This window comes from Micrococcus antarcticus (assembly GCF_044872765.1).
In the GTDB taxonomy this organism is placed as follows: domain Bacteria; phylum Actinomycetota; class Actinomycetes; order Actinomycetales; family Micrococcaceae; genus Micrococcus.
The window spans coordinates 2,038,874-2,152,904 of the sequence record NZ_CP085253.1; the positions used below are offsets into that span (position 1 = coordinate 2,038,874).

Sequence of the window (114,031 nt, forward strand, 5' to 3'; positions counted from 1 at the left end):
GCTCGCGGCGCACCGCGAAGCCGGACCCGGCGAGCGCCTCCTCGTCCAGGGCGACGAGGAACGCGTCCGGCCGGTCCGCGTAGAACGCCGCCGCCACCGCGGCTGCCTGTCGGGCGTCCTCGGAGGCGTGCAGGAAGCCGACCTCGAAGAAGGTGGCGCCCCGTGTGGACGCCGTGTAGCGGCCCGTGCGGCGGGCCCCGGCCCAGTCCTCGGGCAGGGTGATGTGCAGGATCATGGCGTCACCGTATCGGCCCGACCGTTCCTGCCCCCGCTGACCTGGAATGTTCCGTCCCGGCGGGGCGTTGGGCCCCGGAGACGACATGCCGCCGACCCGCGACGGCTGCGTCCCCAGAGAGGTCGGATCCCCATGAAGATCGACGTGTGGTCGGATGTCATCTGCCCGTTCTGCTACATCGGCAAGCGCCGCCTCGAGCTCGCCCTCGAGGAGACCGGCGTGGACGCCGAGATCGTGTGGCACAGCTTCGAGCTCAACCCGCAGGCGCCGGCGTCGTACGGCATGACGCTGCCCGAGGTCATGAGCACGGCCTACGGCGCGAGCACGCCCCAGGCGCTCGCGGTCCTCTCCCACGAGGAGGAGCAGGCCCGGAGCGTGGGCCTGGACTTCCAGTGGCGCACCGCGAAGCCGGGGAACACGTTCACCGCCCACCGCGTGCTGCAGCTCGCCGCGTCCCGCGGGCTCGGCGCCGAGGCGGAGGAGCGCCTCTTCCGCGGCTACTTCTCCGAGGGGGAGGAGATCGGCTCGGCCGACGTCGTCCGCAGGCTCGCCCTGGACGTCGGCCTCGAGGCGGCCGAGGTGGACGAGGTCCTCGCGGGCGACCGCTATGCGCGCGAGGTGCGCGCGGACGAGCAGCGTGCCGCGGACCTCGGGGTGCGCGGCGTCCCGTTCTTCGTGGTGAACGACTCCGCCACGGTCTCCGGGGCCCAGAGCGTGGAGCACTTCGCGGCAGTCCTGCGCGACGAGGCCGCCCGGGTCCAGTCCCCGCCGTCCGACGGCGGCGCCGTCTGCCACGACGGGGTGTGCGAGTTCCCCTCGGCCTGAGGAGGCGCCGCCACCGCGGGTCCGCGGCCCCTCGGCCTCGGGGCCGGCCGGCGGGCGTGAGGGGGAATCGAGGCGCCCCCCCGGGCCTCCGACGCGCCCTCAGAACGAGCTGAAGAACCCCGCCGCCACACTCATCACGAGGCCGATGATGCACAGCCACGTCACGATCAGCACGATCGGGCGCGGGCGGCGGGGCGCGTCGTCGTCGTCGAAGCGCACGCCGCGCAGTTCCGGGGGCAGCTCACTCATGCCGCTCATCCTCCCAGGCCACGGCGCGTCTGCGGCACCCCGATGCCTGCTGACGCCTCCAGGCCTCCCGACCCACCGTGCCCCTCCAGCGCCTCCATCGCCTCCAGCAGCCGCCTCCGCAGCGCCTGGCCCCGCTCCGCGAACCCGCGCTGCGCCCGCGCGTACTCGGCCCGGCCCTCGGGCGTCTCGATCCGCACGGGCGGGTAGTCTCCGCCGGCCAGGTCGGTCACGCCGGTGAGGTCGTACGGCGAGGCCCGCATGTCCAGGGCCCGGATGTCCCACGCGAGGTCGAAGCAGTCCGCCACGATCTCCGAGCTCACCCACGGCACGAGCTTGTACGCCCACTTGTAGAGGTCCATGCCCGCGTGCAGGCATCCCGGCTGCTCCATGTCCCGCATGCCCTCCCGCGTGGGGAGCGCACCGTCGTCGCCCTCGTTGAGCCCTCGCGCCTCGGGCGCGAAGAAGCGGAAGGCGTCGAAGTGCGTGCACCGGATCCTCTGGGACTCGACCACCGCGTCCGTCCCCGCCGCGCCCAGGCGCAGAGGCAGCTGGGAGTGGCGCACGCCGTTCACGTCCGCGCGGTACGCCATGGCCCACTCGTGCAGTCCGAAGCACCCCAGCCGGGGCGCTCGAGCGGAGGTCCGGGCGAGAAGGTCGCGCGTGAAGGCGACGCCGGTCGCCCGGTCGCGCGCGAAGGCCGTCTCGTCCACGGTCCAGCCCGCGGCCGGCGACGGCGGCCCGCCCGGCGCGAGCGCCTCTCCCGCGCGCACGCGGCGCACGTGCTTCCACGTCCCTCGGGCCGGGGCGCCGGACTCCTCGGCCTCAGCGGCGGCGTTCGACCCGGCGTCGTCGTCGGCGAGGAGCATGCCCGCCCCGGGATGCCAGCGCGCCAGCGCCGCGGGGGAGTGGGCGTAGTAGCCGAACAGGAAGTCCTGCACGGGATGCTTCTCGCCGCGCATGTGCAGCGCCACCAGCGGCGCGGTCCGCGCGGAGATCCGCTCCCGGTGCGCGCGGGCGCGCGCCCGCCACTCCTCGGCGGGGAGCACGACGACGGCGGGGCGCGCGTCCCCGGACGGCGCGGCGACAGGAGTGGGCGGGTCGGTCTGGATCTGGAGCATGGCGCATCCATTCTCCCGCGCCGCGCCTCCCTCCCGGTCCCGACGACGTCCACGCGGCCGCCGGCCGGACCGTGCCCCGCGCCCGGCGGGCCCTCTGTGTCGCTCCTGGGGGGGGAGCTGACGATCGTCTGGCCAAACCGGACGCTGTGAGCTACATTGCATCCATCCGACTGTGGTGCGAGTCACACAGGCCCTCCGGCCTCGACTGCCCCCGCTCCCACCGCCTCAGCGACGAAGCGGCACCCGGACCTGTCCTTGATGAGAAAGGCGGAGGCCATGCCCCGTTCCCACACCCCTGCCCGGCGTCGTCTCGCCGCCGCCGTCCTCGGCGCCAGCCTGCTCGGCGCTCCCGCGCTCGCCGCTCCGGCCTCGGCTGTCCAGCCGCCTTCCGGCGCCGCCGCCTCCAGCCCCCAGGGCAAGCTCAGCGTGGACCAGCAGTTCGAGGACGGCCGCTACTTCGTGATCCTCGCGGACCAGCCCTCGGTGACCGCCGAGGAGGCCGGAGCCCCGGCCCCGGGCGCCGCGCCCAAGGAGAAGTTCGATCCGTCGCACCCCCGCGTGAAGAACTACGAGGCCAAGCTCAAGCGCCAGCAGGAGAAGGTCGCGAAGGCCCACGGCGTCGCGCCGGCCATGACCTTCCAGCGCGCCGTGAACGCGTTCGTCGCCGAGCTCACCGCGGAGGAGGCGCTCCAGCTGAGCAAGGACCGCAGCGTCCTCGCTGTGACTCCGGACGAGCAGGTCGCCCCCGACTACACCTCCACCGAGTTCCTCGGCCTTCCCGGCAGCAAAGGCACCTGGAAGACCACGTACGGCTCCGAGAAGAACGCCGGCAAGGGCGTCGTGGTCGGCGTCATCGACTCCGGCATCCACCCGGACAACCCGTTCATCGACGGCGAGCCGGTCGGCCCGCTAAAGGGCAAGCCGAAGGTGGGCGAGCCGTACCGCACCGCGGACGGCCAGATCGCCATGCTCAAGGCGGACGGCACCACCGCCGTCGCCGAGTGCGAGACCGGCCCCGACTTCCCGGCCTCCTCGTGCGACAGCAAGCTGCTGGGCGCCTACGCCTTCTCCGAGGACTTCGAGCGCTTCGTCCCGATCGACGAGCGCGACCCCAACGAGCGCATCTCCCCTCTCGGTGTCGCCTCCCACGGCACCCACGTGGCCACCACGATCCTGGGCAACACCGGCGTGGCGCAGGACATCAACGGCGACTCGTTCGGCGAGGGCGCCGGCGTGGCCCCCGCCGCGAAGCTGATCTCCTACAAGATCTGCTGGGAGGACACCGATCCGGACACCGGCGGCTGCTACACCTCCGCCTCCGTGGCCGCCGTCGAGCAGGCCATCGAGAACAACGTGGACGTGCTCAACTACTCGATCTCCGGCAACAACACCTCCGTCGTGGACCCGGTGGCCATGGCCTTCCGCTCCGCCGCCGAGGCCGGCATCTTCGTCTCCGCCTCCGGCGGCAACTCCGGCCCCACCGCCAACACCGTGAACCACTCCTCCCCGTGGGTCACCACCGTGGCCGCGGAGACCTTCTCCAACGAGCTCACCGGCACCGTGGAGTTCTCGGACGGCACCAAGGTCCGCGGCGCCTCCTCGTCCCGCACCGGCGTCGGCCCGGCGGAGGTCGTGCACGCGTCCCAGGTGGCCGCCGCCGGCGCCACCGCCGACCAGGCCCGCCTGTGCCTGCCCGGCTCCCTGGACCCGGCCAAGACCGCCGGCAAGATCGTGCTCTGCGAGCGCGGCCAGAACGCCCGCGTCGAGAAGTCCCAGGTGGTCGCCGAGGCCGGCGGCGTCGGCATGATCCTCGTGAACGTCACACCCAGCTCCCTGGACGCGGACATCCACTCGGTCCCCACCGTGCACACGAACGACGCCTCGATCATCGAGAAGGTCAAGGCCGGCGGCCTCACCGCCACGCTCGTGCCGCAGGACACCACGGGCCTGCCCGAGGACCCGCTGCCCCAGATCGCCGGATTCTCCTCGCGCGGCCCGTCCAACGCCGTGAACCAGGAGTTCCTCAAGCCCGACGTCGCCGCCCCCGGCGTGAACGTGATCGCCGGCGTCTCCCCCCTGGACCCGTCCTACGAGGGCAACGAGTTCGGGCTCATGTCCGGCACGTCCATGGCGGCCCCGAACCTCGCCGGCATGGCGTCCCTGCTGATCGGCAAGCACCCGGAGTGGTCGCCCATGGCGGTCAAGTCGGCGCTCATGACCACCGCCGGCGACGTGTTCACCGCGGACGGCTCCGTCAACGAGGACAACTTCGCCACCGGTGCCGGCTCCGCGGACCCGAAGGCCGCCGACCGCCCGGGTCTGGTCTACGAGTCCGACGCCACCCAGTGGGACGCCCTGATCATGGGTGACATCGCCGGGCGCGAGGTCAACATCCCCTCCGTGGCCATCCCCGATGTGGTGGGCTCCACCTCCGTGACGCGCACCGTGACCGCCCTCGAGAACGGCCGCTGGCAGTTCTCCGGCTCGGTGCCCGGCTTCGAGGTGACCGCCTCGCCGTCGTACCTGGACCTCAAGAAGGGCCAGTCCGCCGAGGTCACCCTGACCTTCACCCGCACGGACGCCCCGACGAACGAGTGGACCCACGGCTCCTTCACCTGGAGCACCGCCAAGGGCAAGGCCGTCCCGGAGGTCACCTCCCCCGTGACCCTCAAGGCCCTGGCGGCCACCGCGACGTCGTCGGTCACCGGCTCCGGCGCCTCCGGCTCCGCCACGGTGGAGATCAACCCCGGCATGACCGGTGAGCTGACCCCGCAGATCCTGGGCCTCGGCAAGGTGGACGCCACCCCCGTGACCAAGACCCCGGGCGAGTCCATCTCCGTCAACGAGAACACCTCCACCGCGGTGAAGACCGTGACCGTGGGCGAGGGTGCCAAGTCCTTCGTGGCCAGCATCAACGCCGGCGCCTCGGACGCCGACTGGGATCTCGCCGTGGTCACCCCCGAGGGCAAGGTCGTGCAGATGGCGACCGAGTCGGCGAGCGAGACCATCACCTTCGACAACCCGGTGGCCGGTGAGTACCTCGTGATCGCCAACCTCTACGCCACCGCCGACGGCGGCGCGGACGACGCGTCCCTGGACACGCTCGAGCTGCGCGAGGACGCGGGCAACCTCACCGTGACCCCGAACCCCGTGCCCGTCACCAACGGTGAGCTCACCGAGGCTGAGCTGTCCTGGTCCGGCCTCACCGACGGCACGTGGCGCGGACAGGTCATCTGGGCCGACGGCGCTGCGACCGACGTGACCGTCACGGTCCCGTGACCGGAGCCTGACCCCCATCGTCCTCGTTGACGAGACGGGCGCTCACGACGCCGCCCCCGCACCTTCTCCATGACGGTGTGGGGGCGGCGGCGTCCATGTGCGCGAGGGAGGGCGACGGCGGCGCGTGCGCCGCTCAGTCCTCCTGGTCCAGGCGCGGGGAGAGCAACGCTGCGAAGCCGGGCCATCCGGCGTCGGGCTCGAGCAGGGCGCCCGGGCCCCCGGGGCCGGCGTCCGGGCTCAGCGCCCGGTGCCCCCGTAGACGGTGGCCTGCTCGTCGGCGTCCAGGTCGAACGCGGTGTGGATGGCGCGCACGGCGTCGTCGAGCTTGTCCTCCGCGGTGACCACGGAGATGCGGATCTCCGAGGTGGAGATCATGTCCACGTTCACGCCGGCGTCCGAGAGGGCCTTGAAGAAGGTGGCCGAGACGCCCGGGTTGGAGCGCATGCCCGCGCCCACGAGAGAGAGCTTGCCGATCTCCTTGTCCGACTCGATGTCCTCGAAGCCGATGCGCTCCTGCGCTGCGCGCAGGGCGGCCAGGGCGTCCTTGCCCTCCACGATCGGGAGGGTGAAGGAGATGTCCGTGCGGCCGGAGCCCGCGCGCGAGACGTTCTGCACGATCATGTCGATGTTCACGTTGGACTCGGCGATCACGCGGAAGATCTCGGCGGCCTTGCCCGGGACGTCCGGGACGCCGACGATCGTGACCTTGCCCTCGGAGCGGTCGTGCGCCACGCCGGCGACGATGGGCTGTTCCATGGGAGCGCCTTCCTGCAGGGTGATGGTGTCGTTCGGGTCGGGCATGATCCACGTGCCCTCGTGGTCGGAGAAGGAGGAGCGCACGTGGATCGGCACGCCGAAGCGGCGCGCGTACTCGACGGAGCGCAGGTGGAGCACCTTGGCGCCGGAGGCGGCCAGCTCGAGGGTCTCCTCGGAGGAGAGCTCGCCGATCTTGCGGGCGGTGGGCACGACGCGCGGGTCGGCCGAGTACACGCCGTCCACGTCCGTGTAGATCTCGCACACGTCCGCCTTGAGCGCCGCGGCGAGGGCGACGGCGGTGGTGTCCGAGCCGCCGCGGCCCATCGTGGTGATGTCCTGGGACTCGGGGCTCATGCCCTGGAAGCCGGCCACGATGGCGACGGCGCCGTCGTCGAGAGCGCCCTGCACGCGGTGCGGGCTGACCTTCACGATCCGGGCGCGGCCGTACGACGTGTCCGTCATCATGCCGGCCTGCGATCCCGTGAAGGAGCGGGCCTGCACGCCCTCGGCGTGGATGGCCATGGCCAGCAGGGACATGGAGATGCGCTCGCCCGCGGAGAGGAGGATGTCCATCTCGCGGGCGGGGGCGGCGTCGGTGAGCTCGGCGGCGAGGTCGAGCAGCTCGTCCGTCGTGTCGCCCATGGCCGAGACGACCACGCACACACGGTGGCCCGCGGCGACGGTGGCGGTGACGCGGCGGGCGACGCGTTGGATGCCGGCGGCGTCGGCCACCGAGGAGCCGCCGAACTTCTGCACGATCAGGCTCATGGAGCTCCCTTCGGGCGGGGTCGAGACGAGGTGTCCCCACGGACCGCTCCAGTGTAGGGGCGCACCGCCTCCGGTCCCGCAGTGTGATCCGGGACGTCCGCATCGTGAGCTGCCGGGGCTGCGGGGACCGTGGGGTCGGCCCGGGCCACCCGGAACCGCCCGGAACCGCCCGGAACCGCCCGTGAGGATGACCCCGCGCCGCGCGGGATCATCCTCTGGGCGGACGACGTCGTCGCCCCGCCCCGGTCAGCATGGAGGCATGACCCTCTCCTCGGTGCTCGACGTCTCCCCACCTCCGCCCGCCGCGGGCAGCGGGATCGTGGCCCACGGCCTGGCCCGCTCCTTCGGTCCCGTCCACGCCGTGCGGGACGTCTCCCTCACCGCGCCCGCCGGGACCGTGACCGCCCTCGTGGGGCCCAACGGCTCCGGCAAGACCACGCTCATGCTCCTGCTCGCCACGCTCCTGCGTCCCGACGCCGGCTCCGTCGCCGTGGCCGGCGTGGACGCGACGGCCGACCCGCAGGAGGCCCGCCGGCATCTGGGCTGGATGCCGGACACCCTCGGCGTGTGGGAGTCGCTGACCTGCCACGACATCCTCACGAGCCTGGGACGGCTCTACGGGATGGGCCGCGTCGCCGCCGCCGCAAGGGCGGACGAGCAGCTGGAGTGGGTGGAGCTCACCGAGTTCGCCCGCCGCCCCGCGCGCGTCCTCTCCCGCGGCCAGCAGCAGCGCCTCTCCCTGGCCCGCGCCACCGTGCACCGCCCCGCCGTGCTCCTGCTGGACGAGCCGGCCAACGGGCTCGATCCCACCTCCCGCATCCGCCTGCGGGACGACCTGCGCGCCATGGCCGCCGCGGGGACCGCCGTGCTCGTGTCCTCCCACGTGCTCGCCGAGCTCGAGGAGATGTCCGACCGCGCGGTGTTCGTGCGCGAGGGCGCCACCGTCTCCACGCAGGACTTCGCCGCGGCCGGCGCGCAGACCCGTCCCTACCGGATCGCAGGGCCGGACCCCGCGCGTCGGGACGAGCTGGTCCACGCCCTGGCCGCGCACGGTCTGCTCCCCGGCGCCGATGCCGGGAACCGCCGGGACGGCGTCGTGGTGCAGGTGCGCGGCGAGCAGGCCGCCGCCGAGCTGCTCGCGGACCTCGTGCGCGACGGCGTGCCCGTGAGCCACTTCGCTCCGGAGGGCTCCCGCCTGGAGAACGCCTACCTGGACCTCGACCTGGACCACCGCCGTCACACCGAAGGAGAACGCCCGTGAGCCACGTCCTCGCCCCCTCGAGCGCGACGCCGGGCGCGCCGACTCCCGGCATCGTCCCCCCGCGCCTGGGCGCGGGGGCGGCGGTGCGCACCGTCGTCGGGATGGAGCTGCGCCAGCGGCTGCGCTCCCGCGGCTGGTTCGCGCTGCTCGGCGTGTTCTTCCTCGTGGTCGGCGCCGTGACGCTCGGCGCTCTCGGCCTGCACGCCTCCACCCTCGGCGAGATGCAGGGGGTGTCCGACGCTCAGCGTGAGACCTCCCTGCGCATGGCAGGCCAGTGGCTGTTCGACGGCGTCCTGATGTTCGTCCTGACCCTCTCGCTGCTGGTGTCCCCGGCGCTCGCGGCCAACGCGATCTCCGGCGACCGGGCGGGCGGGACGCTGGCCATCACGCAGGTGACCCTGCTGAAGACGTGGCACCTCATGGCGGGCAAGTGGCTCGCGGCATGGGTGGCCTCGGCGGCCTTCCTCGTGGCGGCCCTGCCGTGGCTCGTGGTGGCCGCGCTGGTGGGACGGGTCTCTCCGCTGTTCGTCCTCGTGGGCCTCGCGATGATCCTGGTGGAGTTCGCCGTGATCACGGGGATCGGCGTGGCGGTCTCGGCCATCACGGGGCGCACCCTGTTCGCCGTCGTCGTCACCTATCTGCTCGTGGCGCTGCTGACGCTGGGCACCCTGATCGGCTTCCTGCTCTCCCTCTCCGTCATCAACATCACCGTGCAGGCCAGCCAGCCCCGGTACGGCTACGAGACGGCCACGATGGACGAGGCCACCACGCCGGAGGAGATGGACGCGCAGGCGGCCGAGGACCCGGCAGCGTGGGACCTCGTCGCCGACCAGTGCGGGGGCCCTGTGACGGACCAGGTGGTCCCGGACCCGCGTCGGACGGGGTGGATGCTCGCGCCGAACCCGTTCGTGGTGCTCGCGGACGCCACGCCGTGGTCGCCGGTGCCCCAGTCGGAGCCGTACATGGGCCAGATCGGCGCGCTGAACCTCATCTCGGGCGGGGTGCGGTGGACCCAGAGGGACCCTCTGCAGTCCGTGGAGTGCCTCAACGGGGAGCTGCGCGGGATCGACCAGGCGGGTGAGCCGAACCGCGAGGGCACATGGCCCGTGTGGCCGCTCGGCCTCGCCATGCAGGGTGCGCTCACGGCGGGCCTGCTGTGGTGGGGACACCGCCGCCTCGACACGCCGGCCGGGAAGCTGGCCGCGGGCACGCGCGTGGCCTGAGCGGTCCCCCGGAGGCTCCCTCCCCCGCGGGCGGCCACGGCGGCACCGACCTCCGGTGCCGCCGTCGCCGTGGGTGCCCGGTCAGCCGCTGATGAGGCGGCGGCCCTCGAAGGCGCGGCCGAGGGTGACCTCGTCCGCGTACTCGAGGTCGCCGCCCACGGGAAGGCCGGAGGCCAGGCGGGTGACGCGGATGCCGGTGGCGCCGAGCAGACGCCCGAGGTAGGTGGCCGTGGCCTCCCCCTCGAGGTTGGGATCCGTGGCGAGGATGACCTCCTGCACGGTCTCGTCCTGCAGGCGGGTGAGCAGCTCGCGCACGTGCAGCTGCTCCGGACCGATGCCCGCGATCGGATTGATGGAGCCACCGAGCACGTGGTACTTGCCCTGGAACGCGCGGGTGCGCTCCATGGCCATCACGTCCTGGGACTCCTCCACCACGCAGATCTGGGCGGCGTCCCGGCGAGCGTCGCGGCACAGCGCGCACACGTCCTGCTCGGAGACGTTGAAGCACACCGAGCAGAGCCGCACCTTGTCCTTGACGGTGCGGATCGCGTCCGCGAGGCGCGTCATGTCCTGCGCGTCCGCCTCCAAGATGTGGAACGCGATCCGCTGGGCGGACTTCGGCCCGATGCCCGGCAGCCGCCCGAGCTCGTCGATCAGGTCCTGAACCGCTCCCTCGTACACGTCGTCCCTTCGTCTTGCGTGGGCCCGGCCGGCTCCGTCCGGTCCGTCCGCGCGGGGTCACCGCGCTGACGCGAGTCTGCCACGACCACCGGACATGACAAGGGCGCGGGTCGGCCGTGTGGGTCAGCGCACGGGCTCGTGCGGCCGCTCCTCGAGGAGCCGGCCGCCGAGCACGCGTTCGACGACGGCCCGGCCCACGAGCCCGGAGTCCTCCAGCGCCACATCGTCGTCGCTGGCCACCTCGTCCGTCCACGCGACGGCGGGGGAGGACGCGGTGGCCGGCGCGGCGGGCCGAGCCGGCGCGCGGCCCTGTGCGGCCTCGCGGGCCGCCCGGATCGCGGCGGCACGCGGGTCCATCGCGGGAGGTGCGGGAGGCTCCCCACCGGCGGCGGCACGGCCGTCTCCCGTTGGGCGGGCGCCCAGGGCGGTGGGGCTCGGCCGACCCGACGGCGGAGCGGTGCTCCCCGACGGCCCGGAGGAGGCGGAGGGGCCGTTCGAGGAGGGCCCGACCGTCCCGTCTCCGCCGGCGTCGCGGGCGTTGACGGGCGGCTCCAGGGGCCCGCCCGCCTCGAGACGCTCCATGAGGCGCGGGAACATGCTGGCGGGATGCCCCGAACCGCGCGGCGCGGTCCCCGCGGCGGGGGCTCCACCCCCGTCGTGCGCGGGCACGCCGGGGGCCGGCGTCCCGTCCGAGGAGGGCTCGCCGGTGGCGTCGGGGTGGGCGTCGCTCGAGACCGCGGCCGTCGAAGCGGCCGGGTGGGGGTCCTCTCGTTCCGAGGCGGCGGGGTCATCGCCCTGGCCCGGGGGGACGCCGTCGCCGCCGGCCCGTCCCGTGCGCGTCTGGTCCGAGGCGGCCGGCGGTGCCGTGTGCTCCGCCCCGCGTGCGTCGGAGGCGCCGCCGCGGGAGCCGCCGTCGAAGCCGGCGGGCCGCGTGGTGCCGAAGCGGGCCTCGAACTCGGCACGCAGCTCCGCCTCGGGCCGGGCGAACACAGGAATGGTGGGGGCGGGCTCGCGGACGAGGGGTCCGGGATCGTAGGCACGCTCCGCCGCGTCAGGGGTCACGTCCTGGAGCCGCTGCGCGGCGTCCGCGGTCGGGGCGGGCCCGGCGGGGGCCCAGGGCTCGGCCCCGGGCGAGGCCGCCTCGTCCGGCCGGGGGGCCGGGGCGGGCTGGTCGGCCTGCGGCGGCGTGCCCCAGTCCGACGGGCTGGGCACCGGCCCGTCCCACCCGGGCGTGCCGCTCGAGGCGTTCTCCTGCGGTCCGCCGTCCTCCTGGGCACCCTGCGGCGGCACCCATCCCTCGGGACCGGGGGAGTCCTCCATGTCCGAGTCCGGGTCGAACTCGGGGAGGGTGTCCCACGGGTCCTCCTCGCTCGGCGGGGCGTCCTCCCACGCGGGGGGCGCCTCGCCGGCATGGCCCCAGCTGTCCGCGGTCGGAGCCGAGGGAGCGGGGGAAGCAGACGCGGGCGCGGACGGAGGAGCGGGCGCGGCCGCAGGTGGCGCGGACGCGGCGGACGTGGGGCGCCCTGGCTCGGGAGAGGTCCGTGTGTCGGCGGGCGCGGGCCATGCGGTCGCTGGCTGGGCCGGACGGTGCGAAGCGCGCTCCTGCCCACCCGAGGCGGCGCCGGCCGGGGTCTCCGTGGCTGTCTGGCTCTGCGTGGCGCGCAGCGAATCGTTCCGGGGCTGACCGCCCGACGGGGCCGGAGGGCGCGGGAGGCCGCGGGTGTCCGATGCGTCCGGCGGGGGCTGCTGCTGGGGGTGCGGCGACCCCGATGCGGGCCGGCCGGAGGCCTGGCGGGCGTCGGCGGGCGCGCGGTGCTCGGGGCGGGGAGCATCCCCGCCGAGGATGAGGTCGAGCTCCGGGCGGATGCCGAGCACACGGTGGACGGCCTCGGCCAGCACCCGGTCACCGCCGCGGCCCAGCAGCGACTGCCGCGGGCCGTCCTGCTGGAATCCGATCGTGAGCAGTGAGCCGTCGTATCCGGTGACCGACGCGTTGTCCTTCACCAGCATCCACACCAGCCGCGAGGAGTCCTCGAGGGCGGCCAGGATGTCCGGCCAGGCGCGGCGCAACATCTCCACGGGGTTCGCGGAGGAGGGGCCCGTGCCGGAGGTGCTCGGGGCCGCGGCCCGGCCCTCGGCCTCGCCGGAGCGCTGGGACGACGGGGGCGCGGAGGCCGGCTCCGCGCCGGTGTTCTCCGGGACCGGCTTCTCCGGGCCCTTGCCCTCCGCGTCCGCCCTGCCGGCGGCCTCGTCCGGCGTGGGGGATCCGCCCTGCTGCGGCGGGGACCACTGCTCGGGGGCGCTCGGCGGCGTCGGCGCGGTCGGCGCTGCGGGGGCGGCCGACGACGGCGGGGTCTCGGGCGCGGCGGGCGCCTGCGTGGGGACGGCCGGGCGCTGCTCCTGGCGGGCCGGCGCGTCCTGCTGCCGGGCGCTGGGGGTGGTCTCCTCGGCCTCGGGTCGGCGCATGGCTGCGCGGGCCAGGGCGGCACCGGAGAGGCCGGCCGCCTCCCCGACGGCCCCCGTGTGCGGGGTGCCCTCGGCGGTCTCGGCGGCCTCGGCGGCCTGGGCCGGTGCAGAGGCCGCGGGCGAGCCCCCGTACTCGAGCCGCCGCTCGAGCGCCTCGAGGCGGGCGGAGAGGCCGCGGTGCGTGTCGTCCGTGGCGGGCAGCACGAGGCGCGCCATCAGCAGCTCGAGGTGCAGGCGGGGGCTCGTGGCGCCCACCATGTCCGTCAGCGCGAGGTTGGTGACGTCCGCCAGCCGGGAGAGCTCCGCACGGGAGAGCTGGGCGGCCTGCGCGGACAGGCGCCGCACCTGGTCCTCCGGCATGCCGTGCAGGATGGCACCGGCCTCCTCCGGCAGCGCGCGCGCGATCACGAGGTCGCGGAACCGGTCCAGCAGGTCCTCCACGAATCGGCGTGGGTCCTGGCCGGACTGCACCACGCGGTCCACCACGCGGAACACGGTGGGGGTGTCGTCCGCGGCCACGGCGTCGATCACGTCGTCCAGCAGGGCCTCCGGCGTGAAGCCGAGCAGGCTCACCGCGAGGTCGTAGGACACCGCGCCCTGCTCGGCGCCGGCGATGAGCTGGTCCAGCACGGAGAGGGTGTCGCGCACCGAGCCCGTGCCGGCCCGCACCACGAGGGGAAGGACGCCGGGCTCCACGCGCACCTGCTCCTCGGCGCACAGCTGCTCGAGGTACGCGATGAGCGGCTCCGGGGGCACGAGGCGGAACGGGTAGTGGTGGGTGCGGGAGCGGATGGTCCCGATGACCTTCTCCGGCTCCGTGGTGGCGAAGATGAACTTGAGGTGCTCCGGCGGCTCCTCCACGATCTTCAGCAGCGCGTTGAAGCCTGCCGCGGTGACCATGTGGGCCTCGTCGATGATCAGGATCTTGTACCGGTCCCGCACCGGGGCGAAGGTGGCCCGCTCCCGCAGGCCGCGGGCGTCCTCCACGCCGCCGTGGGAGGCGGCGTCGATCTCCATGACGTCCAGAGAGCCGGGCCCGCCCGTGGCCAGGTCGCGGCACGAGTCGCACTCGCCGCACGGCGTGGGCGTGGGGCCCTTCACGCAGTTCAGGCAGCGCGCGAGGATGCGGGCGGAGGTGGTCTTGCCGCAGCCGCGCGGGCCTGAGAAGAGGTAGGCGTGGCTCACCCGGTCCTTGGACAGCGCGGTGCGCAGCGGGACCGTGACGTGATCCTGCCCGATGACCTCCTCGAACCGGTCCGGGCGATAGCGTCGATACAGGGCGGTGCTCACCTGGCTCACCCTAGCGGCTCACCCGGACGCCGTACGGCCCGCCGGCCGCCGTCGTCGGCCCCTGCCGCCCGCTGCGACGCCTGTGCAGGAGCGGCGGGAATGGCGTGCGTCCGCGCGGGCGTTGAGGCCGTCATGACCCGGATCGACCACGCCTCCGTCCTGCCCGCCCTCTTCGAGGACCGCCACACCACGAACCACTTCACGGACCAGCCCGTGGACACCGCCCTCGTCCGCGAGGCCTACGAGCACGTGCGCTGGGCGCCGACCGCCATGAACAGCCAGCCGCTGCGCCTGACCGTGGTCGAGTCGCGCGAGTCCCGCGAGCGGCTGGCCCCGCACATGGCCGGGTTCAACGCGGACAAGACCCTCGCGGCGCCGCTCACCCTGATCGCCGCCTACGACCCGCGCTGGCACGAGCACATGCCCCACCTCGCCCCCTTCCGCGAGGGCTTCCGGGAGCAGTGGGAGAACAAAGCCGAGCTGCGCGACGGCATGGGCCGCACCAACGCGCTCCTCCAGATCGGCTACCTCACCGTGGCCCTGCGCGCCCTCGGCCTCGAGGTGGGCCCCATGGCCGGCTTCAGCACCGACGGCGTCGACGCCGCTTTCCATGCCGAGAGCGGCTGGCGCTCGCTCGTGGTGATCAACGTGGGCCACGCGGCCTCCGACCACGAGAAGGCCGTCAGCCCGCGCCAGGGCCGCCTCGAGTTCGACCAGGCCGCGCAGGTCCTCTGAGCCGCGGTCGCGGTCGGCGCCTCGGGTGCCCGCCGCCGCCAGCCGGGTCAGACCACGAAGCCCGCCGGGTCGAACACCCACGGCTCGCGTGGCAGCCCCCGCGGGTCGAACGCCGCCACCGCGCCCTCGAGGGGGCCGGCCGGCAGGCCGAGCGACTCCAGGAGGCGGTCCCGGACGCGCTCCGGCGTCCAGCGGGGGTCCTGCGCCGCGAGGTCGGCGAGGGTGACGGCGCCGTCCCGCTTGGCCAGTCGCCTCCCCCCAGCGTTGAGCACGAGGGGAACGTGCAGGTACTCGGTGGGCGGCGCCGTCTCGCCGCGCGCCGCGCTGAGCAGCTCAGCCAGCCAGCGCTGGCGTGGCGTGGAGTCGAGCAGGTCGTCGCCGCGCACCACCTGGTCCACGCCCTGGGCCAGGTCGTCGACGACGACGGACAGGTTGTACGCGTAGGCACCGTCGTTGCGGCGCAGGACGAGGTCGTCCACGAGGCCCGTGACCTCGCCGTGGAGGACGTCGCGGGCGTGGGCCCGCGGCACGGTGCCCGCCGGCAGGCCGGCCGCCCGTGCCGCGTCGATCCGCAGCGCCGCCGGCCGCGTCCGACGACGCTCGGCCCGCTCGTCCTCCGTCAGGCCGCGGCACGTGCCCGGGTAGAAGCCCGGAGGCCGCCGTGCGGCGCCCGAGGCGAGGGAGGCGTCGGGTGCCGCGCCGCCGTCGTCGTCCCTGGGCTCTGCGGTGGGGTGCGGTGCGGACGTGGCCTCCGCGATGTCCTTGCGGGAGCAGAAGCACTCGTACACCACGTCCGCGCCGTGGGCGGCGCGCAAGGCGGCGACGGACGCGTCGTAGCGGGGAGTGCGCTCGGACTGGCGCACGGGCGGGGCGTCCCACGTGATCCCGACGGCGGCGAGGTCGGCGAGCTGTTCGGCCTCGGCCCCGGAGCGGACGCGGTCCAGGTCCTCGACGCGCAGCAGGAAGGGCCGGCCCGACGCGCGGGCCGCCAGCCACGAGACCAGTGCGGTGCGCAGGTTGCCCAGGTGCAGGGTCCCCGTGGGCGAGGGTGCATAGCGGCCAGCGGACATGGGACCTCCTGACGACGTGAAAGACCCCTCACGCACCTGCCAGAGCCCACCTACCCTTGCTACCTTCCGGTCCTGGGGGAGTTCAGCGAGATGACACCACGTGAGGGGCCGTCCACGAGTCTACCAGCGCTCGGACGCAGGGCCAGTCGGGCGGGCGATTGGCGTCCCGGCGCGCCACCTGGTTATGATGGAGCCTGCCCTTGTGCGGTCTTCCGCATCGGGGCAGCCAAGGAGGATTCGCCTAGCGGCCTATGGCGCACGCCTGGAACGCGTGTTGGGTTAACGCCCTCGGGGGTTCAAATCCCCCATCCTCCGCGGGTAAGCCCCGTCACCCCCGTGGTGACGGGGCTTTTCGCATGACTGGAGGATCTGGGCGACCCGTCCGGAGGATCTGGACGAGCGCGGGTGTGGGTGCGGCGGCGGGCGCACGGGCTCAGGGAGTCACGCGTCGACCAATGATGAGACGGGCATCACAGAGTGGCGTACTGTTCCCCTCAGCAGATTCCCTTCCTGCCGCGGGGCGCCTTCCCTGATCCCGCTCCGTCTCGGTGCTCGCACCCCGACTTCGGAGACTCACCATGACCTTCGCCGAATTCATCGATGAGGCCAACGGCTACATCTGGTCGTTGCCCCTGATCGGTCTCTGCCTCCTCGCAGGCGTCTACTTCTCTCTCCGCACGGCCTTCCTCCAGGTCCGGGGCATCCCCGACATGCTCGCCCAGCTCAAGAACGGCGAGAAGTCCGCGGACGGCACCTCGTCCTTCCAGTCCCTCATGATGTCCCTCGCCGGCCGTGTCGGCATGGGCAACATCGGCGGCGTGGCCACGGCCATCGCCTTCGGCGGTCCGGGCGCTGTCTTCTGGATGTGGATGGTCGCCTTCCTGGGCGCCGCCACCTCCTTCATCGAGTGCACGCTCGGCCAGATCTACAAGGAGAAGGACAAGGACACCGGCGAGTACCGCGGCGGTCCGGCGTACTACTTCGACAAGGCCTACAAGCACACGGCGTTCGGCCCGGTCCTGAAGGTCTACGCCGTGATCTTCGCGATCGTGACGGTCTTCGCCACCAGCTTCTTCCTCCCGGGCGTGCAGGCCAACGGCATGGCGTCGTCCATCAACGAGGCCTGGGGTGCGCCCGCGTGGGCCGTGGCCATCGGCATCGTCATCATCCTCGCGTTCATCGTGGTGGGCGGCGTGAAGCGCATCGCGACGTTCGCCGTGTACGTCGTCCCGGTGATGGCGGTCCTGTACATCATCCTGGCGCTGATCGTCTTCTTCCTGAACTTCTCTCAGATCCCCGCCGTGTTCGGAGCGATCTTCTCCAGCGCCTTCGGCACGCACGCGATCTTCGGCTCCATCCTCGGCCTCGCCGTGCAGTGGGGCGTCAAGCGCGGCGTCTACTCGAACGAGGCCGGTCAGGGCACCGGCCCCCACGCGGCCGCCGCTGCGGAGGTCTCCCACCCGGCCAAGCAGGGCTATGCGCAGGCCTTCGCCGTCTACATCGACACCCTGTTCGTCTGCACGGCCACGGCGTTCATCATCCTGTCCACCGGCATGTACCGCGTGTACCAGGGCGAGGCCGTGACCACCCCGGTCCTCTTCGAGGGGAACCTCCCCGCCGACTCCAAGGTGGGCCCCGCCTTCGTGCAGAACGGCTTCGACACCGTCTTCACCGGCTTCGGCCCCTCCTTCGTGGCGGTGGCCCTCGCGTTCTTCGCGTTCACCACGATCGTGGCGTACTACTACATGGCGGAGGTCAACGTCGCGTACCTGTTCCGCGGCGCCAAGAACTCGACCGTCCGCCGCGTGGTCATCCGCCTGCTGCAGGGCCTGATCCTCGTGTCCGTGGCCTACGGCGCCGTCACCACCACCGGTGCGGCCTGGGGCCTCGGCGACATCGGCGTGGGTTCCATGGCGTGGATGAACATCATCGGCATCCTGTTCCTGCAGGGCCCCGCCCTGAAGGCCCTCAAGGACTACCACGCCCAGAAGAAGCAGGGCCTGGACCCGCAGTTCGACCCGCGCCCGCTCGGCATCCGCAACGCCGACTTCTGGGAGCTGCGCTCGGACGGGCTCGTCCGCGAGGGCATGACCGGCGAGGAGCTCGAGCGCCACGCGGCCGGCACCCCGGGTGCCACGTCCGTGCGCGACGGCGGCGTGGACGAGGCCGGCTCGCACCGCGCCTGACGCGTCGTCCGCCGACACGACGGGCGCCGGCCCGGTCGGCAGAAAGGGGCAGGATCTGCGTCCTCGACGCAGATCCTGTCCCTTTTCGCAGGTCCGACCGGAGGGACGGTCCGACCGGGGGGGCGGGCTGTCCGGCTCCGGTGATGACGGGCCGCCGCCGTCGGCCGCCAGGGTCCGCTCAGAACAGCTGGCGGATGTTCGCCTTGGCGAGGTCGATGAGCTCGGTGCCCTTGCCGTCCAGCACGGTGCGGATCGCGTAGAGGGCGAAGCCCTTGGCCTGCTCGGCCTCCACGCTCGGCGGGATCGTCAGCTCCTGGCGCTCGGTCGTGACGTCGAGGATCGCGGGGCCCTCGTGGGCCAGGAAGGCGTCCACGGCGTCCGGCAGCTCCTTCGACGTCTCCGCGTGGAAGCCGCGCAGGCCCACCGCCTCGCCCACCACGGAGAAGTCCGGGCTCTTCAGGTCCGTGGCGAACGTGACGAAGCCCGCCGCCTTCATCTCGAGCTCCACGAAGTTCAGCGAGGAGTTGTTGAACACCACCACCTTGACGGGCAGGCCGTTCTGCACGAGGGTGTGCAGCTCGCCGAGCATCATGGAGAGGCCGCCGTCGCCGGCGAGCGCGATCACCTGCCGCCCGGGGTACGCGGCCTGTGCGCCGATCGACTGCATGATGGCGTTGGCCATGGAGCCGTGGTTCATGGACCCGATGAGCCGGCGGCGCCCGTTCATGGTGAGGTAGCGCGCTGCCCAGATCACGGGCGAGCCCACGTCCGGGATGAAGATGGCGTCGTCGGCGGCGCGCTCGTCGATCAGGCGGGCCAGGTACTGCGGATGGATCGTGGAGCGGGACGGCGTGGCCAGCTCGTCCAGGTCCTTCCGCGTCGTGCGGTACTCCTTCAGGATCTCCTCGAGGAACGCCGACGACGCGTTGCCGCGCAGCCGCAGCAGCAGGGCCTCCGCGGTCTCCTTCACCCCGCCCACGAGGGGCACGTCCACCGCGATGCGCCGGCCGATCTGCTCGCCCCGGATGTCCACCTGGATGACCGTCGCGTCCTCGGGGTAGAACTGGCGGTAGGGGAGCGAGGAGCCGAGGATGAGCAGCGTCTCCGCTCCCTTGAGCGCCTTGTAGCCGGAGGAGAAGCCGAGCAGCCCGGTGAGGCCGACGTCGTACGGGTTGTCGTACTCCAGGTGCTCCTTGCCGCGCATCGCGTGGACGATGGGCGCCTGGAGCCGCTCGGCGAGGGCCACCACCTCGCGGTGGGCGCCCGCCGCGCCGGCGCCGGCGAGGATCGTGATCCGCTGGGCGGCGTTGAGCGCCTGGGCCGCCTCCGCGAGCAGCGTGTCCGCGGGGACCACGGTGGAGGGCGTGTGCCGGACGGCCTCGGCGGGGGCGTCGAGCTCCGTCAGCGCCACGTCGCCGGAGATCACCAGCACGGCCACACCGCGCTGCTCGACGGCGGCGCGCATCGCCGTGCGCAGCAGGCGGGGCATCTGGTCCGCGGAGGAGACGTGCTCCACGTACACGGAGCACTCGCGGAAGAGCTCCTGCGGGTGGGTCTCCTGGAAGTAGCCGGAGCCGATCTCCTCGGAGGGGATGTGCGCGGCGATCGCCAGGACGGGCGTGCGGGTGCGCTGCGCGTCGAACAGGCCGTTGACGAGGTGCAGGTTGCCCGGGCCGCACGAGCCGGCGCACACCGCGAGCTCGCCGGTCAGCTGGGACTCGGCCGAGGCCGCGAACGCCGCCGACTCCTCGTGCCGGACCGGCACCCACTCCACGCCCCCGTGGTCGCGCAGCGCGTCCGTGAGGCCGTTGAGGGAGTCTCCGGAGACGCCGTACATCCGGCGGACCCCGGATGCGTGGAGGCTCTCGACGATGTTGCGGGCGACGGTGGCCATGGTGCGCACCTCTCTGGGTCGGGGGAGGCGCCCCGCTCGGGAGGGGAGGCGCCGCTTCCCGGTCCACGCTAGGACGGAGCCGTGCGGAAGGACAGGGCCCGGGGTCCACTCGGGCCATGTCCTCCTGCTCACACCTCCGCTCCCGCGGGGTGGCTCAGCGGTTCAGCAGCCCCGGGTGGAACCGCTCGGTCACCCGCGGATGGGCGCGCGCGAAGCCCTTGAGCATGTTGGAGCCGAAGGAGGCGAGCATCGGGTTGGTCGGGTCGTCGGAGACCCCGCGGGCGTCCGCGGCCAGCTCGGCCGGGAGCTCCACCTTCTCGATCACCGCGTCCAGGCGGGGGGAGTAGAAGAACGGCACGGAGTAGCGGTCCACGCCCGGCGGCGGGGACTGCACGCGGTGGATCGTGGCCATGAGGTAGCCGTCCGTGGCCACCTCGAGCATCTCGCCGAGGTTCACCACGAGCGCGCCCGGGATCGGCTCCACCGGCAGCCACGCGTCCTGGCCGTAGGGGCGCACCTCGAGGCCGCCGACCTCGTCCTGCAGCAGGAGGGTGATGAACCCGTAGTCGGCGTGCAGCCCCACCCCCTGGGTCCCGGCCTCGGCCACGCCGCCGACGTAGTGCGCCAGCTTGGCCATCCACGCGCGGTCGCCGTCGAACGCCGCGGAGAAGTGGTCCTCGTCCAGGCCTATGGCGACGCAGAGCGCCTTGAGGAGGTCCTCGCCCACGCGGTCCATCAGCGCCGTCCACGCCATGGCGGTGCGCTCGAGCTCGGGCATGCCGGCGGGCCACTGGTTGCGGCCCTGCAGGTGCCAGAACTCCTCCCCCTCACCGATCCGCTCGGCCGGGACCGGCTCGCGGTCCGCGGAGAAGTCCAGCTGCTCGCGGGAGTCGGGGCGGCCCTGCGTCCGCTCGGCGGCGATCGCCGAGTAGCCCCGGTAGTGCGGGGACTCCTGGTTGTGCTGCGCCAGCTTCTCCGCCTCGGGGCGGGCGAAGAACTCGGCGGTCACGCGGAACAGCGCGTCCACCTGGCCGGGCTCCGCGCCGTAGCCCACGATCTGGAAGAAGCCCACGTTGTGCGCCGCGAAGCGCAGGCGCTCCAGGAACGCGGGGTCGAGGGAGCCGTCGGCCCGACGCATGGTCGACAGGTCGAGGACGGGAACCTCGAGCGGGGCGGTGCCCCGCGCATCGGCGGGGGAGGGGGTGTCGGTTGCGTGCGCGGTCATGGGCCCAGTGCACTCTCGACGCCGGCCGGCCGCCACTTCCGGTGTCGCCGTGTTGACGCCGGTGACGCCCCGTGACGCGGACCCGCTCAGCCGAGGAGGTCCCGCTCCGCCCACCGCAGGAGGGACTCGCCGGCGCGCTCGTGCACGTCCTCCGCCTGGCCGACGCCGCGCTCCGCGAGGTCGGCGGCGGTGAGGACGCCGTACGCCTTCTCCGGGATCCCGTCCTCCGGGCGGACGTCCATGTGCTCCACGCGCGCGCCCATGGCGTGCAGGGCGTCCGCCATGGCGTAGTCGGAGCGGGAGTCGCCCGCGGTGATCCAGCGCTCGGGGACGGCGACGCCGTCGTCGGCCATCAAGCCCAGGCACCGCTCGACGCCGAGGTCCTTGCCGGAGGAGGCGTGCTCCACGTCGATCGAGATGATGGTGGGGTCCACCTCGAACTCCTCGGCGAGGCCCCGCCTCTCCAGCAGGTCCTCGATCCCCGCGACGACCTCGTCGCGCACCCGGGTGAACTCGGCGTCGTCCGCGCCCACCTCCTCCTCGAGGGAGACCATGACCAGCTTCGTCCGGTCGGCGAACATGACGTCCTCGTCCCGCTCCTCGTTCACGGCCCACATCGCCTCGCGCAGCTCGGGGTCGATCGCCATGTCCGGATCGGTGCGGACCCAGTTCGGGACGGGGGCGTCGACGCTCACCTCGGGCAGCTCGCCCTCGGGGACGGCGGAGAAGGGGAACCACACGGCGCCCTTCTCGCAGACGGCGTAGAACGGCGCGTCGTCGGGAAGCCCCGCCGCCCGCAGCGGGGCGATCACGCTGTGCAGGAGGAAGTCGGCGGAGCGGCCCGTGTTGAAGCCGATCGGCACGCGCCGCTGGGCGAGCCGTGCGAGGGTGGTGATGATCCCCTCCGGCACGGTGCGGGTCTCGGTGGAGGCCAGGGGACCGTCCACGTCCAGCAGGAGTCCGAGGGGGGAGGGGGCGCTCATGCCCCCAGCCTAGGCGGGGCGCGGGGGTGGGAGGCCAGACGGCGTGGGAGAGGCACCTGACGGAGGCCGCTCCGGGTTGGCTACGCTGACCACGAACGGCATCCGCATGCGCGGGCGCCATCCGACCCCGACCTGGGAGAGACCATGAGCACCGCCGCCCCCGGCCAGCCCCCCGCCCCGCACTCCGCCCACGCGGCCACCGCCCGCGCCGACCGGAGCGTCGACCTGGGCCGGACCTCCCGCGGCCGTCAGGCGGTCATGCTGCTGGTCGTCCTCGCCTCCCTCGTGGCCGCCTTCCTCGGCTCCGGGGCGTTCCTCCGCGACGCGACCGGCGGCTGGTTCACCGACGACGGCTCCTGGCTCTCCCCGTCCCGCCCCGCCCTATGGCTGTGGGCCCTGGTGGGACTGGGGCTGCTCGCCTCTGCGCTGTGGCAGTTCCTGCCCGCCGCGCAGACCGTGCGCCACGACCGCCTGCGCCCGTGGATCATGGCGAGCGCCGTGCTCGGCGCCGCGTGGATCTGGACGATCCACGCCGCCTGGCTCCTGGTGAGCGTCGTCGTCGCGCTGCTCCTCGTGGCCGTGCTGTTCCGGATCCTCACGCTCCTGGAGTCGGGCCACCCCCGCACCGTGGCCGAGCGCGTCCTCGTGGACGGGGTGCAGGGGCTGCACCTCGGCTGGGCCACGTTCCTCCTCGTCGCGAGCCTCGCGGCGTGGCTCACCTCCGCCGGCTGGGCCGCGGGGCTCATGCCCACCACGTGGGCGCAGACCCTGATCGTGGTCGCCGCGATCGTGGGCCTCTTCACCGCCGTGTACGACGGCGGTCGGCTGACCCCGGCGCTCGCCCTCGCCTGGGGGCTCCTCTGGGTGGGCGTGGGCCGCTCGGACGGCGCCGGCCTGTTCTCCGGCGCGGTGGCGTTGACGGCGTGGGGCGCGGCCGTGATCGTCCTGCTCGGGTGGGTCGCCTCCCTCCTGCTGTCCCACGTGTCCGCGACGGGTGAGGCGCGCGACCTCGTCCTCGACGCCATCGACGGCGGCGACGACCCGATCGATGGCCGCCGCTGACTCTGGACCCGACCGGAGACGGCAGGGGCGTGCCACACGAGAATCCGGTGCAATGACCGTGGGAGGATGACTCCGACGGAGGGCCCCGCCGCATGGCGGGGCCCTCGCCCGTCCCCACCACCGTCAGGAGCCCCCGTGACCCCTCTCCGTCCTCTGCGCACCGGACTCGCCGCCGCGTCCGCAGCCCTCGCCCTCGTCGGCTGCACCGCCTCCGATCCGTCGCCCGCGAGCGGTCCGCCGTCCGCCGCGGGCACCAGCGGCGCCGCCGTCCATCCCGCGGCGGAGGTGTCGCCCTCCACCGCGCCCTCCGATGCCGTGGAGGGCGACGCGGCGGTGGTCGTCCGGGTGGTCGACGGCGACACCGTCGACGTGCGCAAGGACGGCGAGGCCGCCGTCACCCGGGTCCGCCTCCTGAACATCGACACCCCCGAGACGAAGCACCCGAGCAAGGCGGTGCAGTGCAGGGGCCCGGAGGCCGCCGCGCTCCTCGAGTCCCTCCTGGAGGAGGGGGACCACGTCACCCTCCAGTACGACGAGGAGCGCTACGACAGGTTCCACCGCACGCTGGCCGGCGTGTTCGAGGGCGCCACGCTCGTGAACGCGGAGATCGCGCGAGCCGGCCTGGGCGTGCCCGTGGTGTTCGAGCCGAACCGTCGCTTCTACGACGAGGTGCTCGCCGCCTGGAACGAGGCGGAGGAGGACGGCGCCGGGCTGAACCAGCCGGGCCTGGACTGCTCCCTGCCGGTCATGGCCGAGCAGGCACCGGCGGGAGCGGAGCCCGCGGAGGGCGTGCTCGAGGAGCTCGCACTGGCGTACGCGGGCGCCGCGTCCGGTGAGCAGGCCTGGATGAGCGCCCTCTACCCGGACGTGCTCTCCCGTGTGAAGCACCTCGTCTCCACCGGCACGTCGAGCGCTGGGGAGGGCGCCGGCGGGGACGAGGCGCCGACGGCGAGCGCGGCTCCGGAGCAGCGGGCCGAGGGTCAGCGTGCCGCGGAGGGCCGTGCCGCCGAGCAGCGGGCGGAGGAGGAGCGGGCAGCCGAGCAGCGGTCGGCACAGGAGCGCGAGGCCGAGCAGCGGGAGGCTGCCCGGAAGCGCGAGGCGGCCGCAGCGTCGGTCCGGGCTGCTGAGGCCGAGGCCGAGGAGAGGGCCGCTGCCGCGCGTCGCGCCGCAGAGGAGAAGGCGGCCGAGACCGCGCCCCGGAACGTCGCGGGCACGTCCGGCGGATCCGGCTCGGGGTCCTTGTCCTCCGGCCGGCCCTCCGGCGGGACGTCCAGCAAGGCGCCGAACCGCTGCTACGCCCCGGGCGGCGAGACCTTCGTCTACTGCGACGAGGAGGGGTCCTCGGGTTCAGGCGGTTCAGGCGGTTCAGGCGGCTCGGGGTCGGGGTCGGGGTCGTCGGGCTCCGCAGCGGGCGCCGGCGGTCCGGTGGCCGGCAGCGGCGGCGTCTGCCCGGACGGCTACCCGGTCAAGGTGAGCAGCTCGGGCAAGTACCACGTGCCCGGCGGAGAGCACTACGACCAGACGAGCGCGAAGAACTGCTACGCGTCGACCTCGGCCGCAGCGGCGGCCGGCTTCATCGCCTCCCAGCGCTGAGGCCGTGAGCCTCCTCGCAGAGGAGGCCCCCCGGCCTCGGCCGCGAGGAGACGAACGGGCGCCCACCTCGATGAGGTGGGCGCCCGTTCGTCGTGCCGGGGACGTGAGGCTCAGGACGTGGCGTGGCGGGGGCCGGAGCCGCCGTCAGAGGTGTCCGGGGCGTCCTCGTGGGCGGCCCGCAGCTCGTAGCCCTTCTCCTCCAGCTCCTCCTGCTTCTCCACCTTCTTCACCAGGGCGTCGGTGTCCTTGGGGGGCAGGCGCACGGCCTTCTCGGCGGGCATGCCGGCGGTCAGCTGCTTGGCGCGCTCCACCTCGGTGTCGATCTCCGCGCCGAGCAGCAGCACGATGTTGAAGATCCACAGCGCGAAGAGCAGGGCCATGATGCCGCCGATCGCGCCGTAGGCGCTGTAGCCGGCGAACTGCGTGAGGTACACAGACAGCGCGACGGCGGCGAGGGCCAGGCCGACGAGCGCGAAGACGTTGCCCGGGCCGAACATGTGGAAGCTCGGCTTCTTCACGTTCGGGGTGGTGTAGTACAGGGTCGCGATGAGCAGGAGCAGCAGCACGATGACCACGGGCCACTTCACCCAGGCCCAGATCGGCAGGAAGGTGTCGAGCAGGAAGTCCACCACGCCGCCCAGGCCGAGCGGCTGGGCGATCGGGGCGAGGAAGCCCTCGACGAGCGACTTGTTGAGGGCCAGGGAGATCAGCACGAGCACGATGCCCACGATCAGGATGAGCGTGGTGAGGAGGTTGGTGAGGGTCAACTTGACGAAGCCGCGCCCCTCCTCGTAGTTGTAGACCTGGTTCATGCTGCGGTTGAACGCCTTCACGTACGCGGAGGCGGACCACAGGGCGGTCAGGATGCCGATCACCAGGGCGATGATGCCGCCGGTCGCCTGGTTGCTCATGGTGGTGATCATGTCCGTCACCATGGGCTCGTACTCGACGGGCACCGCGCCGGCGATCTGGTTGATCAGGTCGTCCACGGACTGGCGGTTGTTGGAGAGGACGAGGCTGAGGATGGAGAAGATCGCGAGCAGGGACGGGGCCAGCGAGAGCACCATGAAGTAGGTGAGCTTCGCGGCGAGGTCTGTGCCGCCGTCGTTGCCGAACTCCTTGAGGGCACGGGTGAGGGCGTACTTCCAGCCCTTGCCGTCCAGCTTGACGTCCTTCAGGCGCTCCGTGCGCTCCTCCGGGTCGATCCTCGCGCCCTCGAGGGTCGCGTCGACGGGGTGAATGGCCACGGTGGGTCCTTCCGCATGACAGGTCAGGGGTCGCGCCCACAGTAGCCGACCCGGGCCGTCAGAGCCCGGGCCGGGGACCCGTCAGCACTCGGGGACGTTGACGGCGAGCCCGCCGCGCGAGGTCTCCTTGTACTTGGACTTCATGTCCGCACCGGTGTCACGCATCGTCTTGATCGCCTGGTCCAGGCTCACGCGGTGCGTGCCGTCGCCGAGGAGGGCGAGGCGGGCGGCGTTGATGGCCTTCACGGACGCGATGGCGTTGCGCTCGATGCAGGGCACCTGGACGAGGCCGCCCACGGGGTCGCAGGTCAGGCCGAGGTTGTGCTCGATGCCGATCTCCGCCGCGTTCTCCACCTGCTCGGGGGTGCCGCCGAGCACCGCGCACAGCGCGCCGGCCGCCATGGAGCAGGCCGAGCCGACCTCGCCCTGACAGCCGACCTCGGCGCCGGAGATGGACGCGTTGCGCTTGTACAGGATGCCGATGGCCGCGGCGGTGAGGAGGAAGTCCACCACCTTGTCCTCGCGCTCGGCGTCCGTGGCGTCCTCCGGCATCTCGAACCGCTTGAAGTAGTGCATCACCGCGGGGATGATGCCGGCGGCGCCGTTGGTGGGGGCCGTGACGATGCGTCCGCCGGAGGCGTTCTCCTCGTTCACCGCCAGGGCGAAGAGGTTCACCCACTCCATGGCCCACATCGGGTCCTTCTCCCCGGTCTGGGCCTCGAGGTGCGCGCGCAGGGCGGGGGCGCGACGGCGGACCTTCAGCCCGCCGGGCAGGATCGGCTCGGTGCGGGTGGTGCCGTTCTCGACGCACTCCTCCATGACGGCCCAGATGGCCAGGAGCTTGCCGCGCAGCTCCCCGAGGTCGTGCTTGACCGCCTCGTTGGCCAGCATCAGCTCGGCGATCGAGATGCCGTTGGCGCGGCAGTGGGCCACCAGCTCGGCGCCCGAGGAGAACGGGTAGGGCTCAGCGCCCTCGGTGGCCTCGTCCTTGCGGTTCACGTCCCGGGCCTCGTCCAGCTCGGCCTCGAGCTCGTCCGAGGTGACCACGAATCCGCCGCCCACGGAGTAGTAGTCGCGCGTGTGCAGCTCCTCGCCGGCCTCGTCGAAGGCGGTCAGGCGCATGCCGTTGGGGTGGCCGGGCAGGTTCTGCCGCATGTGCAGGACCATGTCCTTCCTGCGGTCGAAGTGGATCTCCCGGCGGCCGTCGAGCGGCATGCGGCTGCTGTCCACGATGTCCTTGACGAGCCCCACGCAGGCGTCGGGGTCGATGGTCTCCGGGTCCTGGCCCGCGAGGCCCAGGAGGACGGCGGTGTCGGAGCCGTGGCCGATGCCCGTGGCGGCGAGGGAGCCGTACAGCTCCGCCTTCACGCGGTGGGTGGAGTCGAGCACGTCGTTCTGCTGCAGGCTGGAGGTGAAGCGGCGCGCGGCGCGCATGGGACCCACGGTGTGGGACGACGACGGGCCGATGCCGATCGAGAACAGGTCGAGGACGCTCAGCGACATGCCGGGGACTCCTTGGTTGCCGGGACGGGGCCCGGGATGTGGGGCGCTCCGCGGGAGGCGTCCGGCGCGTCGGTCCGGGCTCACCGGACGACGGGCGCCGTGGTCGACCCTCCCGTGCTGTCCAGCGTAGGGGCAGACCGGGCCTCAGAGCACGTTGTCGGGGCTCTCCTCCACGGTGGCGGCGGCCCGGAAGGCGGCCAGGTCGCGCAGGTAGTCGGCGGCGCCCGTGAAGTCGGGGCGGGGGGCGTTCGCCCTCAGCATGACGGCCCGCAGCGGCTCGAGGCTCCGGCTCAGGGGCACCACGTCCTCGCACCCCTCGGCGTCGGCGAGGGCGCGCAGCTGCCACCACGTCGGGGCCATGAGGTTCACCGCTCCCGCCCGGAAGCGCTCGAGCAGCGCCGCGGGGGTGGCCCAGCCGTGATGGGCGGCCTCGGTCGAGACCCGCTCGGGGGACTGGCCCGCGGGCAGGCGGACCACGAAGAAGAAGGTGTCGTAGCGCCGCGCGCCGCCGGGCGGCGTGATCCAGCGCGACCACGGGACGAGCGCCCCGACGTCGGGGGCGAGGCCCTCGTGCGCCAGGAACGCGCCGAAGTCCACCTCGTGGCGCTCCACCTGCGCGCGCAGCTCAGCAGGGAGCGCGGCCACGCGCTGCGCGTCCACCGGGACGCCGGTGGCCGCGTCCCGGGCCAGGAGCACGCCCACCTCCTCGAAGGTCTCCCGCACGACGGCGGCCAGCAGGCGCCCGGCGGCGCGCTCCGGGGCGAGGTCCCCGAGGGTGCTCCGCGCGCCCTCCGGCTCCCCGGGCAGGCCGAGCCTGTCCGCCCACCCCGCGAGGTCGACCCCGTCCCACAGGGCGGGCGGCAGCTCGTCGGCCGGGTCCACCCGTCCGCCGGGGAAGGCCGTGGCGTGCGCGCTGAAGGCCATGGTGGCGGCGCGCTGGAGGGCGAACACCTCGAGGCCGCCCTCCTCGCCCGGGCGCACCAGGAGGAGGGAGGACGCCGGGCGGGCGGGCGCATCGAGGGGCGGAGTGCCCTCGTGGGGGGCGCGGGGCGGGTGGGAGGCTGTCACCACCGTCACACTAGTCAACCGGGGTTGTGTAGCGTGAGCCCTGCATGCCGTGCGCGCCACGAGCAGGGCCTCATCCCGCTCGGCGCCGCGCGGCCCCGAGCGGAGATTCGAGGAGGATTCACCCGTGAAGATCGTGGTGCTGGTCAAGCAGGTGCCGGACACGTGGCAGGAGCGTGAGCTGAGCCTGGAGACCGGTTGGGTGGTGCGCGACGGCGCGGCCGAGCCCGTGCCGGACGAGATCAGCGAGCGCGTCATGGAGGTCGCCCTGGGCTGGCGGGACGCCGGAGCTGACGTCGAGATCGTGGCCTTGACGGTGGGCCCCGAGGACTCCTCGAAGACGCTGCGCAAGATGCTGGCCATGGGGGCGGACTCCGCCGTGCAGATCACCGACGACGCCCTCGTCGGCTCGGACGCCGTGGAGACGGCCCGCGTGATCGCCGCGGCCGTCGAGAAGGAAGGCGCCGACCTCGTGCTCGCCGGCACCTTGTCCACGGACGGCGGCACCGGCGTGGTGCCGGCCATGGTCGCCGAGCTCCTGGACCGGCCCTACCTGCCGCATGCTGAGGCCCCCGAGTTGGTCGACGGCGAGCTGACCGGCACCGTGGCGACCTCAGACGCGGACGTGCGCGCCGCCGTCGCCCTGCCCGCCGTGGCGAGCCTGACGGAGAAGACCGCGGAGCCGCGGTTCCCGAACTTCAAGAACATCATGGCGGCCAAGAAGAAGCCGCTCACCGTGCTGTCCCTGGCCGACCTCGGCATCGCCGCGGGCCCGGCCCAGGCCGCCTACCGCTCCGTGATGGTCTCGGCGGACACGCGCCCCGAGCGTGCCGCGGGCGAGAAGATCACCGACGACGGCACCGCCGCCGAGCGGCTGGTGGAGTTCCTCGCGGGTCGGGGGCTCGTGTGAGCGCGAACGTGGAGGAGACCGAGATGACGACGCAGACCGATGCCGCGAACAGCGGTCAGACCGTGCTGGTGCACGCCGAGATCGGCGCGGACGGCGCGCTCCGCCCGGTCGTGGCCGAGCTGCTCGGCGCCGCCGCCACCGTGGGCGTGCCCGAGGCCGTCCTCGTGACCGGCGCGGAGGGCAGGGACGCCGCCGTCGCCCGTCTGGGGGAGTACGGCGCCACGCGCGTCCACGTCCTTGTGGCCGACGACGCCGCCACCACCCTGGGTGACGCGGCCGTGCAGGCCCTGACGGCCGTGACCGCCCGCACCGCTCCCGTGGCCGTGCTGCTCTCCGGCAGCCCGGAGTCCCGCGCGGTGGCCGGCCGTCTGTCCGTTCGGGCCCGCGGCCCCGTGTGCGCGGACGCCGTGGGGCTGCGCTGGGCCGACGACGAGGTCATCGCCCGCCACTCCGTGTTCGGCGGCGACTACCTCAGCGAGTCCACCGGCGAGGGCGGCCCCCGGATCATCACCATGCGCCCCGGCGCAGTCGCGGACCGGGCCCCGGCCGTCGAGGCGCCCGAGGTCGTGGAGCTGGCCGCCGCCGAGCTGGGCCCGGTGACCGCCGGCGCCCGGGTGCTCGAGGTGAGCGCCCGGACGCAGAACTCCGCCCGCCCGCCCCTGCGCGGTGCGAAGACCGTCGTTGCCGGCGGCCGCGGTGTGGGATCCGAGGAGGGCTTCGCGATCGTCGAGCAGCTCGCCGACGAGCTCGGCGCCGCCGTGGGCGCCTCGCGCGCCGCCGTGGACTCCGGCTACACCGCGGCCGACCGCCAGGTGGGTCAGACCGGCGTGATCGTGTCCCCGAACCTGTACATCGCCCTGGGCATCTCCGGAGCCATCCAGCACCTGGCCGGCATGAAGACCGCCAAGACCATCGTGGCGATCGACAAGAACGAGGACGCCGAGATCTTCGAGCACGCCGACTTCGGTGTGGTCGGGGACATCTTCCAGGTGGTCCCGCAGGTCATCGAGCAGCTGCGCACCCGCCGCGGCTGAACCGGTGCGGGCGCGGTCCGCCTCGGACCGCGCCCCTCGGACGAGGAGAAGCATGCCCAAGCAGCGAATGGCCGGATACGTCCCCCTGAAGGGCGCCCCGGCCGAGACCGAGCCCGCCCCCGCCCTGGCGCAGGACACCACGACGGCGGCCCCGGCCCCGGTGGTGGCGCCCGCCGCACCGGTGGCGCCGACCGCACCGGTGGCCGCGGCCGCCGCCCCGGTGGCGCCGACCGCGCCGACGTCGGGCCTCACGCCCCTGTCCGCGCGACGCCGCATGGCCGGGTACGTCCCGTTCGCCCGCGAGGCCGAGTGGCTCGGCGGCGCCCCCGCCCCGGCCGCGGGATCGATCCCGGCCGCCGCCCCGGCGCGGTCCGTCGCGCCCGAGCCGATCGCCGCCTCGGCGTCCCCGACGCGGGCCCCCGCACCCGCGGAGACCGAGCCCGTCGTGCCGGACGTGGCGGCCGTCGTCGCCTCCGCGACCGGTGCGCCGGCCGCGGCCGGGGTGGGCGCTCCCGTGGAGTCCGACCTCGTGCCGCTCGCGAAGCGGCGACGCATGGCCGGGTACGTGCCGTTCGCCCGGGAGGGGGAGTGGTTCACCGAGCTCGCCGCCGTGGGCGGCCCCACCGCGCCGGAGATGGTGGCGCAGGAGGTCGTCGCCGAGCCGGCCGATGCGGAACCGGCCGTCGCCGCCCCCGTGGCCGCGGCGCCGGCTGCGGAGCCGGCTCCCACCGCGCCGGACACCCGTTCGGCCCCGCCGGCCTCCACCGCGCAGCCGCCCCGGGCCGCCCCCGGGGCCGCCACCGGCACGCCCGCTCGGGCCGCGGAGACGGACGCCGCCGAATCCGCCGCCCCGTCCCGCCTGCGCAAGGCGCTGCCGGCGGTGGCCGGCGTCGTGGTGCTGGCGCTGCTCGCGGTGCTGGCCGGACGCTGGCTGCGGAGCCTCGACCCGGTGGCGGACTTCATCGCGACCTACGACGGGCACCCGGTCCTGCCCGAGGGCACCCCCGAGGGGATGCCCTGGTGGATGGGCTGGCAGCACTTCCTGAACATGTTCCTGATGGTGCTGATCATCCGGACGGGCCTGCAGATCCGTCACGAGACGCGGCCGCCGGCCAACTTCACTCCGACGAAGGACGGCCTGTTCTCCGCGCGGGGCAACACCCCGAAGAAGTTCTCGCTCACCATCTGGACGCACCAGGCCCTCGACGCGCTGTGGCTGCTCAACGGCGTGATCTTCGTGGTGCTGCTGATCGTCACCGGCCACTGGGCGCGGATCGTGCCCACGGACCCGCACGTGTTCCAGCACGCCCTGTCCGCCGGCATCCAGTACCTGTCCCTGGACTGGCCCACGGAGAACGGCTGGGTGCATTACAACGCGCTGCAGATGCTCTCCTACGCGCTGGTGGTGTTCGTGGCCGCCCCGCTCGCCGCCCTCACGGGCTGGCGCATGTCCTCGTGGTTCCCCACGGAGGCCAAGGGACTGAACAAGGCGTTCCCCATGGAGGTGGCCCGCAAGGTGCACTTCCCGGTGATGGTCTTCTTCGTGGCGTTCATCGTGGTGCACGTGTTCCTCGTGGCCTTCACGGGCCTGCTGACGAACTTGAACCACATGTACACCTCGCGGGGCGGTGCCACCGACGCGTGGGGCCTCGTGGTGTTCCTCGTGAGCGTGGCGGTCACCGCCGCCGCGTGGTTCTTCCTGAAGCCCGCCTTCACGGCCCCCGTGGCCTCCCGGTTCGGCACCGTGGGCCGCTGAGTCGTCGTGTGGTCCACCAGATGGTCGTGGCTAAGAAAATAGTTGCACGTCCGACTTTTGCCCCTTAGTGTGATCTGGAACACAGCGACGTCGCCCGTCGCGGTGCCCCCGCACCCTAGGAGCGTCCCCATGGCCGAGTCTCTCGCCCCGCCCGCGGCCCCCGTCGCCGAAGCCCCCGTCACCCCCGTCCAGCGCCGCCGAGCGTTCGTCGGCGCCATCGCCGGCCACCTCATCGAGTGGTACGACTACGGCGTCTACGGCTTCCTCGCCGTCTACGTGGCCGCCAACTTCTTCAAGAGTGAGGACCCGACGGTCGGCATCCTGGCCGCCTTCGCCGTCTTCGCGCTCAGCTTCTTCGTCCGTCCGCTCGGCGGCCTGTTCTTCGGGCCCCTCGCGGACCGGATCGGCCGCCGCAAGACCCTCATGCTCGTGCTCGGGCTGATGTGCAGCGCCACGGCCGTGATCGGCATGCTGCCCACCTACGCGACCATCGGCGTCGCGGCCCCGGCCCTGCTCGTGCTCATGCGCCTGGTCCAGGGCTTCTCCGCCGGCGGCGAGGTGTCCACCATCTCGGCGTTCGTGGCCGAGTACGCCGTCAAGGGCCGGCGCGGCTTCGCGACGTCCTTCCTCATGGTCACCGCCGCCGTGGGCCTGCTGCTGGGCGGCGTCGTCGCCAACGGCCTGGGCGCGATCATCGGCACCGAGGCCATGGCCGCGTGGGGCTGGCGCCTGCCGTTCCTGCTGGCCGGCGTGCTGGGCGCGGTGGCGGTGTTCATCCGCATGAAGCTCGAGGACAGCCCTGAGTTCCAGCGCCTGCACACCGAGGGCCGCACCTCGAAGGCCCCGCTGCGCGAGACCCTGCGTCACCAGCGGCAGCTCTTCCTCATGGGCGCGGTCATCACACTGCTGGGTTCCACGTTCTACCTCGTGCTGACCTACCTGACCACCTACATGAAGACCATCCTGGAGGTCGAGCCGGGCGCCATCTTCTGGCTGGTCCTGCTGACTGGCGTCACCGCCGCGGCGTTCATGCCGGTCGGCGGCGCGATCTCGGACCGCATGGGCGACCGCCGCCCCATGCTCGCGATCGGCGCCCTGCTGGTCTCCGGCGCCGTGGCCTGGTTCTTCCTCACCGCGCCCGGCACAGAGGGCTCCCTGCCCCTCGTCCCCTCGCTGCTGGCCCTCGGCGTCACCACCGGCCTGTACTGCGGCATCCCGTACGCCACCATGACCGAGCTCATGCCGGCCCACGTCCGCTCCACCGGCGTCGCCCTGGGATACAACGTGCCGGTGGCCCTCTTCGGCGGCTCGGCCCCGTTCATCGCCACCTGGCTGATCAAGCAGACCGGCGACGTCGCCTCCCCGATGTACTTCTTCCTCGCCACCGCCGCCGTGTCCCTGCTCGGCGTGGCGATGCTGCGCCCGGCCGACCTGCTCGGCCACGAGGACGTGCCGGTGACCGGCTCGCTGGACGCGGTGGGCGCCCCCGTGCGCCCGGTACTTTCGAACGTGACTTCGGGGGAATGAGCGCTTTCGAACGTGAGATAGGCCCTATCTCACGTTCGAAAGCGCTCGGGCGTGCGGGGCGTCAGCCCCGGGCCGCGCGGAAGGTGACCTGCACCTGGACCATCGGCTTGTCGGCCACGGGGCCGCCGTCGGCGCCGACCGGCACGAGGTCCACGTCCACGAGGCGCAACGACCGGCCGGCGTGCCGCACCCGCGTGAGGGCGATCATCTCGCCATGGCCCGGGCGCACGAACACCACGCGCACGGCCTGGACGTCATAGCGCTCGCGGTCCGGCATGGCCGCCTGCGCGGCGGTGACCGCCCGCAGGGTCAGGGCACCGCCGTGCACCGCACCGGAGGGGTTGGCCAGCTCGGGCTTGGGGGCGAAGCGGGCGCCCGGGGTCGCCGCGGCGGCGACGGCGGGGCGCACGTCCCGCTCGGCCGGAGCCAACGACGCCGGGCGGGCGGCCAGCAGAGCCGGCATGGGCACGCGGGTCTCGGCTCCGCGGGGCAGTCGTCCGGCAGCAACGAACTCGGCCATCCGCTCCGGCGCCCCGGTGGGCACCGCCTGGAACCATCCGGTCGCCTCGACCACGCGGCGTCCGTCGGCGTCCTCGAGCCAGGCCCGGGCCACGCCACCCCCCGCATCCCAGCTCAGCGGGCGGGTCCAGCACTCCAGCAGCGGGCCGTCGTCGTCCCCGGCGGCGACGGCCGCGGCGTCGAAGGCGGGCAGCGGGCCGAGCACGTTGACCTGCAGCTCGGTGGTGACCACGGCCTCGATGTCCCGCGCCGCGTGGTGCACGGCCACCGCGGTGGCGTTGTCCATGATCACGGTGGCCGCCGCGCCAGTGGGCCGCCCGTCCAGGTCGAGGCACCAGGGTCCGACCTCGAACGCTGCCGGGTTGAGGGCGCCGTCCCGCGCGCTCATCAGGGCATGACGACGGATGCCGAACAGCTGCTCCGTGCGTCCGGAGGCGTGGGAGCGGGGGCCGGTGGGCGAGTCCGCGGTGGGGCTGGTGGTGGTCTGCACGGGCAGAACGCTAGCCCACGGCCCGGCGGTGACACGGCAGATCATTGGATGTCCTATTATCGTGGTGACGACAGTCACACCATGACCCGGACACCGTGCGCCTGTGCGCCATGGCCAAGCTCGTGGCCACCGAGTCCGGCTACGAGGCCGCCGACACCGCCCTGCAGCTGCACGGCGGCTACGGCTACCTGCACGAGTACGGCGTGGAGAAGCTCGTCCGGGACCTGCGCGTGCACCGGATCCTCGAGGGCTCGAACGAGATCATGCGCATGATCGTGGGCCGCGGCCTGATCGGCTGAGACCGGGGGCCCGCCCGGTCGCCCCCCACAGCACGGCGCCCCGCGGTCACCACACGTGACCACGGGGCGCCGTCCGTCGGGGCGGGCTCAGCCGAGCTGCAGCGGGTCCACCCCGGACACGGGCTCGAAGTGCCTGGCCACGTCCTCGGCCGAGACGTCCTCGAGCCGGGCCGGACTCCACGTCGGTTCCTTGTCCTTGTCCACGAGCAGCGCGCGGATGCCCTCGGCCATGTCCGGCTCGCGCATCAGGTGGGTGCCGATCGTGAACTCCTGGCGCAGCGCGTCGGCCACGGTCAGGTCCGCCCCGCGCGCGGCCAACCGGCGCTGGGCCTCATGGGCCACGGCGACGGCGGTCGGCGACTTGGTGCGGATGGCCTCGGCGGCCTTCCCCGCGGCCTCGGCGTGCTCCCCGCCCGCGGCGGCGCGCTCGTCCAGGGTGGCGAGGACCTCGGCGGCCGTCTCCCGGCCGTAGGCGTCCTCGATCCACTCGCGGCCGGCCACGAGGGCGGAGGCGGGCCGCTCGCCCTCGGCCACGGCGAAGCGAGCGAGCACCTCATCGGCGGCGGCGAAGGCGGCCTCATCGCGCGTGCCCGCGCCCTCGGCCGGGGCGAGGGCACCGAGTGCCCCGGCGAGCGCCTGCTCGAGCTCGTCCAGCCGGGCGGACTCCACGAAGACGTCCGCCAGGCCCAGGGCCACCGCGTCGGACCCGGAGGCGTGCGCCGAGGTCGCGGCCAGGTGCCGGCCGGCCTGGAAGGGGGAGCGGGCCAGGTGGAACGAGCCGCCGACGTCGGGGGTGAACCCGATCGCCGTCTCGGGCATGCCGGCGCGGGTGCGCTCGGTGGCCACGCGGTGGGAGCCGTGCACGGACACGCCCATGCCGCCGCCCAGGACGATGCCGTCCATGAAGGCCACGTACGGCTTGGGGTAGGTGGCGATGCGCTCGTTCATCGCGTACTCGTCGCGGAAGAACTGCTCGGCCTCCGCGAACCGCCCGGCCAGGAGGGAGGCGCGCAGGGAGACGACGTCGCCGCCGGCGCACAGCCCCTTCTCGCCGGCACCGCGGATCAGCACGCCGCGCACGGCGGGGTCCGCGGCCCAGTCGGTCAGGGCTGCGTCGATCGTCTGGACCATGTCCTGCGTCAGCGCGTTCAGGGCGCGCGGACGGTTCAGCGTGATGCGGCCGAGGCCGTCGCGGACCTCGAGGAGCACATCGCCCGCCGCGCCCTCCCGTGCGGCCGCGGGGGCCGTCGTCGCGGTGGTCTGCGCGTCGCTCATCGGTGCTGCCACCCCGCCTCGCGCTTGGACACGAACGCGTCCATGCCCTCCTTCTGGTCCGCCGTGGCGAACGCGGCGTGGAACACGCGGCGCTCGAAGGCGATGCCCTGGGCAAGGGTGGTCTCGAACGCGGCGTTGACGGCCTCCTTGGCCATCCAGGAGGCCGACTTGGACTTGGACGCGATGGTCGCGGCCACCTCCAGCGCCTCCTCGAGGGCCTTCTCGTCGGCCACCACGCGGGAGACCAGGCCGATGCGCTCGGCCTCCTCCGCCCCGACCATGCGGCCGGTGAGGATCATGTCCATCGCCTTGGCCTTCCCGACGGCGCGGGTCAGGCGCTGCGAGCCGCCCATGCCGGGGATGACGCCGAGATTGATCTCCGGCTGGCCGAGCTTCGCGCCCTCGCCGGCGATCAGCACGTCCGCCATCATCGCGAGCTCGCAGCCGCCGCCGAGCGCGTAGCCGGTCACGCACGCCACGATGGGGGTGCGGGCACGGGTGAGCCCGTCCCAGCCGGCGAACCAGTCGGCCGCGTACATCTCCGAGAAGTCCTTGGTGGCCATCTCCTTGATGTCCGCACCGGCGGCGAACGCCTTGGGGGAGCCGGAGAGCAGGATCGCCCCGATCTCCGGGTCGGTGTCCAGCTCCTGCACCGCCGCGACGACGGCACGCATCGTCGCCTCGTTCAGCGCGTTCAGGGCCTTCGGCCGGTTCAGGCGGATGTGGCCGACCCGGCCCTGCCGCTCGACGATGATCGGCGACGCGGCGCCGTCGGGGGTGGTCTGCTCGCTCATGCCTCGCTCCTGTCCGTGTGTGATGCTCGGATGTCCTCGATGATGCCGGAGAAGTCGCGCTCGGCTCCATCCCCGGCCGCGTACTCGGCGTACTTGGCCTGCGCGAGGCGGCCCATGTCCGCCGCCACGCCCTGCTGGTCCAGGGCCTGCAGGGCGAGGCCGAGGTCCTTGGACATGAGGGCGCCGGCGAAGCCCGGCCGGTAGTCGCGGTTCGCGGGGGAGCCCGGCACCGGGCCGGGCACGGGGCAGTTGGTGGTGAGCGCCCAGCACTGCCCGGAGGCCTGGCTCATCACGTCGTAGAGGGCCTGGTGGTCCAGGCCGAGGCGCTCGCCGAGCACGAAGGCCTCGGCCACGGCGATCTGCGTGACGCCCAGGACCATGTTGTTGCAGATCTTCGCCGCCTGGCCCAGCCCGGACCCGCCGCAGTGCACGATCCGCCCGCCCATCACCTCGAGCAGCGGCAGCACCTCGGCGTGCACGTCGTCGTCGGCGCCGACCATGAACGCGAGCGTCCCGGCCTCGGCGCCCACCTGGCCGCCCGAGACGGGCGCGTCGGCGGCCCGCATGCCCGCGGCCACGGCCGCCTCGGCGGCCTCGCGGGCCTCCGCCACGTCGATCGTGGAGCAGTCCAGGAACACGGTGCCCGGGCGGGCGGCGCCGAGCAGCCCCGGCGCGTCGCCCCGGCCCCGGTACACGTCCAGGACGAGGCGCCCGTGGGGCAGCATGGTGAGCACGACGTCGGCCTCGGCGGCCGCCGCGGCGGTGTCCGAGACGGTCTCGACGCCGGCCGCGCCGGCCTTCTCGAGCGCTGCGGGGACGAGGTCGAAGCCGAGCACGCGGTGGCCCGCGGCGGCGAGGTTGGCGGCCATGGGGCCGCCCATGTGGCCGAGGCCGAGGAACAGGACGGTGGTCATGGGGATCCTCCGGGTCGGGGTGGGTGCGTGAGGGGCGGGTCAGGACCCGGCGGGCATCACGAAGCTGGCGCCCTCGCGGTTGCCCGAGGGCCAGCGCGTGGTGATCGTCTTGGTCTTGGTGTAGAACTTCAGCCCGTCCGTACCGTGCTGGTTGAGGTCGCCGAAGCCGGACGCCTTCCAGCCGCCGAACGTGTAGTACGCGACCGGCACGGGGATCGGCACGTTCACGCCGACCATGCCGACCTCCACGCGGGTGGTGAAGTCGCGGGCCGTGTCTCCGTCGCGGGTGAAGATGGCCACGCCGTTGCCGTACTCGTGCTCGTTCGGCAGGGCGAGGGCGTCCTCGTAGTCCTTCGCGCGGACCACGCAGAGCACGGGGCCGAAGATCTCCTCGCGGTAGATCCGCATGTCCGGGCTCACGCGGTCGAACAGGGTGGCGCCCACGTAGAAGCCGTCCTCGTGGCCCTCGACGACGACGCCGCGGCCGTCCTCGACCAGCTCGGCGCCCTCCTCGACGCCCGAGGCGATGCACTCCTCGATGCGGCGCTGCGCGTCCTTCGAGACGACGGGCCCGAAGTCCGAGGACTCCTCCAGCGACGGACCGACCCTCAGGCCCTCCATGCGCTCGCGGAGCAGGGCCACGAGGCGGTCGGCGGTCTCCTCCCCGACGGGGACGGCCACGGACAGGGCCATGCAGCGCTCGCCGGCGGAGCCGAACGCGGCGCCGATCAGGGCGTCCGCGGCCATCTCGAGGTCCGCGTCCGGCATGATCACGGCGTGGTTCTTGGCCCCGCCGAAGCACTGGGCGCGCTTGCCCATGCGGGCGGCGTGCTCGTAGATGGACTGGGCGATCGGGGTGGAGCCCACGAAGCCCACGGCCTTCACGCGCGGGTCCTCGATGAGGGTGTCCACCGCGAGCTTGTCCCCGTGCACCACGTTGAGGGTGCCCTCGGGCATGCCGGCCTCGAGGGCCAGCTCGGCCAGGCGCACCGGCACGGAGGGGTCGCGCTCGGAGGGCTTGAGGATGAACGCGTTGCCCGCGGCCAGCGCGATGCCGGCCTTCCACAGGGGGATCATCGCGGGGAAGTTGAAGGGGGTGATGCCCACGACCACGCCGAGGGGCTGGCGGATGGAGTGCACGTCCACGCCGCGGCCGACCTCGGAGGAGAACTCGCCCTTGAGCAGGTGCGGCGCGCCGGCGGCGAACTCGACCACCTCGACGCCGCGCTGGATGTCGCCGCGGGCGTCCGGGACGGTCTTGCCGTGCTCCTGGGCCAGGGTCCGGGCCAGCTCGTCCGCGTGCGCGTTGATCAGGTCCACCCAGCGCAGCAGGATGCGGGCGCGGCGCTGCGGGTTGAGGCGGGACCAGGCCTGGAACCCCTGCTCCGCGGAGGCGACGGCGGCCACCACCTCCTCCTTCGTGGCCAGCGGCACGCGTCCGGCCACCTGCCCGAGGGCCGGGTGGTACACGTCGCCGAAGCGGCCGGACTCGCCGTCGGTGCGGCGTCCGTGCACGAAGTGGGGGATCACGGGGGTGGAGGTCTCGAGGGACATGGTGGCGGCTCCTGAAGCGATGGTCGAGGCGGTGGAGGTCGGTCCCGGGAGCCCGGAGCTGGCGCTGCCGCGGGGCCGTGCGGTGTGATCTGGATGACGTTGCCGCTAATCTATGGCGAGAACGTAGGACATGCAACTATCGAACGCCGGGAGTAATCCCCGGCCCGAGGTGAGGAGCCCTCATGGACCTGAAGAACGCCAGCGCCATCGTCACGGGAGGCGCCTCCGGCCTCGGCCACGCCACGGCGCGCCGGCTCGCGAAGGCGGGCGCCGCCGTCGTGGTGGTGGACCTGCCGGACCGTGAGGGGGAGACCCTCCGCGCCGACGCCGTGGCCTCCCTGGGCGAGCGGGCGCGGTTCGTCCCCGGCGACGTCTCCCAGGAGGCGGCGGCGGAGGCCGCCGTCGCCGCGGCCGCCGAGCTCGCGCCCCTGCGCGTCCTGGTCAACTGCGCCGGCGTGGCCACCCCCGGCAAGCTCGTGGGCCGCGAGGGCCCGCTGCCGGCCGAGACGCTGGCGCGCGTCCTCGCGATCAACACCGTGGGCACCGTGAACTTCATGGCCCGTGCCGCGCAGGCGATGCAGGGGCAGGAGCTGTGGGGCGAGGACCGCGGCGTGATCGTCAACACCGCCTCCGTGGCCGCCTACGACGGCCAGATCGGGCAGATCGCCTACGCCGCGTCGAAGGGCGCCGTGGTCTCGATGACCCTCCCTGCCGCGCGCGAGCTCGCCCAGAGCGCGATCCGCGTGGTGACGATCGCGCCGGGCCTGATGGAGACTCCGATGATGGCCGGCCTGCCCGAGGCCGCGCGCGAGGCGCTCGCCACGAAGACCCCGCATCCCGCCCGCCTGGGCCGCCCGGACGACTACGCCCTGCTCGTGGAGCAGATCGTGGCCAACCCGTTCCTCAACGGCGAGGTCATCCGCCTCGACGGCGCCGTGCGCCTCGAGCCCCGCTGAGCCGTCCGGCGGGGCTTGGCTGCCCGGGCGGACAACGGGGCGGGCCCGTTCACGAGAAGCGGACGAAGCCGCGCATGCCGCCGTGCGGGACGTCTCGGATCTCCCGGAACCCCAGGGACTCGTAGAAGGCGCGCTGCCTCTCCTCGGCGTCCGTCATGAGGATGTGCTGACGGACGGACGCGAACGGCGCGAACGCCCTGCAGACCAGCTCGGAGGCGATCCCGCGGCGCTGGTGCTCCGGATCGACCAGCACGTCCTGCAGGTACGCGATGGTGTGGCCGTCCGAGATCACGCGGGCCAGGCCCACGAGGCGCTCGTCCCTCCACGCCGTCACCACGTGCGCCGAGCCGGCGAGCCCGCGCATCAGGGAGTCGAGGTCGTCGGTGTAGGCAGACCAGCCGACGGAGTCGTAGAGCGCCCGCACGTCCTTCGCGCCGGGGATCCTGCCGGCGGAGCAGCGGACGTCCGCGGGCGTCCCGCTCATCGGTCCCGCCCGGCCGGGCTCTCCACGCCGTCCCCGGCCTCGAAGTCCCCCGCCTGGGCGCGGAAGCGGGTGAGGATCTCGTTGAGCTGCGCGACGTCGCCGTCCTCGAAGCCCGTCTGCCCGAACACCTCCGCGTTGAGCGCCTCCGTGGCCTCCGCGGCCACCCTCGTGCCCTCGTCCGTGAGCACCAGCACGAGCGCCCGACGGTCGGACTCGTGCGGCCGGCGCTCCACGAGGCCCGCGGCCTCGAGGCGGTCCACCGCGTTGGTCACGGACGTGGGGTGCACCTGCAGGAGCGCGCTCGCCTTGGACATGAGCAGCCGCTTCTCCCGGGAGAAGTTCAGGAGGGCGAGCAGCTCGTAGCGGGCGAACGTCAGGCCGAACGGCTTGAGCACCGTCTGCGTGCGCGCCAGGAGGATCTGCTGGGCGCGCATGATCGAGGTGACCGCCGCCATCGGGGCCGCGACCTCGCCCCATCCGTGGCGCTCCCAGTTCAGGGCGGCCTCCGCGATGGGGTCCTTGGTCAGGGGCGTGCTGTTGACGGTCATGGATTCCAGCCTAGTCAGCGCTGCAGGTCCAGGTCCTCCTCGCGGTACTCGGCGCCGTAGCCCTCGGGGGCCGCGCCGGTCTCGGACCGGGAGACCTCCGCCTTGCGCAGCTCCACGCGGCGGATCTTGCCCGAGATGGTCTTGGGCAGCTCGAGGAACTCGATGCGGCGGATCCGCTTGTACGGGGGCAGCTGCGTGAGCGTGTACTGCAGGATCGCCCGGGCCGTCTCCGCCGTGGGCTCGTGGCCGGGGGCGAGGGTCACGAACGCCTTGGGCACGGCCAGGCGCACCTCGTCCGGGGTCGGCACGATGGCCGCCTCCATGACGGCCGCGTGCTGCACGAGCACGGACTCGAGCTCGAACGGGGAGACCTTGTAGTCGGAGGACTTGAACACGTCGTCGGCGCGGCCCACATAGGTCAGCACGCCGTTCTCGTCGCGGGAGGCGATGTCGCCGGTGTGGAAGACGCCGTCGCTGAAGACGTCGTCGGTCTTCTCCTGGTTGCCGTAGTAGGACTTCAGCAGGCCCACGGGGCGCGGGTCCAGGCGGAGGCAGATCTCGCCCTCCGCGGCCTCCGCGCCGGTCAGCGGGTCGATGAGGACCACGTCCATGCCGGGCAGGGGGCGGCCCATGGAACCGATGACGACCTTCTGCCCCGGCGTGTTGGCCACCTGGAGGGTGGTCTCGGTCATCCCGAACCCGTCGCGGATCGTGGCGCCCCAGGCCTTCTGGACCTGGTCGATGACCTCGGCGTTCAAGGGCTCGCCGGCGGAGATCGCCTTCGTCGGCGGGGTGGCCAGCTGGGTCATGTCCGCCTTGATCAGCATGCGCCACACGGTGGGCGGGGCGCAGAAGCTCGTGACCCCGTAGCGGGCCATGTTCGCCATGAGGGAGGCGGGGCCGAACTTGCGGGCGTTGTGCACGAAGATCGTGGCCTCCGCGATCCACGGGGCGAAGAAGTTGGACCACGCGTGCTTGGCCCACCCTGGCGAGGCCACGTTCAGGTGCACGTCGCCGGGCTCGAGGCCGATCCAGTACACCGTGGTCAGGTGGCCCACGGGGTAGGAGGTGTGGGTGTGCTCCACGAGCTTGGGCTTCGAGGTGGTGCCGGACGTGAAGTAGAACAGCAGCGTCTCCTCGGCCGGTGTCGGCTCGTCCGGGGTCAGCTCCGAGGAGGAGGCGGCGGCGTCGTCGTAGGAGAGCACCGTGTGGCCGGCGACTCGAGGGGCCGTGCGGTCCGCACCCTCGGCGAAGACGCCGGGGACGTGCACGAGGCGCAGGCCCTCGCCCACCCCCGCGAACTTGGCGAGGTCCTCGGCGCCGGCCACGGCCCACGAGGCCTCGGCGCGCTCGACGCGGTCCTCGAGGTCGGCCGACGTCATCTGCGTGGTGGTGGGGATCATGACGACGCGCAGCTTGATGCACGCGAGCATGAACTCCCACAGCTCCACCTGGTTGTTCAGCATGAGGATCAGGCGCTCGCCACGGCGCAGGCCCTGCTCGGTGAGCCAGGTGGCCACGCGGTTCGAGGCGGCGGAGAGCTCCGCGAAGGTCCGCTCGGTGCTGCGCCCGTCGTCCTCCGCGATGATCAGCGCGGGCACGTCCGCGCGGGCGGGGTCCTTCGCCAGCTGGTCGAACCAGTCGAATCCGAAGTTGAAGTGCTCGAAGCGGGGCCACGCGAACTCGGCGCGGGCCCGGGCATAGTCGGTCTGGCACTCGACGAGGAGGTCGCGGGCGGCGCGGAACGCCGCGGTGACCTCGCTCTGGTCTGTGGTGGCGGGGGCCTGGGGAGTGGTGTCCGGGGTGGTCAAGGGAGTCCTCCTCGTCGGGGCGGGCGGCAGGGGCGCGGGCCGCCCGTGGCCGATGTCCGTTGTGATCTGCAACACTACTCACAGACATGGATAGTCGGAAGTCCTACAGTCGGACTGACGCGAAGACGTCGGCGGCCGCCGGCTCGTGCGTCCGCCGCGCCCGAAGGAGACACCGTTGACCAGCCCCGCCACCCCCTCCCCCTCCGCCCTGCCGCACGTGGACCTGCTCCGTCTGCGGGACGGCCTCGACGAGGCCGAGCGCGCGCGACTCGAGGCGATCGAGGAGCACCTGCAGACGCAGGTCCGCCCGCGCCTGGCCCCGTACTGGGATGCCGAGGAGTTCCCCTTCGACCTCCTGCCCGGGCTGGCCGGGCTCGGCCTGGGGCGGCTGCTCACGGACGGCTCGTCGGCGCTCTTCCAGCACCTCGTGCACGCGGAGATCGCGCGCGTGGACCTCTCCCTCTCCGCGCTCGTGGGCATCCACAACGAGCTGAACCTCGGGATGATCGTGCAGCTGGGCTCGGACGAGCAGAAGGCCCGCTGGCAGGGGCCGCTCGAGCGGTTCGAGGCGATCGGCGCCTTCTGCCTGACCGAGCCGGAGCACGGCTCGGACATCGCGGGCGGGCTGGAGACGACCGCGACGCGGGAGGGGGACGAGTGGGTCATCCGCGGCGCCAAGCGCTGGATCGGCGCGGGGACCATCGCGCAGGTGGCGCTCGTGTGGGCGCGTGACACGGCCGACGGCGAGATCAAGGGCTTCGTGGTCCCCACGGACACCCCCGGCTACGAGGCCACGAAGATCGCCGGGAAGATGGGCCTGCGCATCATGCAGAACGCGGACATCACGCTGGACGTGCGCCTGCCGCTGGACGCTCAGCTGCCCGGCGCGGCCACCTTCGACGCCACGCGCGACCTCCTGCGGGACTCGCGCATGTGGGTGGGCTGGCAGGGGGTGGGCGTGCAGATGGGCCTGCTCGACGTGCTGCGGGCGTATGCGCTGGAGCGCCGGCAGTTCGGCCGCCCGCTCGCCAAGTTCCAGATGATCCAGTCCCAGATCGCCGAGGTGGCCGGCAACCTGGCGGCGGCCTCCGGGATGATGATGCAGGTGCACCGGCTCAACGAGGCCGGGACGATGGACATGATGCACGCGGCCATGGGCAAGGCCACGTCCACGCGCCTGGCGCGCTCCTCCGCGGCCCTCGCCCGGGACGCCTTCGGCGGCAACGGCCTGCTCAGCGAGTACGAGGTCTCCCGGATGATGGGCGACATCGAGGCCATCTACAGCTACGAGGGCTCCTACGGCATCAACGCGCTGATCGTGGGCCGCGCCCTGACGGGCGTCTCGGCCTTCGTCTGAGCCACGCCTCCCTCAGGTCCCGGACGAGGGGCCGGTGGGCGATCAGCAGGAGCACCGCGGCCACGGGCACCACCACCTCGAAGCCGAGCCAGAGGTACCCCAGGGCGCCCGCCATGCCTCCCAGGAAGAACAGGGCCACGAGTCCGGCCAGGGCGGCGATGCGCCGCGGCTCCCCGACGACCGGGTCCGCGGCGTCCGCGGGACTGCGGTAGAGGGCCTTCCCGATCTCGACGCCGATGTCCGTGACCATGCCCGTGATGTGGGTGGTGCGCACGGGCCACTCGCCGATCCGTGTGATGAGCGCGTTCTGGAGGCCCATGGTGAAGCAGAGGACACCCACCACGACCACGGACCGGTGGGCGTCCTGCAGGCGCTCGGCGAGCAGCCCGAACAGCAGCATCCCCATGCCCTCGAGCAGCAGGATGTTGGCGTAGCGCGAGCGCAGTCCCCGGACCCGCCCCCAGTTGAAGACGAGCGCGCAGGCCACCGCCCCCAGGACGAAGGCCGTCAGCGCGAGTGCTCCCACGGCCACCAGGTCCGGCAGGCCCAGGGCGATCGCGTCCGCCATCGAGGCGACGATGCCGGTCATGTGCGAGGTGTACCGGGCCACGGCGACGAACCCGACGGAGTTGAGGATCCCCGCCACCACCGTGAGGGCGCAGGCGAGGTGGAGGTTGCGGCGCACGGTGCGCTCGGGGCTGCACAGGTTGAGCACGTCGTCACCCTAGGTCGCTCTCGCAGAGGACGCGGGCGGGGGGGGTGCGCCGCCGGTTGTCGACGCGGCCTGCTCCGGGGCTCCCGTTGCGCACACGGAAGCGGGCGCCCTCACGCCAGCAGGGCCGCGCCCGCTCCGCCCACGGCGACCGCGACGGCGGTGCTCCCCGCGCCGAGCACGAGCGGCCTCGGGCCCACGGCGGCGATCGAGCGCAGGTGCACGTTCAGGCCCAGCGCCACCATGGCGGCGGCCAGCAGCACCTGCTGCAGCACGGCGACGGCGTCCAGGACTCCGGCGGGCAGCACGCCGGTCGCCCGGATCGCGACGGCGGCCAGGAACCCGAGCACGAACCACGGCACGAGCGGTGGCCGGGTGGCGCTCGCGGCCGGATCCGCGCCCGGGACGGCGGCGTCCTCGCCCGTGGCCGACCCGGCCGGACGGCGCCGCTCCCACCAGGCCAGGCCCGTCATGACCGGCGCGAGCAGGACGACGCGCGCGAGCTTCACGGTGACCGCCACGGAGAGCGCCGTCGGGCCGACGAGCCCGCCGGCCGCCACCACCTGGGCGACCTCGTGCGTGGACGCGCCGATCCACAGCCCGGCCGCCCGCTCGTCGAGCCCGAGCGCACCGGTGAGCAGCGGCATCAGCGGGATCATGAGCGTCCCGAACAGCACCACGAGGCCGATCGCCGTGGCCGCCATCTCGCGGCGCGCGCGCACCACGGAGTCCGCGCCGGCGACGGCCGCCGCGCCGCAGATCGAGAACCCCGAGGCCACGAGGGCCGTCAGGTCCCACGGCAGCCCCAGCGCGCGCCCCAGCGCCACGGTCGCCGCGAACGTGAGGCCGACGGCGGCCACCACCAGCGCGATCACGCCCGGGCCCAGCGCGAGCACGTCGGCGAGCACCAGCTGCAGCCCGAGCAGGACGATGCCCGCGCGCAGCACCGGCTTCGCCGCGACCGCGATGCCCGGGGCGAGGGTCGCCGGCACGGGGGCGAGGTTCCGCCACGCCAGGCCCACGAGGATGGCGAGCAGCAGTGGGCTGAGCGCGGGCATCCAGGGGCGCGCCGTCGTCGCGATCAGGACACAGACGACGCCGAGCACCGTGCAGACCGCGAGGCCGGGCAGCCAGGCGGCGCGGGCGGGGCCGGCCGTCGGCTGCGGGGCGGACCTGGGGGTGGAGGAGGGTGATGCGCGCACGGGGCCACCCTAGGGGAGGCCGCGCGACACGGCTGCGCCGGTGCGCCCACCCTGAGGTCCGTGCCGCAACGCCCTCGACGTCGCGGCACGGATCTCAGGGTCGGCGAAGGGGACCGGTGTCCGTCAGCGGCGCGGCTTCGGCACGCCGCTGCGGTCGAAGCGGACCACCTGGACGTCGTCGTACGCGCGGCGCTCCGTGCGCACCAGCCGGTACTGGGCGTCCAGGATCGGGAACACGTACATCGGCGTCAGCGTCATCTCGGCCTCCTGGCCGCGGCGCCTCAGGTCGATCTGCAGGTGGCCGTAGTGCATGCCGCCGTCCACGAGCTGGCGCACGCCGTCCACGTCGGCCCAGGTCTCGGGCTCGTGCGTGTTGGCGGTCCACTCCATGTGGGTGTTGAAGCGCACCGGGACGTACTCGCCCGCCGCGTTCTTGGCGTACTGCTCGCCGCGCAGGCCGTCCGCGGCCACGCCCACGTCGTAGGCGTGGAAGCCGCGGCCGTCTCCGTCCGCGTCCACCCACGAGCGCTGGAACATCTCGTCGTGCCCGGAGATGACGACGGCGACGCCGTACTTCTCCAGCAGCGGCGTGTACACGCGCATCGCGACGCCGGACTGGTCGTCCGGGAACTCGTGGTTCGGCGGGGTGCCGTGCACGCCCACGGAGTAGGGCGCGTGGTGGAACTCGACCATGATGATCTGCCCCTTCGCCCGCGCGTCGGCGAGCTGGCGCTCCGCCCAGGCCCACTGGTCGTGGCCGGGGTTGAACACGGGGAGGTCGGCGTCCGCGGCGGTGGTGCCGGGGAAGACCTCCGTGAAGGCCTCCTCGTAGGCGGCCTGGGTGAACGAGCCCTGCGTGTCGGTCGGCATGCGCTCGGCCGTGAGGTTGCGGTCGTCGCCCGAGAACGTCTCGCCGGAGAGCAGGCCCGCGCCCACGGACTCGTCCGGCACGCCGTTCGTGGAGTCCAGCGTGATGATCGTCAGCGGCCCGTGGTCGGTGCGGTAGTAGGAGCCGCGGTACTGCGGGTTCTCCTGGTCCGTGCCGGCGCCGGTGCGCTCGAAGTAGGCGTGGTACTTGTTGCGCGAGCGGACCACGGGGGAGCGGTCCTCGGGGGTGCCGTAGCCGCCGTTGATCGAGGCGAAGGTCTCCCAGTTGCCCAGCGAGGTGATGAGCGGGACGTGCGAGGCGATGTCCGAGAGCTCGCCCGCGAAGTGGCGGAAGAACTCGTCCCAGCCCGGCTGGTAGCCGCCGCCCTGGCCGAGGTCGCCGGCCACGAGCAGCAGGTCCGGGTCCGCGGCCTCGATGTGGCGGACGTTCTCGGTGAGCGCGACGTCCTGGGTCAGGGGGTATTTCAGCGTGAACTGGCCGTAGCGCGTCGTGGAGCCGAAGGTGTGGTGCCACAGCGAGCCCTCGCCCGGGCGGGGCAGCGAGCTCTCGGTGTAGGGGGTGACCTGGTTGAGCTCCCACTCGCGGTTCTCGACGCGCCCGAAGGGCTCGGTCTCGGTGTCCGAGAAGGCGATCACGCGCAGGTCGTGCCAGCCGTTGCCGGCGTCGGCCGTGCGGAACGTGGCGGTGTGGCGCTGCCCGCCCTGGGTGACGGTGTAGGTGTACTCCTTGCCGGGCTTCAGGCCGGTGAGGGAGACGCGGTGCTTCCAGTTCTGCGCGCCCAGCAGCCACGAGCCCTGGGCGAGGCCCTCGATGCTCTGGGCCAGCTCCGCCTCGGTGTAGTCGAGCAGGGGCTGGTGCTCGGGGGCGGAGACACGCGTGCCCGCCGGGCGGGTGCGGCCCTTGCCGTGGTTGTTGCCCAGGCCCGGGCCGGAGACGACGACGGTGCCGGCCACGCCGCGCTCGGAGAACCACACGAGGTCCATCGAGGTGGCGGTGGGCTCCATGAGGTAGGGCAGGACGCGGAACCCGTCGCCCCCGGCGGGGGCGGCCGAGGCGCCGGCGGCGGTCTTCGCCAGGGCGGCGGGGGCCGCGGTGGACACGGTGCCCGCGACGACGGCGGCGGCCAGGGTGCGCAGGCCGGTGCGGCGGGAGAAGGTCGGGTTCAGGGCGTTCACGGTGGCCTCCGGGAGGGTGGGTGGCGAGGGTACGGCTCCGATCCTGCGCGCCGGAGTCGGCGGGCGGCTCAGTGTCAGGTGGACGGCCGGCGTCGGGCGGGTGAACTCGGGTCGCCCGCCGTCGTCCTGCCCCCGTCCGGCCGGGCGACCGTCCACCCGGCCGCTGTGTCCCGCGCGACACCGTGTGGGATACTCGAGCCACGTCGCATGCCCCCCGCGGGAGAGCGTCGACGCGCCCCGTGCCCTGCCGGGCCCGGAGCGCCGGTCGGCCGCCGAAGGAGCAAGTCCTCCCCGGGAATCTCTCAGGCACCCGTACCGCGAGGGGTCAGGCGCTCTGGAAAGCGTCCTTGTCGCGCCCGCACCCGCGGCCGTGCAGGGGCCACCGACGGTGCAAGCCGGCCCCTCAGGCCGGCGGAAACTCTCAGGTCCATGACAGAGCGGGGAGGAGCAGACCACGCCGTGACCGGCAGGATCCCCCGGAGGTAGCTCGTGACCAGCCCCCAGACCGCAGCCCAGACGACGGCGGACACGCCCGCCACGGACGGCCTCGAGCCGCGCGACGGCGCGTCCGCCCCGTTCGTCGCCCGGCACATCGGCGCCCGTGACGAGGACGTCCGCCACATGCTCGAGACGCTGGGCTACGACTCGCTGGACGCCCTCGTGGACGCCGCCGTGCCCGCCGGCATCCGCCAGCCCAGGCCGCTGGACCTGCCCGCCCCCCTCACCGAGGCGGCGGTGCTGGAGCGCCTGCGCGAGATCGCCGGCCGCAACGTCATGAAGACCCAGATGATCGGCCAGGGGTTCTCGGACACCGTGACCCCGGGCGTGATCCTGCGCAAGGTCCTCGAGAACCCGGCCTGGTACACGGCCTACACGCCGTACCAGCCGGAGATCTCCCAGGGCCGCCTCGAGTCGCTCCTGAACTACCAGACGATGGTGCAGGACCTCACCGCCCTGCCGATCGCCAACGCGTCCCTGCTGGACGAGGCCTCCGCGGCCGCTGAGGCCGTGCTGCTGATGCACCGCGCCAACCGCAAGAAGGGCGACGGCGTCACCCTCCTCGACGCGGACCTCTTCCCGCAGACGCTCTCCGTCGTCCGGATGCGCGCCGAGGCCGTGGGCATCGACGTGCGCGTCGCGGACCTCTCCGCCGGCATCCCCGAGGACGTCCGCGCCGAGGTCGAGGAGAAGGGCCTGTGCGGCGTCGTGCTGCAGCAGCCCGGCGACTCCGGCCGCCTCCACGACCACGCCGCCGTGATCGCGCAGGCCAAGGAGGCCGGCGCCCTCGTCACCGTGGCCGCGGACATCCTCTCCCTCGCCCTCATCACGCCTCCCGGCGAGCAGGGCGCGGACATCGCGGTCGGCTCCACGCAGCGCTTCGGCGTCCCGCTGTTCTTCGGCGGCCCCCACGCCGCCTACATGGCGGTCAAGGACGGCCTGCAGCGCTCCATGCCGGGCCGCCTCGTGGGCGTCTCGCACGACGACGCCGGCAAGCCCGCCTACCGCCTGGCCCTGCAGACCCGCGAGCAGCACATCCGCCGCGAGAAGGCCACCTCCAACATCTGCACCGCGCAGGCGCTGCTGGCCATCGTCGCCTCCATGTACGCCGTCTACCACGGCCCCCAGGGCATCGCCGCGATCGCCCGCCACGCCCACCGCCAGGCCGTGCGCCTCGCGGAGGCGCTGCGCTCCGGCGGCGTCGAGGTCGCCCACGAGGCCTTCTTCGACACCCTCACGGTGCACGTGCCCGGCCGCGCCGAGGAGATCCTGCGCGCCGCCGAGGAGAACGGCGTGAACCTGCGCCTCGTGGACGCGGACACCCTGCGCATCGCCGCGGACGAGACCACCGTGGACGCGGACCTGGCCGCCGTGCTCACCGCCTTCGGCCTCGACGCGGGGACGCTGCCCGCCGGCGCGCACGACGGCGCCGTGGCCACCCCGGCCATCCCGCGGGAGCTGCGCCGCACCTCCGCGTTCCTGACGCACCCGGTGTTCAACAGCCACCACTCCGAGACGCAGATGCTGCGCTACCTGCGCCGCCTCTCCGGCTACGACCTGGCGCTGGACCGCACCATGATCCCGCTGGGCTCGTGCACGATGAAGCTCAACGCCACCGCGGAGATGGAGGCCATCTCCTGGCCCGAGTTCTGCTCGATCCACCCGTACGCCCCGGACCACCAGACCGAGGGCTGGCGCTTCCTCATCGAGGACCTCGAGGACAAGCTCGCCGAGATCACCGGCTACGCGGGCGTCTCGGTGTCGCCGAACGCCGGCTCGCAGGGCGAGTTCGCGGGCCTGTGGGCCATCCGCCAGTTCCACCTGGCCAACGGCGAGGGCGAGCGCGACGTCTGCCTCATCCCCGCCTCGGCGCACGGCACCAACGCGGCCTCCGCGGTGCTCGCCGGACTGAAGGTGGTCGTGGTGGCCACCGCGCAGGACGGCACGATCGACGCCGCCGACCTCGACGCCAAGATCGCGGCGAACGAGGGCCGGATCGCCGCCATCATGATCACCTACCCCTCCACGCACGGCGTGTACGACGCGGACGTGAAGGACGTCTGCGCGACGGTGCACGCGGCCGGCGGCCAGGTGTACATCGACGGCGCCAACCTCAACGCGCTCGTGGGCCTCGCCCAGCCGGGCGAGTTCGGCGGCGACGTCTCCCACCTGAACCTGCACAAGACCTTCTGCATCCCGCACGGCGGCGGCGGCCCCGGCGTCGGGCCCGTGGCGGTGGGCGAGCACCTCAAGCCCTACCTCCCGAGCCGCGACGTGCTGATGACGGCGGCGCCGCACGGCTCCGCCGGCGTGCTTCCCATCTCCTGGGCGTACATCCACCTCATGGGGGCCGAGGGGCTGAAGGACGCCACCGAGCATGCGCTGCTGGGGGCGAACTACATCTCGCGCCGCCTGGCGGACCTCTACCCCACGCTGTACACGGGCAACGACGGGCTCGTGGCGCACGAGTGCATCCTCGACCTGCGCGAGCTCACGGCCAAGACCGGCGTGACCGCGGAGGACGTGTGCAAGCGCCTCATCGACTACGGCTTCCACGCGCCGACCCTCGCCTTCCCGGTGGCCGGCACCCTGATGGTGGAGCCCACGGAGTCGGAGGACCTCGGCGAGATCGAGCGCTTCATCGAGGCCATGACGGCCATCCACGCCGAGATGCTCGAGACGACGCCGGAGACGGTCGAGGACTCGGTGCTGCGCCGGGCCCCGCACACGGCCACCACGCTCATCACCTCGTCGTGGGACCGCGCCTACTCCCCGGAGAAGGCCGCGTTCCCCGTGCCGAGCCTGCGCATGGACAAGTACTTCCCGCCGGTGGGCCGCATCGACGGCGCGTACGGCGACCGCAACCTGATCTGCTCGTGCCCGCCGCCGGAGGCCTTCGAGGAGGCCGCCGCCGACTCGGCCGCCGCGACCGGCACCCCGGACGCCCCCGTCTCCACCGCCACCGCGTCCCTGGGCCACTGAGAGAGGAACCTGACATGACCGACTCCCTGCGCAACTCCCCGCTCCATCCGGTCCACGAGGCCGCCGGGGCCTCCTTCACCGACTTCGGCGGCTGGAACATGCCCCTGAAGTACGGGTCCGAGCTGGCCGAGCACAAGGCCGTCCGCGGCTCGGCGGGCCTGTTCGACCTCTCCCACATGGGCGAGGTCCGCGTGAGCGGCCGCGAGGCCGGCGCCATGCTGGACCACGCCCTCTCCAGCACGCTCTCCGTGCTGAAGCCGGGCCGCGCCAAGTACGCGCTCTGCCTCACGGACGCCGGCACGATCCTGGACGACCTGATCGTCTACCGCAGGGACGACGGCGCCGAGGGCTCCGAGCCCGACTTCCTCGTGGTCCCCAACGCCGGCAACATCGCCGCGGTGCACACGGCCCTGAACCAGCGCGCCTCCGGGTGGGACGCGACGGTCGAGGACGAGTCCGCCTCCACGGCCCTCGTGGCGGTGCAGGGCCCGCGCGCCGAGGCGATCCTGGCCCACGCCATGCCCGCGCAGGCCGAGCAGCTGGCGGGCCTGAAGTACTACGGCCACCTCACGCTGAGCCTCCCCACCGACGCCGGCGAGGTCACCGTGCTCGTGGCCCGCACGGGGTACACGGGCGAGGACGGCTTCGAGCTGTTCGTGCCCGCGGACTCCCGCCAGGAGGCGGGCGACCGCGGCTCCGCCGTGTGGAACGCGATGCTACAGGCGGCCGAGGCCGCCGACGTCGAGCTCACCCCGTGCGGCCTCGCCTCCCGCGACTCGCTGCGCCTCGAAGCCGGCATGCCGCTGTACGGCAACGAGCTGGACACCGCGCACCAGCCCCACGCCTCCGGTGTGAGCTTCGCGGTGCCGGCGGTCAAGGAGGCGGACTTCGTGGGCAAGGCCGCCCTCGTGGGCGCCGACGACGTCCAGGAGGTCCTCGTGGGCCTGCGCGGCGAGGGCCGCCGGGCCGCCCGCCACGGCTATCCCGTCCTCGACGCCGAGGGCAACCGGGTCGGCGAGGTCACCTCGGGCGCCCCGAGCCCCACGCTCGGCTTCCCGATCGCGATGGCCCGCGTGGCCCGCGAGCACGCCGCCGAGGGCACCTCCCTCCAGGTGGACCTGCGCGGCAAGGGCGAGCCCTTCACCGTGGTGCCGCTGCCGTTCTACCGACGCGAGCGCTGACCGCGGGGCGCCCTCGCGCGCACCCGGCGCCGCAGCGCCCCGGACCCGCCGCACGGCAGGTCCGGGGCGCTTCGCTAGACTCGGCCTCCGGGCCCGACGGCCCCGCCCGCGGGGCGGTCGTCGTCCCCCACCCTCCATCGCCCACCTGCAGGAAGTCCGCATGACTCACGTCGCCGCTCAAGCCCGGGTGCCCAAGAAGGGCTTGCTCATCTTCCTCGGGGTGGCGGGCCTGCTCCTGCTCCTCGGGGTGCTCTCCGTGCTCAAGGGCATCGTGGACGAGCGCTCCCGCGTGGACATCGTCTCCGTGGTGGACGGCAACACCGTGGTGGTGAACGCGGGCGGGGAGCAGAAGACCCTGGTCATGGCCGGTGTGACCGCGGCCCCGCGCAATCCGGACGGCCTGCGCGTCGGCACCGAGTTCTGCCTGGGCGAGGAGTCGTACGCGTGGCTGCGCGACCGCCTGCCGCAGGGCGCCGTGGCCACCGTCAAGACGAGCCGTCACGGGGCGCCCGAGGGCACCGAGTCGGCGGTGTTCACGCTCGCCGGCTCCACCGTGAACGTGGACATGGCGGAGGCGGGCATGGCGGCCCCCACCGGCGAGGGCGTGGGCCGTGGTCTCCGGGAGGAGATCGCCCAGGCCAACGAGACGGCGCGGAAGAGCGCGAACGGCCGGGGGTCGGGGCTCTACGACGTCGAGGAGAACTGCACGCTCAACCACGAGCTCTACGAGTCCTCCTACGCCCTCGAGCACGCGCCGACGAGCGCCGAGGCCACCGTGGACGCGATCGACCAGCGCTCCGTGGAGTACGCCGACACGCTGGACGAGGTGCGGCTCGTGCGCCAGGACATCGCCGAGCTCGACGCTTCGCGTGGCACCTTCACGGACCTCGCGTGGGCCCCGGCCAAGGAGGACCTCCAGAAGAAGGCGGACGCCGTCGTCTCCGAGGGCCTGCAGGTGCTGCGGGACCTCAACGCGAAGCGCAACGAGCTCGTCGCGCAGGGCTGATCACGCCGCGGCGGGATCCTCGGCGCCCGGCGTCACGACGTCCACGAGCGGCCGGGCGGCCATGCGGCCCAGGCCCATGAGCACGCCGGCCGGGAACCCGATCACCGGGATGAGCATCGGCAGCACGCCCCCGGCGCCCTGCGTGAGCACCACGAGCCCGTAGAGCATGCCCACGAGGGCGTAGGCCAGCACGTGGACCCACTGGTTGGTGACGTGGCGGAAGGCCACGTTGACGAGCAGGCACAGCGGCAGGCCCACCACGAGGCCCGCGATCCCGACCACGCTCAGCAGCGGCGTGAGGCTGCCGAACTCCTGGAGCCCCGGGATGAGGGAGAGCGCCGCCACGATCGCCGCCATCACCAGGTTCGGCGCGAGCCAGGCCACGAGGAACCCGTTGAGGCCCATCCGCAGGCGCGGACGCGGGCCCGCGGCGGCGCGCTGGGCCGCGCGGCGGGCGCGAGCGGTGGACTTGACCGGGGCGGGGGTGGTCATGGGGCACTCCGTGGTTGGACGACGTCGGGGGGGGGGGGCCCCCCCCGGGGGGGGGCCGCCCGACGCCGGTCGTCCAGGGTGTCAGCGGCGCTCGCCGTCCACCTCGAAGGACAGCTGGTGCACGCCCGGCCAGGTCTGCACCGTGGGGATCTCGTCCCACACGAGGCGGCCGGACTCCTCATCGGGGGAGACGGTCAGGGCGCCCAGCTCACCGTCGATCACCAGGAGGGTGAGCTCGAACGGCTGGCCCTCATGGGTGAAGTGGCCGCGCACGGGCCAGGTGAAGTCGTGGGGCACGGCGCGCTCCACGTCCTCCTCCACCTCCACCACGAGGGGGAGCCAGTCGATGCCCTCGGCGTCGCCGTCGGCGGGGATGCGGACAGCGTCGGCGACGGTGCGCATGTGCGGCAGCTGGGCGCGCAGGGCGGCCGCGCCGGGCAGATCACGGCCCTCGAAGAGCGTGGGGTCCAGCAGCGTCTCCACCAAAACGCGCGCCTCCACCGGCACGGGCGCGGTCTCCACCGCGTCGTCGGCCTCGTCCGTGACGTCCGTGGCGAGGGGCACGTAGGCGTCCTCCACGGCGGGGCGGCGGTCCGTCTCCGCGGTGGCCACGAGGGGGGCGTAGGAATACACGCCCTCGGCCACGTCCTCACGGCGGCGGGAGCGCGCGGAGCGGGTGAGCCCGACGGCGGCGGCGACCGTGGCCGCGAGGGCCGCGAGGGCGGGGCCGTAGGCCTCGGGTCGCAGGAGGCGCTCCATGGGGGTGGGCTCCGGGGTGCGGGCGTGACGCACGGCCGCGGCGACCGCCGTGGCGAGGGCGCCGGTGGCGAGGGCGCCGCCGCCGAGCAGCCAGGGGAGGCGAGAGGACTCCGAGGACTCTTCCACGCGGCGGGTCGGGGCGTCGGTGCCGGTCACCACGGTGCGCACGACCGGGGGCTCGGGCGTGGTGGTGCGCACGTCCACGGTGCGCTCGACGCGTTCCTGGGCGGGGACGCGGGTCTCCACCACGACCGGCGGGGCCGGGGTGGTGCGGGTGGCCATGACGTCGGCGGGGGCGGTCAGGCCGAGGTCGTCGGCCGGGGGGACGGGGGCGCCGGACGTGGCGGGGCGATGAGTGTCCATGACCCCAGTCTGTGCCATGACCCCGCGGGGTGTCCCGGGTTGGCGGCTCCCTCGTCCCGCCCGCGGCGGCACCGGTCCCGCCCGCCCGGCTCAGCGGCCGAGCACGTGCAGGATCCCGGCGAGGGCGGCGTGGACGCCCGTGGTCAGGGTCGGCTCCAGCACGGGGGCGAACTGCGGGGTGTGGTTGGCGGGGTTGTCCTCGAGCTCGTCGCCCTCGAATCTGCCCAGGAACCAGTAGACCAGCGGGACGCCGAGCGCGTCGGCGAGGGCCCCGACGTCCTCCGAGCCCATCAGCGGCGGCATCTCGGTGACGGCCTCGGCCCCCAGCTCCGCGCGCAGCGCGTCCATCACGGACGGGGTGAGCTCGACGTCGTTGTGGGTGCGGGGGAACGAGTTGTACCGGACGATCTCGGGTTCGGGGGCGCCGGAGGCCAGCGCCTCGGCCGTGAGGATCCGGTGGATCGCCGCGGAGACCTTCGCGCGGACCTCGGGCGTGGGCGTGCGCACGTTCAGCGCGATCTCCGCGGTGTCCGGGATGACGTTCTCCTTGAGCCCGGCGTGGAAGGTCCCCACCGTGACGACCGCGCGATCGGACGGGGCCACCTCGCGGGAGACGACCCCCTGCAGCCGCGTCACCGCGTGGGCGGCCAGGAGGATGGGGTCGATCGAGCGCTCCGGCATGGACCCGTGCGCCCCCCGGCCGCGGAAGGTCACGCGGAAGGAGTCGGCGAGGGACATCGCGTCGCCGGTGACGTCGTGGACGGTGCCCGCCCGCGCCGGCATGACGTGCTGGCCCAGCACGGCGGCGGGGCGGGGCACCCGGTTCCACAGTCCGTCCTCGAGCAGCGCGGCGGCGCCGGCATCCCGGCCACCTGCACCGTTCCGGACTCCAGCAGCGCCGCCCCGTGGCGGGCCACCGTGCGCTCCGGGGCGCCGAGCACCGTGGCGATCCGTCGCCAGCTGGCGCGGGGGTCCACCTGCAGGGCCGTCGCGACCGCCAGGTCCAGACCTGCGAGCGGGGTGGGGGATGCGCCCACGCTCACGCGTGCGACCGCCCGCTCACGCGCGCCCGCCGCCCGGTGCCACAGTCGGGCGCACGGGGTCGTGCGCCCTCCGCAGGCCGCCCTGCCACAGCGCGGCGAACGGGGTGGCCCCCTCCACGGCCTGGGCGATGCCCGCGGCCACGAACTCCTTCGCGCGACGGGCGGCCTCGAGGGGGGTGGCGCCCTTGGCGAGCTCGGCGGTGACGGCGGCGGCCAGCGAGCAGCCGGCGCCGGAGACGCCGGCCTCCCCGATCTTCGGGTGGACGAGCACCTCCACGGTGTCCCCGTCCACGAACACGTCCACGGCGTCCGGGCCCGCGATGTGCATGCCGCCCTTGGCGAGCACGGCCGCGCCGGAGATCTCGTGGATTCGCTCGGCGGCGGCGGTCAGGTCCTCCACGGTGCGCACGGTCATGCCGGAGAGCTGCTCGGTCTCGAAGTGGTTCGGGGTGGTGAAGGTGGCCAGCGGGAGCAGCTCGTCCCTCAGGGCCCGGTCCGTGTCCAGCGCGTGGCCCGGCTCCTGGCCCTTGCAGATCAGCACCGGGTCCAGCAGGACGTGGTCCCACTCCTGGCGCTTCAGCGCCTCGGCGGTGGTGCGGACGGTCTCCGGGGAGCCCATCATGCCGAGCTTCACGGTGCGCAGACGGCCGGCGTAGTCCGCCTGCACCGCCTCCAGCTGATCCGCGAGCACCGCGGTGGGCACGGGGAAGAAGCGGTGGCTCCACTCGTCCTGCGGGTCGAAGGAGACGATGCACGTCAGACTGACGACGCCGAAGACTCCGAGCTCCTGGAACGTCTTCAGGTCGGCCTGCGCACCGGCGCCGCCGGTGGCCTCCGATCCGGCGATGGCCAGGGCGAGCGCGGGGGCGGTGGACGAGGCTGGGGCGTCGGTGGCGGGCATGCGTCCATGGTAGGGCGGACGAGGCCGGGGGCCCCGGCCGTGCGGCGCCGTCCGGACACGCAGCGGTGATCTGGCCCCGGCGTCGTCGGTGTTGAATGAAGGGACGGCGCCCGGTCCGTGCGTCCCGCTCCCGGGACCCCGGTGCCGCGACGGAAGGAAGCGGGTGCGCATGCTCGAGATCCTCACCGGCGCCGGACTGACCACCTCGGCCGGGCTGAACGCCTTCATCCCCATGTTCGCCCTCGGCCTCCTGGACCGGTTCACGAACCTGGTGAACCTGCCGGAGGCGTGGGCGTGGTTCTCCAGCGACGTCTCCCTCTGGGTCGTGGGCGTCCTGCTCGTCCTGGAGGTGGTGGCGGACAAGATCCCCGGCGTGGACGCCATGAACGACGCCGTCCAGACCGTGGTCCGTCCCGCCGCCGGCGGCATCACCTTCGCGTCCGGCATCGGCACGGAGACCACCACCGTGCGCGACCCGGACGCCCTGTTCGCGGGCGGTGCGTGGGTGCCGATCGCGATCGGCGCGGCCATCGCGCTCGTGGTGCACCTGGCCAAGGCGGGCACACGCGTGGGCGCCAACACGGTCACCGTGGGCACGGCGGCCCCCGTCCTCTCGACGGCGGAGGACGTCTCCGCGGCGGCCCTCACCCTCACGGCCCTGTTCCTGCCGGTGCTGGTCGCCGTGCTGGTGGTCGCCGTCGTCGTGGGCCTGTGGCTGCTGGCCCGGCGGTTCCGCGCTCGGCGGACGCGAGGCCGTGCCGCTGCCGCCCCGGGCGGGTCAGAATGGACCGCATGATCCTCATCAACCTGAAGTTCACCGTCCAGCCCGAGCGTGCCGACGAGTGGATGGACGCCGTCGCGAAGTACACCGCGGACGTGCGTTCCGAGCCCGGCAACCTGTTCTTCGAGTGGTACCGCCCGGTGGAGGGCGGCCCCAACGAGTACTTCCTGCTCGAGGGGTTCACGGACGAGGGTGCGCAGGCCCACGTCGCGTCCCCGCACTTCCAGGAGGGCCTGGACGCGATGCGTCCGCTGCTGGCGAGCACGCCCCAGATCATCTCCGAGCAGGTCGGTGCGGAGGGCTTCGGCCCGATGGGCGAGCTGCAGATCGACTGAGCCCGCCCCGGCCGGAGGAGGCGATGGCGCCCGCGTCACGAGCGTGACGCAGGGCGCCGTCTCTGTATCCGGGGTCACACCCTGGCTACGGTGAGCGCATGAGCGCCGAGCAGAACAGCACCCAGACCCCCGGCCACCGCGCCGCCCACGTCCCTGCCGGCCAGGATCTCGGCCACCGCTGGTCCACCCGTGAGGCCGATCACGACGATCCGGCGGACCGCCGCGCCGTCCGCCAGATCGCCGAGCTCGCCTTCGCGTCCACGGCCGAGGCCGACCTCGTCGAGGAGCTCGCCGGCGGCGCGGAGGGCTGGCTGCCCCAGTACTCCCTCGTGGCCATGACCGCCGCGATCCCCGGCACGGACCTGCAGTCGGACCCGATGGGCTACGGCACCCTGGTCCGGGCCCACATCGACGACGCCGAGGTGCTCGCGCTCGCCCCGCACGGCGTCCTGCCCGAGCATCAGGGCGAGGGCGCCGGCACCGCGCTCGTCAACGCCCTGCTGCAGAAGGCGCAGGCCGACGGCGAGGAGGTCGTGGTGGTCTACGGCTGGCCCGAGTACTACGCGAAGTTCGGCTTCCACCGGGCCTCCGAGCACGGCGTGCGCGCGGCCTTCGCCCGGCAGCCCGAGGCGCTGCAGGTCCTCACGCTCCAGGACGGGGCCGAGGTGCCGGCCGGCGAGTTCCGCTACCCGCCCGCGTTCGGGGCGGAGAACGCGCAGGTCGCCGGCCGCTGAGAGCCCGGTCTCAGCCCAGGAGCCGACGCACGGCGGCGAGCGTCCGTTCGGCCTCGGCCGGCTCGGCCGTGAGCCGCGCGATGACCTCCGCGAGGTCTGTGCGCAGGCCGGACTCGGCGTCGTCGGCCGGGGCGTGGAGCCACGCCCGCAGGGCGCGGTTGTGGACGGCCACCACGGCCGCCGCCAGCCCGACGGCGACCCCGCCGCGCGCGGGCGTGTCCGGCAGGGCCGAGGCGAGCCAGCCGGAGAACAGCTCCGTGTAGCGGTGCGAGGTGAGCAGCTCGCGCGTGCGCAGCGCCTGGGAGCCGCGCAGCAGGCGAGAGCGCGCCCGGGCGCGGTCCGGATCGGCGGTGTGGTGCCGGAAGACCTGGAGGACCGCCTCCTCGAGGGCCTCCCGCACGCCGAGGGAGGTGCCGCGCAGGAAGTCGTCCAGGCGGGCGAGCAGCGCCGCGTGGTCGGCGAAGACCACCTCCTCCTTCCCGCCGAGGTGGCGGAAGAAGCTGGCCCGGCTCATGCCGGCCTGGCGGGCGAGCTGGTCGGCCGTGACGGCGTCGTAGCCCTCGCGGTCCAGCAGGTGGATCAGGGCGGTGAGGGTGTCCTCGGCGGGCGTCGTCATGCGGGCCATGGTGCCACGGACGCGGAGAGGGGGTGAGACTGCGTCTGATTCTGTGAGATGGCGTGTCAGTCGGTGTAGGGTGATGACAGACACACCCATCTCTCCGACCCCGCCCGGGAGGCCACCATGACCGAGACCCTGCCCACCGTCGAGCCCGAGTACGACGTCGCCACGCCGCTGGACACCGACTTCTACCTGGCGCTCGCGGACGTCTCCGACGCCGAGAAGGACGTGTGGCGTCGGGCCCGCGCCTTCGCGCTCGAGCCGGACGTGCTGCCCCGGATCCGGGAGGCATGGGACCGCCACGAGTACCCGCTGGACCTCGTGGCCCGCCTGGGGCAGGCCGACCTGCTGCGCGACGGCGTGCCCGTCGCCGGGCTGCCCGACGTGTCCCGCGTGGCCGCGGGCCTGGCCATGATGGAGCTCTCGCGGCTGGACGGCTCGATCGCCACGATGACGGGCGTGCAGGGCGGTCTGGCCATGCGCTCGATCCAGCTGTGCGGCAGCGAGGAGCAGCGTGCCGAGCACCTGCCGGCCATGGCGCGCGGCGAGCTCTACGGCGCCTTCGCGCTCACGGAGCCGACCCACGGCTCCGACTCCGTCTCGCTGGAGACCCGCGCCGAGCGCGTCGACGGCGGCTGGCGGCTGCACGGGCACAAGAAGTGGATCGGCAACGGGGCCGCCGGCGGCGTGACCGTCGTGTGGGCGCGCAGCGCCGAGGACGAGAAGGTCCGCGGGTTCATCGTGCGCCAGGAGTCCGAGGGCTACACGGCCGAGGTCATCAAGGGCAAGGTCGCGCTGCGGGCCATCGACCAGGCCCACATCACCCTCGACGGCGTGTTCGTGCCCGACGCCGACGTCCTGCCCGAGGCCCGCTCCTTCAAGGACACCTCCCGCGTCCTCTTCGCCACGCGCGTGGGCGTCGCGTGGTCCGCCCTCGGGAAGGCCGTGGGCTGCTACGAGGCGGCGGTGCACTACGCGGGGCAGCGCGTCCAGTTCGGCCGGCCGCTGGCGGCCGCCCAGAGCGTGCAGACCCGCCTGGCCGACATGCTCTCCCAGCTCACCCAGGTGCAGCTGCTCGTGCTGCGCGCGACCCGGCTCGAAGACGAGGGCCGGCTCACCGGGCCGATGGCGTCCCTGGCCAAGTACTCGGCGACGCGCGCCGCGCGGTCCATCGCCGCGAACGCGCGCGACCTGCTCGGTGGCAACGGCATCCTCATCCAGAACGAGGTGGCCCGCCACTTCGCGGACATCGAGGCGATCCACACCTACGAGGGCACCGAGACCGTGCAGGGGCTGATCATCGGCCGCGAGATCACGGGGGTCGGCGCGTTCGTGTGAGATGACGCGAGCGGGGGGCGGCGTGAGCCAGAGATTTCTGCTGGTACGCACGCCCCCCTGCCGCCGATTCGTCTGGCTCGGCGGCCGATTCCTCTGGCTCACGCAGGCAGAGGGAGCCGCAGGTGGGCGGCGAGGTCTCGCAGCAGGGCGTCGAGGCCGCGCCGAGTGAAGACGCTGGCGGCCACGCGCAGCACGATCCACCCCTCGGCCTGCATCCGGCGGTCGCGCTCGATGTCACGGCGCCACTGCTGCGGGTCTGTCCGGTGATGATCGCCCTCGTACTGCACGCAGACGCGAGCCTCCCGCCACACCAGGTCCGGCCGGACGGTGGACCCGTCGCTCAGCATCAGCAGCGGATTCACCTCCGGCTCCGGCGCACCCGCGTCGGTCAGCGCCAGTCGCAGGAGCGTCTCGGCCCTCGAATCCGCGCCGTCCCTGAGCAGCGGCAGGGCCGCTCGCAGGGTCCGCGTCCCTCGCCTGCCGCGCACCCGCAGCACCTCCGCCTCCAGATCACGCACGGTGCACCGTGGATGCTCGCCGTGACGACGCCGGCCCGCCGGGCCGTCGGCCCGTTGCAGCAGGCTGTCCCCGGCGGCGACGACGTCGTCCAACGGCAGACCCAGCTGCGCCAGCGCCGCCCAGGTGGCGGCCGGCGTCGTGATCCACACCCCCGAGCGCACCAGCACGGGGTCCTGCGGGTGCAGCTCATGCCCGACGACGCCGCTGCGGCGCGGCGCCCCGCCCTCGGCCCGCGTGCGCGCCAGATGGATGGGGCCGCGCTCCCACTGCCGCGGCAGCCACATCCCCCAGAGGCGAGCGGCGGTGGCGTGGGTGGCCGCGGTGCCGGGGTTCGTCCGCTGGAGGGCGCGGACGACGTCGGCCAGTAAGGGCTGACCCCCGGCGGTGTGCCGCAGCCCGTGGTGCGGGGCGTCGAACCGGGGGCCGCGCAGCTGCGAGGCCGTCAGACCGGCCTGCAGCCCCGCGGCGACCGGGAAGACGGGGCTGAGGGTGGCGTCGTCGTGCGGAGGAGGGGCGACCATGCCGCCACCCTCTCTTTCCATGGGCGGACCCGGCGCCGCGACGGCGAGGGCCGTGGAGGGCGAGCCGAGTCGGCGGCTCTGTGCAGGAGCCGCTGAATCGTCTGGCTCACGTCTCCCACGCGTCCGAGCGTCGCCGAGCCAGACGAATCGGTCGTGACAGCCCCCTCAGAACAGCAGAAACGTCTGGCTCGCGCCCGCCGCAGCGTGCTGGCTCGCGCCCGCCGCAGCGTGCTGGCTCGCGCCGTCGCAGCGTGCCGGCGCACCCGGCACCCCTCAGCCCTTCGGGGCGTAGTACCGGCCGAGGGTCTCGGCCTTGAGATCGGGCAGCGTCCCGTCCTGCATGGCCGCGCGGATGCGGTCCACGAGGGAGACCGTGAACCGCTCGTTGTGGATCGAGACGAGTGTGTGCGCCACCATCTCCTTGGCCTTCATGAGGTGGCGGATGTAGGCCCGCGAGTAGTTCGCGCACACGTAGCAGTCGCACTCGGCGTCGAGCGGCCCGAAGTCCCGCTTGTACTTCGCGCCCGGCAGGTTGAACCGGCCGTCGCGCGTGTAGAACGCGCCGGTGCGGGCCACGCGGGTGGGGGAGACGCAGTCGAACGTGTCCGCGCCGTTCTCCACGGCCGTGAAGAGGTCGTCCGGCTCGGAGATCCCGAGCAGGTGTCGCGGCTTGTCCTCGGGCAGCTCCTGCGCGCACCAGCCGACGATGGTCCCGAGGTTCTCCTTCTCGAGCGCCCCGCCCACGCCGTAGCCGTCGAAGCCGTTCGACGCGGCGTCCAGCTCCCCGGCCGCGGGGAACTCCGTGCGCATCGCGGAGAGGTCCCGGCAGGCCTTGCGGCGCAGGTCCTCGTATTGCGCGCCCTGGATCACGCCGAACAGCGCCTGGTACGGCCGGTCGGCACGGACCCCGGTGAGGCGGGCGTGCTCGTCAAGGCAGCGCTGGGCCCACCGGCGGGTCCGCTCGAGGGCCTCCTCCTGGTAACCGCGGGAGTTGTGCAGGGTGGTCAACTCGTCGAAGGCGAACATGATGTCCGCCCCGAGGTTGTGCTGGATCTGCAGTGACACCTCGGGCGTGAACCGGTGCTTGTCGCCGGTGAGGTGGGACGTGAACCACACGCCGTCGTCGTCCACGTTGGCCAGGCGCTCCTTGCCGGGGGCGACGGCGTCGTCCGCGCCCTGGCCGGCCGGGGCGTCCGGGCCCTTCATGTCGATGACCTTCTTGAACCCGGAGCCCAAGGACATCACCTGGAAGCCGCCGGAGTCCGTGAACGTGGGGCCGGGCCAGTTCATGAACGCGCCCAGCCCGCCGGCCTCGTCGAGGAGGTCGTCACCGGGCTGGAGGTACAGGTGGTAGGCATTGGCCAGCAGGGCCTGCGCGCCGAGCTCCTTCATGGACTCCGGCAGCACGGCCTTGACCGTGGCCTGCGTGGCCACCGGGATGAACGCCGGGGTCTGGATCTGCCCGTGCGGGGTGCTGATCACGCCGGTGCGGCCCAGCGGGGCGCCGTCGACGCCCCCGGACTCCAGGCGCGAGGTCACCTCGAACCCGAAGTGCGTGGGATGGGCGGGGGCGCTCGCGGCGGCGGGCGACGACGGCGCGCGGCGCCCTCGGGAGGCAGGTGCGGGGGTGACGGACATGCGTCTCAGCGTAGTGGCGGCGTGCGGCGCGGGCGGCTGCTCAGGCCCCCGCGCGCTCGGCCACGGCGACGGCCACCGCGAGGTCCTGCCACGGCATGCCCGTGGTCACGAACACGCCGGGCCTGCCCGCCGGCCGACGCGCCGTCCCCGCCGCGAGCTCGGCGAGCGTGGCCACGTCTTCGATCCCGCGCAGCGCGCCGGCCTCGATCGCCAGGAGCACGTCCCCGGCCTCCCGCAGGGCGGAGTCCCGGGACTCCACGGCCACGAAGCCGCGCCCCATGAGGACGTCGTCCAGCTCTCGGGCGTCCGGGGTGTGGGCGCCCATCGCGACGACGACGGCGTCGTCCCGCACGAGGTCGCCGTCGAAGAAGGGCCGGGTCGCGGACGTGGCGCACACCACCGCGTCGCCCTCGGCGGCGGCCTCCGCGCCGCCGGTGTCCGCGTCGACGCCCAGCTCCCGTTCGATCCGTGCGGCCATGGCCTCGGCCTTGAGACGGTTCCGCCCGGCCACCGTGATCCGCTCCAGCGTGAACACGTCCGCGAACGCCACCGCGTGCTCCCACGCCTGCACCCCGGTGCCGAACACCGCGAGGTGACGCGGCGCCGTCGTCCCCATCAGCCGGACACCCAGCGCGGAGACCGCCGCGGTGCGCAGGTTGGTGAGCTCGAGCCCGTCGATCACCGCGCGCGGGGACTGCTCCTCGCCGCCGAAGAGGACGTAGACGCCCTGGATGAGCGGCCGGTCCCGCGCGGGATTGTCCGGGGAGACGGTCAGCAGCTTCGTGCCGATGTCCGTGCCCGCCGTCGAGGGCATCTGCAGCAGCTGGCCGTGCGCGGTGTCCAGGCGGGTGCGCGGGGCGTCGTGCTCCGGATCGACGCCGGAGCGCAGCGCCGCCTCGAGGGCGTCCACGGCCTGCGTGGGGGTCAGCGCCGCGCGGACGGCGGGGCCGGGGACGTAGGGCAGGGAGGACGGGGGGACGTCGTTCGCGGTCATGGCCTCCACGGTACGGAAGGGATGGCACGGAAGAGGCGGCCCCCGTCAGGGGGCCGCCTCGTCTCCGGGGGTCCCGCTCGGCTCTCGCCGGCGGGCCCGCCTCATCCGCGCATCACTGCACGCGCACGGTGGTGGTGTCCACCACCCTGCCGTCGTGCAGGATGTCCACGGTGCCCATGTAGGGGCTGACCCCGTCGGTCTCCAGGGTGCCGTGGAAGACGTGCGTCTCTCCGGGCTTCACCGCGGCGGAGGCCGGATCGAAGGTCAGCACGCCGTTGTCGCCGCCGCCCTCCTGCGGGAAGAACACCCGCAGCGTGTAGTCGATCGGCGCGTCGGAGGGCAGGCCGTCCGCGCCCGGCTTCGCGACCACGTGGACCTGGTGCTCGGGGGCCGAGCTGTAGATCCGGCCCTGGTAGACCTCCGTGCCGGTGCCGCGCGTCGTGGAGCGGGCCACGGGGTAGCCGGACCACGAGCTCGTCACGTAGACGTCCAGGTCCACGTCGGGCGCGGCGGTCTCGGCCTCGATCCGCACGGTGGGGTAGCCGCGCGGGTACGCGAAGTCGTGAGCGGTCAGGGCCGCGTCGGCCTTGTCGAAGAACGGGCGGCGCACCGTGGTGCCGGTGTGCTCCTCGCCGCGGGTCAGCCCGTTCACGCGGGTGGTGAAGGTCCCGTCCACGCCGGAGACGACCGGCAGCTCGAGCGAGTCGGCGTCCCGCTCCACGGTCACGGTGGCCGGGGCGTCGGCGACGCCGGGGCGCACGACCACGGGGATCCGCACCCGCTGCTCGGCCGGGCCGGTCCACACGATGTGGCCGGTGGCCCACTCGCCCGCGGGAGCGCCCGCGGCGGTGACGGAGATGTCCACGTCCGCGTCGGCCCCGCGGCGCGGCTTGATGACCTGTGGGGAGACGGAGACGTCGAGGCCCTCGAGGCCCTCCACGTGCGCGGTCCACTCGCCGTTGGAGCGACCCACGTTGGTGAGCGTGCGAGTCACGGTCTGCGAGCCGTAGAGCTCGCCCATCGCGATCGAGGGGACGTTGAGGTCCGAGGCGTCGATCGGGTTCTCGGAGACCGGCTCGCCGGTGGCCGCGAACGTGATGCCCTGGCCGGCGAGGTAGTCGAACCAGTCCTCTCGGTCCGAGTCGAACACGAGCCCCGGGTCCATCATCGTCGTGGGGTCCACGAAGCCCGCGCCGCCCGCGAACGGGGACGTCTCGGACGCGTGGTCGCGCGCCGTCGTCATCATGGCGGACTTGATCTCCATGGGGCTGAACTCGGGGCGTCCCTGCTTCACGAGCGCGGCGAGGCCCGCGATGTGCGGGGAGGACATCGAGGTGCCCGAGACGTAGGCGAAGTCCTCGCCCGCCTCCTCCGGCGAGTATGCGGCGAGCACGTCCACGCCGGGGGCGGAGATGTCCGGCTTCAGCAGGTCCGACTCGGCGGCCAGGGACGGGCCGCGCGAGGAGAAGCCCGCGACCTCGGGGACCAGGGTGGCGGTGCCCTCGTTCGTGGCCAGGATCTGGCCGGTGGCGTTCCCGGCCCGCACGTAGGCCAGCAGGGCATCGCGGTTCGTGTGGTCCAGGTGCACGGAGGGGATCGCGTGCAGGTCGGCGTTGAGGCCGGCGTCGGTGACGTTCACGAGCACCATGCCGACGCCGCCGGCGTCCTTGACCACGGTGGACTTCTGGGCGCGGGCGTTCTCGCCGCGGTCGCAGACCACGATCTTCCCGGCCGCCTTCGCGGAGTCGAGGGTGCCCGGCAGGCACAGGGCGGCCTTCGCGGGGTCCGCGCCCGCGGCGGCGATGTCGCCGGCGTAGACCAGGGCAGTGGAGGCGGGCAGCGGGGCGGTGACGGAGGAGCCGATGAAGCGCTGGCCGTCGCCGGTCACGAGCGTGTGCTCGTAGACCGCGTGGCTCGAGGCCGCCACGGTGGTGATCCACGGCGAGGGGTGCGCCGTCGTCGAGACCGTGGGGCCGGAGTTGCCGGACGAGGCCGCGACGAACACGCCGGCGGTGGCGGCGTTCATGAAGGCCACCTCCACCGGGTCCACGACGTTGGTGCTCGTGCCGGAGATCGAGAAGTTCACGACGTCCACGCCGTCGGCCACGGCCGCGTCGATCGCGGCCACGGTGTCCGAGGTGGCGCAGCCGCCGCCGGTGACGCCCTCCCAGCAGGCCTTGTAGGCGGCCACGTGGGCGCCCGGGGCCATGCCGGAGACGGTGCCGCGCTCGAGGCCGTCCACCGTGGCGGTCACGTCCTTGTTGCCGGCCGCCGTGGAGGCGGTGTGGGTGCCGTGGCCGCCGGCGTCCAGCGGGGAGAGGGTCTCGACCTCGGCCAGGCGGGCGGCGCCGAAGCCCTGCACGAAGTACTTGGCGCCGATCAGCTTGTCGTTGCACGAGTCGGCGGGGAACGCCTCCGCGTCACCGGTCTCGCAGCCGCCGGCCCAGTCCGCGGGGGCGGCGGGGTGGCCGCGGTCCTGGAAGGAGGCGGCCTCCGGGCGGATGCCGCTGTCGATCACGCCGACGACGACGCCGCGGCCGGCCTGCGCCTGATCGCCCTTCTTGCCCAGGAGCCCCGCCCACACGCCCTTCTTGCCCGTGAGGCCGAGGAAGTCGGGGGAGGAGACGGTGTCCATCTGGCGGATCTCGTCCGGCACGACGGCGAGCACGGCCGGGTCGGCGGCGAGGGCCGCAGCCTCCTGCGCGGTGAACGTGCCGGAGAATCCGTTGAGGGCGGTGGTGTACCGGGTGTGCGGGGCGCCGGCGCCGGTGCGCTCGAGGACCGTGTCCTGCTTCTTCGTCAGGTGCTTGGCGTAGGCCCGGGCGTTCGCGCTCTTGGGGTTGAAGCCGTTGTCCCGGCCCTTGCCCTTGCCGGGGCGGGTGGGGGCGTACCCCTCGGTGCCGCCGTCGTAGGAGGCCACGGGGGCCTCCGCCAGGACGACGACGTAGGCGCCGTCCTCGAAGGTCTCGGGGGCGGGCGCGGTGCGGGACGTGTCCGCCGCGGCCCCGGTGACGGCGGTGACCGCGTCGGGATCGGGGGCGGCCGAGCCCTGCTCGGGGGCGGCCCCGGCGGCGGCGGCGCCGGAGAGGACCAGGGCGAGGGCCGAGGTCACCCCGAGGGCGCGGTGGCGACGAGTGGGCGAGTGGGTCATGAGGATCCTCCGTGAGTGACGGGACGGCGCCTGGGCGACGTTCCCGCCATCCCACCACCGTGAGGTGCATCACGCACCCCTGTGAGGTAGCGTCAACGTGCCATGACGCCCTTGCGCCACGCCGCTCCCCCCGCCCTCGACCCCGAGGAGCTCGCCGCCTTCCGCGCGCTCCTCGCGCGGCCCGAGACCCGGACCGATGACGTGGACGCCGCCGCGCTCGCGCACCTGGAGGCGCTCGGGCTCGTCCGGCGGCACGACGACGGGTCCCTTGCGGTCCAGTCGCCGCACCGGCCGCTGACGGCCGAGGCGAACCGAGCGCAGGCCCGGGCCGACGCCCTGCGCGAGGCGGCCGAGTCCCTGCACGCCGAGTTCCGACGTCGTGCCGGCGCGGGGCGCGAGTCGCTGGACGTGGTGGTGGGGGCCGCGGAGATCGTGGAGGCCGCCGTCGGGATCGCGCGCACGGCGCGGCACACCGTGCGCGGCTTCGACCGCGGGCCCTACTTCCACGCCGACCCGCTGCCCGAGTCCGCGCAGTCCCGCTCCTCCGCGCGGGGCGTGAAGTGGCGCGTGATCTACGAGGGCGACTCGCTCCGCGGCGAACCGCCCGAGCGATGGGAGCTGATCGGGTCCACGCCGGGCGAGACGGGGCGCGTCATGCCGCACCTGCCGTTCAAGCTCCTGATCGCGGACGACGCCGTCGCGCTCGTGGGACTCGTCGGCCCCAGCCCCGGCTCCGGGGAGGGTCTCGTGGTGCGCGGCGCCCTGCTCGTGGACGCCCTCGTCCGTCTGTTCGAGCAGCAGTGGGAGCTGGCCCTCCCGGTCTCCTCGGGGGACCACGGCGCGCTCGACCCCCACGACCGCCGCCTGCTCGCGATGCTCAGCACCGGGATGACGGACGAGGGCATGGCCCGATCGCTCGAGGTCTCCCGCCGCACCGTGCAGCGGCGCGTCTCTGAGCTCGCACGGCGCATGGGCGCCGAGGGGCGCTTCCAGCTCGGGGTGCAGGCCGCCCGTCGCGGCTGGGTGTGACCCGGCCGTCCCGACGTCGGGCCCGTCAGCCCTCGTAGGCGCGCCGGAAGTTCTCCAGGATCCGCGGCGGCTCGGGCGCGGTCGTCGCGGCGATGCGCGCGAACGTGGCATCGGACTCCTCGGGGGCGAAGTACCCGTGGTGCGCGTAGATCCGCAGGCGCTCCAGGAGCCCGGCCTGGTCGAGCTCGGGGTGGAACTGCGTGGCGTACTGGTGCTCGCCGAGGCGGAACATCTGCACCGGGCACGTGACGCCGGACGCCAGCACGACGGCGCCCTCCGGCAGCTGCGTCACGGCCTCCTTGTGGCCCACGTAGGCGGTGAAGTCGGCCGGCATCCCCGCGAGGAGGGGGTCTGCCGCGCCCTCGTCCGTGAGGGTGACCGTGACGGGCCCGGCGGACTCGCCGTACGTGCCGTCCACGAGCGCTCCCACGTGACGCCCGAGCGTGCCGACGCCGTAGCAGCAGCCCAAGAACGGACGGTCCTCGGCGAGCACCACCTCGAGCATCCGGGCGAGCTCCGACTCCACGCGCCGCTGCAGTGCTGACTTCGTGTCCTCGGGGTCGGAGGTGGTGTAGGGGCTGCCGGGCAGGATGACGCCGGCGTGCCGGGCCAGGAGGTCACCCCAGTCGGGGCGGGCGTCGGGTGCGGCGCCGAGATCGCGGCCCAGCTGCATCGCGGTCAGCTGTCCGTCCGCGAAGCCCCCGAGGCGCTGCACGGCCTCGGCCTCGGCCAGCGCGGCGTCCACCTCGGGGCGCGTCTGGACCAGGAGGAAGGGGCGCTGCGGGGTGGAGGTCATCGGAGCAGACTAACCGGCCGCGGGCGGGTCTGCGCCGGGTCGTCGTCATGGGACGCCGCGCGTGTCCCTCTGCCTCGCGGGCCGCGTCCCGTCAGCGCCAGGGGCGGGCGTCGTCGGCCCAGGGCAGGGGCCGCAGCTCGGGGGAGGGGTCCGAGACGAGCCGGCCGTAGAGGTGGACGTCATGGCGCCGGCCGTCGATCAGGAAGTGGCCGCGCTGCGTGCCCTCGTGGCGGAACCCGGCGGCGCGGGCCACCGCCCCCGAGGCCGGGTTGTTCGCGCGGTGCCCGAGCTCGAGTCGCTCGAGGCCGCCCTCGGCGAGCTCGGCGTCCGCCACCGTGGCGGCCGCGCACGCCATGATCGCGTCGCCGCGCCAGTCCGCGTGCAGCCAGTAGGCGAACCAGCCGGCGCGGTTCGTCTCGTCCCGCGCCACGGTGACCAGCCCCACCAGGGTGTCCGTGGCGCTGTCCATGACGGCGGCTGCGTCCACGGTCGGCGCGTCCAGGAGCTGTCGGACGTACTCCTCGGCCGTCACCTCCCCCTGCCGGGCCATGCCCACGGGGTCGGAGCGGAAGGCCGCGAGGACGGCGGCGGCGTCAGCGGAGCGCAGGGGGCGCAGCCGGGCGCGGGAGGGGCCAGTCATGGCGGGAGCATAGCGCCACAACGGTGCTGAGCGTGGCGTGGCGCCTCTGCTCCTGCGCGCGGTCTCACGCCGCCCGCAGGAATCGGGGCTGCGCGGCCGCGCGTGGACGCCCGGGTGCTCTCTTCCCACTCGGACCCTCCCGAAGGGAGCCCTGTGTGCGCCGGGCCGACGTCAACCCGTTCCCGTCGACGGTCACCCTCGCCCCGTCGGACCGGGACCACGAGGCCGGGCACGCCCCGCTCAGCGTCCCGCCGCCGCCTTGGACTCCACCGTGCGGGCCAGCTCACGCAGCGTCCCGAGCTCCCGGGAGATCCGCGAGTCCAGGTCCGCGTCCGTGAGGGTCTCGGAGCCGCCGCGCGCCCGCAGGTAGAGCAGCTGGGCGAACCGGGCCCTGCGCCACTGGAACTCGGCGGCGGCGTCCCGGGCCTGCAGGGCCTTGGAGATCTCCCGCTCGTACAGCGGCGGGGCGTTGAGCTGGCGCTGGCGCACCTCGAGCACGCGGGCGGCGCGGCCGGGTTCGCTGGGCACCTCGTCGGCCTCCAGGAGGCGCTTGCCGAGGTTGGCGGCGGTGATGTGCTCGCCCTCCTCCCGCAGGATCTGCGCGGCCAGGGCGAGGGCGGCCTGGATGGACTTCCAGCGGCCCACGGCCCCGTCCCACGGCAGGTTCGTCAGCAGGCCGAGCGTGGCCAGCGCGCCCTCCACGTCCTCGTGCAGCAGGTACATGCGCGCGGCCATGTCGAAGAGGTCCTCGAGCTGGGATCCGGAGCGCAGGTTCAGCCCGTGGGAGAGGCGGGCGGCCGTGGCCACGAGCTCCGGGTCGTCCAGGTGGCGCTGGCCGACGGCCACGATCCGGGACTCGGGGGAGCCCGCGTCCACGGGGGAGAAGGCCGTGTCCGCCGCGGCCTTGCGCTCCTCGGGGCGCTCGGTGCGCACCCGGATCACGGAGCCGTGGGCGATCCTCACCTCGCGGCCGCCCTCCAGGGTGGCGATCACGAGTGCGGGCGTGCCGAAGTCGTCCCGCACGGTGCGCACGGAGGCCACGGCCGGGGCGGGCTCGCCGCGGCGGGTGAGGAAGGAGTCGCCCGGCTGGACCTCCTGGGCCTTGAGGTGACGGAGGTAGCCGCCGCTGACCGGTGCCACGCTCATCGCCCCCAGCCCACGTGGGCGAGCGCCTGGCGGAGCAGGTTCCCGCGGCCGCCGATGAACTCGGCCTGCACGTCCTCGCTCAGCGCCTCGTCCGGCGTGAGCCACGTCAGCTCCAGCGCGTCCTGGCGCGGGCTGCACTCGCCCGTCACCGGCACCACGTAGACCATCGAGACGGCGTGCTGCCGGTCGTCGGTCAGCCCCGTCTCGGACGGCGCAGGGAAGTACTCGGCCACGGTGCACGGCACGATCGACGGTGGCAGCTGCGGGAACACGAGCGGGCCCAGGTCCTTCTCGAGGTGGCGCATGAGCGCGGCGCGGATCGTCTCGCGGTACATCACGCGGCCGGAGACGATGGTGCGCTGGAAGCGGCCCTCGTCGTCGGCCACGTAGAGCAGGCCGATCTCGGAGACGTAGCCGAGCGCGTCGAGGCGCACCGGGATCGCCTCCACGTAGACCATGGGCAGCCGTCGGCGGGCCTCGTAGAGGTCCTCCTCGGACAGCCATCCCGGATTCGGGTCGGGGGTGCGCACGCTCATGGCTCTGTTCTACCGGAGTTCCGGGCTCGGGGCACGTCGGGCCGGCGCGTTCCGCCCTCGGCGAGGGGCACGACGACGGCGCGGCTCAGTGCGCACCCGGGCCCCACGTCGCGCGGAAGTACTGCCGGGCCATGGGGGCCTGCTCCGCGCTCGCCCCCAGCTCGAGGGCCGCCTCGACCGGCCCGTTCGGGTTCGCGAGGGCCGCCCGCCCCACGCACACGGCGTCCGCCGCGCCGGAGACGAGCACCTCCTCCACCTCCTGCGGCGTGGTCAGGGAGCCGACGGCGGACACCACCATCCGCTGCGTCCCCTCCTTCACCGCCCGCGCCAGGGGCACCTGGTAGCCCGGGCCCTTGGGGCCGTGGTACCGGTCGCCCAGGCCCGCGGAGGAGACGTCCATCCAGTGCACGCCCTCCTCCTCGAGGATCCGGGCCAGGCGCACCGTCTCCTCGATGCCCCAGCCCTCCTCCACCCAGTCGGAGCCGGAGATCCGCACGCCCAGGATCTTGTCCGCGGGCCACACCTCGCGCACGGCCGCCACGAGCTCGCGCAGGAACCGCGTGCGCTCCTCGAAGTCTCCGCCGTACCCGTCCGTGCGGGTGTTGGTCAGCGGGGAGAGGAACTGGTGGATGAGGTAGCCGTGTGCGGCGTGCAGCTGCACGGCGCCGAACCCGGCCTCGTCCGCGCGACGGGCGGCGTCCGCGAAGGCGCGCACGGTGCCCGCGACGTCCTGCTCGGTCATGGCGCGCACGTTCGCCGGCATCGAGGTGGCGGGCACGCCCGAGGGCGAGAGGGTCGCCCACGCGTCGGGGCCCTCCAGGATCGGCTCGCCCGCGGGCACGCCCGGGTGCATGGGCACGGTGGAGGCCTTCGCTCCGGCGTGGCCCAGCTGGACCGCGGGCACCGCGCCCTCGGCGGCGACGTACGCGGCGATCGGCGCCCACGCGTCCCGCTGCTCGTCGTTCCACAGGCCGGTGTCCCACGCGGAGATGCGCCCCTTGGGCGTCACCGCCGTCGCCTCCGCCACCACGATCCCGAAGCCGCCCGCAGCCCGTGCCCCCAGGTGCTGGAAGTGCCAGCCGTGGGGGACGCCGTCGCGGGCCTCGCACGCGTACATGCACATGGGCGGCAGGATCAGGCGGTTGCGCACCTCGACGCCGTTGATCGTCAGCGGCTCGAGGATCGCGGGCAGGGCGGGAGAGGTCGCGTCGGTCATGGCCTCACCTTACGAGGGCCCCCGGACCCCGGAGGCCGTGCGGCGCCGCCTCGCTACCCTGGCGGCATGCCCTCCTACCGCACCCGTCTGCAGATCGGCGACCTCCGCCCCGGCCATCGCCCCGAGGAGGTCATGGACCTCGCCGAGGCCGCCGTGCAGGCCACGCACGTGCTCGCCGCGAAGGACGTCGAGGTCGTCTCCCGGGTGCCGCGCATCGTGCTGCGCTTCACCGTCCCCGCCTCGCACCGCGCGGGGGAGGACGCCGAGGCCGTGGGCGTCGGCGCGCGGATGGCGGAGGCGGTGTCCGGCGTCGCCGTCACGGGGCGCCTGGACGTCCTGCGGCGCGACGGCGGCCGCTGGGTCCCGGTGCACGCCGCGCCGTGAGGGTGACGCGCCCTGAGCACACGGGGGACACCGCGCTGCGCCGTCGACCGGCCGCGCGACGCCGGTCGGGGCTCAGGGGGTGAGGCCCGCGTCCCGCTCCACCTGGCGCACCCACGAGCGGCGCACGGCGACGGCGAGCACGAGGGCGAGGGCCCCGAACACGGCGGTGAGGCCGACCCAGGCGCTCTGCTCGGCACCGAGCGGGGGCGGCAGCAGGCGCGGGAGGCCGAGGTTCAGCAGGGTCCAGCCCATGCCCAGCGCGACCCCCATGCGGCCGCGATCCGTCAGCGCCAGGTGCAGGCCGAGGACCAGCACGGCCAGCAGCAGGAGGGTGGCGAAGAGCTCAGTGGGGAACCACGTCAGGGCCACGCCCCACGCGTTCAGCGCCGAGCCCAGCGTGGTGGGCAGGCCGGCCAGCAGGACACCGGCGAGCAGACCGGCGGCGCCGTCGGTGACCACCCGCTCCGCGCCCGTGCGCGCGGGCCGGTCCGTGAGACGCCGGATCGCGCGCACCATCAGCGCCAGGGCCACCAGCCACACCAGCACCTCGAGCCCCCACGGGACGAGCACGGCGAGCGGGAACCACGTGCTGACGGCCAGGAGCGCGCCGGCCAGGGGCCAGCCGGCCTCCCGCTGCCGTGAGGAGGCCGCCTGCCCGGGGGCCCACTGGTGGAGCACGTGCACGCCCACCGCCGCCCACAGCCCCGGCCACACGAGCGGGTGCAGCGGATACAGGGAGAAGACGGTGGTGGTGAAGCCGTAGCGGCCGTCGTGTGCGGCGCGGTAGGAGCCGAAGTCCAGGGCGTCCAGCCCGGGGAGGCGGCCGAACAGGCCCAGGCCCCACGCGCCGGCGAGCACGAACACCAGCCACGCGAGCGTCAGGCCGGCCTGCCGCCGGCGGTCCTTGGCCGTCGCCGCGCGGCGCGGCTCGGGCGCACCCAGGGGCGCAGTGTAGGACGGGATCAGGGGGATCGCCGCGGTTGTGGGGCCGTCGGGTGCCGGCGCAGGAGCGGCCGCCGAGCGGATGGCCTCGGCCTTCGTGCTCAGGCGGTCCCGGCGGCGCCACTCGGGCAGCGCGACGCGGGCGCGGGCGAACAGCTCCTCGTCCGTCACGTCCTCGTCCGGGTGGGCGAGGAAGGGCCGCTGGGACGCCACGGGGATGATCTCCGGGCCCTCGAGCTCGCGCGCCGCCCGGTAGAGGGCCTGCGACTCCCGGTCCTGGTGGGCGCGCAGCCGGCTCGCCTCCTCGAGGGCCTGCTGGTCGCCCAGGTGGCGCTCGCGGTCGGCGAGCAGGCGAGCCTGGCTCAGGGCGCGGTCCGCGGAGTGCCCGGCGTAGCGGCGCGCGCGCTCGATCCAGTGCCGGCGCGCCTCCTCCGCCTCCCGGCGCAGACGCTCCTCCTCCGCGCGGCGGCGGCGGCGCTCGGCCTCCTCGGCGGCCGCGGCCTCCTGGCGGGCGCGCTCGCGCTCCTCGGCCTCGCGGCGCAGGCGTTCGGCCTCCACGCGTGCCGCGTGGCGCCGGCGCTCCTCCTCCGCCAGGAGCCGGGCATGCTCGGCCTCGGCGCGCCGGCGCTCACGCTCGGCGGCCTCCGCCTCCTCCCGGGCGCGACGCTCGGCCTGGACGCGGGCGCGCTCGGCGGCCACCTCCGCCTCGCGGCGGCGCCTCTCCTCCCGCTCCTGGCGGTGGTGGGCGGCCTCCTCGGCCTGGCGGGCCTTCTTCTCGGCGCTCGCGCGGCGCTGGCGCTCGGCCTCCCGCTGCCGGCGGGCCCGCTGCTCCCCCTTGCGGCGGCGGGCGAGCTCGGCGGCGCGGCGACGGCGCTCCTGCTCCTCGGCCTTCTCCAGCGCCAGGGCCTCGGCCGCGCGCCCGGGGTCGACCGTCGGGGCCGCCCCGGGCTCCACCGGGCGGTGGCCGAGGGTCCCCACGAGGGGCGTGGTGAAGCGGGCGAGGTCCTGGCCGCCGATCCGGTCGAGGAGGGCACGCAGGTCTCCGTGGGAGCGCTGGCCCGCCGGCGAGCCCTCCGCGCGCAGGCTCTCCATGGCGGCGTTGACGTCCGCGCGGCGACCCTCACGAGTGGTGCGCTGGGCGGGCGTCTCCGGGCGCGTCGGCGTGCCGCGCAGGGCGCGCGCGTGGCGCTTGATCTGCCGGCGGGAGATCTCCCCGGGGGCGGCGAGCGCGTGCCGCGGGCGCGAGCGAGGGCTCTCGGAGGACTCCGCGGGCTCGGGAGACGCGCCGGTCATGCTGCCCCCTTCCCGGATCGTCGGCGCCATGCCACGATCCCCGCGATGATCATCCCTGCAAGGGTACCCAACGCCACCCCCACCAGTGCCGACGCCCACCAGGGGAGCCCGGTGGTCTGACCGGACACCCACCCGAGCCCCACCATGTAGACGCTCCAGGTCAGCGAGCCGAGGCCGGAGAGCCACAGGAACACGGGCCACCGGATGCCCGCGATCCCCGCCGCGGCCATGGAGGCGGTGCGCCCGCCGGAGACGAACCGCAGCACGAACAGCCCCGCGAGGCCCGTGGCCGGCCCGGCCTTGACCAGCAGGGAGCGGATCCCGCGGTGCACCCAGCGGCCCCACGCCCAGCGGTCGAGGCGTCTGGCCAGCCCGTGCCGGAAGAGCGCGTACAGGCCGATGTCGCCCGCCCAGCAGCCGAGCCACGCGGCGAGGACGGACGCCCACAGGCTGACCCGGCCCGCCAGCGCGAGCGAGCCCGAGCCGATCACCAGGATCTCCGACGGCACCGGCGGGACGGGCGCGTCGAGGGCCACGAGCAGCGCCGTGAGCGGGTGGAACCACGCGCCGAGGCGGTCCAGGAGGTCCGCGGGTCCGGTCTCCGCGGAGGCCGCCGCCAGGGCGGTCATGGCCGTCATCGCGGACGCTCCTGGAGCTGTGCCGGGGAGGCGAAGGTGCGCGGCTCGCCCGTGACCGGGTCGGTGAAGCTCAGGGACCGAGAGAGCAGCTGGAGCGGGCGGGCGAGGTCGTCCGGCGCGGCGTCCAGCAGCTCGGGGTAGAACGGGTCGAAGGCGATGCCCAGGCCCAGCGACGCGAGGTGGATCCGCAGCTGGTGCGTCCGCCCCGTGCGCGGGGTGAGCCCGAGGTGCACCACACGCCGCCCCGCGAGCATGCCCGCCGAGCGTCCGACGCCCAGCACCTCCACGCGCGTCTCCGCGTTGGCCCCGGCGTGGGCCACGTTCGACTTCTTCGTGCGCACCGGCGCCCCGGCGGCCCGGCCCGAGGCCGCCGCCGGGATCTCCTCGACCACCGACCGCAGGATCCCCCTGTCCTTGCGGATGCGGCTGCGGATGGTCAGGGGGAACCGCGTGAGGCGGGGGTCGTCGTCGGGGCGGGCCGCGTCGTCGTCGGGGTCCGCGGGCGACTCCGGGAGCACGGCGACCGCCTCGTACCGCTTGGCCACCGCGCGCCGCTCGAAGAGCAGGTGGTAGGCGCCGCGCGTGGCGGGGTTGGCGGAGAACATGACGACGCCGGCCGTCGCCCGGTCGAGGCGGTGCAGGGGCACGAGGTCGTCGAGGCCGAGCTCGTTGCGCAGGCGGACCAGCGCGGTCTCCTGGATGAAGCGCCCGCCCGGCGTGGTGGGCAGGAAGTGGGGCTTGTGGATCACCACGAGGTGCTCGTCCGCGTGGAGGATCTCGTGCGCGACCGGCAGGGGCTGCTCGTCCGGCAGATCGCGGTAGTACCAGAGGTCCTCGTGCGCGCCGAGCGGGGTGTCCGCGGGGATGGGCGCGCCGTCCACGGCCACGACCTCGCCCGCCGCGAAGCGCCGCCGGATGCCGTCCGGGTCCACGTGGCCGAAGCGGTCCAGCACGTACTCCTGCACGCTCGCCCAGGGCCCGGAGGAGGGCAGGCGCAGTCGGGTCGCGTTGACGCCGTCGCGCAGGGGAAGGGGGGAGGTCACGGCCACGGCCCCATCATTCCAGGCCGGGTGGACGGGCCCGCGCAGTCAGCCCTTCACGGGGGAGCCGGTGCCGGTGGTCTCGTCGCCGCTCGCGGGGGAGCGGTCGCGCGGGCCCAACACCGCGACCTCGTCGGCCGGCTCAGTCTTTCCGAACACCTCGCGCGCCGGGACGTGCCCGCCGACGTCGACGATGACCGTGTCCAGCACCGCGCCGGAGGGGACCGTGGCGTCGCCGAGGAGAAGGGATCCGCGCACCGTGGCGCCGGCCTCGACCACCACGCCCGGGCCGACCACGGAGTCCACGACCTCGCCCGCGATGCGGCAGCCCGGGCCGAGCAGTGAGCCGGTGACTCGCGCGTCGGGGGCCACCCACGCCGGGGGCGACTGGCGTGCGTTGGTGAGCAGCGGCCAGCCCTCGGCGGTGAGGTCCAGCCCGGTGCCGTCGAGGATCTCGCGGTGGGCCCGGAAGAACGCGTCGAGCGTGCCGATGTCCCGCCAGTAGCCCTCGAGGCGGTGCTCGCGGACCCGCCCGCGGTCCACGAACGCGGGGATGATGCTCTCCCCGTAGTCGCCGAGCGAGCCGCCGACCGGATCGCCGTCCTCGTCGGTCTCGCCGTCCTCCTTGGTGCCGGCCTCGTCCTCGGCGGCCAGGAGCTCGCCCACCACCTCGGAGAGCGCCGCGACGTCGAACACGAACACCTCCGTGGCCACGAGCGAGCCCTCGGGGTCCTCGGGCTTGTAGTCGTAGGCGGTGACGGCGCCGTCGTCGTCGGCCTGGACCACGCCGAAGCGGGAGGGGTCCTCGTCCGTCCGGGTGGTCACGACGGTGAGCTCCGCGCCCGAGGCCGCGTGCTCGGCCAGCACGGGGCGCAGGTCCAGCTGGTAGAGGTGGTCCGCGGACATCACGACGACGGTGCTCGCCCCGAACTGCTCCAGGAGGGGCACCTGCTGGGCGATCGCGTGGCCGTTGCCGCGGGAGAAGCCCTCTTCGGCGCGGCCCTGCGCGGGAGGCAGGATCCGCAGGCCGTGGCGCGTGCCGTCGAGGTCCCAGGGGCGGCCGCCGGCCAGGTGCTGGTTCAGCGTGAACGGGCGGTACTGCTCCACGATCCACACGTCCTGCAGCCCCGAGTGCGCGAGGTTGGACAGCGCGACGTCGATCAGCCGGTACTGGCCCGCGAGCGGGACCATCGGCTTGGCACGGGCCTGCGTCAGCGGCATGAGACGCCCGCCGGTGCCGCCGGCGAGCACGAGCGCGACCGTGGCGCCCTCCGGGTCCTTGGGGAACGGGTCAGCCATGTGACCACCGTAGTCACCACTGGCAGTTCGGGCACCACCACAGCTGCCGCTCGGCGTCCTCGGGGGAACCGTAGTCCTCCTTGCGCACGCGCCCGCCGCAGCGCAGGCACGGGAAGCGATCGTGGCCGTAGACCCAGTAGCTCGGCTGCCGGCCGCGAGGCGGTCCGTCGAGGACCTCGATCGCGAACGGCCGGGACTCGTTGCGGCGGACATGCGTCGTGGCCCGCTGTGAACCGATCGCCGGCGACGCCGGCGGAACGTTGGCGCGCAGCAGGTCCCCGGCCAGCAGGACGAGTCCCGGGACGTCGTCGACCTCGCCGATCGGGCGGTGGGGGTCGATCCCGGCGAGCAGCAGCGTCTCGCAGCGGTAGATGTTGCCGATCCCGGAGACGAGGCGCTGGTCCAGCAGGGCCAGCCCCACGGGACGCCCGGGCCGCTCGGTCAGGCGGCGCACGCCCTCGGCGAGCAGTGCCGCGGCGGTGGCGGGGTCGGCCCACCCGGGGTCGAGCAGGTCGGGGCCCAGGTGGCCCACCACCGTGTGCTCGCGATCCGTGCGGACGAGCTCGAGCAGGCCCAGCTGCGCGCCGATCACGCGGTGCTCGTCCGTCTCCAGCACGCACCGCACCTGCCACGCGGGCGCGCCCCAGGGCGCGTCGAGGCCGGAGTCGAGCCAGCGCCCCTCCATCTTCAGGTGGGAGATCAGCGTGAGGGGCGCGGCGCCGTCGTCCTCGGCGGGTGGCGTGAGCCGCATCAGCAGGTACTTGGCCAGCGGCCGCACCTCGGCCACCGTCCACTCCTCGAGGCGCGCGGTGGCGTGCCGGGGCACGCGCAGGTCAGCATGCCGCAGCACCCGTCCCGCGAGCAGGGGGCGCAGGCGGTGCGCGGCGCGGACGAGGGAGTCGCCCTCGGGCATGTCAGGCCACCGCCACGACGGCGGCGCTCACACCGCGTTGAGCTGCCACGTCACGCCGAAGCGGTCGGCCACCCACGCGAAGCGGCGGGAGAAGCCGTAGTCGTCCGGGGGCATGAGGTCGGCGCCGCCGCCGGAGACGAGGGCGTCGTGGATCGCGTCCACCGCCGTGGGGTCCGGCAGCTCCACGAAGAGGCTGATCGAGGGGGTGAAGGAGAAGCCGTGCGGGGTGAACGAGTCGAAGAAGCGCAGCCGCTGGCCCGCGATCTCGAGCTCGCCGTGCGAGACCTTGCCCGCCCACTCGGCGCCGCGGGGCGTCGAGTCGTCGAACAGGTCGCGGCGGACCTCGGTGACCGGCAGGTGCTCCACGAACGCGGTGAGGTAGGCGTCCATGGCGGCGCCGGCGTCGCCCTCGAACATGAGGAACGGCGTCACGGAGGGCTCGGAGGGGTGCGGCATGGACTCGCCGAGGAGCTCGGCCTCGGGGTCGGCGCCGAACGGGCCGTCCGGCTCGGACGGGGCCACGGGATCCGTGCCGGCCAGTCCGCTCGCGGGGTCGTGCGTCAGGGTGTCCTCGGCGGTGCTCGGGTTCTCGCTCATGGGCGCGAACCTACCCGGCGCCGCCCGGTGCTGTCGTGCGCCCGCCGCCCGAGCCGCCACGCCTCCCGCGTGACGCCATGATGACGCGCCGCGGCTGCGGTGGGGCCTCCCCACGACGGCCTGCCTCAGCTGCGGTACCGGATGCCCGACGGCGACGAGTAGAACCCCGCGTCGAGCATCGCCCCGGAGAGGGGCGTCCCGAGGATGGGCGCGCCGTTGACCTTCTCGAGGCTCAGCCGCTCCGTCCTCCCGGTGCGCAGCGCCCACACGAGCGCCGCCGCGGCGGCCCGCAGCTCCGCCGCGTGCTCCGTGAAGCACAGCAGGGTCTTGCCGCCGCGCTCCATGTACAGCACCAGCCGGCCGCGGATCAGCACGACGACGGCGCCCGCCTTCCGGCCCGGCCGGTGCCCCGTGGGGACCACCCCGCCCGGGCCCGGCGGCACCGAGGGCCAGTCGAGGGCCGCGCCGTAGGGGTTCGCGGGATCGGTGGCCGCGAGCGCCAGCGCCGGTGGGTCCGGCTCCTCCGGCCGGGCATGGGGGTTGACGGCCGGGCGGCCGGGCGGCGGTCCGAGCGGGCTGACCCAGCCAGAGGGCGGACCGCCGATCGCGCCGGGACCGTCCGCGCCGTCGTCGTCCCCGCCCTCCTCCTGCGCGCGCTGGAAGCCGCGCAGCCGGTCCACCACGGCGCCCGTGGAGAACTGGGCGCCGCCGAGGCCCTCCACGAAGTGGCCGCGGCGCACCTGGCCGGCGTCCTCCATGCGGGTGAGCAGCTGGTACTGCCCCGCGAAGCCGCCGGGCACCTCCTCGGCCACCACGGAGCCGCGCGTGATCACGCCGTAGCGGTCCAGCAGCAGCTCGGCGGTGGCGTGGGCGCGCACGGTGGGATCCTGCTCCGCGGCGGGCAGCAGGGCCCAGCGCCCCGCCGCGCGCGCCTGCTCCGCGGCGGAGAGCCCGCCCACGCCGGGGGCGATGCCCGCGCTCGCCGACCCCGCCGCGCCGTCGCCGGCTGCGAGGCCCGCGTACCGGCCGCGCCCGCGCACCCCCGCCAGCCGACTGCCCAGCCCGCGGCCCGCACCGCCCGTGCGAGCGGTTCGCGCCCGCGGGGACTGCCTCCCCGTGCGGTGCGCGGTCTTGCCGAGCGAGAGCAGTCCGCGGACGGGGGCGAACGTGTCATTGCCGACCTTGCCCTCCCACACGAGTGCCCACAGGGCCTCGAGCACCGCGGGGCCACGGACCGGCTCAGCCCCCTGTTCGGCGCCGAGGGCCAGCACCCGCTCCACGAGCTGCGGGAAGAACCACGCGCCGCCCGAGCCGAGCACCGCGAGGATCCGCTCGCGCAGCGCGGCGTCCGCGGGGGCGGGCCCCTGCTGGGCCTCGGGAAGGCGGAGCGTGAGGTCGACGGCGTCGGCAGGGTGGATCGCCACCCAGCCGTCGTTGCCGGCGGCCTCCGCGGTCCCGGACCACACGTACTCGCCCGTGGAGAGCAGCTCGTCGAGCATCGTGGGCGCGTAGTCCCGCACGCGCGCCGGCAGCACGAGGGACTCCCACGCGCTCGCGGGCAGGGGCATGCCGGCCAGCTGGTCCAGGGCGACGGCCACGCCGTCCACGCCCTCGAGCGACGCCGGGGACGGGTGCCCGGGGCGGGGGCGCAGGTGCTGCCAGTCGGCGAGGAACCGGCCGTAGGCGGCCTGCTCCACCGGCTCCACCTCGGCGCGCAGGGCGGCGAGGGAGCGGCGGCGGATGCGGCGCAGCACCTCGGACTCGCACCACTCGGCGTCCAGGCCCGTCGCGCCGGGCGCGCCGTCCGGGCGGAACGCGCCGGTGCTGACGCGGCGCTCGGAGGCCAGGCGCTGCAGCACCCCCAGCACGACGGCGCCGCCCAGTCCGAGCGCCGCGCCCGCCTCGGCGGCCGTGAAGGGCCCGTGGGTGCGGGCGTAGCGGCCCACGAGGTCGCCGAGGGGATCCTCGACCGGCTCCAGGAACGTGACCGGCACGCCCATGGGGATCGGCACGCCGAGGGCGTCGCGCAGGCGGGCCGCGTCCTCGACCGCCGCGTAGACCTCCCCGCCTTCGCGGCGCAGGCGGAACGCCCGGTTGGCGCGGACGAGCTCGTCCAGCATCCCGGCGACGGCGGCCTCGTGCGCGGCGGGGTCCGGCTCAGACGCGGGTGTCTCACCGGCGGCCGGCTCAGGGTCCGCCGCCCCTGCCTCGACCTCCGGCTGCGTCCGCCGCGCCGCCTCCACCACGGTGAGCGGGCCCACGAGCCGCAACAGGTCAGCGAGGCCTTCGGCCCCGCGCACGCGCCGGTCCGGGGCGAGCCGCTGCAGCTCCGCCTCGACGCCGGCGATGACGTCCGCATCCAGGAGCTCCCGCAGCTCCTCCGTGCCGAGCAGCTCGGACAGCAGCGCCGGATCGAGGGACAGGGCCGCCGCGCGGCGCTCGGCCAGGGGGGAGTCGCCCTCGTAGATGAACTGGGCGACGTACCCGAAGAGGATGGACTGCGCGAAGGGCGAGGGCGCCGTCGTCGTGACCTCGACCATGCGGATCGCACGCGACGCGAGGCGGGCGGCGACGTCCTTGAGGGCCGGGAGGTCGTAGACGTCCTGGAGCACCTCGCGGACGGTCTCCAGGATCACCGGGAACTGCGGGAACTTGCGGGCCACGTCCAGCAGCTGGGCGGCGCGCTGGCGCTGCTGCCACAGGGGCGAGCGCCGGCCGGGGTTGCGGCGGGGGAGCAGCAGGGCGCGGGCGGCGTTCTCGCGGAAGCGGGCGGCGAACAGCGCGGATCCGCCGACCTCCGCCGTGACGATCTCGTCCAGCTCCTCCGCCGTGAACTCGAAGAGCTCTGCGCCCGGCGGCTCCGTGTCCATGAGGGGGATGCGCAGGACGATGCCGTCATCGGCGGCCATCGCGGCGCCGGAGCCGGTCTCGAGGCCGTAGCGCTGGGCCAGCCGGGCGCCCACCGCGAGCGCCCAGGGCGCGTGGACGGCCATGCCGAAGGGGGAGTGGAGCACCACGCGCCAGTCGCCGAGCTCGTCCGTGAACCGCTCCACCACGAGGGTCTTCTCCGTGGGCAGCGTGCCGGTGGCCTCGCGCTGGTCCTTCAGATAGGCCAGCAGGTTGTCCCGTGCCCAGGGGTCCAGGCCCGCGGCCTCGAGGCGGGCGAGGGCCGCCTCCCGGTCAGCGTCCACCTCGCGGCGGAAGCGCCCGACGGCGTCGCCGAGCTCGGCGGGGCGTCCGGCGGCGTCGCCGCGCCAGAACGGGAGCTTGCCCGGCTGGCCGTAGGCGGGGAGCACCAGCACGCGGTCGGCGGTGATGTCCACGATCCGCCATGACGTGGCGCCGAGCAGGATCACGTCGCCCACGCGGGACTCGTAGACCATCTCCTCGTCCAGCTCGCCGACGCGGCGCCCGCCCGAGCGCGCGGAGCCGGCCGAGGACTTCGCCGCGGACTCGCCGGTGTCCCCGTCGGCGGCCGCGCCGTCCCGGCCGCCGCCCGCGCCGGCGTCCGTGGCGAGGAAGACGCCGAACAGGCCGCGGTCCGGGATGGTGCCGCCCGAGGTGACGGCCAGACGCTGGGCGCCGGGGCGGCCGGAGAGCGTGCCCTCCTCGCGGTCCCACAGGATGCGCGGGCGCAGCTCGGCGAACTCGTCCGAGGGGTAGCGGCCGGCGAGCAGGTCCAGCACAGACTCGTAGGCCGAGTGCGGCAGGGCCGAGAACGGGGCGGAGCGGCGCACGAGGTCGAACCAGGCCTCGGCCTCCACGTCCTCGATCGCGACGGCGGCCACCGTCTGCTGGGCCAGGATGTCCAGCGGGTTGGCGGGGACGCGCAGGGACTCGATGCACCCGGCCACCATGCGCTCGGCGACCACGGCGGTGTCGACGAGGTCCCCGCGGTGCTTGGGGAAGAACACGCCGCGGGAGACCTCTCCCACCTGGTGGCCCGCGCGGCCCACGCGCTGCAGGCCCGAGGCCACCGACGGCGGCGACTCCACCTGGATCACCTGGTCCACCGCGCCCATGTCGATGCCGAGCTCGAGCGAGCTCGTGGCCACGACGCAGCGGATCTGCCCGGTCTTCAGCGCCTCCTCCACGATGGCGCGCTGCTCCTTGGAGACGGAGCCGTGGTGGGCGCGGGCGAAGTCGGAGACCGTCCCCGAGCCGGTGCCGGTCTGCCCGGCCACCTGGGCGGGTCCGTGGACCGGGGTGCGCGGCGTCGCGGGGGCCGCGTCCCGCTGTGCCAGCCATCCGGCGACGACGTCGCGCGCCTGGGCCGGCTCGCGGAAGCCCGGGACGGCGTCGGGCAGGTCCGCGGCGGCGGCCGCCTCCTGGCGGGCCTCCCAGATCTCGTTGAGGCGACCCGTGAGACGTTCGGCGAGGCGGCGGGAGTTGGCGAACACCAGGGTGGAGCGGCGCTCGGACACCAGGTCCACGATCCGCTCCTCCACGTGCGGCCAGATGGAGCCGCCCATCGCCGCGCCCCCGTCGGCCCCGCCCGGGGCGCCCGCCGGAGAGGATCCCGGACCCGTGTCCTGGGCACCCGAGGGGGCGGAGAGGTCGGTCATGTCCGGGATGGGGACGCTCACCGCGAGGTCCCACTGCTTGGCCGAGGCGGGCCGCACGATGGTGACCGGCTGCACGCCGCCGAGGAAGCGGGCGACCTCGGAGGCCGGCTCCACCGTGGCGGAGAGGCCGATGCGCTGCACGGGCCTCTCGAGCAGCGCATCGAGGCGCTCGAGGGACACGGCCAGGTGGGCGCCGCGCTTCGTGCCGGCGACGGCGTGCACCTCGTCCACGATCACGGTGCGCACGCCGGCCAGGGCCGAGCGACCCTTCGAGGTGAGCATCAGGAAGAGGGACTCGGGCGTGGTGATGAGGATGTCCGGCGGGTCCTGCAGCAGACGGCGCCGCTCTGCCGCGGGGGTGTCCCCGGACCGCACGCCCACGCGCACCTGCGGCACTGCCCGGCCGAGGGTGCGTGCGGTCTGCGTGATGCCGATCAGCGGGGCACGCAGGTTGCGCTCCACGTCCACGCCGAGCGCCTTGAGCGGGGAGATGTAGAGGACGCGGGTGGCGGAGACCTCCGGGTCCGCGGGCTCGCGCACGAACGAGTCCAGCGCCCAGAGGAAGGAGGAGAGGGTCTTGCCGGAGCCCGTCGGGGCGATCACGAGGGCGTGGCGGCCCGAGGAGATCGCGTCCCACGCGCCCACCTGCGCCGGCGTCGGCCCCTCGAAGGCACCCGTGAACCACGCGCGGGTGGGCTCGCTGAAGCGGGAGAGGACGGCGGCGGTGCTCGGGGCGGGCGTCCCGGCCCCCTCGGTGCCGCTCATGCGTGGTGGTACGGCCGGCCGGCGGAGATCTCCTGCGCGCGGTAGACCTGCTCTGCCAGGATGAGGCGCACGAGCTGGTGCGGGAAGACGAGGCCGGAGAGGGACCACACGCGGTCGGACCGCGCGTGGACGCGCTGGTCCACCCCGTACGCGCCGCCGATCACGAGCGTGACGGGTGCGCCGACGTCGAACTGCGCCCGCAGGTGCCGGGCCAGGCCGGGGGAGTCGAAGCCATTGCCGCGCTCGTCCAGGAGGATCATGTGCTCGTCCCCGCCGACCTTGGCCAGGATGCGGTCCGACTCCTCGGTCCGGGCCGCGTCCTCCTGCCGCGCGGAGTGGGGGAGGAGCTGCCACGTGAGGTCGTAGGGCCTCTTGAGGCGCCGCTCGTAGCGTGCGATCCCGTCCGAGACCCACGCTTCATGCTTCTTGCCGACGGCGAGCACCTTCACTGACATGGGGTCCATGATGGCACCGGGGCCGGACGCGCCAGGCACCCGACCCCGGTCGTACGACCCGGTGACGTCAGTCGACGCGCTGCGTGACCTTCGCCCGCTCGCCGGGTGTGCCGCCCCTGCGGGCCAGGAACATCAGGACGCCGGCGGCAGCGAGCGCGAGGCCGGCCAGGCCCATGAGCACCAGGCCGATGCCGGGGCTGGCGCCGTGGCCGGCCACCCTCCCGATGTTCGCGAAGCCGTCCACCATCAGGAACAGGCCGGTGAGGACAGCCAGGACGCCGGCGGCGATGCGCGCCCACGCCGCTGAGACCAGGAAGGCCGCCACGCACAGGGCGATGGTGAGCAGCAGCAGGGCCAGGATGATCCCGGCCTCGTCCGCGCTCGCCTCCAGGAAGCTCTGGCTGATCCGGCCGCCGAAGAGGCTCACGCTCGCGGCCGGCAGGAAGAGGGCGAGCAGGGACACGAGGGCGGAGGCGACCGCTGCGAGCGGCGCCCACGGGTAGCGCAGGTGAGGGGCACGGCGGTCCAGGGATGAGGCGTTCGCCGGCGGGGTGGGGCCCGCGGCGGGATCGGTGGTGGGGGACAAGGGGGGCCTCCAGGGCGGTGAGGGAGCGGCGGTGACGCCGCGCACTCTAGTGGAGGGCGGGGAACGGCCCGTGAACAGTCTGTGCGCCCGATGTGGGTGCATGACGAAGGCCCCGGTCAGCGCAGGATCACGCGGGACTCGGGGCCTTCACATCTGGCGGTGACGGTGGGATTTGAACCCACGGTACGGGGTTACCGTACACAGCATTTCGAGTGCTGCACCTTCGGCCGCTCGGACACGTCACCAGACTGGGACACTCTACCCGAGCGGCCGCGACGCGCCCAAACCGGCCGCGGGCCGTCGTCGTCGTCGGCCCCGGAGCCGGCCGTGCCCGGCCATCCGCTCATTCCCGGTGCGCGGCGAAGAACCCGCGCAGCAGGGCGGCGGACTCCGCGGCGCGGACGCCGCCGCGCACCTGCACCGTGTGGTTGAAGCGCGGGTCCCGCACCACGTCCAGCACGGAGCCGCACGCGCCCGCCTTGGGATCCCATGCCCCGAACACAACGCGCGGGACGCGGGCGAGCAGCAAGGCCCCCGCGCACATGGGGCAGGGCTCGAGGGTGACCACGAGGGTGGAGTCGGTGAGGCGCCATCCGTCGCCGCCGCCCGAGGCCGCCAGGGCCTCGGCCGCGCGGCGCAGCGCCAGGACCTCGGCGTGGGCGGTGGGGTCGTGGTGCTGCTCGCGCTCGTTGCCCCCCGCCGCGAGGACGGTCCCGTCCCCGGCCACGAGGACCGCGCCGATCGGGACGTCTCCGGCCTCGCCGGCGGCGCGGGCGACCCCGAGGGCCAGGCCCATCCAGGCGTGCTCCTGCGCAGAGGTGGGCGCGGGGGCAGACACGGAGGACACGGAGGAGGGCACGGCTCCAGCGTACGGGGGACGGTAGCGTGGGAGCATGCGCGTTCACGTCGTCGACCACCCCCTCGTCGCCCACAAGCTCACCGTCCTGCGGAAGCGGGAGACCCCCTCGATGATCTTCCGCCAGCTCACCGAGGAGCTGGTGATGCTCCTGGGCTATGAGGCGACGCGCGACGTCGCGGTGGAGCCCGTGACGATCGAGACGCCCGTGACCACGACGACGGGCACCCGCCTGGCCCGCCCGCGTCCCCTCGTGGTGCCCATCCTGCGCGCGGGCCTCGGCATGCTTGAGGGCATGGTCAAGATGGCGCCCTCCGCGGAGGTCGGCTTCCTGGGCATGGCGCGCAACGAGGAGACCCTCGACATCGTCACGTACGCCGAGCGCCTGCCCGCCGACCTGACCGGACGCCACGTCTTCCTCCTGGACCCGATGCTCGCCACGGGCGGGACCCTGGTCGAGGCCATCCGCTTCCTCTACGAGCGCGGTGCGGCACGGGTGACATGCCTCTGCCTGCTTGCGGCGCCGGAGGGCATCGCGCGTCTCGAGGAGTCCCTGGGCGACATGGAGGTGGACCTCTACCTCGCGGCCCTCGACGAACGGCTCAACGAGCGCTCTTACATCGTCCCGGGACTCGGCGACGCGGGAGACCGCCTCTACGGCCTGGCCGAGTGAACCGGCTGCACCGCCGGTCCCGGCGCTGCAGCCCGCTCCCCGAGACCCCCGCTCCGGCGGGGGTCTCGTGCTTTCGGTGACCACCATGTCGAATGTGTCGTCCACCAGATGGACGGGCGGGGGGCGACGTCGGAGGCAACCCGACGTGGGCGATCTGAACTGGGAGCCGGCTGGGAGAAGATGCGGCATACATATGCGATGCCCTCGATGGGGGCGGCGTCGGGTCGAAAATGACACGGCGGGGTTATGCAGGGCGACGAATGGTGATCTCAGACACAAATGGATCCAGAGCGTCCGATATGCGAGACGAATCAATCAGTGTTACTTGCCAGATCGCCGGGCGACGTCACATAGTCGTCATATGACGATCCCGCCCGCGTTCTCGCGAGCAGGCGGGGAACCGACTGAGGAGTGACGGTCATGAGTGAGTCCGCCGGATACGTGCATGTCTCGGTGCGCAACGCGCAGCGCCGGACCCCGGGCCACCGGGTGCGGGGCGCGGCAGGCCGCGGCGACCTCCGCCTCGCCGGGACGCCCGCGCCGGGCCCGCTCCCCGCACAGACCGATCCGACTCCCGTGCTCGCGCCCAACGGCGTCCCCGGTCCCCAGGCGGTGGCCCGGGAGAACGAGGCCCGCGGCTTCGTGATCTACGTGGGCATGGACGAGCTCGCGGCCTCGGCCGCCGGCACCTCGCTCACCCGCCTCGCCAACGAGCTGCGCCACTACGTCGAGTCGCTCGTCCCGGGCTCCCAGTCCCACGCCGCCGTCGCCCTGGCCCCGGCCGGCGCCGAGGGCGACGACCTCGAGGTGGTCCGCCAGGTGCTGGGCGACCCCACCGTGCAGGGCGCCTTGCGCCCCGACCTGGCCCAGGCGCCCGCCCCGGTGTCCACGCGGCAGCCCGGCGTGCTGATCGACCTGTCCCGTCGCGAGGTGCAGCTGGACGGGGAGCCGCTGAACCTCACGTTCAAGGAGTTCGAGCTGCTCAACTACCTCGTGGAGAATGGGGAGCGCACGGTGGGCCGCGACGAGCTGCTCGAGGCGCTGTGGCGCACCTCGGACGAGGTCCCCAACGAGCGCACGATCGACGTCCACATCCGCCGCCTCCGCGCCAAGCTCGGCCGCCTGGCCAACACCGTGCGCACCGTGCGCGGCCAGGGCTACCGCTTCTACCGGCACCCCGAGGTCGTCGTGTGGGCCGCTCCCGAGTACTCCATCTGACCGCGGCGCCATGGGCGGCTCCGACGCGAAGACCCTGATCGTCCTGCGGCATGCCAAGGCCGGCTGGCCCGAGGGGGCGGACGACCACGACCGCCCGCTCGCCGCGCGCGGGCACGAGCAGGCGCCCGCCGCCGGCCGCTGGCTCCGGGAGAACGGGCTCGTCCCGGACGGCATCGTCTGCTCGGACGCCTTGCGCACCCGGCAGACCTGCGTGTGGGTGTGCGAGCAGCTCGGCGAGCTCGCCCCCACCCCCTATCTGGACCGACGGCTCTACGAGGCCGACGCCGCCCGCGCGCTCTCGATCGTCAACGAGACCGAGGAGGGCGTCCGCTGCCTCCTAGTCGTGGGTCACATGCCGTGGGTGCAGAACCTCGGCATGCGCCTCATGAGCCTCGACTCGGACCAGGACGCAGCGCTGGCCATGACGGAGCACTACCCCACGCTGGGGCTGCAGGTCTTCCGGGTCGACAAGCCGTGGGCCGAGCTCGACGGGCGCGACGCCGCCCTCACCCACTTCGTGGTGCCGGGCCGCTGACGCCGCCGGAGCGGGCCCCGACGTCGCTGGACCTCTCGGGGACGACGAAGGCCCCCGCTCTCCGAGGAGCGGGGGCCTTCCCTGTGGTGCGCCCAAAGGGATTCGAACCCCTGACCTTCTGTTCCGTAGACAGACGCTCTATCCAGCTGAGCTATGGGCGCATCTTCCGTTCCGCTGGAGCGGATCGAACTCGTAGAACTATACACACCTTCCCCCGCACGTGCAAAACGGGCCCCGTGGGCGGCCGGGCCGCCCTCGGGTGAGGCCGCCCTGGGCGGCCTCGCCGCAGGCCCCTCGGGTACCATGGCCCCAAGACCGTGCGACCACAACGGCGTGGCGCACCATGATCGGTGTGCACGTCTGTGGTGGGACGGAACGGTACAGGACCCCTACGGGAGGACTCTCCATGGCTGACAACGCCACCCCCACCTTCGCGGAGCGTGCTGTGCAGGACGCGCCCACGGACTACGCCCAGCTGCGCGACTGGGTCGCCGAGATCGCCGAGCTGACGCAGCCGGACGAGGTCCACTGGGTGGACGGTTCCGAGGAGGAGTACGACCGCCTCGCCGCCGAGCTCGTCGAGGCCGGCACCCTGACGAAGCTGAACGACGACCTCTTCCCGCACTCGTTCGCCGCGTTCTCCGACCCGGCCGACGTCGCCCGCGTGGAGGACCGCACGTTCATCTGCTCCGAGAAGGAGGAGGACGCGGGCTTCACCAACAACTGGAAGGCCCCCGCCGAGATGCACGGCATCCTCGACGACGCCTTCCGCGGCTCCATGCGCGGCCGCACCATGTACGTGATCCCGTTCGTCATGGGCCACCTCGACGCCGAGGACCCCAAGTACGGCGTGGAGATCACCGACTCCGCCTACGTCGTGATGTCCATGCGCATCATGGCCCGCATCGGCACCGACGTGCTGGAGAAGATGTCCCGCGAGCAGGCCTTCTACGTGCCCGCCGTGCACTCCGTGGGCGCCCCCCTCGCCCCCGGCGAGCAGGACGTGCCGTGGCCGTGCAACGCCACCAAGTGGATCGTGCACTTCCCCGAGGAGCGCTCCATCTGGTCGTACGGCTCGGGCTACGGCGGCAACGCCCTGCTGGGCAAGAAGTGCTACGCGCTGCGCATCGCCTCCGTGATGGCGCGGGACGAGGGCTGGCTGGCCGAGCACATGCTGATCCTCAAGCTCACCAACCCCGAGGGCCGTGCCTTCCACATCACGGGCGCCTTCCCCTCCGCGTGCGGCAAGACCAACCTCGCGCTGATCGACCCCACGATCGAGGGCTGGAAGGCCGAGACCCTGGGCGACGACATCACGTGGATCCGCGCCGGCCACGACGGCGAGCTGCGCGTGATCAACCCCGAGACCGGCTACTTCGGCGTGGCCCCCGGCACGGGCTGGTCCACCAACCCGAACGCCATGCGCGCGATCGCCCGCGGCAACTCCATCTTCACCAACGTCGCCCTCACGGACGACGGCGGCGTGTGGTGGGAGGGCATGACGGACGAGGTGCCCGCGCACTTGACCGACTGGCGCGGGAACGACTGGACGCCCGAGTCCGACACCCCGGCAGCCCACCCCAACTCGCGCTTCTGCACCCCGATCGAGCAGACCGACATGCTCGCGGACGAGTACCGGGACCCGGCCGGCGTGAAGCTGGACGCGATCCTCTTCGGCGGCCGCCGCAAGACCACCGTCCCCCTCGTGACGGAGGCCTTCGATTGGGAGGACGGCATCCTCAAGGGCGCCACCCTCTCCTCGGAGACCACCGCGGCCGCCGCCGGCGCTGTGGGCGTGGTGCGCCGCGACCCGATGGCCATGCTGCCGTTCCTCGGCTACGACGCCGGCGACTACCTGGCCCACTGGATCGAGGAGTCCGGCAAGGCCGACGCGGAGAAGCTGCCGCGCATCTACCTCGTGAACTGGTTCCGCCGCAACCGCGACGGCGGCTTCGCGTGGCCCGGCTTCGGTGAGAACTCCCGCGTGCTCAAGTGGGTCGCGGAGCGTCTCGAGGGCAAGGCCGACGCCGTGGAGACCCCGATCGGCTTCACCCCCACCCCCGAGTCCCTCGACCTGACCGGCCTGGACGTGTCCGACGCGGACCTCGATGACGCCCTCAAGGTGGACCGTGAGGAGTGGGCCAAGGAGTCCGAGCTCATCGAGGAGTGGCTGGAGCGCTTCGGCGACTCGCTGCCCGCCTCCATCCGCGAGCGCTACGAGGCCCAGAAGGCACGCTTCGCGCTCTGAGCCCCGCCACCGACGACGTCGGCCCCCCACCTCCGCGAAGAAGGAGGTGGGGGGCCGACGTCGTCCTGCGGGCGGCTCCGCTCAGACGGCGAGCCAGAGGTCCGGGCCGAAGATCTCGTAGCGGATCCCGGTCGCCGGCACGCCGGCGTCGATCAGCGCGGAGCGGGTGGCCTGCATGAAGGCCAGCGGGCCGCAGAGGATGACCTCGGCGCCGGCGGGGAGCTCGATCTCGGAGGGGTCCATGCGGCCCTCGTGGACGGTGATGCCCTCGGGCGCCTGCTCCGGGGCCACGCCGAGCCACAGGTGGGCCTGGGCGTTCGGCAGCGCGGAGAGCGACTCCGTGAGCTGCCCGAGCAGGGCCACGGACTCCAGGGAGGCATCGGCGTGCAGGACGACGACCTCGCGGTCGGACCCCTGTTCGGCCAGCGAGCTCAGGATGGAGGCGGCCGGCGTGATGCCGATGCCCGCGGTGGCGAGCATGAGGGGCGCCGAGTCGTCCTTCGGGGTGATCTCGCCGTAGGGGTTGGACAGCTCGACGACGTCCCCGACCTCCACCGCGTTGATGAGCGTGGGGGAGACCTCGCCGGCCTCGTCCAGCTTCACGGTGATCACGCGCTCGGTGGTGGAGGCGGCGTGGTCCGAGAGCGAGTACTGCCGGGCCTGGCGCAGGCCGTCGGCCACCTTGACGCGCACCGAGACGAAGCCGCCGGCCTCGCCGGGGGTCTGCGGGGTGTCGTCGGCCGGCTCGAAGCGGAAGGTCACGGCGGCGTTGCCGGTGGGCTCCTTGGAGACGACCTTCCAGTCGAGCCACATCTTGTCGTTGGCCTGCTTGGCGTAGAGGCCCTTCTCGAGCTTGATCAGGGCGTCGGCCATGAGCCAGTACACCTCGGTCCAGGCCTCGGCGACCTCGGGGGTCACGGCGTCGCCGAGGACGTCGGCGATGGCCCAGAAGAGGTTCTCGTAGACGATCTGGTACTGGTCCTCGGTGATGCCGAGGGCGGTGTGCTTGTGCGCGATCCGCGCGAGCACGGCCTCGGGCAGGGAGTCGGGGTGCTCGAGCTGGTGCACCGCGAAGCGCACGATCGAGCCGGCCAGGGCCTGGGCCTGCTCGCCGCTGCGCTGGTTGGCGCGGGAGAACAGCCCGTCCAGCAGCTCCGGATGGGCCTCGAACATGTGGGCGTAGAACTTCGGCGTGATCTCCGGCATGTGCTCGGCGACGACGGCGGCGGTGGCCTCGATGACGGGGCGGGACTTCTCGGACAGCATGGGGGTCTCCTCGGGAGCCTTATATGTGCATTGTCGATGCAAGATTACACCGTGGCCGCGTGGGATCCCATCGCGGGCAGGCCCAGGGAGACCGGCCCCGCGGCGCCCGCTCCGCCCGGACGCACGAGGTCACGGACCGTCAGGAGGTCGAGCTCGGCCATGAAGGCCTCCCGGGCGCGAGCGAGGGCCTCCCGCAGTCGGCAGTCCGCCGCGAACGGGCACGGGACGCCCGTCTCGTGGCCGGCGCAGTCGAGGACCTCGGCGCGGGGGCTCAGGTCGCGCACGAGCTCTCCGACGCGCTGGTCCAGCCCCGCCTCCGTGATCCGGGCGCCGCCCAGCCGGCCGCGGGCCACCTGGATGGTCCCGCGGCGGCGCAGCTCGGCCACGGCCTTGATGACGTGGTTGTACGGCACGTGGATCTCGTCCGCGATCCGTTGGCTGGTCAGCTGGCGCCCCTCGGCGCGGGCGAGCACCATGAGGACGCGCAGGCTCACGTCGGTGAACGCGTTCAACTTCATGGCGCCGATTCTCCCATCGGGGGGCACGCTCCTGCACAGGCGCCCCACGGGAGGCCTGCGTCCCCGGCGTCCCGGCGCCCGCCTCATCCTGTCCGCCTCCGTTGGCATACTGGCGCCATGACCTCCCCCAGGCACGACGCCGGCCCGCCCCTCCCTCCCGTCGCCGCCCCGGGCGGCCCGCGGCGTGAGCCCGCGGCGGACCCGGAGCTGCACTCCCAGGCCCTGGAGGTCCTGCGCCGCCTGGTGGACCGGCCGGACGCCGAGTTCAAGGAGGGCCAGTACGAGTCCGTCGAGGCGCTCGTGGCGCACCGCCGGCGGGCGCTGGTGGTGCAGCGCACCGGCTGGGGCAAGTCCGCCGTGTACTTCGTGGCGTCCCTGCTGCTGCGGGCGCGGGGCGCCGGCCCCACGCTCATCGTCTCCCCGTTGCTGGCCCTCATGCGGGACCAGGTCTCGGCGGCGGCGCGCGCGGGCGTGCGGGCCGTGTCCGTGAGCTCCGCGAACTCCACCGAGTGGGACGAGGTCCGGGCCAAGCTCGCGGCGGACGAGGTGGACGTGCTGCTGATCTCCCCGGAGCGGCTGACCAATCCCCGCTTCCGCGAGGAGCAGCTGCCGGACCTCGTGGCCCGCATGGGCCTGCTCGTGGTGGACGAGGCCCACTGCATCTCCGACTGGGGGCACGACTTCCGGCCGGACTACCGGCGCATCCGCGACCTGATCGGACAGCTGCCCTCCCAGGGACCCCGGGCGGTGCCCGTGCTGGCCACCACCGCCACGGCCAACGCGCGCGTCGTGCAGGACGTGGTGGAGCAGCTCGGCGTGGACTCGGCGCAGGACGTCTTCGTGCTGCGCGGTCCGCTGGCGCGCGCCTCGCTGCGCCTCGGCGTGCTGCGGCTGCCGAACCCCGCGGCCCGCCTCGCGTGGCTGCTTGCCCACCTGGGAGAGCTGCCGGGTTCAGGCATCGTCTACGCGCTCACGGTCTCCGCGGCGGAGGACACGGCGCGGGTGCTGCGCGAGGCCGGCCACGAGGTGGTGGCCTACACGGGCCGCACGGACCCGGAGCAGCGCGCCCGCATCGAGGAGGACCTCAAGGCCAACCGCGTGAAGGCGGTGGTGGCCACGTCCGCGCTCGGCATGGGGTTCGACAAGCCGGACCTCACGTTCGTCGTGCACCTCGGGGCGCCGAGCTCCCCGGTGGCGTACTACCAGCAGGTCGGCCGCGCGGGCCGTGGAACGGACCACGCGGACGTGCTCCTGCTGCCCGGCGCGGAGGACCGCCAGATCTGGCAGTACTTCGCCACGGCCTCCATGCCGGACGAGGCCCAGGCCCACACGGTGCTCGCGGCGCTCTCCGCGGACGGCGGGGCGATGTCCGTGGCGGCGCTGGAGCCCGCCGTGAGCATCAAGCGCACCGCCCTCGAGCTGCTGCTCAAGGTGCTCGCCGTGGACGGTGCGGTGGAGCGCGTGGGCGGCGGCTGGCGGTCCACGGGCCGCCCCTGGACCTACGACGGCGAGCGCTACGCCCGCGTGGCCGAGGCCCGCCGTGCGGAGGAGCGCCTCATGCTGGACTACCAGACGACGCAGACGTGCCGCATGGAGTTCCTGGCGCGGACCCTGGACGATCCCACGGCCGCGCCGTGCGGGCGGTGCGACGTCTGCGCCGGCCCGTGGTACCCCACGGGCTCGGACGGTGCCGCTCGGGAGCGCGCCGAGCACGCCCTGCACCGGGCCGGCGTCCCCCTCGAGCCGCGCCGCATGTGGCCCTCCGGGATGGACCGGCTGGGCGTGCCGGTGACGGGCCGCATGGCCGCCGGCGCGCAGGCGGAGGAGGGGCGCGCCCTCGCGCGTCTGACGGACCTGGGCTGGGGCGGAGTCCTGCGCGAGCTGCTCGCCGCGCCGGATGCCCCGGTGCCGGAGAACGTGCTGCAGGGCGCCGTGGGGGTCCTCGCCGGGTGGGGCTGGCAGGACCGCCCCATCGCGGTGGTGGCCATGCCCTCGAGGGGGCGGCCACAGCTCGTGGGCTCCTTCGCCGAGGGGGTCGCACGGATCGGCCGCCTGCCGTTCCTCGGCACCCTCGACCTCGTGGGCGGCGGCCCGACGGCCGGCCCGGGCGGCAACAGCGCCTACCGGCTGGCCTCGGTCCACGGCCGCTTCGCCGTCCCGCAGGCCATGGCCCACATGCTCCGCACGGCGCCTGAGGCGGGGCACGTCGGCCCCGTCCTGCTCGTGGACGACCTCGTGGACTCCCGGTGGTCGCTGGCCGAGGCCACGCGGGTGCTGCGCGAGGCCGGTGCCCAGGGGGTGCTGCCCTTCGTCCTCGCCCAGTCCGGCTGATTCGACAGAGCTGAGGCGGCGGAGGCTGATTCGCCGGGACCCGACGTGACGAGGGCTGACACGCCGAGGGGGCCGGACCGGATGGTCCGGCCCCCTCGGGCCCGTGGAGGGCGGTCCGCCCGCCGTCCGTCAGCGCTCGGTGCGGACGATCTCCAGCACCGCGTCGCGGATGGCCTCCATGGTCTCCGGGGTCCGGGCCTCGCCGTTGTAGCGCAGGAACGGCTCCGTGTTGGAGGGGCGCAGGTTGAACCACCATGAGCCGTCGGCCGCGGAGACGGTGGTGCCGTCCATGCGGAGCACGCGCGTGGCCACGCCCGCGAAGTCCCCGTGGGTGGCCTGGCCGGCGTCGCCGCCGTCCTCGGCGCCCGCGGCGAACTGCGCGAGCACGGCGGCCACGGCGGCGTCCTTGTCCTCCACCTTCGAGTTGACCTCGCCCGAGGCGAAGTACGGCTCGTACTCCTCGGCCAGCTCGCTCAGGGGCTGCTCCTGCTCGCCCAGGGCGGCCAGGACGTGCATCGCGGCCAGCATGCCGGTGTCCGCGTTGAAGAAGTCACGGAAGTAGTAGTGCGCGGAGTGCTCGCCGCCGAACACGGCGCCCTCGGACGCCATGACCGCCTTGATGAAGGAGTGGCCCACACGGGTCACCACGGCGCGGCCGCCGTCGGCCTCCACCAGCTCGGGCACCGCTCGGGAGGTGATGAGGTTGTGGATGATCACGGGGGTCTCCTCCCCGTCCGCCTTCGCGCGGGCGATCTCGCGGCGCGCCACGAGGGCGGTGACCGCGGACGGGGACACGGGGTCGCCGTTCTCGTCGATCACGAAGCAGCGGTCGGCGTCTCCGTCGAAGGCCAGGCCGAGGTCCGCGCCGCGGTCCGTCACGGCCGCCTGCAGGTCGCGCAGGTTCTCCGACTCCAGCGGGTTGGCCGGGTGGTTCGGGAAGGTGCCGTCGAGCTCGAAGTAGAGCGGCTCGATGGTGAGCGGCAGGCCCGGCAGCAGCGTGTCCCCCAGGACCGCCGGAGTCGTGCGTCCCGCCATGCCGTTGCCCGCGTCCACCACGACCTTCAGCGGGCGGATGCCCCGCAGGTCCACGAGGGAGCGCAGGTACTCGGCGTAGGCGCCGAGGATCTCCTGCTCGGACACGGAGCCCGGGGCCTCCACCGCGGGGATCTCGCCGCCGTCCAGGTAGCGCTGGGCCACGTCGCGGATCTCGTAGAGGCCGGTGTCTGAGGAGACGGGCACCGCGCCGGCCTTGGCCATCTTCATGCCGTTGTACTCGGCCGGGTTGTGCGAGGCCGTGAACACCACGCCGGCGGCCTGCTTCACGCCGGCCGCGTAGTACAGCATGTCCGTGGAGATGAGGCCCAGCAGCAGCACGTTCGCGCCGCGAGCCGTGGCGCCGGCCGCGAAGGCGTCCATGAACTCGGGAGAGGAGGGGCGCATGTCCCCGCCCACCAGCACGGTCTGCCCGGCCAGCTCGAGGACGTCCACGAAGGCTGCGCCCACGGCTCGGACGGACTCCGCCGTGATGGTCTCGCCCACGATGCCGCGCACGTCATAGGCCTTGAAGGAGTCACGCAGGTCGATGGGTCCAGAGGAAGTAGTCACCCGACCGATGGTAGTGGACCCCTGGATACAGTGGGCTGGTGGCCTCCGCAAACCGATTCCCGCGCTCCGGCGGCGTGCCGGGCGGCCCGCCGCCGGAAGCCCCGGAGCCGCTCTCGCCTGGCACGCCCGCCTACCGTCGGCTGCTGCTCGGCCTCTTCCTGGCCGGCGTGGCCACGTTCGCCCAGCTCTACTCGCCGCAGGGCCTGCTCCCCCTCGTCAGCGCCGACCTGGGCGTGCCGGCCCACGAGGCGGCGCTGCTCGTCTCCGCCGCCACCCTCGGCCTGGCCGTCTCCGTGGTGCCGTGGTCGCTCGCGGGCGACCGGTGGGGCCGTCGACCGGTCATGGTGGTCTCGCTCGCCGGCGCGAGCGCGCTCGCGGTGGCCAGCGGGCTGGCCCCCTCGCTCGAGGCCATGATGGTGCTGCGCCTGTTCGAGGGGATGGCGCACGGCGGCGTCGCGGGCCTCGCCGTGGCGCTGCTCGCGGAAGAGGTGGCTCCGCGCGCGGTCACCGCGGCGGCGGGCACCTACATCGCCGGGACCACGCTGGGCGGCCTGTCCGGCCGGCTCATCGCGCTGCCCGTCGCCGAGGCGGCCTCGTGGCGCGCGGGCATGCTCGCGGTGAGCGCGGTCGGCGTGCTGTGCACCCTGGGGTTCCTCTGGGTCACCCCGCGGGCCCGCCGCTTCGTCCCCTCCCGCACCTCCGTGCGGCAGGTCACCCGCACGGTCCGTGCGCACCTGCACGCGCCCGCGCTCGTGGCGGTGTACGCGCAGGCGCTGCTGCTCATGGGCGGCTTCGTGGCCCTGTACAACTACGTGGGCTACACGCTCCTGGCCCCGCCGTTCTCCTGGGACCCCTCGGCCGTGGGACTCGTGTTCCTCGCCTACCTCGCCGGCACCTGGGCGTCGCCGTGGGCCGGCCGGCTGGCCGCACGGCATGGCCGGCTGCGGGTCCTGGTCGCGGCGACGACGGCGATGGCCGTGGGCGTGGCCCTCACCCTGGTGCCCCACCCGCTCGTGCTCGTGCCCGCACTGGTGCTGGCCACCGGGGCGTTCTTCGCGGCGCACTCGGTGGCCTCGGCATGGGCCGGCACCGCCGCGGTGACGGGCCGCGCGCAGTCCACCTCGCTGTACAACCTGGCCTACTACGCGGGGTCGAGCCTCTTCGGCTGGCTGGGCGGGGTGTTCCACGAGGCCCACGGCTGGCCCGGGACGGTGGTGATGGTGGTGGCGCTCGTGCTCACCGCCACCGTGGTCGCCGTCGTCGTCCTGCGCGGAGACGAGACGGCCCCGGCTCGATGAGCCGGGGCCGGGCGGGTGCGGCGGACGGTCACCTGCCGCGGCCGGCGGCGTCCGTGCCGTCGGCGGAGCGGGCCTGCTCCTGCCACTGCTTGAGCACGGCCGGGTCCTGCAGCTCGAGCCAGTCCACCATCTGCTGGTAGGTCACGCAGTACGTGTCCTCCTTCTGGCAGACCTCGCGCATGACCTGGTCCACCGCGGGGTTGAACGTGTTGTCGTTCCACGTGTTGAAGTGGTTGCCGAACACGAGCGGGGCGCGGTTGCCGTTGAACGCCGACTCGTACACGTACAGGTAGGTCTCCCGCTGGAATCTGCCGAGGCGCTCCTTGTCTGCGGGGACCTCCTTGCCGCCGTTGCCGTCCATCCAGAAGTTGTAGTCCATGGCCAGGACCATGGGGTACTTCTTGCCCTCCTCGGCGAGCACGGGGGAGTAGACGGTGGGCATGTCGAACTCCCAGATGCCGTCCTTCTGGTAGGGCCAGGCCACCCCGGGCTTGCGCTCCCAGTGCGACGTGTCGTACTCCAGGCCGTGCTCCTTCCAGACCGGCACGAGCGCGTCCCACTCCCCGTCCAGGCAGGGCAGGCGGCCGCCCTTGACGTCCTCCGCCTCGACCTCGAGCTCGGGGAAGTCCTCCCCGTAGCCGTTCACGCGGCGCGGGTCGTCCAGGAACTCGTAGAACGTCCCGATCTCCTGCTCCCACTCGGCGGTGGACCACTTGTTCGCGCCGTACTCCGCCGAGGCACAGAGGTGGCCGCTGTAGTGGGTGCCGATCTCGTGGCCGCGGGCGTGGGCCTCGTTGATGTTCTCCACGCGCTGGGCCACCTCGGCCTCCGGTCCGCCGAACTCGGTCTGCACCACGCCGGGCTCGTTGCCCGGGGCGCTGTAGATCTCCTTGTTCGCACTGCCCACCAGGTTGATGCCGGACTGGAACACGGTGAACTTGGCGCCGGCCTCGTCCGCGGTCTCCATGAACGACTTCCAGCGGGCGTCCTGGTTGCCGCCGTCGAAGGAGAACAGGACGAACTGCGGAGGGCGCTCGTCCGCGCCGTATGCGCGCATCGGCACGTCCGGGTTGGACCGGGCCGCCAAGGGGCCCTCGGTCTCCGCCTCCGAGGACGACGCCGCACTCGAGTCCGCGCTCGGCCCCGTGCCGGTCGTCGCCGAGGCGGACGCATCGCCGCCCTGAGCAGCCGGACCGCCGGGTGAGGCGCCGTCGCTCTGGGGGGCGGAGCAGCCGCTCAGGAGCAGGGCCAGGGCCGCCGTCGCACCCCACACGCGGTGCCGCCGAGACCCGGAGCGCTCGGTGAGGGACGAAGGGGGAAGGGGCATGGTGATCTCCTGCGTGGTGGCCGGTGCTGCCGGTGGTGTCGTTGCTGTTCGGGGCGGGCGAGGTCGCGCGCGCGGTGCCGCGGCCGTCCAGCGGCCGCCTGTCCACCCTAGGCACACCCGAGGGCCCCGGCGGGCGATTCCCCGGGAACTGTGACGGAGGTGTGACCCCTCGCCGCGGCGGGCTCTTCGGCCGCCGGGGCCCCGGAGCGCCGACCTAGACTGACGGGCATGGAATACCTCGTTCCCGCCCTGGCCGTGCTGGCGATCGGCGTGCTCACGCTGGCGGTCGGCAACCGGATGGCGCGCAGCGCCCACAGCGGGAGGACGGCCGCGCCGGCGTCCACCCAGCGGGCGGAGGCGAGTGAGGCCCGGGCCAGGGAAGCCGTGTCCCTGCTCGACGAGGGGGGCCACCGCGCCGTCTACGGGCACATCGCCCAGAGCCGCGTCATGGAGGCCATCCGCGCCTACCGGGGCATCACCGGCCGGAGCCTGAAGGACGCCGTCCTGGACGTGCAGTCCCTGGCCGCCTACCCGCAGGTCTACCCGACGCGCCCGCCCGCAGGGCTCGAGGACATCGACGGCCCGGACGCCTCGACGCCGTCCGCAGGTGGGGACGAGCCCGTGGTGCCCGAGTCTGCCCCCCAGGAGAGGGGCGGGACGCAGAGGGGTGGGGCACCCCGCCGGGTCGGGGAGACCCAGGGCCCGGACAAGGCCGGCGGCGGCGCTGGGTCCCACGCCGCGGCCCCGGGCGCGGCGTCCGGGGCGCCGCGCGAGGCGGACGGCTCCGCCGACGCCGTCCCGGCACCCGCGGAGGCGTCGGCCGGCGCGGAACCCCTCACGATCCCGACCGAGTGGATGGGCGATCCCGCGCCGGAGGAACAGCCGTTCGAGGTGGAGGTGCTGCGCGGCGAGGGATCCGTGCGCGTCTCCTCCCGTGACCTCCCGCCGTGGCTGCGCGATCAGCTGGCCGCCATGGTGCGGGATGGGAACCTGGAGTCCGCGGCCGTGCAGCTGTCCACCCATTCGGAGCTCACAGTCCCGGAGGCGTTCGAGCTCCTGCGCCGCATGCGGGAGCGCCGCGAGGGCCACGGGGCCTGAGGGTCCTTCGACGCGAAAAGGGCCGGGAACACGCGGTTCCCGGCCCTTCCTCGCGGAGACGGGGGGAGTCTCCGCTAACTGGTTGTTGACAAGGGGCGATGCCAATAGGCGACCCCTCCTAGTCAGCCCGTAGTCAGTCAGGACGCGATCTTGCGTGTGCAAGACGGGTCACGTAATGGTCTCAATCCGAGCGAGCCGGACGGCAAGTTCCCGGCCAGCCCGGCTTCGACGCTCGGCAGGCACGTGGTCGAGGAAGCGTCGGAGCACTGAGACCTCTTCTGTTCGCTCCTTGAGCTTCCTATGGACGATCGCTGCCTGTTCCGTAAACCCCGGGGCAGGCGTAGATCCGTCAGCGCGTGCGCGGTCCTCTTCCTGCCCAATAGCGGTGTAGATCAGCACTAAAGCCTCCCTGTAGCGCTGCTGTCGCTTCAGTTCCCTTATAGGCTCGATCAGTTCTTGAGGCCCGTAGCCCGTCACCTTGCCCCTAGCGATGGCCCTCGTGAGAGAGGCATCAGGTGTGAGCAGGTGCGAAACCGATGGGGGGGAGCGGCGGGGCTCCGTCGGGGGCTGGCTAGGTGGCATCGGGTTGGACGCGGTGTAGGTCCATTCGGGTTTAGTGCTTCCCAGCCACACGAATGCCCTGGTCTTAAAGCTCGTGCCGTCGGCCGAGCTAGCCAGGACGTGCAACTGTGCAGGGACGGTGATGACTTCCTCCCGCCCAAACTGCATCTCTTGGGCGTGCTCGCTCCACAGCGCCCCGACCGTGAGCCCATCGATGAGGGCGACGATGGGAAGAGTGCGGAACGCTTCAGGCTCGTTCCGGTGAGCGCTTTTGAGGGTCGCCTCTGTCTGGACATGCCGCCCGGCTGCTATCCCATAGCGACGGACTAACCGGGCTACGTCCTCTCTAGCCCAGGTGGTAGTTCCTGCGAGCGGGAACTCTCCGATAACGCGGCGCATGTCCTTTGTCCCTCTCCGGTCTGTGTCTGGTGCTCCACCAGCGCAGGATGACGACCCCTGGGCCTACTCCGAAGGTGGTAGGTAGCTCGGCCATCATGCCTTCCTCAGAGGGGAAGGCTTGGGTTGTCTCTCTCTCGTGGGTTGTCATCGCTTGCGGTGCTGGGGCTGTCACCGTGCGGAAGAGGGGGCAAGTTGGACCTGCGGGTCTTATCAAAGCGTTTGGCTTCCAGCCGCCTGAGTTCCTGGCCGGCTCGCCGTGAGAGGTCTTCCATTGCTTGACGGACATCTGCCAAGACGATGCGGTCTTCCAGAATCTCGTACTCAGTCGTGGCGGGGTCATACCTGTGCAGGTAGAACTGCTCACCTTCTTCGCTATCGATCCTCACAGCCTGGCGACCCCCGATCATGGAGCGGACGATGATCCTCTCCGGGGTCATCAGTCGCCGGTCTAGGCGCTCGTCGAAGTGTTCGACCCCATGTCGCACCTGGGGATTATTGAGGACGCTGTTCTCTGAGACGTGCAACATCCGGCGCAGCTCTCGGCCCCGGAGTTCGGTGAACCTAGCCCGGGCGGCAAACTCATCCTTCGACTCGTGTTCTTTCTGCCGACGGGGCAAAGGCCAGAGGATCTTACTGATCATGGCGGCCGCGTTGGCGGCGGTGCCAGCATGGCGGAACACGTCAGTGTGGTTGGGCGGCCTACGGGACGCAGCTAGACGAACGTTCATCACAGCATTGGCACCCATCTTGCAATGCCGCTGTATCTCTTCAAGGAAGAGGGCCGCAGGGAAGTCGTCGAAGGTCGGCTCCGGCAGAGTCTCGGGGTGGTCTCCCATGTCTTCTGAGCGCATCACCTGATCCTGTCAACATCGGGCCGTCAGGGGAAGCGATTTGTGGATGCGGCTCTCCCTGAGTTCCACAGCGTGCCCATGGGCCGATCTCGTCGTCATTTGTGGGTCTCCCGGACGAGTGGATTTGGTGACCGCCATGCCGTGCGTGCCCGTCCCACCGGCGGCCCGGGCATCGCCAGGTGCTCCGGGCCGCCGGGGGCGTCCGCCTCAGCAGTTCAGGCGGCCGCGAGCGCAGGCGGGGGCCCGTATCCCTGGGTGGCCAGCGTGTCCGTCGCGGCGCGCACGTCGCCGTCGTGGTTCAGCAGCGCGTAGGCGGTGAACTGGTCGTAGTACACCCAAGGCTCGAACGGGGCCGTGTGCGGCCCGTAGGCACACAGGCGATCCCCGGTCGGGTCCAGTCCAGTTACGGCCGTCTGCTGGGCCCGTAGGAAGCCGGCCGGGCGCGTCCAGAACGCCCAGCCCTCGCTGCCCCCCTCTGCCTGGAGCGTCCATCCGGCAGGGGCGAGCACGTCCGCCCATGCCGTGCGCTCGTTGAAGTCCTCCCGGGGACACCATGAGCGCGGAGCGCTCGCGGCCAGTGGAGGACGCGGCCGATGGTCAGCGGCGGCAAACAGGGCGTGGACCCGCTCCCGTTCGGCTGCCGTCAGGACGGGCGCGGACCCGGGGCCGCCGGTCAGGGGCTCCCAGTGCGCCCCAGTCCCGTCCACGGAGGGGAGCCGGGCCACGGGCCCGGCGTCCGGTAGTGCAGTCCGAACCGCCTCCGGGGCGTGGGCCACCCAGTACGGGAAGCGCCACCGGCCGGACCGCGAGCGCTCGGCCCACCCATTCAACCGGCGTAGCAGCTCCAGGTGACCGGTGTGCTCGGCCAGGGCGTAGACCCGGGCGAGGTGGCGGCCCTCCGGGTCGTGCACTTCCAGAGCCTCCAGGATTCGGGCCGGGGCGGCGGGGGTGTAAGGCTCTCGGGTCATCGGACGGCCTCCGTCATATGGCGGGCCAGCGCCGCCGGCGCGGTCCACGTCGCCGCGCGGGCCGACCAGCAACGCGGACAGGGGCACGCGGGCCAGTGCGGGCCGGGGGCACTCTTCTGGGCCAGTGCTACCTCCCTCAGCCTCGCATTCGGCCCGCCCGGTCGCAGGCTCCCGATGTAGGCGCACGCGCACGGCTCTAGCCGGCATCGGCACTCAGGCGTCGAAGAATGCCGCGTCATCGGAGTGCACCTCCTCTGCGAGCGCCGGAGCGTCCTGGGGGTGTCCCTGCGGTGGTGACACGTCACGTTGAGCTGAGTCCCTTAGTCCATGCCTGTCCTGTCCTGTCCTGTCCCGTCCCGTCCCGACGTCACGCGTGACATGGCGGGTGACGTCACGCGTGACACCCGCTGGGGCTCCCCCCAGGGCCTCACACCCGCCGTCCGGCGGGCACAGGGAATGGTCCCCATTCCTGTGGGCTCTACTGCGCCGCTGGCGCTCGCGGTTCTGGAGGGTTCTCTTCAACGAGGCCTCGGTCGGCAGGTGGTCCAAGACGTTCACCAGGGTGACCGTCGAGTCGTCCACCGTGAGCAGACCGGCGGCGGCCAGCTCCGCGAGGGCGGCTTCCGGGTCGTCCACGTCAGAGGCGCGCCGGGCATCAACCCGGCGAACGGCCCCATCTCGCAGGTCGAGCCGGGAGCACCGCTGAATCAGGGCCAGGTAGTGCCACCGCGCGGCGAGGGACAGCTCTAGCCCCTCCATGCGCTCCGTCCACAGGTCGTCCAGGCGGGTCCAGCTCATGAGAGGTCACCTCCGCCCGTGACCGTGAGAGGGCCGGCGCAGTGCTGGGCCAGGGGGCCGCGAGCGCAGTCCCGGAGCGCGCCGGGTGCGGCGGGCGCGGCGCTCGCGGGTACCCTGGTGGTGTCGCCGTCAAACAACCTCATGGACGCCGCTCCCGCCTGGGGGCGGCGTTCGTCATGGGGGGCGCTCAAAGGGTGTCACCGGCCCGCAGTGCGGCGAGGGAGGTGACCGGCTCGCGCAGGGCCAGCAGGTCGGCGGGGTCGATGCGGATAAGACGGGGGCCGTAGCGGTACGCGTTCAGCTCGCCCCGGGCGATCATTCGCCGGACGGTGACTGCGGAGACCTGTAGCCGGTCAGCGGCCTCCGCGATGGTCAGCTGATTGGTGAGCGAGTGGGGCATCTGGGCCTCTTTCGGACGCAACGAATACCGGTCCGTCCAGATGGGAGACCGTTGCGTCCGGAAGTGCTGCGCGACCCGGCGGCGTGCTCACAGGGTATCAGTGGTGGTATCTCGTGCTCACCCCAGGGCGGATAGGTCCAGCTCCGTACACCCGGTGGAGGCCATCTTGTGCACCAGGGCGCGGAGGCGGTCTGCCGAGTACCGCACCGTCCGCCGGCATCGGGGACAACGGAACTCGTAACCGGCGCGCCTCGTTCCGGGGATCGGCGCAGGCGGGTGTACCGGCACGCCACCGGTGGTGACCAATGGGCCTACCGGACGCCAGGCCGGCCTTGGCCCCCACTGGCGCACGGCGGTGTCCCTGCGGGCAGTCCGAATCTTCCCGGTGTTCGGCTGCTTGCGGTTCACCTCAGCGAGCAGGCTGAGTTCTTCATCGAACTGCGCGAGTTCGGTGACCTTGTGCCGCCCCCGGTCCGTACATGTGAGCGAGTAGAGGACGGCGTCTTCATACTCCCACCCCTCTTCCCGGGTCATGCGTGCCAGCCCCCTTCTGCGCTCCGGGTAGCCCTCTGGGCATCCCTCGTGCCGCTGCTCATCTCCATGCCTCCCTTGCTAGCAGCGCGGCCCGGTCGGCCGCGCACGTCGTCCTCACACCTCATCGGCGGTCATTCGGTCCGCGAGCGCGGCCATGCGGTTGCGCTCGGCGTGCTGGTAGATGCGCACGGCCTTGGGGTCGCTGTGCCCGGCGAATGCCATCAGCTCGGCCTCTGTGGCCCCGTGCTGGCCCAGGCGGGTCATGCCCGTGTGCCGCAAGTCGTGGAAGCCGAACGATGTGTAGGGGGGCAGCTCGGCGCGCTCGCGGTCCGCGTTGAGTAGGGCAACGGCCGCGTGGAACCGCTTGCGGATCGTGTTCGGATTGTTGAGCTGGTTCCCGCCTCCGCGCCGGGGGAACAGCAGGGCGTCAGGGGCGGCCCCGACATGGCCGGCCAGGTGCTCGGCCAGGGCATCCCGGACGACGGCGGGCACGTACACCTCCCGGTCGCCAGCGGCCGACTTAGGGGCCGTCTCGTACAGCCCGCGCCCGCGCGCCTGAACCTGGGAAGCGATCCGCAGCATGACGCGCCCGGCCCGGTCCTGCGTGACGTGGCGACGGCGTAGGGCCAGCACCTCACCGATGCGCAGGGCGCACCACCCGGTCAGCAGGATCAGCGCCCGGTCCTCCGGGTAGAGCATGTGGGCGGCCAGTTGCTCCAGCTCCTCGGCGGGGAGGATGGTCACTTCCTTGACCTCGCGCCGCCGGCGGCGGGTCAGCTGAGGCACGGGGGAGGCATCGATCCACGGGGTGTAGCCCCGGGGCAGGTCGCGGGCGTCGCCCGTGGCGAACCGAAACAGGGCCGTGACGGTGCCGTGCACCTCCGGGGCCACGCTGGGGCCGTGCTCGGCCTCCAGGCGGTCCAGCCATGCGTTCAGGTCGGCCGTCGTGACGGCGCTGACGGCGTGCTCCCCGAATGTGGGGAGGAAGTGGCCCTCCAGGTGGCGGCGGTAGGTGTAGACGGAGCCCCATGCGAGTCCCTGGGCCTCCTTCCATGCGAGGAAGGTGGCGGCCAGCTCCCGGACGGTGCGGGCGGCCGCGCGCGCCTGAGCCTGGTGCGTGGCGGCGGTGGCCTTCATCTGGGCGCGGCGGGCGGCGGGCGGGGTGAATGTGCCCCGGGCTATCTCGCCCTGGGCGACGGCGAGCGCCGCGCGGGCATCGGTCAGGGTGGCGAACGTGCCCAGGCTGAACATGTTCCCGTTGTGGAATGCCCGCACGCGGTACTTGCCGCCGGGGTTCAGGGTGATGCCGGCGGGAAGCTTGGTGGCCTTGCGTGGGGGCACGGGGTGACCGTCTCTCTTTGGTCAGTCAGTAGTCAGTGACCATGCTACTTTCTGTGCCCCTATGTCACCTTGTGTACGCATGGCCCACCCGCCAAAATCGGCCCAGACATGCGGAAAGCCCCGGATTCCTGGGGAATCCGGGGCTGACCAGCGGAGACGGGGGGATTTGAACCCCCGGCTCAACTTTCGCCGAGCCCTTCATTAGCAGTGAAGTCCATTCGGCCGCTCTGGCACGTCTCCATCCGTTCCGTCGGCGCCGTGACGGCGTTCAGGGAACCCGGTCAGCTTAGCCTGCGCGGGGGAGAGAGGGCAAAGGCTCTGCGCCGGGGATCGTCGTGCACCGTCTGCACCGCCGCCGGGCGCCCGTTCCCCTGCCGGGACAGAGAGGGCTCAGGCGAAAGGGCCCCGGATCACCGTGGTGATCCGGGGCCCTTTCGGCCTCACTCGACCTCAGCGGCCGGGCGTCGCGTGACTCAGATGCGGTCGTTGCGATCGTTCAGGTCGGCGCGATCGGTGGTGGTGTCACCGTCGATCTTGACGTCCTCGTGGCGCAGCTCCTCGGAGACGGTCTCGGTCTCCTGGATCTGGCGCTTGCCCAGGGACACCTTCTCGGCCTCCACGGTCTTCTCGACGACCGGGGTCTCCTCGTAGGTGGTCACGGAGACCTCGCCGTCAGCGTCGGCGCGACGGGCCTCGGCGGAGTTGGGATCCACGGACTCGCGCTCCACGACGACCTCTTCGCGGGTGACGGGCACCTCCACGGTCTCGGTGGTGGTGTAGGACTGCTTGCGCAGACGCACACGGCCGGAGGCCTTGCGCTCGGTGCCGACGTTCAGGTGCTCGTCACGGACGACGACGCCGTCAGCGTCGTTCACCTCGCGGCGGTCGGTGTCGACGACGTCACGGTCGGTGTCGACGACGTCGCGGTCGGTGTCGACGACGTCGCGGTCGGTGTCGACGACGTCGCGGTCGCCGACGACGCCGGCGGTGGTGTCCACGTCGCGGCGGTCCTCCACGTGGCCCTCAGTGGCGGTGTACTCCATGGAGTAGTACTCGTAGATGCGCTGCTCCTCCTGCGGGGTCAGCGAGCCGTCGGCGTCCACGTTCGGGGCATCCTTCACGAAGGCCTTCTCGTAGGGGACGGTGATGCCGTCGGCGGTGGTCTGCGCCTGCTGCAGCGGGATGAAGGTCTCGTTGGCGCCGAAGAGGCCGGTCTTCACGGTCACGAAGGTCGGCTCGTTGGTGACGTCGTCCAGGTAGACCTGGCCGACGGAACCGATCTTGTCGCCATCGGTGGCGTACACGGAAGCGTTCTGAAGCTGATCAAGCATGTTGCGGTCCATGGTATTTCTCCTTCTGGGTTGGGCTTTTTCTTTCCCGTACGACAAGAACAATTCCTCACGAGCGTCCTCCGCGTCAACCGTCGATCCACGACTTGCGGTTATTCCCAGGGTTCTCACAGCCGGGAGGGAAGCACCCCCCTCATTCCGCGATCTGTCAAGGATTCGCCGCGAGATCGCCTCTCGGCTCGACCTCGAGGATCGGCGGATCCCACGCCTTGACGGAAGGCGATAGGGTGTGGTTTTACGCGGGCGAGGCTTCGGACGAGTCCGGAAGGAATCCCAGGAGGCAGTGTGCAAGATTCTAGAGAGGGCGTCCGTCGCCTCTCGATCGTGGGCGCCGGGCCGCGCGGCGTCATGCTCCTCGAGCGGCTGCTGGCGCACCTCGAGCAGGGGAGCCTCCACCGCTCTCCCGCGCTGAGCATCCATGTGGTGGACCCGTACCGGCCGGGACCCGGACGGGTATGGCGGACGGACCAGTCCGAGCTCTACTTCATGAACACGCCGGCCTTCTACCCCACGGCGAGCGCGGCCGACAACCCCGGGCTGCGGCCCTCGACGGCCGCCCTCTCCTTCGACCAGTGGCGCCGGGTGAATCCGCAGGAGAGTCGTGGCGTCCAGCGGCACCAATACCCTGCCCGCGCCGCGTACGGGCGCTATCTGCGCCACCTCTACGACACGGTGGTGGAGATGCTGCGGGCCCGCCCCGAGGTGGTGGAGGTCCGGGAGCACCGCGCCGAGGCGACCGCCCTGCACCCGCGGCCCGACGGCGGGGCGCAGCTCACCCTGCGCCATGCCGGCGGCGAGGAGAGCCAGCTCGAGGCGGACGCCGTCGTGCTGTGCCTGGGCCACCAGCCGGCCGAGCTGAGCGCGGGACAGCGCCGCATGGCGGAGGCCGCCGAGGCATCGCCGCACCTGCACTACCAGGGCCCGCAGATCCCCTCGGACGTGGACTGGTCTGCGGTGGAGCCCGGTGCGTCCGTGCTGGTGCGCGGCATGGGCCTGAACGCCTTCGACCTGATGGCCCAGCTGACCCTCGGCCGGGGCGGCGCGTTCCACCGGACCGGAGACGGGGCCGGCCGGGCGCTGCGCTACGAGCCCTCGGGCCGCGAGCCCTCCCTGCGCCTGATGTCGCGGCGCGGCGTGCCGTACCTGCCGAAGGCGGAGGTGGACGCGTTCGTTCCGCGCGGAGTGGCGCTCTCCTACCTCTCCGACGCCGTCGTCGACGGCCTGCTGGCCGAGCACGGGGAGCTGGACCTCGCCGAGCACGTCTGGCCGCTGCTTCACCGGGACGTGGTGCGCCACTACTACGCGACGATGGCGCGCACGCAGCCGGAGATCCTCGGCGGGCCCGTGGCGGCCCGCCGCTTCCTCGGGGAGCTCGTGGGCCTGCTGGAGGAGGCCGGGCGGGGCGCCCCCGTCACGTCGATGCATGCGGCGGACCTGCTCCGCCAGTACGCGCCCGGCCGCGGCTTCCTCGACATCCTGGCGTACGCAGAGCCCTTCCGGGACCAGGTGTTCGACAGCGACGAGGAGTACCAGGCGGCCGTGTCCCACTACGTGGGGCAGGCCTGCGGGGAGGCGGCGCGCGGCGAGGGCTCCCCGTTCATGATGGCGGTCGGCGCTCTGCACGCCGGGCGACTGCGCATCAAGCAGTGGGTGGCGCAGGGGCGGATCACCGAGGCGTCGAGGATCAAGGACGTGCAGGGCTGGTTCGAGCCCCTCGTGGAGGGGCTGGCCTCGGGCCCGCCCCTGTGGCGCGTGGAGCAGATGCTGGCCGTGCACCGGGCGGGCCTGCTGACCTGGTCGGGGCCGTGGCCCACGGTCGAGGCCGACGGCGAGGACGCCTTCCGCGTGCACAGCCCTCAGGTGGGCGCCGCGGACTCCCGCGTGCCGGCGGCGGCCTCGGGGACGTGGCTCGTGGAGGCCATGATGCCGCCCAACCGCGTGCGCTCCGCCTCGACGCCCCTCGTGCGCCAGATGCTGGCCGACGGCGTGGCGGCCACCGGCGTCTGGGAGGACGAGGAGGGCGCCCGGCTCCCCTCGACAGGGTTCGACGTGACCGGACGGCCCCACCGGCTCCGCGCCGCTGACGGCCGCGTGCACGAGCGCATCCTCGTGCTCGGCCTGCAGCTCTCCGGGGTGCAGTGGGGCACCGCGATCGCCGCGGAGGCGGGTGCGGACCCGGACGGCCGCGCCCTCTTCCTCGGGGACGCGGATGCGGCGGCCCGCGTCCTGCTCGGAGGCCGACCCGCGGGGTGAGCACGGGGGACCGGTCCCCGCGCTGACGCGGTGGGGCGGGCCGACGACGACGGCGGGGCCGCCCGGGATCATCTCCCGGGCGGCCCCGCCGTCGTGCGAGGGGTCAGCCGATCAGCCGGCGGCGGGCACGAGGACCCGGCCCTTGCCCTTGCCCGGGTGGGAGCCGTCATGGCCCTTGCCGGGGTGCATGCCGGTGCAGCGCATCCACTCGGCGGCGGAGAACCCGCCGTTCCCCTTGCCCTTGCCCTTGGACGGGTGCGTGACGTCCCCGCACTGGCCGCCCGGGGCCGGATCGGTGGGATCCGTGGGATCCGTGGGATCCGTGGGATCGACCGGGTCCACGGGGTCGACCGGCTCGGTCGCGGGGGCGTCGAGCTGCATGCCCACGAGGATCGGGTTGTGGTCCGAGGAGCGCCACTGGTCCGGGGAGTAGAAGTCCTCCTCCACGTAGTCGTGGCGCGAGTACTCGAGGGCCACGGACTCGTTGGCGTTGATCATCCAGATGTCCTGGCCCGTGATCGCGGCCGAGGCCGCGGGCGAGGCGTAGATGCCGTCCAGGCTGCCCACGCTGCCGCCGAAGACGTACGAGTACTCGTCGGTGAGCGCACCCTGGGAGATGTAGCCGGCCTCCTCGAGGACGCGGATGGGGTCCTCCTTCTCGTAGGAGTTGAAGTCGCCCATCAGCAGGACCTTGTCGGTCCCGGCCAGCACCTTCATCTGCTCCGCGAAGGCCACGAGGGCCTCGGCCTGGCCGACGCGGTCCGCGTTGTAGGCGCCCTGCCCGTCGCCGGAGTCCACGTTCTCGCCGGTAGCGCCGGAGCCGCCCTTGGACTTGAAGTGGTTGGTGATCGCGATGAACTCGGTGCCCTCCACGCCGTCGCCGGAGGCGTCCGCCACGCGGAAGACCTGGGCCATGGGCTCGCGGGCGTTGTCGAAGTTCACCTGGTCGTCCAGGATCACGGACTCGCCGACCGGGGTGACCCCGGCGGGCTGGTAGATGAAGGCGCTGCGGATGACGTCCTCGTCCTCGACGGCGGGACGGTCCGCGGGGGAGGCGACGTACGCCCACTTCTCGTAGCCCGCCTGCTCGTTGAGGGCGTCCACCAGGTGCGCGAGCGCGTGGTCGCGGTCCAGGCCGAACTTCTCGGAGTTCTCGATCTCCTCGAGGGCCACCACGGAGGTGTCCATGCCGGTGATCGCGGCGGCGATCTTGGCCTGCTGGCGAGCGAAGGCCTCATCGGTGTAGGCGCCGCGGGGGAGGCAGTCCTTGGTGGCCACCGGGTCGCCGTCGTTGTCGTAGTAGGCGGAGCAGCCCGGCACATCCTCACCGAGGGTGGTGAAGTAGTTCAGGACGTTGAAGCTGCCCACGGTCACGTTGCCGCCGAGCTCCTCCGGGGCCGCCTCCTCCACGCGCGTGTTCTCGATGGAGACGGGCTGCACGGTCGACGCCGTGGCGTCGGTGAGGTGGCCCAGCGGCTGGAAGGACCACGCGCCGAAGCGGTAGTCCAGGATGACGCCGGTGGTGAACTCGAGGCCGGCACCCACGCGGACGGGCTGGTCCGCGTCGAGGTAGGGCAGCGGGTTCTGATTGCCGGGGGAGCGGAAGAAGTTCACGGTCGAGCCGTCGTCGAGGACGATCAGCTTCTCCGCGTTCGCGGCGGCCACGGCCTGGGCGTCGGCGCCGGGCAGCGCGACCGACGTCGGGTTGTCCAGCGGATCGGTGCCCGGCACGATCCCGAGCGAGCCGTACTGGTTCAGGCTGTAGTTGTCCGTCACGGTCCACTCGCCCTGCGGGGCGAGCAGCTCGCCCTCGTGGGCCTCGCGCTGGGCCTCGGTGAGGGGGAACTCCACCGCGGTGGGGGCGACGCCGGCGCCGTCGGCCAGGGCGGTCACGCCGCCGGCGTCCACGCGGATCTGCGTGAGGCCGTAGTACTCGGAGACCGTGCCGGTGACCTGCACGTGGTCGCCCATCGCGACGGTGCCGACCGT

The 114,031-nt window shown here is 73.4% G+C and carries 91 protein-coding genes, 4 tRNA genes, 1 other RNA gene, 1 pseudogene and 1 riboswitch (2 of these 98 cut by a window edge); of the genes and pseudogenes, 33 read left to right on the forward strand and 64 right to left on the reverse strand.

Translation table 11 applies throughout. The features are described from left to right. Positions 1-235, reverse strand: the beginning of a protein-coding gene (locus LG274_RS09610) for a DUF952 domain-containing protein (protein WP_404464159.1). 737 nt of this gene lie to the left of the window's left edge; the window shows 235 of its 972 coding nt (coding positions 1-235); the start codon lies at positions 233-235; the stop codon falls past the left edge of the window. A gap of 132 nt (positions 236-367) precedes the next feature. On the opposite strand from LG274_RS09610, the gene LG274_RS09615 reads away from it, so the two are divergent. Beyond that, positions 368-1,060, forward strand: a complete 693-nt coding sequence (locus LG274_RS09615; protein WP_404464161.1) for a DsbA family oxidoreductase — start codon at positions 368-370, stop codon at positions 1,058-1,060. 99 nt (positions 1,061-1,159) lie between these two features. Here the strand turns inward: LG274_RS09615 and LG274_RS09620 are convergent, their stop codons facing one another. Together LG274_RS09620 and LG274_RS09625 are read right to left on the reverse strand one after the other, a co-directional pair. Then, entirely contained in the window at positions 1,160-1,309 is a 150-nt protein-coding gene (locus LG274_RS09620; RefSeq protein WP_404464163.1) for a hypothetical protein, read from the reverse strand. A 5-nt stretch (positions 1,310-1,314) separates the two neighbouring features. Beyond that, positions 1,315-2,427, reverse strand: a complete 1,113-nt coding sequence (locus LG274_RS09625) for a 3-methyladenine DNA glycosylase (protein ID WP_404464165.1) — start codon at positions 2,425-2,427, stop codon at positions 1,315-1,317. 276 nt (positions 2,428-2,703) lie between these two features. Between LG274_RS09625 and LG274_RS09630 the strand changes: the two genes are divergently transcribed. Continuing rightward, a complete protein-coding gene (locus tag LG274_RS09630; protein WP_404464167.1) occupies positions 2,704-5,706 on the forward strand; it encodes a S8 family serine peptidase in 3,003 nt (1,000 codons plus the stop codon). A gap of 237 nt (positions 5,707-5,943) precedes the next feature. Here the strand turns inward: LG274_RS09630 and LG274_RS09635 are convergent, their stop codons facing one another. Then, positions 5,944-7,230 (reverse strand): aspartate kinase, encoded by a 1,287-nt coding sequence (locus LG274_RS09635; RefSeq protein WP_319075489.1) that lies wholly within the window; start codon positions 7,228-7,230, stop codon positions 5,944-5,946. Between the two features lie 259 nt (positions 7,231-7,489). Between LG274_RS09635 and LG274_RS09640 the strand changes: the two genes are divergently transcribed. Further along, positions 7,490-8,491 (forward strand): ABC transporter ATP-binding protein, encoded by a 1,002-nt coding sequence (locus LG274_RS09640; protein WP_404464169.1) that lies wholly within the window; start codon positions 7,490-7,492, stop codon positions 8,489-8,491. Further along, entirely contained in the window at positions 8,488-9,714 is a 1,227-nt protein-coding gene (locus LG274_RS09645; RefSeq protein ID WP_298710461.1) for an ABC transporter permease, read from the forward strand. The genes LG274_RS09640 and LG274_RS09645 overlap by 4 nt, the downstream gene beginning before the upstream one ends. Positions 9,715-9,795: 81 nt before the next feature. On the opposite strand, the gene recR is transcribed toward LG274_RS09645, so the two are convergent. Together recR and LG274_RS09655 are read right to left on the reverse strand one after the other, a co-directional pair. Further along, a complete protein-coding gene (gene recR / locus LG274_RS09650; RefSeq protein WP_298710459.1) occupies positions 9,796-10,395 on the reverse strand; it encodes a recombination mediator RecR in 600 nt (199 codons plus the stop codon). A gap of 123 nt (positions 10,396-10,518) precedes the next feature. Continuing rightward, a complete protein-coding gene (locus LG274_RS09655; RefSeq protein WP_404464172.1) occupies positions 10,519-14,151 on the reverse strand; it encodes a DNA polymerase III subunit gamma and tau in 3,633 nt (1,210 codons plus the stop codon). Between the two features lie 132 nt (positions 14,152-14,283). On the opposite strand from LG274_RS09655, the gene LG274_RS09660 reads away from it, so the two are divergent. Then, the gene (locus LG274_RS09660; protein WP_248116533.1) at positions 14,284-14,886 is read left to right on the forward strand and encodes a malonic semialdehyde reductase; all 603 of its coding nucleotides are present in this window, start codon (positions 14,284-14,286) and stop codon (positions 14,884-14,886) included. 47 nt (positions 14,887-14,933) lie between these two features. Here LG274_RS09660 and gluQRS read toward each other — a convergent pair whose 3' ends face one another. Next, positions 14,934-15,956, reverse strand: a complete 1,023-nt coding sequence (gene gluQRS, locus LG274_RS09665; RefSeq protein WP_404464175.1) for a tRNA glutamyl-Q(34) synthetase GluQRS — start codon at positions 15,954-15,956, stop codon at positions 14,934-14,936. Between the two features lie 16 nt (positions 15,957-15,972). Beyond that, an RNA gene (gene ffs / locus LG274_RS09670) (signal recognition particle sRNA small type) lies at positions 15,973-16,069 on the reverse strand. A 117-nt stretch (positions 16,070-16,186) separates the two neighbouring features. Between ffs and LG274_RS09675 the strand changes: the two genes are divergently transcribed. Together LG274_RS09675 and LG274_RS09680 are read left to right on the forward strand one after the other, a co-directional pair. Continuing rightward, a tRNA-Ser gene (locus tag LG274_RS09675) sits at positions 16,187-16,271 on the forward strand. A gap of 263 nt (positions 16,272-16,534) precedes the next feature. Then, positions 16,535-18,142, forward strand: a complete 1,608-nt coding sequence (locus tag LG274_RS09680) for a sodium:alanine symporter family protein (RefSeq protein ID WP_298710451.1) — start codon at positions 16,535-16,537, stop codon at positions 18,140-18,142. Positions 18,143-18,320: 178 nt separating this feature from the next. Here LG274_RS09680 and poxB read toward each other — a convergent pair whose 3' ends face one another. The 3 genes from poxB to LG274_RS09695 form a co-directional block, all read right to left on the reverse strand. Further along, positions 18,321-20,036, reverse strand: coding sequence for a ubiquinone-dependent pyruvate dehydrogenase (gene poxB / locus LG274_RS09685; RefSeq protein ID WP_404464178.1), 1,716 nt, complete (start codon positions 20,034-20,036; stop codon positions 18,321-18,323). A gap of 154 nt (positions 20,037-20,190) precedes the next feature. Next, complete coding sequence (locus tag LG274_RS09690; protein WP_404464180.1) at positions 20,191-21,261, reverse strand: isopenicillin N synthase family dioxygenase; 1,071 nt, start codon at positions 21,259-21,261, stop codon at positions 20,191-20,193. Positions 21,262-21,347: 86 nt separating this feature from the next. Further along, positions 21,348-22,244: a haloacid dehalogenase gene (locus tag LG274_RS09695; RefSeq protein ID WP_404464182.1), complete on the reverse strand. Its 897-nt coding sequence runs from the start codon at positions 22,242-22,244 to the stop codon at positions 21,348-21,350. Between the two features lie 144 nt (positions 22,245-22,388). On the opposite strand from LG274_RS09695, the gene LG274_RS09700 reads away from it, so the two are divergent. Both LG274_RS09700 and LG274_RS09705 read left to right on the forward strand, forming a co-directional pair. After that, positions 22,389-23,306 (forward strand): tryptophan-rich sensory protein, encoded by a 918-nt coding sequence (locus LG274_RS09700; RefSeq protein ID WP_404464184.1) that lies wholly within the window; start codon positions 22,389-22,391, stop codon positions 23,304-23,306. Positions 23,307-23,441: 135 nt separating this feature from the next. Beyond that, positions 23,442-24,899 carry a thermonuclease family protein gene (locus tag LG274_RS09705; protein ID WP_404464186.1) on the forward strand — a complete coding sequence of 486 codons (1,458 nt, stop codon included), beginning with the start codon at positions 23,442-23,444 and terminating at the stop codon, positions 24,897-24,899. Between the two features lie 110 nt (positions 24,900-25,009). Here the strand turns inward: LG274_RS09705 and LG274_RS09710 are convergent, their stop codons facing one another. The 3 genes from LG274_RS09710 to LG274_RS09720 all read right to left on the reverse strand — a co-directional run bounded on the left by LG274_RS09710 (position 25,010) and on the right by LG274_RS09720 (position 28,717). Beyond that, on the reverse strand, positions 25,010-26,146 hold the full coding sequence (locus LG274_RS09710; RefSeq protein ID WP_248116549.1) for a YihY/virulence factor BrkB family protein: 1,137 nt from the start codon (positions 26,144-26,146) through the stop codon (positions 25,010-25,012). An 81-nt stretch (positions 26,147-26,227) separates the two neighbouring features. Then, positions 26,228-27,649: an L-serine ammonia-lyase gene (locus tag LG274_RS09715; RefSeq protein WP_404464188.1), complete on the reverse strand. Its 1,422-nt coding sequence runs from the start codon at positions 27,647-27,649 to the stop codon at positions 26,228-26,230. A gap of 144 nt (positions 27,650-27,793) precedes the next feature. Next, positions 27,794-28,717 (reverse strand): NUDIX hydrolase, encoded by a 924-nt coding sequence (locus tag LG274_RS09720; protein WP_366370718.1) that lies wholly within the window; start codon positions 28,715-28,717, stop codon positions 27,794-27,796. 124 nt (positions 28,718-28,841) lie between these two features. Here LG274_RS09720 and LG274_RS09725 point away from each other — a divergent pair, with 124 nt between their 5' ends. The 4 genes from LG274_RS09725 (at position 28,842) to LG274_RS09740 (ending at position 33,941) form a co-directional block, all read left to right on the forward strand. Beyond that, positions 28,842-29,624 carry an electron transfer flavoprotein subunit beta/FixA family protein gene (locus tag LG274_RS09725; protein ID WP_248116555.1) on the forward strand — a complete coding sequence of 261 codons (783 nt, stop codon included), beginning with the start codon at positions 28,842-28,844 and terminating at the stop codon, positions 29,622-29,624. After that, a complete protein-coding gene (locus LG274_RS09730; RefSeq protein WP_404464191.1) occupies positions 29,621-30,658 on the forward strand; it encodes an electron transfer flavoprotein subunit alpha/FixB family protein in 1,038 nt (345 codons plus the stop codon). Before LG274_RS09725 ends, LG274_RS09730 begins: the two co-directional genes overlap by 4 nt. A 52-nt stretch (positions 30,659-30,710) precedes the next feature. Next, a complete protein-coding gene (locus LG274_RS09735) occupies positions 30,711-32,414 on the forward strand; it encodes a cytochrome b/b6 domain-containing protein (protein WP_404464193.1) in 1,704 nt (567 codons plus the stop codon). Between the two features lie 129 nt (positions 32,415-32,543). After that, complete coding sequence (locus LG274_RS09740; RefSeq protein ID WP_404464195.1) at positions 32,544-33,941, forward strand: MFS transporter; 1,398 nt, start codon at positions 32,544-32,546, stop codon at positions 33,939-33,941. A gap of 61 nt (positions 33,942-34,002) precedes the next feature. Here the strand turns inward: LG274_RS09740 and LG274_RS09745 are convergent, their stop codons facing one another. Further along, the gene (locus tag LG274_RS09745; RefSeq protein WP_404464197.1) at positions 34,003-34,950 is read right to left on the reverse strand and encodes a PaaI family thioesterase; all 948 of its coding nucleotides are present in this window, start codon (positions 34,948-34,950) and stop codon (positions 34,003-34,005) included. A gap of 80 nt (positions 34,951-35,030) precedes the next feature. Here LG274_RS09745 and LG274_RS09750 point away from each other — a divergent pair. After that, a pseudogene (locus LG274_RS09750) lies at positions 35,031-35,249 on the forward strand (acyl-CoA dehydrogenase family protein); the annotation flags it as partial. An 87-nt stretch (positions 35,250-35,336) separates the two neighbouring features. Here LG274_RS09750 and LG274_RS09755 read toward each other — a convergent pair. From LG274_RS09755 to LG274_RS09770, 4 genes are read right to left on the reverse strand one after another with little or no spacing between them, the layout of a single operon-like run. Beyond that, positions 35,337-36,524 carry an enoyl-CoA hydratase/isomerase family protein gene (locus tag LG274_RS09755; protein ID WP_298713679.1) on the reverse strand — a complete coding sequence of 396 codons (1,188 nt, stop codon included), beginning with the start codon at positions 36,522-36,524 and terminating at the stop codon, positions 35,337-35,339. After that, positions 36,521-37,318, reverse strand: coding sequence for an enoyl-CoA hydratase (locus tag LG274_RS09760; RefSeq protein ID WP_404464199.1), 798 nt, complete (start codon positions 37,316-37,318; stop codon positions 36,521-36,523). The genes LG274_RS09755 and LG274_RS09760 overlap by 4 nt, the downstream gene beginning before the upstream one ends. Then, the gene (mmsB, locus tag LG274_RS09765) at positions 37,315-38,232 is read right to left on the reverse strand and encodes a 3-hydroxyisobutyrate dehydrogenase (RefSeq protein WP_404464201.1); all 918 of its coding nucleotides are present in this window, start codon (positions 38,230-38,232) and stop codon (positions 37,315-37,317) included. Before mmsB ends, LG274_RS09760 begins: the two co-directional genes overlap by 4 nt. A 39-nt stretch (positions 38,233-38,271) precedes the next feature. Next, positions 38,272-39,786 carry a CoA-acylating methylmalonate-semialdehyde dehydrogenase gene (locus tag LG274_RS09770; RefSeq protein ID WP_404464203.1) on the reverse strand — a complete coding sequence of 505 codons (1,515 nt, stop codon included), beginning with the start codon at positions 39,784-39,786 and terminating at the stop codon, positions 38,272-38,274. A 182-nt stretch (positions 39,787-39,968) separates the two neighbouring features. Between LG274_RS09770 and LG274_RS09775 the strand changes: the two genes are divergently transcribed. After that, entirely contained in the window at positions 39,969-40,742 is a 774-nt protein-coding gene (locus LG274_RS09775) for an SDR family NAD(P)-dependent oxidoreductase (protein WP_404464205.1), read from the forward strand. A 49-nt stretch (positions 40,743-40,791) separates the two neighbouring features. Here LG274_RS09775 and LG274_RS09780 read toward each other — a convergent pair whose 3' ends face one another. From LG274_RS09780 to LG274_RS09790, 3 genes are read right to left on the reverse strand one after another with little or no spacing between them, the layout of a single operon-like run. Further along, positions 40,792-41,226, reverse strand: coding sequence for a GNAT family N-acetyltransferase (locus LG274_RS09780; RefSeq protein WP_404464207.1), 435 nt, complete (start codon positions 41,224-41,226; stop codon positions 40,792-40,794). Then, positions 41,223-41,774 (reverse strand): MarR family winged helix-turn-helix transcriptional regulator, encoded by a 552-nt coding sequence (locus LG274_RS09785; protein WP_404464209.1) that lies wholly within the window; start codon positions 41,772-41,774, stop codon positions 41,223-41,225. The genes LG274_RS09780 and LG274_RS09785 overlap by 4 nt, the downstream gene beginning before the upstream one ends. Before the next feature lie 14 nt (positions 41,775-41,788). Then, entirely contained in the window at positions 41,789-43,585 is a 1,797-nt protein-coding gene (locus LG274_RS09790) for an AMP-binding protein (RefSeq protein ID WP_404464211.1), read from the reverse strand. Positions 43,586-43,760: 175 nt separating this feature from the next. Between LG274_RS09790 and LG274_RS09795 the strand changes: the two genes are divergently transcribed. Beyond that, positions 43,761-44,942 carry an acyl-CoA dehydrogenase family protein gene (locus tag LG274_RS09795; RefSeq protein ID WP_404464213.1) on the forward strand — a complete coding sequence of 394 codons (1,182 nt, stop codon included), beginning with the start codon at positions 43,761-43,763 and terminating at the stop codon, positions 44,940-44,942. On the opposite strand, the gene LG274_RS09800 is transcribed toward LG274_RS09795, so the two are convergent. The 3 genes from LG274_RS09800 to LG274_RS09810 form a co-directional block, all read right to left on the reverse strand. After that, positions 44,890-45,657, reverse strand: a complete 768-nt coding sequence (locus LG274_RS09800) for a YoaK family protein (RefSeq protein ID WP_404464214.1) — start codon at positions 45,655-45,657, stop codon at positions 44,890-44,892. The genes LG274_RS09795 and LG274_RS09800 overlap by 53 nt on opposite strands. A gap of 110 nt (positions 45,658-45,767) precedes the next feature. Then, on the reverse strand, positions 45,768-46,856 hold the full coding sequence (locus LG274_RS09805) for a YeiH family protein (RefSeq protein ID WP_404464216.1): 1,089 nt from the start codon (positions 46,854-46,856) through the stop codon (positions 45,768-45,770). A 123-nt stretch (positions 46,857-46,979) separates the two neighbouring features. Then, on the reverse strand, positions 46,980-48,920 hold the full coding sequence (locus LG274_RS09810) for a metallophosphoesterase (protein WP_404464218.1): 1,941 nt from the start codon (positions 48,918-48,920) through the stop codon (positions 46,980-46,982). A gap of 207 nt (positions 48,921-49,127) precedes the next feature. Further along, a riboswitch (glycine riboswitch) is annotated at positions 49,128-49,248 on the forward strand. A gap of 161 nt (positions 49,249-49,409) precedes the next feature. Here LG274_RS09810 and gcvP point away from each other — a divergent pair. The 3 genes from gcvP to LG274_RS09825 all read left to right on the forward strand — a co-directional run bounded on the left by gcvP (position 49,410) and on the right by LG274_RS09825 (position 54,587). Then, positions 49,410-52,400 carry an aminomethyl-transferring glycine dehydrogenase gene (gene gcvP, locus LG274_RS09815; RefSeq protein ID WP_298713640.1) on the forward strand — a complete coding sequence of 997 codons (2,991 nt, stop codon included), beginning with the start codon at positions 49,410-49,412 and terminating at the stop codon, positions 52,398-52,400. A gap of 14 nt (positions 52,401-52,414) precedes the next feature. Then, entirely contained in the window at positions 52,415-53,581 is a 1,167-nt protein-coding gene (gene gcvT, locus LG274_RS09820) for a glycine cleavage system aminomethyltransferase GcvT (RefSeq protein WP_404464221.1), read from the forward strand. 160 nt (positions 53,582-53,741) lie between these two features. Next, a complete protein-coding gene (locus LG274_RS09825) occupies positions 53,742-54,587 on the forward strand; it encodes a thermonuclease family protein (RefSeq protein WP_248116596.1) in 846 nt (281 codons plus the stop codon). Here the strand turns inward: LG274_RS09825 and LG274_RS09830 are convergent, their stop codons facing one another. The 4 genes from LG274_RS09830 to LG274_RS09845 all read right to left on the reverse strand — a co-directional run bounded on the left by LG274_RS09830 (position 54,588) and on the right by LG274_RS09845 (position 58,145). Then, positions 54,588-55,079, reverse strand: a complete 492-nt coding sequence (locus tag LG274_RS09830) for a hypothetical protein (protein WP_248116598.1) — start codon at positions 55,077-55,079, stop codon at positions 54,588-54,590. 81 nt (positions 55,080-55,160) lie between these two features. Continuing rightward, positions 55,161-56,201: a hypothetical protein gene (locus LG274_RS09835; RefSeq protein WP_248116599.1), complete on the reverse strand. Its 1,041-nt coding sequence runs from the start codon at positions 56,199-56,201 to the stop codon at positions 55,161-55,163. A 90-nt stretch (positions 56,202-56,291) separates the two neighbouring features. Next, the gene (locus tag LG274_RS09840) at positions 56,292-57,020 is read right to left on the reverse strand and encodes a peptidase dimerization domain-containing protein (RefSeq protein WP_404464224.1); all 729 of its coding nucleotides are present in this window, start codon (positions 57,018-57,020) and stop codon (positions 56,292-56,294) included. Positions 57,021-57,260: 240 nt separating this feature from the next. Next, positions 57,261-58,145 carry a hydroxymethylpyrimidine/phosphomethylpyrimidine kinase gene (locus LG274_RS09845; RefSeq protein WP_404464226.1) on the reverse strand — a complete coding sequence of 295 codons (885 nt, stop codon included), beginning with the start codon at positions 58,143-58,145 and terminating at the stop codon, positions 57,261-57,263. A 169-nt stretch (positions 58,146-58,314) separates the two neighbouring features. On the opposite strand from LG274_RS09845, the gene LG274_RS09850 reads away from it, so the two are divergent. From LG274_RS09850 to LG274_RS09860, 3 genes are all read left to right on the forward strand, one after another. Continuing rightward, positions 58,315-58,941, forward strand: coding sequence for a DUF4126 domain-containing protein (locus tag LG274_RS09850; protein WP_404464228.1), 627 nt, complete (start codon positions 58,315-58,317; stop codon positions 58,939-58,941). Then, positions 58,938-59,261 (forward strand): putative quinol monooxygenase, encoded by a 324-nt coding sequence (locus LG274_RS09855; RefSeq protein WP_010079505.1) that lies wholly within the window; start codon positions 58,938-58,940, stop codon positions 59,259-59,261. The genes LG274_RS09850 and LG274_RS09855 overlap by 4 nt, the downstream gene beginning before the upstream one ends. Positions 59,262-59,359: 98 nt before the next feature. Continuing rightward, positions 59,360-59,995, forward strand: coding sequence for a GNAT family N-acetyltransferase (locus LG274_RS09860; protein WP_404464230.1), 636 nt, complete (start codon positions 59,360-59,362; stop codon positions 59,993-59,995). A 10-nt stretch (positions 59,996-60,005) separates the two neighbouring features. Here LG274_RS09860 and LG274_RS09865 read toward each other — a convergent pair whose 3' ends face one another. Continuing rightward, positions 60,006-60,611, reverse strand: coding sequence for a TetR/AcrR family transcriptional regulator (locus LG274_RS09865; RefSeq protein WP_404464232.1), 606 nt, complete (start codon positions 60,609-60,611; stop codon positions 60,006-60,008). 126 nt (positions 60,612-60,737) lie between these two features. On the opposite strand from LG274_RS09865, the gene LG274_RS09870 reads away from it, so the two are divergent. After that, entirely contained in the window at positions 60,738-61,952 is a 1,215-nt protein-coding gene (locus LG274_RS09870; RefSeq protein WP_404464234.1) for an acyl-CoA dehydrogenase family protein, read from the forward strand. A gap of 98 nt (positions 61,953-62,050) precedes the next feature. Here LG274_RS09870 and LG274_RS09875 read toward each other — a convergent pair whose 3' ends face one another. From LG274_RS09875 to LG274_RS09890, 4 genes are all read right to left on the reverse strand, one after another. Further along, on the reverse strand, positions 62,051-62,992 hold the full coding sequence (locus LG274_RS09875) for an endonuclease domain-containing protein (RefSeq protein WP_404464236.1): 942 nt from the start codon (positions 62,990-62,992) through the stop codon (positions 62,051-62,053). 273 nt (positions 62,993-63,265) lie between these two features. Further along, entirely contained in the window at positions 63,266-64,630 is a 1,365-nt protein-coding gene (gene tgt / locus LG274_RS09880) for a tRNA guanosine(34) transglycosylase Tgt (RefSeq protein ID WP_248118041.1), read from the reverse strand. A 40-nt stretch (positions 64,631-64,670) separates the two neighbouring features. Continuing rightward, the gene (locus LG274_RS09885; RefSeq protein WP_404464239.1) at positions 64,671-65,624 is read right to left on the reverse strand and encodes an ornithine cyclodeaminase family protein; all 954 of its coding nucleotides are present in this window, start codon (positions 65,622-65,624) and stop codon (positions 64,671-64,673) included. A gap of 112 nt (positions 65,625-65,736) precedes the next feature. After that, positions 65,737-68,775: a S8 family serine peptidase gene (locus LG274_RS09890; protein ID WP_404464241.1), complete on the reverse strand. Its 3,039-nt coding sequence runs from the start codon at positions 68,773-68,775 to the stop codon at positions 65,737-65,739. A 102-nt stretch (positions 68,776-68,877) separates the two neighbouring features. On the opposite strand from LG274_RS09890, the gene LG274_RS09895 reads away from it, so the two are divergent. Beyond that, entirely contained in the window at positions 68,878-69,804 is a 927-nt protein-coding gene (locus tag LG274_RS09895) for a LuxR C-terminal-related transcriptional regulator (protein ID WP_248118045.1), read from the forward strand. Positions 69,805-69,829: 25 nt separating this feature from the next. Here LG274_RS09895 and LG274_RS09900 read toward each other — a convergent pair whose 3' ends face one another. The 5 genes from LG274_RS09900 to LG274_RS09920 form a co-directional block, all read right to left on the reverse strand. Further along, positions 69,830-70,600 carry a glutamine amidotransferase gene (locus LG274_RS09900; RefSeq protein WP_298713606.1) on the reverse strand — a complete coding sequence of 257 codons (771 nt, stop codon included), beginning with the start codon at positions 70,598-70,600 and terminating at the stop codon, positions 69,830-69,832. 91 nt (positions 70,601-70,691) lie between these two features. Then, the gene (locus LG274_RS09905; protein ID WP_404464244.1) at positions 70,692-71,240 is read right to left on the reverse strand and encodes a GNAT family N-acetyltransferase; all 549 of its coding nucleotides are present in this window, start codon (positions 71,238-71,240) and stop codon (positions 70,692-70,694) included. Between the two features lie 240 nt (positions 71,241-71,480). Next, positions 71,481-72,386 (reverse strand): DUF6707 family protein, encoded by a 906-nt coding sequence (locus tag LG274_RS09910; protein WP_248118051.1) that lies wholly within the window; start codon positions 72,384-72,386, stop codon positions 71,481-71,483. After that, complete coding sequence (locus tag LG274_RS09915) at positions 72,383-72,922, reverse strand: NUDIX hydrolase family protein (protein WP_248118053.1); 540 nt, start codon at positions 72,920-72,922, stop codon at positions 72,383-72,385. The genes LG274_RS09910 and LG274_RS09915 overlap by 4 nt, the downstream gene beginning before the upstream one ends. 85 nt (positions 72,923-73,007) lie before the next feature. Beyond that, positions 73,008-74,138, reverse strand: coding sequence for a tRNA-dihydrouridine synthase (locus tag LG274_RS09920; RefSeq protein WP_404464247.1), 1,131 nt, complete (start codon positions 74,136-74,138; stop codon positions 73,008-73,010). A gap of 66 nt (positions 74,139-74,204) precedes the next feature. Here LG274_RS09920 and LG274_RS09925 point away from each other — a divergent pair, with 66 nt between their 5' ends. After that, on the forward strand, positions 74,205-74,522 hold the full coding sequence (locus LG274_RS09925) for a hypothetical protein (RefSeq protein WP_248118058.1): 318 nt from the start codon (positions 74,205-74,207) through the stop codon (positions 74,520-74,522). A gap of 72 nt (positions 74,523-74,594) precedes the next feature. On the opposite strand, the gene LG274_RS09930 is transcribed toward LG274_RS09925, so the two are convergent. The 11 genes from LG274_RS09930 to LG274_RS09980 form a co-directional block, all read right to left on the reverse strand. Then, on the reverse strand, positions 74,595-76,757 hold the full coding sequence (locus LG274_RS09930) for a hypothetical protein (protein WP_404464249.1): 2,163 nt from the start codon (positions 76,755-76,757) through the stop codon (positions 74,595-74,597). After that, on the reverse strand, positions 76,754-77,395 hold the full coding sequence (locus LG274_RS09935; RefSeq protein ID WP_248118060.1) for a DedA family protein: 642 nt from the start codon (positions 77,393-77,395) through the stop codon (positions 76,754-76,756). The genes LG274_RS09930 and LG274_RS09935 overlap by 4 nt, the downstream gene beginning before the upstream one ends. Further along, a complete protein-coding gene (locus tag LG274_RS09940) occupies positions 77,392-78,444 on the reverse strand; it encodes a pseudouridine synthase (protein ID WP_248118062.1) in 1,053 nt (350 codons plus the stop codon). The genes LG274_RS09935 and LG274_RS09940 overlap by 4 nt, the downstream gene beginning before the upstream one ends. A gap of 39 nt (positions 78,445-78,483) precedes the next feature. Then, entirely contained in the window at positions 78,484-79,734 is a 1,251-nt protein-coding gene (locus LG274_RS09945; protein ID WP_404464252.1) for a glucose-1-phosphate adenylyltransferase family protein, read from the reverse strand. A 13-nt stretch (positions 79,735-79,747) separates the two neighbouring features. Continuing rightward, entirely contained in the window at positions 79,748-80,647 is a 900-nt protein-coding gene (locus LG274_RS09950) for a DNA-formamidopyrimidine glycosylase family protein (RefSeq protein WP_404464254.1), read from the reverse strand. Between the two features lie 27 nt (positions 80,648-80,674). Then, a complete protein-coding gene (locus LG274_RS09955) occupies positions 80,675-81,244 on the reverse strand; it encodes a VOC family protein (RefSeq protein WP_298713594.1) in 570 nt (189 codons plus the stop codon). A 125-nt stretch (positions 81,245-81,369) separates the two neighbouring features. Next, positions 81,370-86,574, reverse strand: coding sequence for an ATP-dependent helicase (locus tag LG274_RS09960; protein ID WP_404464256.1), 5,205 nt, complete (start codon positions 86,572-86,574; stop codon positions 81,370-81,372). Next, a complete protein-coding gene (locus LG274_RS09965; protein WP_248118072.1) occupies positions 86,571-87,029 on the reverse strand; it encodes a 23S rRNA (pseudouridine(1915)-N(3))-methyltransferase RlmH in 459 nt (152 codons plus the stop codon). Before LG274_RS09965 ends, LG274_RS09960 begins: the two co-directional genes overlap by 4 nt. A gap of 67 nt (positions 87,030-87,096) precedes the next feature. Next, complete coding sequence (locus tag LG274_RS09970) at positions 87,097-87,615, reverse strand: hypothetical protein (RefSeq protein WP_248118074.1); 519 nt, start codon at positions 87,613-87,615, stop codon at positions 87,097-87,099. Positions 87,616-87,769: 154 nt separating this feature from the next. After that, positions 87,770-87,860 (reverse strand) — tRNA-Ser (locus LG274_RS09975). Between the two features lie 98 nt (positions 87,861-87,958). Next, positions 87,959-88,411, reverse strand: coding sequence for a nucleoside deaminase (locus LG274_RS09980; protein WP_248118119.1), 453 nt, complete (start codon positions 88,409-88,411; stop codon positions 87,959-87,961). 97 nt (positions 88,412-88,508) lie between these two features. Between LG274_RS09980 and upp the strand changes: the two genes are divergently transcribed. The 3 genes from upp to LG274_RS09995 all read left to right on the forward strand — a co-directional run bounded on the left by upp (position 88,509) and on the right by LG274_RS09995 (position 90,897). Then, positions 88,509-89,144: a uracil phosphoribosyltransferase gene (gene upp / locus LG274_RS09985; protein ID WP_248118076.1), complete on the forward strand. Its 636-nt coding sequence runs from the start codon at positions 88,509-88,511 to the stop codon at positions 89,142-89,144. A gap of 420 nt (positions 89,145-89,564) precedes the next feature. Further along, positions 89,565-90,362: a winged helix-turn-helix domain-containing protein gene (locus LG274_RS09990; RefSeq protein WP_248118078.1), complete on the forward strand. Its 798-nt coding sequence runs from the start codon at positions 89,565-89,567 to the stop codon at positions 90,360-90,362. A gap of 10 nt (positions 90,363-90,372) precedes the next feature. Further along, positions 90,373-90,897: a histidine phosphatase family protein gene (locus LG274_RS09995; RefSeq protein ID WP_248118080.1), complete on the forward strand. Its 525-nt coding sequence runs from the start codon at positions 90,373-90,375 to the stop codon at positions 90,895-90,897. Between the two features lie 84 nt (positions 90,898-90,981). Here LG274_RS09995 and LG274_RS10000 read toward each other — a convergent pair. Beyond that, a tRNA-Arg gene (locus tag LG274_RS10000) sits at positions 90,982-91,058 on the reverse strand. A 245-nt stretch (positions 91,059-91,303) separates the two neighbouring features. Between LG274_RS10000 and LG274_RS10005 the strand changes: the two genes are divergently transcribed. Then, on the forward strand, positions 91,304-93,145 hold the full coding sequence (locus LG274_RS10005) for a phosphoenolpyruvate carboxykinase (GTP) (protein ID WP_248118081.1): 1,842 nt from the start codon (positions 91,304-91,306) through the stop codon (positions 93,143-93,145). A gap of 81 nt (positions 93,146-93,226) precedes the next feature. Here LG274_RS10005 and LG274_RS10010 read toward each other — a convergent pair whose 3' ends face one another. Further along, positions 93,227-94,411: a globin domain-containing protein gene (locus tag LG274_RS10010; protein ID WP_248118082.1), complete on the reverse strand. Its 1,185-nt coding sequence runs from the start codon at positions 94,409-94,411 to the stop codon at positions 93,227-93,229. Positions 94,412-94,455: 44 nt separating this feature from the next. Further along, positions 94,456-94,929 (reverse strand): Rrf2 family transcriptional regulator, encoded by a 474-nt coding sequence (locus tag LG274_RS10015; protein WP_248118083.1) that lies wholly within the window; start codon positions 94,927-94,929, stop codon positions 94,456-94,458. Between the two features lie 117 nt (positions 94,930-95,046). Here LG274_RS10015 and LG274_RS10020 point away from each other — a divergent pair, with 117 nt between their 5' ends. Continuing rightward, positions 95,047-97,260, forward strand: coding sequence for a RecQ family ATP-dependent DNA helicase (locus tag LG274_RS10020; protein WP_248118084.1), 2,214 nt, complete (start codon positions 95,047-95,049; stop codon positions 97,258-97,260). A gap of 129 nt (positions 97,261-97,389) precedes the next feature. Here LG274_RS10020 and LG274_RS10025 read toward each other — a convergent pair whose 3' ends face one another. Beyond that, positions 97,390-98,865: a phosphomannomutase/phosphoglucomutase gene (locus LG274_RS10025; protein ID WP_248118085.1), complete on the reverse strand. Its 1,476-nt coding sequence runs from the start codon at positions 98,863-98,865 to the stop codon at positions 97,390-97,392. Positions 98,866-99,032: 167 nt separating this feature from the next. Between LG274_RS10025 and LG274_RS10030 the strand changes: the two genes are divergently transcribed. After that, positions 99,033-100,163, forward strand: a complete 1,131-nt coding sequence (locus LG274_RS10030; protein ID WP_248118121.1) for an MFS transporter — start codon at positions 99,033-99,035, stop codon at positions 100,161-100,163. Between the two features lie 28 nt (positions 100,164-100,191). Here the strand turns inward: LG274_RS10030 and LG274_RS10035 are convergent, their stop codons facing one another. Beyond that, positions 100,192-101,490, reverse strand: a complete 1,299-nt coding sequence (locus LG274_RS10035) for a hypothetical protein (protein WP_248118087.1) — start codon at positions 101,488-101,490, stop codon at positions 100,192-100,194. A 228-nt stretch (positions 101,491-101,718) separates the two neighbouring features. On the opposite strand from LG274_RS10035, the gene LG274_RS10040 reads away from it, so the two are divergent. Next, entirely contained in the window at positions 101,719-102,588 is an 870-nt protein-coding gene (locus LG274_RS10040) for a hypothetical protein (RefSeq protein WP_248118089.1), read from the forward strand. Positions 102,589-102,756: 168 nt separating this feature from the next. Here LG274_RS10040 and LG274_RS10045 read toward each other — a convergent pair whose 3' ends face one another. From LG274_RS10045 to LG274_RS10080, 8 genes are all read right to left on the reverse strand, one after another. Beyond that, a complete protein-coding gene (locus tag LG274_RS10045; protein WP_404464262.1) occupies positions 102,757-103,548 on the reverse strand; it encodes a hypothetical protein in 792 nt (263 codons plus the stop codon). A 104-nt stretch (positions 103,549-103,652) separates the two neighbouring features. Next, complete coding sequence (locus LG274_RS10050; RefSeq protein ID WP_404464265.1) at positions 103,653-104,399, reverse strand: hypothetical protein; 747 nt, start codon at positions 104,397-104,399, stop codon at positions 103,653-103,655. 215 nt (positions 104,400-104,614) lie between these two features. Further along, positions 104,615-105,367, reverse strand: a complete 753-nt coding sequence (locus LG274_RS10055) for a hypothetical protein (protein ID WP_404464267.1) — start codon at positions 105,365-105,367, stop codon at positions 104,615-104,617. A 213-nt stretch (positions 105,368-105,580) separates the two neighbouring features. Next, on the reverse strand, positions 105,581-106,165 hold the full coding sequence (locus LG274_RS10060) for a hypothetical protein (RefSeq protein ID WP_404464269.1): 585 nt from the start codon (positions 106,163-106,165) through the stop codon (positions 105,581-105,583). Between the two features lie 187 nt (positions 106,166-106,352). Next, positions 106,353-106,565: a helix-turn-helix domain-containing protein gene (locus LG274_RS10065; RefSeq protein WP_404464271.1), complete on the reverse strand. Its 213-nt coding sequence runs from the start codon at positions 106,563-106,565 to the stop codon at positions 106,353-106,355. A gap of 648 nt (positions 106,566-107,213) precedes the next feature. After that, positions 107,214-108,440, reverse strand: a complete 1,227-nt coding sequence (locus LG274_RS10070; RefSeq protein ID WP_404464273.1) for a tyrosine-type recombinase/integrase — start codon at positions 108,438-108,440, stop codon at positions 107,214-107,216. A gap of 151 nt (positions 108,441-108,591) precedes the next feature. After that, positions 108,592-108,680 (reverse strand) — tRNA-Ser (locus LG274_RS10075). A 233-nt stretch (positions 108,681-108,913) separates the two neighbouring features. Next, entirely contained in the window at positions 108,914-109,783 is an 870-nt protein-coding gene (locus LG274_RS10080; protein WP_248118346.1) for a PRC and DUF2382 domain-containing protein, read from the reverse strand. 291 nt (positions 109,784-110,074) lie between these two features. Between LG274_RS10080 and LG274_RS10085 the strand changes: the two genes are divergently transcribed. Beyond that, the gene (locus tag LG274_RS10085; protein WP_404464275.1) at positions 110,075-112,042 is read left to right on the forward strand and encodes an FAD/NAD(P)-binding protein; all 1,968 of its coding nucleotides are present in this window, start codon (positions 110,075-110,077) and stop codon (positions 112,040-112,042) included. Between the two features lie 111 nt (positions 112,043-112,153). Here the strand turns inward: LG274_RS10085 and LG274_RS10090 are convergent, their stop codons facing one another. Continuing rightward, positions 112,154-114,031, reverse strand: the 3' portion of a protein-coding gene (locus LG274_RS10090; RefSeq protein ID WP_404464277.1) for an ExeM/NucH family extracellular endonuclease. It continues 927 nt past the right edge of the window; 1,878 of the gene's 2,805 nt are visible here — the last part of the coding sequence; its start codon lies beyond the right edge, outside the window; the stop codon is at positions 112,154-112,156.

Excerpts from the sequence above, each read along its gene's own strand:
- LG274_RS09615 (WP_404464161.1), top strand. The coding sequence starts at position 368 with ATGAAGATCGACGTGTGGTCGGATGTCATCTGCCCGTTCTGCTACATC.
- LG274_RS09620 (WP_404464163.1), bottom strand. The coding sequence starts at position 1,309 with ATGAGTGAGCTGCCCCCGGAACTGCGCGGCGTGCGCTTCGACGACGAC.
- LG274_RS09625 (WP_404464165.1), bottom strand. The coding sequence starts at position 2,427 with ATGCTCCAGATCCAGACCGACCCGCCCACTCCTGTCGCCGCGCCGTCC.
- LG274_RS09630 (WP_404464167.1), top strand. The coding sequence starts at position 2,704 with ATGCCCCGTTCCCACACCCCTGCCCGGCGTCGTCTCGCCGCCGCCGTC.
- LG274_RS09635 (WP_319075489.1), bottom strand. The coding sequence starts at position 7,230 with ATGAGCCTGATCGTGCAGAAGTTCGGCGGCTCCTCGGTGGCCGACGCC.
- LG274_RS09640 (WP_404464169.1), top strand. The coding sequence starts at position 7,490 with ATGACCCTCTCCTCGGTGCTCGACGTCTCCCCACCTCCGCCCGCCGCG.
- LG274_RS09660 (WP_248116533.1), top strand. The coding sequence starts at position 14,284 with ATGACCCGGATCGACCACGCCTCCGTCCTGCCCGCCCTCTTCGAGGAC.
- gluQRS (WP_404464175.1), bottom strand. The coding sequence starts at position 15,956 with ATGTCCGCTGGCCGCTATGCACCCTCGCCCACGGGGACCCTGCACCTG.
- LG274_RS09680 (WP_298710451.1), top strand. The coding sequence starts at position 16,535 with ATGACCTTCGCCGAATTCATCGATGAGGCCAACGGCTACATCTGGTCG.
- poxB (WP_404464178.1), bottom strand. The coding sequence starts at position 20,036 with ATGGCCACCGTCGCCCGCAACATCGTCGAGAGCCTCCACGCATCCGGG.
- LG274_RS09690 (WP_404464180.1), bottom strand. The coding sequence starts at position 21,261 with ATGACCGCGCACGCAACCGACACCCCCTCCCCCGCCGATGCGCGGGGC.
- LG274_RS09695 (WP_404464182.1), bottom strand. The coding sequence starts at position 22,244 with ATGAGCGCCCCCTCCCCCCTCGGACTCCTGCTGGACGTGGACGGTCCC.
- LG274_RS09700 (WP_404464184.1), top strand. The coding sequence starts at position 22,389 with ATGAGCACCGCCGCCCCCGGCCAGCCCCCCGCCCCGCACTCCGCCCAC.
- LG274_RS09715 (WP_404464188.1), bottom strand. The coding sequence starts at position 27,649 with ATGTCGCTGAGCGTCCTCGACCTGTTCTCGATCGGCATCGGCCCGTCG.
- LG274_RS09735 (WP_404464193.1), top strand. The coding sequence starts at position 30,711 with ATGCCCAAGCAGCGAATGGCCGGATACGTCCCCCTGAAGGGCGCCCCG.
- LG274_RS09740 (WP_404464195.1), top strand. The coding sequence starts at position 32,544 with ATGGCCGAGTCTCTCGCCCCGCCCGCGGCCCCCGTCGCCGAAGCCCCC.
- LG274_RS09755 (WP_298713679.1), bottom strand. The coding sequence starts at position 36,524 with ATGAGCGACGCGCAGACCACCGCGACGACGGCCCCCGCGGCCGCACGG.
- LG274_RS09760 (WP_404464199.1), bottom strand. The coding sequence starts at position 37,318 with ATGAGCGAGCAGACCACCCCCGACGGCGCCGCGTCGCCGATCATCGTC.
- mmsB (WP_404464201.1), bottom strand. The coding sequence starts at position 38,232 with ATGACCACCGTCCTGTTCCTCGGCCTCGGCCACATGGGCGGCCCCATG.
- LG274_RS09770 (WP_404464203.1), bottom strand. The coding sequence starts at position 39,786 with ATGTCCCTCGAGACCTCCACCCCCGTGATCCCCCACTTCGTGCACGGA.
- LG274_RS09775 (WP_404464205.1), top strand. The coding sequence starts at position 39,969 with ATGGACCTGAAGAACGCCAGCGCCATCGTCACGGGAGGCGCCTCCGGC.
- LG274_RS09780 (WP_404464207.1), bottom strand. The coding sequence starts at position 41,226 with ATGAGCGGGACGCCCGCGGACGTCCGCTGCTCCGCCGGCAGGATCCCC.
- LG274_RS09785 (WP_404464209.1), bottom strand. The coding sequence starts at position 41,774 with ATGACCGTCAACAGCACGCCCCTGACCAAGGACCCCATCGCGGAGGCC.
- gcvT (WP_404464221.1), top strand. The coding sequence starts at position 52,415 with ATGACCGACTCCCTGCGCAACTCCCCGCTCCATCCGGTCCACGAGGCC.
- LG274_RS09825 (WP_248116596.1), top strand. The coding sequence starts at position 53,742 with ATGACTCACGTCGCCGCTCAAGCCCGGGTGCCCAAGAAGGGCTTGCTC.
- LG274_RS09830 (WP_248116598.1), bottom strand. The coding sequence starts at position 55,079 with ATGACCACCCCCGCCCCGGTCAAGTCCACCGCTCGCGCCCGCCGCGCG.
- LG274_RS09835 (WP_248116599.1), bottom strand. The coding sequence starts at position 56,201 with ATGGACACTCATCGCCCCGCCACGTCCGGCGCCCCCGTCCCCCCGGCC.
- LG274_RS09845 (WP_404464226.1), bottom strand. The coding sequence starts at position 58,145 with ATGCCCGCCACCGACGCCCCAGCCTCGTCCACCGCCCCCGCGCTCGCC.
- LG274_RS09850 (WP_404464228.1), top strand. The coding sequence starts at position 58,315 with ATGCTCGAGATCCTCACCGGCGCCGGACTGACCACCTCGGCCGGGCTG.
- LG274_RS09855 (WP_010079505.1), top strand. The coding sequence starts at position 58,938 with ATGATCCTCATCAACCTGAAGTTCACCGTCCAGCCCGAGCGTGCCGAC.
- LG274_RS09860 (WP_404464230.1), top strand. The coding sequence starts at position 59,360 with ATGAGCGCCGAGCAGAACAGCACCCAGACCCCCGGCCACCGCGCCGCC.
- LG274_RS09865 (WP_404464232.1), bottom strand. The coding sequence starts at position 60,611 with ATGACGACGCCCGCCGAGGACACCCTCACCGCCCTGATCCACCTGCTG.
- LG274_RS09870 (WP_404464234.1), top strand. The coding sequence starts at position 60,738 with ATGACCGAGACCCTGCCCACCGTCGAGCCCGAGTACGACGTCGCCACG.
- LG274_RS09875 (WP_404464236.1), bottom strand. The coding sequence starts at position 62,992 with ATGGTCGCCCCTCCTCCGCACGACGACGCCACCCTCAGCCCCGTCTTC.
- tgt (WP_248118041.1), bottom strand. The coding sequence starts at position 64,630 with ATGTCCGTCACCCCCGCACCTGCCTCCCGAGGGCGCCGCGCGCCGTCG.
- LG274_RS09885 (WP_404464239.1), bottom strand. The coding sequence starts at position 65,624 with ATGACCGCGAACGACGTCCCCCCGTCCTCCCTGCCCTACGTCCCCGGC.
- LG274_RS09890 (WP_404464241.1), bottom strand. The coding sequence starts at position 68,775 with ATGACCCACTCGCCCACTCGTCGCCACCGCGCCCTCGGGGTGACCTCG.
- LG274_RS09895 (WP_248118045.1), top strand. The coding sequence starts at position 68,878 with ATGACGCCCTTGCGCCACGCCGCTCCCCCCGCCCTCGACCCCGAGGAG.
- LG274_RS09900 (WP_298713606.1), bottom strand. The coding sequence starts at position 70,600 with ATGACCTCCACCCCGCAGCGCCCCTTCCTCCTGGTCCAGACGCGCCCC.
- LG274_RS09905 (WP_404464244.1), bottom strand. The coding sequence starts at position 71,240 with ATGACTGGCCCCTCCCGCGCCCGGCTGCGCCCCCTGCGCTCCGCTGAC.
- LG274_RS09910 (WP_248118051.1), bottom strand. The coding sequence starts at position 72,386 with ATGAGCGTGGCACCGGTCAGCGGCGGCTACCTCCGTCACCTCAAGGCC.
- LG274_RS09915 (WP_248118053.1), bottom strand. The coding sequence starts at position 72,922 with ATGAGCGTGCGCACCCCCGACCCGAATCCGGGATGGCTGTCCGAGGAG.
- LG274_RS09920 (WP_404464247.1), bottom strand. The coding sequence starts at position 74,138 with ATGACCGACGCGACCTCTCCCGCCCTGCCCGCGATCCTCGAGCCGCTG.
- LG274_RS09925 (WP_248118058.1), top strand. The coding sequence starts at position 74,205 with ATGCCCTCCTACCGCACCCGTCTGCAGATCGGCGACCTCCGCCCCGGC.
- LG274_RS09930 (WP_404464249.1), bottom strand. The coding sequence starts at position 76,757 with ATGACCGGCGCGTCTCCCGAGCCCGCGGAGTCCTCCGAGAGCCCTCGC.
- LG274_RS09935 (WP_248118060.1), bottom strand. The coding sequence starts at position 77,395 with ATGACGGCCATGACCGCCCTGGCGGCGGCCTCCGCGGAGACCGGACCC.
- LG274_RS09945 (WP_404464252.1), bottom strand. The coding sequence starts at position 79,734 with ATGGCTGACCCGTTCCCCAAGGACCCGGAGGGCGCCACGGTCGCGCTC.
- LG274_RS09950 (WP_404464254.1), bottom strand. The coding sequence starts at position 80,647 with ATGCCCGAGGGCGACTCCCTCGTCCGCGCCGCGCACCGCCTGCGCCCC.
- LG274_RS09955 (WP_298713594.1), bottom strand. The coding sequence starts at position 81,244 with ATGAGCGAGAACCCGAGCACCGCCGAGGACACCCTGACGCACGACCCC.
- LG274_RS09960 (WP_404464256.1), bottom strand. The coding sequence starts at position 86,574 with ATGAGCGGCACCGAGGGGGCCGGGACGCCCGCCCCGAGCACCGCCGCC.
- LG274_RS09965 (WP_248118072.1), bottom strand. The coding sequence starts at position 87,029 with ATGTCAGTGAAGGTGCTCGCCGTCGGCAAGAAGCATGAAGCGTGGGTC.
- LG274_RS09980 (WP_248118119.1), bottom strand. The coding sequence starts at position 88,411 with ATGGGCCTGGCCCTCGGGGTCGCCCGCGCCGCCGGCGAGGCCGGAGAC.
- upp (WP_248118076.1), top strand. The coding sequence starts at position 88,509 with ATGCGCGTTCACGTCGTCGACCACCCCCTCGTCGCCCACAAGCTCACC.
- LG274_RS09990 (WP_248118078.1), top strand. The coding sequence starts at position 89,565 with ATGAGTGAGTCCGCCGGATACGTGCATGTCTCGGTGCGCAACGCGCAG.
- LG274_RS09995 (WP_248118080.1), top strand. The coding sequence starts at position 90,373 with ATGGGCGGCTCCGACGCGAAGACCCTGATCGTCCTGCGGCATGCCAAG.
- LG274_RS10005 (WP_248118081.1), top strand. The coding sequence starts at position 91,304 with ATGGCTGACAACGCCACCCCCACCTTCGCGGAGCGTGCTGTGCAGGAC.
- LG274_RS10010 (WP_248118082.1), bottom strand. The coding sequence starts at position 94,411 with ATGCTGTCCGAGAAGTCCCGCCCCGTCATCGAGGCCACCGCCGCCGTC.
- LG274_RS10015 (WP_248118083.1), bottom strand. The coding sequence starts at position 94,929 with ATGAAGTTGAACGCGTTCACCGACGTGAGCCTGCGCGTCCTCATGGTG.
- LG274_RS10020 (WP_248118084.1), top strand. The coding sequence starts at position 95,047 with ATGACCTCCCCCAGGCACGACGCCGGCCCGCCCCTCCCTCCCGTCGCC.
- LG274_RS10035 (WP_248118087.1), bottom strand. The coding sequence starts at position 101,490 with ATGCCCCTTCCCCCTTCGTCCCTCACCGAGCGCTCCGGGTCTCGGCGG.
- LG274_RS10040 (WP_248118089.1), top strand. The coding sequence starts at position 101,719 with ATGGAATACCTCGTTCCCGCCCTGGCCGTGCTGGCGATCGGCGTGCTC.
- LG274_RS10045 (WP_404464262.1), bottom strand. The coding sequence starts at position 103,548 with ATGCGCCGCGTTATCGGAGAGTTCCCGCTCGCAGGAACTACCACCTGG.
- LG274_RS10050 (WP_404464265.1), bottom strand. The coding sequence starts at position 104,399 with ATGCGCTCAGAAGACATGGGAGACCACCCCGAGACTCTGCCGGAGCCG.
- LG274_RS10055 (WP_404464267.1), bottom strand. The coding sequence starts at position 105,367 with ATGACCCGAGAGCCTTACACCCCCGCCGCCCCGGCCCGAATCCTGGAG.
- LG274_RS10060 (WP_404464269.1), bottom strand. The coding sequence starts at position 106,165 with ATGAGCTGGACCCGCCTGGACGACCTGTGGACGGAGCGCATGGAGGGG.
- LG274_RS10065 (WP_404464271.1), bottom strand. The coding sequence starts at position 106,565 with ATGCCCCACTCGCTCACCAATCAGCTGACCATCGCGGAGGCCGCTGAC.
- LG274_RS10080 (WP_248118346.1), bottom strand. The coding sequence starts at position 109,783 with ATGGACCGCAACATGCTTGATCAGCTTCAGAACGCTTCCGTGTACGCC.